The organism is Streptomyces sp. NPDC057002, from assembly GCF_042673825.1.
In the GTDB taxonomy this organism is placed as follows: Bacteria; Actinomycetota; Actinomycetes; order Streptomycetales; family Streptomycetaceae; genus Streptomyces.
Genome location: NZ_JBHURZ010000006.1, coordinates 503,447 through 618,130, shown reverse-complemented (window position 1 = coordinate 618,130; position 114,684 = coordinate 503,447). Strand labels below are relative to the sequence as shown.

Genomic DNA, 114,684 nt, shown 5'->3' with positions numbered 1-114,684 from the left:
CGGCGGAAGACGTACGCGCCCGCGTTGATCTGGTCGGTGACGATCTCCTCGGGGGTCTGCGGCTTCTCCAGGAACGCCAGGACCCTGCCCGTGTCGTCCGTGGGGACCAGACCGTAGGCACGCGGGTCCGAGACCTTCGTGAGGTGCAGGGAGACGTCCGCGCCCGTCGTCTCATGGGTGTCCACCAGGGCCCGGATGTCCAGGCCCGTCAGGATGTCGCCGTTGAAGATCAGGACCGGGTCGTCGGGGCCGGAGCGCAGCCGGGAGGCGACGTTGCGGATGGCGCCGCCCGTGCCGAGGGGCTCCTCCTCCGTCACGTACTCGATGTGGAGCCCGAGCGCGGACCCGTCACCGAAGTACGGCTCGAAGACCTCCGCCAGATAGGACGTGGCCAGGACGATGTGCTCGACGCCCGCCGCTCTCGCTCTCGCGAGCTGGTGCGTGAGGAAGGGCACCCCGGCCGCCGGGACCATGGGCTTGGGCGTGTGCACCGTGAGCGGGCGCAGCCGGGTGCCCTTGCCACCGACCAAGAGGATCGCTTCAGTCACGTGTCGTCTCTGCTTCCTGCCGGGACCGGCCGAACTGTCTTTCGGCCGGTCAGTGTATGCAGACCGTTCCGTGGCGCCTTCGCTGGCCGTGCGGCATTCCGCCCCCCTGTCCCCCGACGGCGGTGAACGTGTTCTCAGCGGCCCTGGTAGCGGGCCGCCTTGGAGCGGGCCGAGCCGAGCTTGCCGTAGAGCTTCCGTCCCGGGCAGGCGGTCTTGAAGCCGTCCCGGTGACCGGAGATCACGTTCAGTCGTACCTTCTTGCCTTTGCGGTAGAGGTTGCTGCCGGCCGACTTCAGATAGGTCTTCCCCCGCGGATTCATCCGGTACAGGCCCAGCTTCCACGCCGTGACCCGGGCGATGGCCTTGACGGCTGCGGACGACGGTTTCTTGGCTCCGTACGATCCGATGACGGCGATGCCCATGCTGTTGCTGTTGAAACCAAGGGTGTGCGCGCCGAGGACCGGCCTCGCCACGCCACCCGCGCGACCCTCGTAGATCTTTCCGCACTTGTCGATGAGGAAGTTGTAGCCGACATCCCGCCAGCCCATGCTCTTGACGTGGTAGCGGTAGATACTGCGGATGAGTGACGGGGACTGCGAGCAGCTGTACTTGTTGCCGCTGGCGGTGTGGTGCACGAACGCCGCCTTGACCTTCTTCGTGTAGACGAACTTCCGCTCCCGCAGCCCCTCGTTCGCGCCCCAGCCGCGACGCGTGACGATACGGGGGCGCGGGCCGACGTACGGCTTCGCCCGCTTCCGCTCCACCGCCTCGCCGGCGCGGAGGGTGTAGAACTCGCGCTCGGTCGCCGCGCGGCTCAGTGCCGTGATCTCGGTGGCGCCGAGGGGGGCGAGGTCCGCGTTGGCCGCGGAGGCGTCGGTGGCGGCGGAGGCCTCGGTGTTCAGGCCGCCGGTGCGGGGGCCGTCCACGGGGCCGCCGGGGAGTGCCTCGTCGCCCTCTCCGGGGTCGACGAGTTCGAGACGGAGGCCGGAGGGGAGCGAGGGCGCCGCGACCGCGATGCTGCGGCCGCCCGTGCCCTGGAGTTCCGAACGGACCCGGAGTTCCACGCCGTCGGAGTCGCCCACCCACAGCGGTGCCGTGGCGCCGCGTACGCGGCCCGAAGTGCTCTCGGGGGTGTCCAGGTCGGCCGCGTGGTCGGCGTTGTGCGTCTCCACGTCCTGCCAGCCCGACCAGGTGCCGGTGCCGGCGGCGCGGGTGCGGACATGGACGCGGCCGTGCAGTTCGGCATGGGGGTCGTCCCAGATGACGCCGACGAGGGAGAAGCGGCGTACGGCACGGCGGGACAGGCCCTGTTCGGCGTAGGCGGAGGCGGAGGCAGATGCGGAGCGGGTGGCGCGGTTGCGGGTGAGGGGTTCGAGGGGGAGGGACTGGGTGCTGCCGGAGGCGTACGGTTCGGCCCCGCGCCGGGCGGTCATGGTCGGGTCCGGCGTCCCCGCGTGGGGCGCGGGTCTCGCGGCCGTGGCGGCCTCGGTGGTCGGCACCGGTCTCGCCGTCGCCGCGAGGGCGGGCGGGGTGAGGGGAAGGGCCAGAGCGGCCGCACAGGTGACACCGATCGAGGAAGCAAGGAATCCACGCATGCCCCTGATCTTTGACATAACCCTATAAGTCTGTCCATTTGGGATTTGACGGACTGTCGGCGTGGATTCGGCCGAACCGGTGGTGAACGCACGGCGGGGCGGTGGCCCGGCCGTTGGGCGGAGGCCGGCGTGCCGCGTACGCTTGCGCGGGTGAACGCCACCGATCGCACCCCCGCCGACCTGCTGGGTTCCGCGCTCGCCGCGGATCCGGGACGCCCCCTGGTGACCTTCTACGACGACGCCACGGGCGAACGCGTCGAACTGTCCGTGGCCACCTTCGCCAATTGGGTGGCCAAGACCGCGAACCTGCTCCAGGACGAGCTGTCCGTCGAGCCCGGGGACCGGGTCGCGCTGCTGCTGCCCGCGCACTGGCAGACGGCGGTGTGGTTGCTCGCGTGTGCGTCGGTCGGTGTGGTCGCGGACGTGTCCGGGGAGGCCCGGGCCGCCGATGTCGTGGTGAGCGGGCCGGACGGGCTGGAAGCGGCCCGGGCGTGTTCCGGGGCGCGGATCGCGATGGCGCTGCGGCCGCTCGGGGGGCGGTTTCCGCAGACGCCCGAGGGGTTCGTCGACTACGCGGTGGAGGTGCCGGGGCAGGGGGACCGGTTCGTGCCGTACGCGCCGGTGGATCCGGAGGAGCCCGCGCTGATCGTGGCGGGGCGGGAGTTCAGCGGGGCCGAGGTTGTGGAGCGGGCTCGGGCGGGGGCGACGGGGCTGGGGCTGACCGGGCCCGGGTCGCGGATTCTGTCGGGGTTGCCGTACGACACGTGGGAAGGGTTGAACGCGGGGTTGTACGGGCCGTTGGCCACGGGGGGTTCCGTGGTGCTGTGCCGGAATCTGGAGTTGGCGAGGGGCGAGGTGCTGGACAAGCGGGTGGAGAGTGAGCGGGTTACGGCGCTTGCCCGGTAGGCCGTTTCTCTTGGTGCTGGGCGATTCTGCTGAGGGCGGGTGGGTGCGCAGCCCGGCGTAGCGGGGTGCCGCTGCGCCCACCCGTGCCGCCCTTAGCGGCACGCATGCCCGCAGCTAGGGCGGATGGCCCCATTCGGCCCATCCCGACCCCTCCCCCGCCCCCCATCCACGCCACAGTCGTAAGAACAGTGCGCGCGAGTCGTAAGAACAGTGCGCGCGGCACGTTCGTACGACGTGAGGGGTGGTCCCTGTCGTGGGCGACACCGGTGGTGGTGGGTCCTTGCGGAGGCTTGGGCCGGGTGCGGGGGCCTCGGCCGGTGGGCGGGGGCTGGCGCGGCGGTGCCGGCGGCGGTGGGTGCGGTTCACGGCGTTCGGGATCGCCGGCGTCGTCGTGGTGGCCGCCGGGGCCGGATGGGCCGTGTACGCCAAGCTCAGCGGGAACATCACGCCCGACGAGGCCGCCGCCGCCGAGCTCGCGCGGTACGAGAAGGAGCGGCCCACCTCGCTGGTCAAGGACGCGCGGAACATCCTGCTGATCGGCTCGGACTCGCGCGAAGGGAACGACAACGCCCGCTACGGCCGGGACTCAGGGACCGAGCGGTCGGACACCACGATCCTGCTGCACCTGTCCGCGGGCCGGCGCAGCGCCACCGCCGTCTCCCTGCCCCGGGACCTGATGGTGGAGCTGCCGGGCTGCCGGCGCCCGGACGGGTCCCGCAGCGCGCCGCGGTTCGCGATGTTCAACCAGGCCTTCCAGCTGGGCGGTTCGGCCTGCACCATCAGGACCGTCGAGAAGCTCACCGACGTCCGCGTCGATCACCACGTCGTCGTCGACTTCCACGGCTTCAAGGAGATGGTCGACGCGGTCGACGGTGTCGAGGTGTGTCTGCGGGAGCCGGTCGACGACCGGGCCGCCAAGCTGAGGCTGCCCGCGGGACGCGTGACGCTCAACGGCGAGCAGGCCCTCGGCTACGTCCGCGCCCGCAAGTCCCTCGGTGACGGCAGCGACACGGAGCGGATGGAACGGCAGCAACGATTCCTCGGCGCACTCGTCAACAAGGTGCGCAGCAATGACGTCCTGCTGAATCCGGTGAAGCTGTATCCCGTGCTGGACGCCGCCACGTCCTCTCTCACTACAGACCCGGATCTGGCCAGCCTCCGCGGTTTGTACGAACTCGTGCGCGGTCTGCGCGACATCCCCATGGAACAAGTGCAATTCCTGACCGTCCCCCGGGAGTCGTATGCGTACGACGCCAATCGCGACCAACTCGTGGAGCCCGAGGCGGACGAGCTGTTCGAGCGGCTGCGGACGGACACTCCGGTGGCGGTCGCGGGGGACGCACCGGGAAGTTCCGCCCCGCCGGGGCCTGCCGATTCGCGTGAACGGTCGCACGGGGATCCGTATCCGGGTCCGTTCACGAAATCCGCCGTCACCGTTTCTCCTCCACCCACGTTCCGTGGAAACACGGCAGCCGAGGACACCTGTGAGTAAAGCGGGCACCAAGGCCGCCTCAAGGTAACGCGCTCTTCACCCGGAAAATGGGCGAATTGCCCAGGTGTAGGGACGTGGACTTCGTCACCGTCGTCGCTCGACGCTGAACTGGGCGGTTAGTGTGAGCGATCCCGGTGCGCCCGGCTCTGAGGACGTTCCTGAGAACGCGCACTGTGTGACCGAGACCGAGCGCCTTGGAGGGGTAGGCGCCGCGTGCCCCGACGGAGGAATCAGACAACCGTGGACGCGCAAGGCCGTGGGCGGGCGGACGACATCGATCCCGCAGACCAGTGGGTGCTCAATCCGAACACCGGCGAATACGAAATGCGACTGCCCGCTTCCGCACCGCGGTCGGGTGTCCCCGGGCCCCGCAAACCACCGCCCTCCGACGGAGACCCGTCGGCGCTCGGCACCACGCAGCCGCTCGGCCGCACCGAGGCGCCCGGCCGCCGGCGGCCCGAGACGCCCGGCCGTGCGGTGCCGCCGCCGCGCAGGCGCCGCGGGGCTCCGGCTGCGGAGGAACCGCTGCCGGGGCGGCGTGGCCGCCGGCCCGCCAAGAAGGCCGCGAAGGGCAAGAAGGTCCTGCTGTGGACCGGCGGCGTGATGGCGTTCGTCCTGGTCGCCGGGGCTGGCGCCGCGTACTTCTACATCGAGCACCTGAACAACAACATCGCGTCGGTCTCCGACGACGGCGCGAGCACCGGTGGCTTCGAGAAGGACAAGGCCATCAACATCCTGCTGATCGGCACCGACAAGCGCACCGGCGCGGGCAACGAGAAGTACGGCGACGCGGGCAGTGTCGGGCACGCCGACACCACGATCCTGCTGCATGTCTCCAAGGACCGTTCGAACGCGACCGCGCTGAGCATCCCGCGTGACCTGATCGTCGACATCCCGGACTGCCCGACCACGCAGGAGGACGGGTCGCAGAAGGTCATCCCGGGCACGCCGAAGACCCGCTTCAACACCAGCCTCGGCCAGGACGACCGGACGCCGAGCTGCACCATGCGGACCGTGACGGAGCTGACCGGGGTCAAGCCGGACAACTTCATGGTCGCCGACTTCAACGCGGTCAAGACGCTGACCAGCGCGGTCGGCGGGGTCGAGGTCTGTCTGGGCAAGGACATCGACGACCCGGACTCGCACCTGAAGCTGTCGAAGGGCAACCACACGATCGAGGGCGAGCAGGCGCTGGCCTTCGTGCGCACCCGGCACTCGGTCGGCTTCGGCGGCGACCTGAGCCGGATCGGGCTCCAGCAGCAGTTCCTGAGCGCGCTGATGCGCAAGCTGAAGGACAACGACACGCTCACCAGCCCCTCGAAGATGCTCGACCTGGCCGAGGCAGGCACGAAGGCGCTGACCGTCGACTCGCAGCTGTCCAGCATCGGCAAGCTGAAGGACCTCGGTCTTGAGCTGGGCAAGCTCAACACCAAGAACCTCACGTTCGCCACGACCCCGGTGATCGACAACCCGGCGGAGAAGGTCCCGACCACGGTCGTCCTCAACGAGTCGTCGGCCCCGCAGGTCTTCGACATGATCAAGAACGACGTCTCCTTCACCGCAGTCAAGGAAAAGAAGAAGAAGGAAGCCGCCGCGGTGGCCGCCCGGCTCAAGGGCACCAAGGCCGCGGCCTCCGAGGTGCGGGTGCGGATCATGAACGGCGGTGCCGTCGCCGGCAGCGCCCAGGAGACGCTCAGCTGGCTGCAGAACGAGGAGGGCGTGACCAAGTCGGAGAACGCCGGCAACGCCCCCGCAGAGCTGGCGAAGACGACCCTGGAGTACGCCCCCGACCAGGCCGACCAGGCCCGACGGCTCGCCGACATCATGGGCCTGCCCGGGTCCGCGCTGAAGCCCGGCGAGAGCGTGGAGAACGCCCAGGGCGTACCCGCGATGACCCTGACCCTCGGCAAGGACTTCAAGGGCGCGGGCTCTTCCCAGACCACTCCCACCAAGGCGCCGGCGGACGTGGACAAGTCCACGGCGGACAAGGTCGAGTGCGCCGAGTGACCTGAAGGGCCTGCCGTACGTCTCACAGGGCGTAGGGCAGGCCTTGTCCGGTGACACGGGGGTGGGAAGAGCACATGGCGCGGAGCAGTGGTGTGTATGGGGAGGGGACGAAACCGGGTTCCGTCCCGAGTGAGCCGGCCCCGGGCAGATCCTCCGGGCCGGGCGGCGGGGACGGCCGCAGAGGGCGTCGGGCCCGCCGCGGACGCCGTGTGCTGCGCTGGTCGGCGACGACCCTCTCCATGCTGGTCCTCGCTACCGCCGGCGCCGGCTACCTCTACTACGAGCACCTGAACGGCAACATCGAGAAGGGCCAGCGCAGCAGCGGCGACTCCAAGGCGAGGCGGGCCGCTCCGAACGCGGCCGGGCAGACGCCCCTGAACATCCTGCTGATCGGCTCCGACAGCCGTAACTCCGACGAGAACGTGAAGCTGGGCGGCGCCAGGAAGGACCGCGGCACTCCGCCGCGGGGCGATGTGCAGATGCTCATCCATCTGGCCGCGGACCGCGAGAGCGCCGCCGTGGTGAGCATCCCGCGTGACACCCGGGTCGACATACCCAAGTGCACCGACCCGAGGTCCGGTCGGACGTACCCGCAGATCAACACGATCATCAACGCCTCGCTGGCCCGGGGCGGGGCCGGCTGCACGCTGGCGACCTGGGAGAACCTCACCGGCGTCTACATCGACCACTGGATGACGATCGACTTCGCGGGCGTGGTGAAGATGGCGGACGCCATCGGCGGGGTCGAAGTGTGCGTGGAGCAGAACGTGTGGGACCGCCCGCTGCCCCGCGTGCCCGGCGGCTCCGGTCTGAAGCTGAAGGCCGGCCGGACGAAGGTCCAGGGCGAGCAGGCCCTGCAGTGGCTGCGTACGCGCCACGCCTGGGGCAGCGACCCGCTGCGGGCCAGGGCGCAGCACATGTACATGAACTCGATGATCCGCACGCTCAAGTCGCAGAACGTCTTCACCGACACCGGCCGGCTGACGGACCTGGCCGAGGCCGCCACCAAGTCGCTGCACGTGTCCGAGGAGATCGGCACGGTGAAGAAGCTGTACGACTTGGGGGCGCAGCTGAAGACGGTGCCGACGGACCGCATCACCATGACGACGCTGCCCACGGCCGCGGACCCGGAGGACGCCAACCACCTGATACCGGCGGGCACCGACGCCGACCGGGTGTGGGAGATGATCCGCGACGACGTGCCGTTCGACGGCAAGGGCGGGAAGGGCGGGAAGGGCGGTTCGAAGAAGCCCGGTTCGAAGAAGGCCGGGGAGAAGGCGTCCCGGGATCCGGCAGCGGCGGACGGCGAGATCGGCGTCCTGGTGCAGAACGCCACGCGCTCCAGCACCCTCGGTCCGGTGACCGGACGGGCGGGCGCCATCACCCAGTCGCTCGTGGGCAAGGGCTTCACGAAGGCCGCCGCGGACACCTCGGGCGCGCTGGCCGAGGAGCGGACCGTCGTGCGCTATCCGAGCGCCGAGTTGGCGGGCGATGCCCAGCGCGTCGCCAAGTCGCTGGACCTTCCGCTGAGTTCGGTGCGGCGCTCCACCGACGTATCCGGTGTCACGGTCGTCGTGGGTGCCGACTGGCGTACGGGGACGGCGTATCCGAAGCAGCCGGCGCCGAAGGCCGGGGACCTGCCAGGTGACGCGGACGCGCTCAACGGCTCGGACTCCGGTAAGTGCATGGATGTGTACGCGCCCTACCGCTGGTAGAGATTCCCGGCACGGAATTGGGCCGGATTGCCCAAATGTAGGGACGTTGAATTTGTCATTCAGCGCACACCGGCGTTCAACTGGGCGGATAGTGTGAGCGATCCAGTGCTTCTGTGATGACCAAGTACCCGCGCGCCTTCCGGGGGGAGAAGGCGCCGCGTGCCCCGACGGAGGAATCGGACAACCGTGGACGCGCAACGCCGTGGGCGGGGGGAACAGATGGACCCCGCAGACCAGTGGGTACTCAATCCGAACACCGGCGAATACGAACTGCGACTGAATCCATCCGCAGCGCAATCGGGGGCGACTCCCCGTACGGCCACCGCACGTCCGACCGGCGCACGTTCGACCGGCGCACGTACGGCCTCCGCACGTTCGGCCGCTCCCCGTGAGGGCGCTCCCCGTGGGGGCACTCCCCATGGGGGCGCGACCCGCACCGAGGTTCCGCCGCAGCGCAGGCGGCGCGGTGCTCCCGAGGAGCCGCCGCCGGGGCGGCGCGGCGGTCGCCGGCCGGTGCAGCAGAAGCCGGGCAAGGCGAAGAAGGTGCTGCTGTGGACCGGCGGCACGATGGCGTTCGTGCTGGTCGGGGTCAGTGCGGCGGGCTACTTCTACCTCCAGCACCTGGAGGGCAATGTCTCGACGACCGACGTCGGCAGCGCGGGTGCCAGCAACTTCAGCAAGGACGAGGCCTTCAGCGTCCTCATCATCGGTACGGACAAGCGCACCGGCGAGGGCAATGGCGGCTACGGCGACAAGGGCAGCTCCGGGCACGCCGACACCACGATCCTGCTGCATGTCGCGAAGGACCGCTCCAACGCGACCGCGCTGAGCATCCCGCGCGACCTGATCGTGAACATCCCCGACTGCCCGACGAAACTGGAGGACGGCTCGGAGAAGGTCGTGCCGGGGGTCCAGGGCGTCCGCTTCAACCGGAGCCTCGGGGAGGGCGGCCGGGACCCCGGCTGCACGATGCGCACGGTGAAGGAGAACACCGGCATCACCGTCGACCACTTCATGATGGCCGACTTCAACGCGGTGAAGACGCTGACCACGGCGGTGGACGGGGTCGACGTGTGTGTGGAGAAGCCGGTCAACGACAAGCAGTCCAAACTCGTGCTGCCCGCGGGCGAGTCGACGGTGGAGGGCGAGCAGGCGCTCGCCTTCGTCCGTACGCGCAAGAGCTTCGGCAACAGCGGCGACCTCGACCGGATCAAGGTGCAACAGCAGTTCCTGGGCTCGCTGATGCGCAAGATGGCCTCCAGCGACACCCTCACGAGTCCCTCGAAGCTGCTGAACCTGGCCGAGGCCGCGACGAAGGCGCTGACCGTGGACCAGGCGATCGGCAAGGTCAGCACGCTCAAGGACGTAGCCCTTGAGCTGAAGAAGGTGCCGACGAAGAACATCAGCTTCACGACGGTGCCGGTGGTGGACAACCCGGCGGAAACGGTGAAGGCGACGGTCGTCCTCGACGACTCCAAGGCCCCGCAGGTGTTCGACATGATCGAGAACGACGTCTCGTTCACCGAGGTCAAGCAGCAGGAGAAGAAGGAGAAGGACGCCCAGGCCGCGCGGCTGAAGGGCACCAAGTCCGCGGCCTCCGAGGTACGGGTGCGGATCACGAACGGCGGTGCCGACGCCGGCAGCGCGCAGAAGACCCTCCAGTACCTCCAGGTCGAGGAGGGCGTGACCAAGTCGGACAACGCCGGCAACGCGCCCGCGGAACTGGCGAAGACGACCCTCGAGTACGCCCCCGACCAGGCCGACCAGGCCCGCCGCCTCGCCGACATCATGGGGCTGTCCGGATCCGCGCTGAAGCCCGGCGAGAGCGTGAACAACTCCCAGGGCCTGCCCGCGATGACCCTGACCCTCGGCAAGGACTTCAAGGGCGCCGGCGTGAAGCTCAACGCCCCGGTCGAGGCGGCGGACGTGGAGAAGTCCACCGCGGACAAGGTGAAGTGCGCGAGTTGACCCGTTGAGGGCAACTGACAGGCCCGTCGTGCGTCTAACAGGAGGCAGGGCGGGCCTGCTGCATGCGCCGGGGGGCGGAGAGGACCGGGGAAGTGACGCAGAGCGGTGTGCGGGAGGACGGTAAGCGGCAGAGCGTCCGCCACGAACCGGACCCGGGCGAGGAGGAGCCGACGCCGGGCAACCGGCCGCCCGACGGCGACGGCACGCCGGCACAGGACGCGCGAACGCCCGACGCCGAGGGCCTGCCGACGGGGAGCGCGAGTACGTCCGACGGCGACAGCACATCAGCGACGGACCCGGAAGACTCGCCTGACGGCGACAGCACACCGGCGACAGACCCGGACTCACCCGGCCGCGACAGCACACCGACGGCAGACCCGGACTCACCCCGCAGCGACGGCGCGGCCGGAGGCGGCGGTGGGGGGAGCGGTCGGCCGCGTGGAGGCCGGGCACCCCGCAAGCGGCGGGTGCTGAAGTGGTCCGCTGTCGTGCTGGCGGTGCTGATGCTCGGGACGGCCGGGGCCGGCTACCTCTACTACCGGCATCTGAACGGCAACATCAAGAAGGACGCCCTGAACCTCGGCGACGGCAAGGTCGCCGCTCCGACGCCCAACGCGGCCGGGCAGACCCCGCTGAACATCCTGCTCATCGGCTCCGACGCGCGGGACAGCAAGGAGAACCAGAAACTCGGCGGCGCCCGCGAGACGTTCGGCGCCACGCCCCTCGCGGACGTCCAGATGCTGCTGCACCTGTCCGCCGACCGCACCAACATGTCGGTCATCAGCATGCCCCGCGACACCCTGGTGAAGATCCCGAAGTGCACCGACCCGGACGACGGGAAGGTCTACCAGGCGACCCAGGGACGGACGATGACCAACCAGAGCCTCGGACACGGCGGTCCGGGCTGCGCCGTGGCCACCTGGCAGGAGCTCACCGGCATCCACATCGACCACTTCATCATGGTCGACTTCGCGGGTGTGGTGTCGATGGCCGACGCCGTCGGAGGCGTCCCCGTGTGCGTCGACGCCGACATCCACTCCCGTACCTCCGACGGCAAGGGCTCGGGCCTGAAACTGCAGAAGGGCACCTCGTACATCCAGGGCGAGCAGGCCCTGCAGTGGCTGCGCACCCGCTACGGCTTCGAGGACGGCAGCGACCTCGCCCGCGCCAAGGCCCAGCACATGTACATGAACGCGATGGTCCGCCAGCTGCGCGACAACATGACCCTGAGCAGCCCCAACAAGCTCCGCAGACTGGCCGAGGAGGCCACCCGGGCCATGACGGTCGACCCGGGCCTCGACACCGTCAAGAAGCTCTACGACCTCAGCGACGAGCTGCGCAGGGTGGAGCCGAAGCGCATCACCATGACGACGATGCCCAACCGCTACGTGGGCGCCCGCGTCGAGCCCACGGAGGACGCCGAGCAGCTGTTCCGGCTGGTGCGGGAGGACATCGCCCTGGACGGCAAGGACAAGGCGAAGAAGCCGGCCGCGGAGAAGGCCTCCGCCGACCCGGCCGCGCCCGACGACGAGATCCCCGTCCAGGTCCGCAACGGCACCCGCACCGACACCCTGGCAGCGGCCCGCGGACGCGCCGGAACGGTGGCGGGCGTCCTGAAGGACGAGGGCTTCGCCCAGGCCGTGGCCGACACCACCGGCTCATGGAGCGAGGAACGGACCGTCGTCCGCTATCCGAGCACCGATCTGGAGGGCGACGCCCGGCGTCTCGCCAAGGCCCTGGGCATTCCGGCGAGTTCGGTGCAGCGGTCCACCGACGTCTCCGGCATCGCCCTCGTCGTCGGCGCCGACTGGCGTGAGGGCACGGCCTACAAGGCGCCCGAGGAGAACGACAGGACCCCGAAGTCGGCCGAGGCGCTCAACGGCGCCGACGACAAGGCCTGTATGCATGTGAACCCGGCGTTCACCTGGGACTGAACGGCGACGGGCCCTCTCCCCGGCCGGGGAGAGGGCCCGCGTCGATACGCCGGTGACTCAGCTCGCTGAGGCGTCCGCGCGGACCGCCGGACGCCGGCTCGCGATCACCTTGCGGGCCAGCGCCCGCGGGCTGGTCAGGAAGCCCCAGCCCCACGACATGTGCATGGTGGCCAGCGCCACGGGGATCTGGAGCCGCGCCTTCAGCGGCAGCCCCTTGCCCGCCGGGACCGAGCCCGCGAGGATCGCCGCGAGATAGCCGCCGGGCACCACGAAGCCCCACGGCGTCAGCAGCGCGCCCACCACGATCCCGGCCGCGATCGCGCACACGGCGGTCGGCGGGGCGAGGTAGCGCAGGTTGATGGAGCCCTCGTGGTAGCGGGCGACGACATGCCGCCAGCGGCCGTAGTCCTTGTACTGCTTGGCGAGGGCCTTCACGCTCGGCCGCGGCCGGTACGACACCCGCAGCTCGGGCGAGAACCAGATCAGCCCGCCGGCCTCACGGATGCGGAAGTTCAGCTCCCAGTCCTGGGCGCGGATGAACTCCACGTTGTAGCCGCCCTGCTGCTCCAGCGCCTCGCGCCGGAAGACGCCGAGGTAGACGGTGTCGGCCTGCTGGGCCTGGCCGCCTGTGTGGAAGGCGGCGTTGCCGACCCCTATCTTCGAGGTCATCGCGGCGGCGACGGCGTGCTCCCAGTCGTTCTCGCCCTCGGCGTGCATGATGCCGCCGACGTTCTGCGCGCCGGTCTCCTCCAGGAGCCGTACCGCGGTGGCGATGTAGTTGGGCGAGAGCATGCCGTGCCCGTCGACGCGCACGACGATCGGGTGGCGGGAGGCGTTGATCGCGGCGTTGAGCGCGGCGGGCGTACGGCCGGTCGGATTCGGGACGGTGTGGACACGCGCGTCTTCCGCAACGAGCTCGGCCGCGATCTCGTCCGTGCGGTCCGTGGACGGACCGAGGGCGATCACGACCTCCATCTCGCCGGCGTACTCCTGCGCGAGGATCGCTTGGATGGCTCCCCGCAGATGCCGTTCCTCGTCGAGGACGGGCATGATCACGGAAACGGCAGGGGGGCGCACGTCGGGATTGGCGTTCATAGGGGCCTCACGTTACCGCGAACGGGGGACACCGGTGCGCGCCGCCGGGGCGGTACCGCGGGCTGCAGATCGTATCGGCCTACGGTGTCACGGATCCCACGTACGGCCGTCGTCCGGAGGTGTCCTCTTGCCCACGCCGCCGCGGTCCTCCCGGACCACCGCCGCCCCGAAGCGCCGCCCGCAGCCGCCCTCCTCCGTCCGGCGCCCGCGCAGGTCCGCGCCGCCGGCGCGGCGCCGGAAGCCGCGCTGGGGCATGCGGGCGCTGACCACGCTGTCCGTGGTGGTCCTCGCGTCCGCCGGTATCGGGCACGCGGTGGTCACGAGCCTGGACGCGGACATCGCCCGGGTCGACGCCTTCAAGGACATGAAGAACCGGCCGGAGGCGGGCCACGGCATGAACGTCCTGCTGGTCGGCACCGACGGCCGCGAGAAGATCAGCCAGGACGAGCGGCAGAAGTACCGGCTGGGCGGCGCGCCCTGCCACTGCACCGACACGATGATGATCGTGCACATCTCGGAGGACCGGGAGCGGGCGAGTGTGGTGAGCCTGCCGCGTGACTCGTACGCCGTGACGCCGGCGCATGTCGACCGTACGACGGGCAGACGGCACGAGGGGCACCCGATCAAGCTGAACGCGGCGTACGCGGAGGGCGGGGCGCCGCTGACCGTGCGGACGGTCGAGAACATGACCCGGGTGAAGATCGACCACTATCTGGAGGTCGACTTCACGAGCTTCATGAAGACGGTGGACGTGGTCGGGGGCGTGCAGATCTGCACGGCGGCTCCGCTGAGCGACAGTTACACGGGACTGAACCTGCCGGCCGGGCGCCACACCCTCGAGGGCGGGCAGGCGCTTCAGTATGTGCGCGCACGCCATGTCGACGGGGCGTCGGATCTGGGCCGGATGAAACGGCAGCAGCGGTTCATGGCGGCGCTCGTGGAGCGGGTCATGTCCTCCGGGATCCTGCTGAACCCGATGAAGTTCCGGGACGTGACACGGGCGGTGCTCGGCTCGGTGCGGGCCGACAAGGGCTTCGGCACGGACGAGATGCTGGCCCTGGGCCGGGCCATGCGGAACTTCTCCCCCTCCTCCTCCGAGTTCACGACCGTCCCGATCGGGCAGCTCGGATACCCCGTGGAGGGCGTCGGCTCGACGCTGAAGTGGGACCCCGTGAAGGCAGAGCGGCTCTTCCACGCCCTGCGCGCGGACCAGCCCCTGTCCGTGCGGCACCAGCGCGACGAGGCCCGGGTCGTCCCGGTCGCCCCGCAGCAGATCAGCGTCCAGGTGGAGAACGGCACCCCCACGCCCGGCCTCGGCCGCAGGGTCGACGCGGCACTGGCCTCGACGGGCTTCCGTACGACCGGGGTCCCGGCCAACGCCGCCACCACCGATGTGAAACGCACGGTCATCGTCTACGACCCCGGCTGGGACCGCTCGGCCAAGTCGCTCGCGGCAGCCCTGCCGGGCAGCGAGCTGCGAGCGGCCCCGGGGCTGGGCGCGACCCTGAAGGTCATCGCGGGCACGGACTTCGAACGCGTACGCAAGGTGCGGGCGGAGGACACGGGGGAGGGCGAGTCCGGCGTGGTGGTGCGGGGGGACCAGGTGGCGTGCTCATGAAGCCCGTCGGTGACGCCCATGGGCCCGTGACGCACGCATGGCGGATTCCTTCCCTCCGCCCCATGGCGGCAGGCGCCGCGCAGGCGTAGGACGGAAGGCACGGGGGCCGCCCCCGGCCCTCACCGTCCCCCCGGGAGGAAGTCATGACCCAGCAGCCCGCCACCGCGACTCCGCTGAGCAAGGAGATGCAGGACTGTGTCCAGGCGTGCATGGCCTGCCACAGCGTGTGCGAGGAGACCATGAGCTCCTGCCTGCAGATGGGCGGCCCGGCCCAGATGCAGATCATGCGCGCCGTCATGGACTGCGCCGAGATGACGCGCATGTGCGCCGACATGATGATGCGCCGCTCGCCGCTGTCCGCCGAGATGTGCGCGATGTGCGCCAGGGCCTGTGACATGTGCGCCGAGGCGTGTATGTCCATGCCGGACGACGACCAGATGATGCGCTGTGCCGAGGCGTGTCGCCGCTGCGCCGAGATGTGCCGCTCGATGTCGGCCGCCGCGATGTGAGAACCGCCTCACAGGGAAGGGGGGCACCCGCCCGGGTGCCCCCCTTCTTTCCTGCTGCCGCGTGCTCAGTTGCTGGAGACGGTGACCGTCTCGTCGTTCTTCAGCTGGTTCACCAGCGTCTTCAGCTTGGTGGTGTCCCACTGGAGGTTGCCGTTCGCGGAGTTGCCCGAGATCGGCATGTTCATCGACTTGCCCTCGCCGCCGCTGACGCCCTTCATCGCCCAGAACATGGACGCCAGGTCGAACAGGCCCATGTCCTTGTCGACCACGAGGGAGTCCAGGCCCGCGCCCATGGTCGGGTACAGCTTGAACGGGTTGAGGACCGTGCTCGGCGTGGCGACCTGGTTGGCCAGGGCCGACAGGAACTTCTGCTGGTTCTTCGTACGGTCCAGGTCGGAGCCCTTGAGGGCGTAACGGGTGCGGACGAAGGCCAGGGCCTGCTCGCCGCTCAGCGTCTGCTTGCCCTTCTTGAAGTCCGCGCCGGACTTGGTGTCCTTGATGTCCTGCGGAATGTCCATCTCCACGCCGCCGACCGCGTCCACGATGCTCGCGAAGCCACCGAAGCCGATCTCCACGTAGTGGTCGATGTGCAGGTCCGTGTTGGCCTCGACGGTACGGACCAGCAGCTCCGGGCCGTCCTCCGCGTACGCCGCGTTCAGCTTCGTCTGGCGGCCGGTGCCCGGGTAGACCTTCCCGGAGTCGGATCCCTTGAAGGACGGGATGGTGACGTTCGAGTCACGCGGCAGGGAGATCAGCGTCGGGCCGTTGCTGCCGGTGTGCAGGATCATCATCGAGTCCGTGCGCTTGCCCTCGGCGGAACCGGTGCGAAGTCTCTTCTTCTCCTCGGCCGACATGCCCGCACGGCTGTCGGAGCCGACGATCAGGTAGTTGGTGCCCTCGCCCGCCTCCGGCCGGTCGATGACCTGCGACAGATCGACGTCGCGGTTGAGCTTGGAGTCGGCCCAGAAGTACGTGGCGACGCTGGTCACCACCAGCACCGTCACCAGCGTGATGGTCGTCACCTTGATTCGGCGGCGCCAGTTCGGCGCGGGGCGCGGCTCGTACCTGCCGTCGCCCGGGCCGCCGGGACCCCTGCCACCGGGGGAGCCGTAGACCTGGCCGGTGTTGTAGCCGCTGTCGTAGTCGCCGGGGCCGCCGTAGCCGCCGTCGACGTACGACGGCTGCTGCGGTACTCCGCCGCCGTAAGGCGGCGCACCGCCGTACCCGGCCTGCCCGGGCGACGGCGCCGGGCCACGGCGGACCTGCCGCATGACGCGGGCGCTCTCGGGCTGTGCGCTCGAGCTTCCGTGTCCGTAGCGGTTGCCGCGGTTGTCGTCGGACCGCCCCTCGGGCCAAGTGTTCATGCGCCCCAGTGTGCAGGTCTCTGTAGTGCGCCATACAAGAGTCGTCGGAAAATCAGAGCACGGCTGTGGCGAAGCTGACACAAAACCCCCTCATGCCGCCTCGGCATAAGGTAGGGGCCATGACAGACCAGGCCCCAGCTGCGGATTCCGGCAGTCCGGATATCCCGGGCAAGCCGACTTCGGCGTCCCGCACCACCCTCAGCCACATCATGACCCACAACGACACGAACCTGCTGGGGACGGTCCACGGCGGGGTGATCATGAAGCTGGTCGACGACGCGGCGGGGGCCGTGGCCGGGCGGCACTCCGGCGGGCCGGCCGTCACCGCGTCCATGGACGAGATGGCGTTCCTCGAACCGGTCCGCGTCGGCGACCTGGTCCACGTCAAGGCGCAGGTCAACTGGACCGGCCGGACGTCCATGGAGGTCGGCGTCCGCGTCCTGGCCGAACGCTGGAACGAGTCCGCCCCGGCCACCCAGGTCGGCTCCGCCTACCTCGTCTTCGCCGGGGTCGACGCCGACGGCAAGCCCCGCCGGGTCCCCCCGGTCCTCCCCGAGACCGAACGCGACAAGCGCCGCTACCAGGAGGCCCAGATCCGCCGCACCCACCGCCTGGCCCGCCGCCGCGCGATCATGGAGCTGCGGGAGAAGCGGGCGGCGGAGGGGTTCGAGGACTGACCGGGACCGCGGCCTTCTCTCCATCATCCCCGGTGGTGAATTACCCAGCAGAACGGCCGAATCGCGTACACGAGATGGAATCAGCCAAGCTGCTTCCCGCACCTCGCACGCCGCATGATTCCGCTTCATTGGAATTCTTCGGGTCAAGCATGTAAAGGGACGGAGCGCCATTCCTCCGGATCCCCGGGTGAGCGGGACTGATTATTGCCATGTCCTGATCAGTCTCTGTTACTGATGGTGACAGCGTGTCTACAGTGCTCAGGCGCTCGGCGGGCCGAGAGCCTGACCAGTGCGATCCTCGAGGAAGGGAACATCGGATTTCCATGCGCACACTGATACGCGCCGCTGCCCCGGCCGCAGTTCTTCTCTCCGCATTCTTGGTCGCTCCCCAGGCCGTTGCCGAAGACCACACCTCCACGGACACCAACACGGTCGTCGCCGGGACCGGCGTCGAGTTCTCCGAAGCCGGCGCACGCAGCCCGCAGACCCGTGCCATCGCATTCGAGGATTCAGCAGCGGTACGCGCGACCGCCACGCTGTGCGGAAGCGGATACAAGCTGGAATACGCGGAACGTCTTCCCGACGCACGGCGTTTCGGGACGCTGTTCACCTACACGAAGTACGCGTCCGGCAAATACGGGGCCTGCGCGGTCTTCGACAACAACCTCGGCACCGCGAAGAAGATGAAGCTCAAGCTGTGTCCGAACAAGTCGGACGTGCCGTGCAAGGTGGACGAGGGCACCTACTCGCAGTACGCGGGACCGGTGAAATATGAGGCCACCGGCAACGGCTCCTGGGTGGACTGCTCCGAGGTGACGGCCGTCATGTGGTCGGACGGTGTTCCGATCATCGACCGGGTCCTGACCGTCGCGGCGTGTGACTGATCCAGGACCTGAGGCTTTGTCGAAGCAGCCCCGGTCCGGCTCGAACGGCCGGCCGGGGCTGCTTCATCGGCTCACTACGGCAGGTTGCGGGCGATGACGATGCGCTGGACCTGGTTCGTGCCCTCGTAGATCTGCGTGATCTTGGCGTCGCGCATCATGCGCTCCACCGGGTAGTCGCGCGTGTAGCCGTAGCCGCCGAGGAGCTGGACGGCGTCCGTGGTGACCTCCATCGCCACGTCCGAGGCGAAGCACTTGGCGGCGGCGCCCTGGTAGGTGAGGTCGGCGTCGCCGCGCTCGGAGGCGGCGGCTGCCTGGTAGGTCAGCGCGCGGGCGGCCGAGATCTTCATGGCCATGTCGGCGAGCATGAACTGGATGCCCTGGAAGTCGGCGATCGCCTTGCCGAACTGCTTGCGCTCCTGGACGTAGCCCTTGGCGTAGTCCAGCGCCCCCTGCGCGATGCCGAGGGCCTGCGCGGCGATGGTGATGCGGGTGTGGTCGAGGGTCTTCATCGCCGTGGCGAAGCCGGTGCCCTCCTCGCCGATCATGCGGTCGGCGGGGATGCGGACGTTGTCGAGGTAGACCTCGCGGGTCGGGGAGCCCTTGATGCCGAGCTTCTTCTCGGGGGCGCCGAAGGAGACGCCCTCGTCCGACTTCTCGACGACGAAGGCCGAGATGCCCTTGGAGCGCTTGGCCGGGTCCGTGACGGCCATCACCGTGTAGTACTCGGACTCGCCCGCGTTGGTGATCCAGCGCTTCACGCCGTTGAGGATGTAGTGGTCGCCGTCACGGACGGCCTTGGTCTTCATGCCGGCGGCGTCGGAGCCGGCGTCCGGCTCGGACAGGCAGTACGAGAACATGCCGTCGCCCTTGGCGAGCGGGGTCATGTACCGCTTCTTCAGGTCCTCGGAGCCGGAGAGGATCACCGGGAGCGAGCCCAGCTTGTTCACCGCGGGGATGAGGGAGGAGGAGGCGCAGACGCGGGCGACCTCCTCGATCACTATGACGGTCGCCAGCGCGTCCGCGCCCGACCCGCCGTACTCCTCGGGTACATGCACGGCGTGCAGGTCGTTGCCGACGAGCGCCTCGAGCGCCTCCTGCGGGAAGCGGGCCTCTTCGTCCACCGCGGCGGCGTACGGCGCGATCTTCGCCTCGGCCAGTGAGCGGACGGCGTCACGGAGCATGTCGTGCTCCTCGGACGGGCGGTACAGGTCGAAGTCAGCCGATCCGGCCAAGGTCTCTCACGCTCCAAAACGCTGCGATGCTGACGCTAACTACCGTTAAGTAATCAAAAGTTTATGGGGTCGTCCCCGGGAGTGATACGTGAGCTAGACGACAGCGGAGAAGTTGCCCAGTGAAGCGCCTTCCCATGCCCCGGCTATGCTCGGGCGCGCACCGCATGCCGTAGACCCCTGGAGCACCCCATGGCCCTGAAGATCACCGTGATCGGCACCGGTTATCTCGGCGCGACACACGCGGCGGCCATGGCCGAGCTGGGTTTCGAGGTGCTCGCCCTCGACGTGGTGCCCGAGAAGATCGAGAAGCTGGAGCGCGCCGAGGCCCCGATGTACGAGCCGGGCCTGGAGGAGCTGCTGCGCAAGCACGTCGCCGGCATCGAGGGCTCCAGCGGTCGGCTGCGCTTCACCCAGGACTGGGCCGAGGTCGGTGCCTTCGGGGATGTGCACTTCGTCTGTGTGAACACTCCGCAGCGGCACGGCGAGTACGCCTGTGACATGTCGTACGTCGACTCCGCGATCGCTTCCCTCGCCCCGCATCTGCACGGACCGGCCCTGGTCGTGGGCAAGTCGACGGTGCCCGTCGGCTCCGCCGATCGCCTGGCGGCCTACCTGGCCGCGCACGCGCCCGCCGGCGAGGACGCCGAGCTGGCCTGGAACCCGGAGTTCCTCCGCGAGGGCTTCGCGGTCGACGACACGCTGCATCCCGACCGGCTCGTGGTGGGCGTGCGCAGCGAGCGTGCCGAGAAGCTGCTGCGGGAGGTGTACGCCACGCCGATCGCCGAGGGCTCGCCGTTCGTGGTGACCGACTTCCCGACGTCGGAGCTGGTGAAGACCTCCGCGAACTCCTTCCTCGCCACGAAGATCTCGTTCATCAACGCCATGGCGGAGGTGTGCGAGGCCGCCGGCGGTGACGTCGCCAAGCTGGCGGAGGCCATCGGCTACGACGACCGGATCGGCAAGAAGTTCCTGCGGGCCGGGATCGGCTTCGGCGGCGGCTGTCTGCCGAAGGACATCCGGGCGTTCATGGCGCGGGCCGGTGAGCTGGGCGCGGACCAGGCGCTGACCTTCCTGCGGGAGATCGACTCCATCAACATGCGCCAGCGCGGGCAGATGGTGGAGCTGGCGCGGCAGGCGCTGGGCGGCGGGCCGTTCCTCGGCAAGCGGGTGGCGGTGCTGGGCGCGACCTTCAAGCCCGACTCCGACGACGTACGGGACTCGCCCGCGCTCAATGTGGCCGGGCAGATCCATCTCCAGGGCGGCCAGGTCACGGTGTACGACCCGAAGGGCATGGACAACGCCCGCAGTGTCTTCCCGACCCTCGGCTATGCGGACTCGGCGCTGGAGGCCGTGCGGGGCGCCGACATAGTGCTGCATCTGACGGAGTGGCGGGAGTTCCGGGAGCTGGACGCCGAGGCTCTCGGCGAGGTCGCGGCGACCCGTCTGATCCTGGACGGCCGCAACGCCCTGGACCCGGACCGCTGGCGCAAGGCCGGCTGGACGTACCGCGCGATGGGGCGTCCCAAGGCCTGACGATGTGTGAGAACAGGTGACGCCGGTTCGGCCGAGGCTCAGTCGGCCGAACCGGCGTCACCGTGCATTCTGCCCCACCGGGCCCCCGCGCGGGCGGGTCACGCCCCTTTCGCCCGGTAACGGCGCATCTTCGCGCGGGCTCCGCACACCTGCATCGAGCACCAGCGGCCGCGGCCTGCCGGGCTGCGGTCGTAGTAGGCCCAGTGGCAGTCGGGGGCCTCGCAGGCCTTGAGGCGGGTCCAGGTGCCGGCGACCAGGGACTCGGCGACGGCTGCGGCCACGCGGGCGTGCAGTGAGCGGTCGCCGGCGGGGGTCAGGGCGGCCGAGCCGTCCGTCGCGTCGACCGTGACGATCAGCGGGGCCTGGGCCAGGAGTTCGCCGAGCGGGGGCGTCTCGCGGTGCGGCGGGTGGCCGGCGTGAGCGAGGAGGGTGGCGCGCAGGGACTCGCGCAGGGCGCGGGCCAGGTCCGTCTCGTCCGGTGTGATCCCGAAGCGCGCCCGGCCCTCGGGCGTGTCCAGCGCGTCGGCACCCGACTCGATGTCCAGCGTGTTCACCAGGGCCTCGACCAGGGCCAGGCCGCCGGGCGCGGGCGATCTCTCCGTCATGGCTGGACCGTACCTCTCGCTTTTTCCCTTGCGAGGTTACCTCCAATGAGGGAGCATGCAGTAACGGTTACTGGTTACCCGATTCTGAAGGTAACAGCGACTTCGAGGAGGAAGTCATGGCTCTCGCCAAGCTGGGTGTCGTCGTCCTGGACTGTCCCGACCCGCACGCACTCGCCGCCTTCTACGCCGAGGTGCTCGGCGGCACGCCGGAGGTCGCGACCGACGGGGAGGACGAGTGGGTCGACCTGAAGGTGCCCGGCGGTACACCGCTGGCCTTCCAGGCCGCCCCCGGTTTCGTGCCCCCGACGTGGCCGTCACCCGACCACTCGCAGCAGTTCCACCTCGACCTGACCGTGGAGGACCTGGACGCCGCGGAGAAGGGGGTGCTGGCGCTCGGCGCCAAGCCGCTGGACACCGAGGACCGCTCCCGGACCTTCAGGGTTTACGCCGACCCGGCCGGGCACCCGTTCTGTCTCTGCGCCTGCTGACACCGGGAGGCCTCATGTCCGCCGTGGCACATTTCCGTTCCGTGGTCGTCGACTGCCCCGACCCGCGCGAACTGGCCCGCTTCTACGCGGCGGTCGGGGGCGGCACGCCCGAGGACGACGACCCCGACTGGGTGGTGCTGCGCCTCCCCGGCGGACCCCGGCTCGCCTTCCAGCGCTCGCCCGGGTACACCCCGCCGGAGTGGCCCCGGTCCGACCGCAACGCCCAGCAGTTCCATCTGGACTTCGACGGTGGTGCGACCTGGGAGGAGATCGACGCGGCCGAGGAGCGGGTGCTGGCGCTGGGAGCGCGGGTGCTGGACAAGGAGGACGACAAGAGGAAGGACTTCCGGGTCTACGCGGACCCGGCGGGCCATCCGTTCTGCCTCTGCCGGATCGCGCACGAGTGACCCCGCAGAGGCAGAGGAGACGGGAGAGCGGGACGGTTAACCGTCCAGTTCCGAGATCGTCGCCTTCGACGGCGCGCGACGCTGCTGCGCGGCGCGGGCGGTGAAGTCGGCCCCGCGCAGGACGCGCTGGACGTTGCCCCAGGTCAGAAGGGCCACATCGCCCTCGTCCCAGCCGCGCCGCAGCAGCTCGGCGATCAGCCGGGGATAGCAGGAGACGTCGCCGAGTTCCTGCGGATGGGCCGAGCCGGAGTCGTAGGTGCCGGACAGTCCGACGCACTGCGCTCCGGCCACGGCACGGATGTGGTCGAGGTGATCGGCGACATCACGGACGGTCGGGCCGGTCTGCTCCGCCGTCAGCGGAACCAGGCACAGCCCCTTGGCGGCGCCCAGCCCGGCCAGCAGGTCGTCGGGGAGGTTGACCGGGTGGGGGCGGATCGCGCGGGCCGCCGAGCGGCTGAACAGCACGGGTGCCCGGGAGAGGCTCAGCACACGGCGGACGGTCTGCTCCGGGGCGCCGGAGAGGTCCGCGATGACACCGAGCCGGTTCATCTCGCGCACGACCTCTTCGCCGAACCGGGTCAGCCCCGCGTCGCTCGCCCAGGACACACCGGTCAGCGTCAGGGCGCGCAGGCCGAGGAGGTGGAGCTGGCGCAGGGTGCCCAGCGAGTCGCCCACGGCCGAGGCTCCGGCGGGACCGAGGAGCACGGCGACGCGGCCGCAGTTGCGGGCGTCGGCGACCTGCCCGGCCGTACAGGCGGGCCGCAGGCCCTCGTCGCAGGTGCGGACGATGCTCTTCGCCAGGTCGAGCTGTTCCAGGGTGGCGCCGACGGCCCGGTCGCCGTCGAGGCCCTCGGGCAGGTGCAGCGACCAGAACAGCGCGCCCACATGGCCGCTGCGCAGCCGGGGCACGTCCGTGTCGACGGTGCTCTCGCCGTCCTCGAGGTCGTAGTAGGAGAGGCGCTTGAGCGCCCAGGGCAGTCCGTTGTACCCGTCGGCGACGGGATGGGCGGCGAGGATGGCGTGGGCCCGGGTCAGGGGCGCGTCGTCCGGATCGGAGACGGGTTCGTAGGGCTCCGCCGCGACGAGGCCCTCGTCGGGGTACGGCTCGGCCAGATCGTCGAACTCGCCGGTCGCGGCGGTGGGGCGCAGGTCGTGCTGGAGATCTGCCATGGCGGCTCCGTACGGTGCTCGTGACGTACGGTCACCGTCGCACGGAGCTAGGGGCTGTTCCTGGTGAGCGGGGCGTTCGGAGTACGGCCCCGGCCCGACGGGCGGGCGCTCAGGGCAGCCGGGCCGCGTCGATCACCTCGTCCAGGGTGTCCCGGGAGCGGACCAGGTCGGCGATCATCCGGTCGATACGGGCGCGCTCGGCGGTGAGGTTCGCGACCAGGCTCGGGGTGGCACGGACCGAGGGGCCACCGTCCGCGTCCCGCATGCACGGCAGCAGCTGGACGATCTTCTCGCTGCACAACCCGGCCGCGAACAGCTCCTGGATCCGGATGACCCGGTCCACGGCCGCCTCCGGGTACTCCCGGTGCCCGCCGGGCGTCCGCTCGGCGGAGAGCATGCCCTGCTTCTCGTAGTAGCGCAGCGACCGCTCGCTCACATTGGTACGCCGGGCCAGTTCACCGATCCGCACGTCCGCTCCCGCACTTGATTCTGACATCAGTGTCAGGTTCTAGCGTAAGGGCATGACGCAGCACACGACAGCACTCTTCGAACCGGCTCGTCTCCCCGGGCTGGACCTGCCCAACCGTCTGGTGATGGCGCCCCTGACCCGCAACAGGGCCGAGGCCGACGGCACCCCGACCCCGCTCATGGCCACGTACTACGCCCAGCGTGCCTCGGCCGGGCTGATCATCGCCGAGGCCTCGACACCGAACCCGGTCGGGCAGACGTATCCGAACATCACCGCCGTCCACAGCCCGGCGCATGTGGCCGGCTGGCGGCAGGTCACGGACGCCGTACGGGAGGCGGGCGGGCGGATGTTCCTGCAGCTCCAGCACGGCGGGCGGGTCGGCCACCCGGCGACCAGCGGGCTGACGCCGGTCGCGCCCTCGCCCGTCGCGCTCCCCGAGACGATCTTCACGCCGGAGGGCCACCGGCCGGCCGTGGTGCCGAGGGAGATGACCGCCGAGGACATCCGCACCACCGTCGCCGACTTCGCGAAGGCCGCCCGCAACGCGGTCGAGGCGGGGTTCGAGGGGGTGGAGGTGCACTCGGCCAACGGCCACCTCCTGCACCAGTTCCTGGCCGCGAACACCAACCTGCGCACCGACGGCTACGGCGGACAGGTCGCCGCCCGGATCCGGTTCACGGCCGAGGTGACCGAGGCCGTGGCCGCCGAGATCGGTGCCGAGCGCGTAGGACTCAGGGTCTCCCCCGGCAACACCGTCAACGGCATCGCGGAGGGCGAGACCGAGGAGCTCTACCCGGCGCTCGCCGAGCGGCTCGGCGGGCTGGGGCTCGCCTATCTGCACCTGGGGTACGCCGACCCGCAGGCCCCGGTGTTCCGGCGGGTGCGCGCCGCATGGCCCGGGGTGATCATCGCCAACCCGGTGTTGAAGGAGGTCACCACCGATGCCGTGCACCGGGAGTCAGAAGCGCTGCTGGCCGCCGGGGCGGACCTGATCGCCCTCGGCCGGCCCTTCCTCGCCAACCCGGACCTGGTGACCCGGCTGCGGCTCGGTGCGCCCCTGAACGAGCTGCGCGACCGGTACTTCATGTACGTGGGCGGGGCGGCCGGCTACACCGACTACCCCGCCCTGGACAAGACGGACACTCAGCCGTCGAGGGCGTCGAGTGACTCGATCGTGGCGTTGGACGGCGACCGCGTCGCCTGAAGGCCACGGGCCACGTCCTCGGCCGCGCCCAGCACCCGTACCGCGTTCTTCCAGGTCAGCTTGGCCAGATCGGCCTTCGACCAGCCGCGCTCCAACAGCTCGGCGAGGAGGTTCGGGTAGCCGGAGACGTCGTCCAGCCCGTCGGGCGTGAAGGCCGTGCCGTCGTAGTCGCCGCCGATGCCGAGGTGGTCGATGCCGGCGACCTCGCGCATGTGGTCCAGATGGTCGGCGACCGTCGCCACCGTCGCGACCGGGCGGGGCCGCCGCTCCTCGAAGGCGCGGTGGACCTTCATGGCCTCCGCGGTGGTGTCGAGGTGGTGGAAACCGTGGGCGCGCATGTTCTCGTCGGCCTCGGCCGTCCAGTCCACGGCCGCCTGGAGCACGAACTTCGGCACGAACGTCACCATCGCGACACCGCCGTTGGCGGGCAGCCGCTCCAGGACGTCGTCCGGGATGTTGCGCGGGTGGTCGCACACGGCCCGCGCGGAGGAATGGGAGAAGACCACGGGGGCGGTGCTCGTGTCGAGCGCGTCCCGCATGGTCGTCGCCGCCACGTGGGAGAGGTCGACGAGCATGCCGACCCGGTTCATCTCCCGCACGACCTCACGGCCGAACGCGGTGAGGCCACCGGCCCTCGGTTCGTCGGTCGCGGAGTCCGCCCAGTCCACGTTGTCGTTGTGGGTGAGGGTCAGATACCGCACACCGAGCCCGTACAGACCGCGCAGGGTGCCCAGGGAGTTGGCGATGGAGTGGCCGCCCTCCGCCCCCATGAGGGAGGCGATCCGGCCCTCCCCGCGCGCGGCCTCCATGTCGGCGGCCGTCAGCGCGGGCCGGAGGTCGGCCGGGTGGCGGGCCAGCAACTGCCGTACACAGTCGATCTGTTCGAGGGTGGCGGCGACCGGGTCCGGCGAGTCGGTGCGGACGTACACCGACCAGTACTGCGCACCGACGCCGCCCGCACGCAGCCGCGGGATGTCGGTGTGCAGGTGGGCGCTCTGGTCGGCGGCGACATCGCGGGCGTCGAGGTCGTAGCGGACCTGCTCGCGCAGCGCCCAGGGCAGGTCGTTGTGGCCGTCGGCGACCGGGAACTCGCGCAGGAGCTCACGGGCTGACTCCAGGGAGGTCATCGCCGTCACTTCCCCGCGCCGAAGCCGAAGCCGCCCGATCCCTCGACCTTGGAGCGCAGGCGCTTGCCCTTCTCGGTGGCCTGGTCGTTCAGCTCCTGCTGGAAGTCGCGCATCCGGCCGCGCAGTTCCTCGTCGTGCGCGGCGAGGATGCGGGCGGCCAGCAGACCGGCGTTGCGGGCACCGGCGACGGAGACCGTCGCGACGGGGACACCGGCCGGCATCTGCACGATCGACAGCAGGCTGTCCATGCCGTCGAGGTACTTCAGCGGCACGGGCACGCCGATGACCGGCAGCGGGGTGACCGAGGCGAGCATGCCGGGCAGGTGGGCGGCGCCGCCGGCCCCGGCGATGATCACCTTGAGCCCGCGGCCGTCGGCCTGCTCGCCGTACGCGACCATCTCGCGCGGCATGCGGTGGGCCGACACGACGTCCACCTCGTAGGGGATCTCGAACTCGTCGAGGGCCTTCGCGGCGGCCTCCATGACGGGCCAGTCGGAGTCCGACCCCATGACGATGCCAACAACAGGGCTCATTCGGTGATGGTGCCTCTCAGGTAGCCGGCTGCGTGACGGGCGCGCTCCAGCACGTCGTCCAGGTCGTCGCCGTAGGTGTTGACGTGTCCGACCTTGCGGCCGGGCTTCACGTCCTTGCCGTACATGTGGATCTTCAGCTGGGGGTCGCGGGCCATGCAGTGCAGGTACGCGGAGTACATGTCCGGGTAGTCGCCGCCGAGGACGTTGACCATGACCGTCCACGGGGCGCGGGGGCGCGGGTCGCCGAGGGGCAGGTCCAGGACCGCGCGGACATGGTTGGCGAACTGGCTGGTGACCGCGCCGTCCATCGACCAGTGGCCGGAGTTGTGCGGGCGCATCGCCAGCTCGTTGACGAGGATACGACCGTCGCGGGTCTGGAACAGCTCGACGGCGAGGTGCCCGACGACGTCGAGCTCCTTGGCGATGTTCAGGGCCATCTCGGAGGCCCGGACCGCGAGGTCCTCGTCGAGGTCGGGGGCCGGGGCGATGACCGTGTCGCAGACGCCGTTGACCTGGCGGGACTCCACGACCGGGTAGGCGACGGCCTGGCCGTGCGGCGACCGTACGACGTTGGCGGCGAGCTCGCGCAGGAAGTCGACCTTCTCCTCGGCGAGCACGGGGACACCGGCCTTGAACGGGTCGGCGGCCTCCTCGACGGAGTCGACGACCCAGACGCCCTTGCCGTCGTAGCCGCCGCGGACGGTCTTGAGGACGACGGGGAACCCGTCCCCCTCGGCGGCGAAGGCCGCCACGTCCCGCGGATCGGAGACGATCCTGTGTCTGGGGCAGGGCACGCCGATCGCGTCGAGCTTCGCGCGCATCACGCCCTTGTCCTGGGCGTGCACGAGCGCGTCGGGGCCGGGGCGCACGGGGATGCCGTCCGCCTCCAGGGCCCTGAGGTGCTCGGTGGGAACGTGTTCGTGATCGAAGGTGATCACATCGCACCCGCGGGCGAACTCGCGCAGCGTGTCGAGGTCGCGATAGTCGCCGATGACGACATCGCTCACGACCTGCGCAGCCGAGTCCTGCGGGGTGTCACTGAGAAGCTTGAACCTGATGCCCAACGGGATGCCCGCCTCGTGTGTCATACGAGCGAGCTGGCCACCGCCGACCATGCCGACTACCGGAAACGTCACTCCCTCAGGGTATCGGCCGCGCCAGGGTGGCCGGTTTCCTGTCCCTCCCCTCCCCGGTCCGGACCATCTCCGGCCGTACACCGGTATCCGCAGGAAGATCGCGCGGGAGGGTGGTTAGCATGGCTGGGTTGACGCCAACTGAGGGACGGGGGCCTGCACGACCATGGGACATGGTGCCTCTCGGCTCCGACGGCTCGTTCGCGAAGTCGCCAAATTCGGCGCGGTGGGCGGGGCCGGGGTGCTGGTCAACCTCCTCGTGTTCAACCTGGTGCGGCATGTCACCGACCTCCAGGTGGTGCGCGCGAGCGTCATCGCGACCGTCGTCGCGATCGTCTTCAACTACGTCGGCTTCCGCTATTTCACGTACCGCGACCGCGACAAGAGCGGCCGCACCCGGGAAATGACCCTGTTCCTGCTGTTCAGCGCGGTGGGCCTGGTCATCGAGAACGGCGTGCTGTACGCGGCGACCTACGGCTTCGGCTGGAACACCCCGCTCCAGAACAACATCTTCAAGTTCGTCGGCATCGGCGTCGCCACGCTCTTCCGCTTCTGGTCGTACCGCACCTGGGTCTTCCGCGCGCTCCCGGCCCGGACACCGGCGCCGGAGACCGGACCGGCGGTGGAGCAGCAGCGGAACAAGCAGCGGGTGCCGTAGCCGTACCGAACGAGAGCCTCAGCGGACCATCGGCTCGTCCTCGTCCGTCAGCGGCGTCTGCGTGGCCGTGCGGGACAGGAACAGGCCGAAGACCGGGGGCTTGGTCTGGAGCATTTCCAGGCGGCCGCCGTCCGCCTCCGCCAGGTCGCGGGCGACGGCCAGGCCGATGCCCGTGGAGTTCCGGCCGCTGATCGCCCGCTCGAAGATGCGTGCGCCCAGGTCGGCGGGGACGCCGGGGCCCTCGTCCGTGACCTCGATGACCGCCTGGTTTCCGGTGACGCGGGTGCGCAGGGCCACCGTGCCGCCACCGTGCATCAGGGAGTTCTCGATCAGCGCGGCCAGCACCTGCGCGACCGCGCCGGGCGTGCCGACCGCCTCCAGATGCCGCTTGCCGGAGCTGACGATCGCCCGGCCCACACTGCGGTACGCCGGCCGCCACTCGGCGAGCTGCTGCTGGATGACCTCGTCGAGGTCGAAGGTGACGGCGGAGCCGGTGCGCGGATCGCGGGAGTTGGTCAGCAGCCGCTCGACGACGTCCGTCAGCCGCTCGACCTGCGTGAGCGCGATCGTCGCCTCGTCCTTCACCGTGGCCGGGTCGTCGGTGAGGGTGATCTCCTCCAGCCGCATGGACAGGGCCGTGAGGGGCGTCCGCAGCTGGTGGGAGGCGTCCGCGGCCAGGCGGCGTTCGGCGGTGAGCATGCGCGCGATGCGCTCGGCGGAGCCGTCCAGCACGTCCGCCACCCGGTCCAGCTCGGGCACGCCGTACCGCTTGTGCCGCGGCCGGGGGTCGCCCGAGCCGAGCCGCTCGGCGGTCTCCGCGAGGTCGGTCAGCGGCGATGCCAGCCGGTTCGCCTGGCGGACCGCAAGCAGCACCGCGGCCACCACCGCGAGCAGCGCGACCAGCGCGATGATCAGCAGCGTCCGGCCGACCTCGCGGGTCACCGAGGAGCGCGGCTCCTCGACGGTGACCGTCTCGCCCTCCTCGCCGGGCGCGGTCGCGCTGATGACGTCACCGGACGGCTTGGTGCCGACCTCGATGGGCGCCTCGCCGGGGAGCCGGATCACCGCGTAGTAGCGGTCCTGCGTGACCTGGTCGCGCAGCACCTCGGCGTCGACCTGCTGGGCCCCGAAGAGCCGGCTGTCGACGATGCTGGCGAGGCGGACCGCCTCGGACTCCACCCGCTCCTGGGCACTGTTGCTGATCGTCCGGGTCTCGACGATGACGAGCGAGACACCGAAGACGGCGATCACGACCAGCACCACGGCGAGCGTGGACTGGATCAGTCGGCGGCGCATGTCCTGTTACCCGTGCCTGCCCTGTGGCTCAGCTCTTCTCGAAACGGAAGCCCACACCGCGCACGGTGGCGATGAAGCGGGGGTTGGCCGCGTCGTCGCCGAGCTTCTTGCGCAGCCAGGAGATGTGCATGTCGAGGGTCTTGGTCGACGACCACCAGGTCGTGTCCCAGACCTCGCGCATCAGCTGGTCGCGGGTGACGACCCGGCCCGCGTCACGCACCAGCACCCGCAGCAGGTCGAACTCCTTGGCGGTGAGCTGGAGCTCCTCCTCGCCCATCCAGGCGCGGTGCGACTCGACGTCGATGCGCACGCCGTGCGTGGCGGGCGGCTGCTGCGGCTCGGCGGCACCGCGCCGCAGCAGGGCCCGGACGCGGGCGAGCAGCTCGGCGAGCCGGAAGGGCTTGGTGACGTAGTCGTCGGCGCCCGCGTCGAGCCCGACGACGGTGTCCACCTCGTCGGCGCGCGCGGTCAGGATGAGGATCGGGATGGTGTGGCCCTCGCCGCGCAGGCGGCGGGCGACCTCCAGACCGTCCATGCCGGGCAGCCCCAGGTCGAGCACGACCAGGTCGACGCCGCCCTGAAGTCCTGCGTCGAGAGCGGTGGGGCCGTCCTCACGCACCTCGACCTCGTAGCCCTCCCGGCGCAGAGCACGGGCCAGCGGCTCCGAGATGGACGCGTCGTCCTCGGCGAGCAGTACACGGGTCATGGAGTGATGGTAGACCTGCGAGGCCCTGAGCTGGGGTGTGACCGGAAGCCTTGATTCTTACCGTTGGCATACCCACTTCTTACGTTCCAGGGGAACGCTGACGAACCTCTGCCTATGGGGTGCGATCCTGGTAAGGACCTTGGAAACGGGGCTTACGGTTCCCCCGTCACCTGTGATCCTCCTCTCAAGTCCTTCCATATGCGGCAGTGTCCTGCCGTATGGTGAATCGACGCCTGTAGCCCTAGGCGACCTTCTGTGGCTCTCTGCCCTGAAGGTCTCTTTTATGTCGGGCCCCGGAGGCGACCGCCCATCGCTCCGTGCCCCGGAGCGGCCCCCGTAGGCGTCGGGGGCGACGGCCGTACGCTCCGGTGCCGACAGACCCCCACCGGGCGCACCACCGCTGTCGCGGGGCGCGTCCCGACCAGCAAGGAACGACCATGGCGTCCAGCCTGACGAAGGACTCGGCCCGTCCGGGCACCCCCGGCTCCGAGAAGACCTTCTTCGGCCACCCCCGCGGACTGGCCACTCTCTTCATGACCGAGATGTGGGAGAGGTTCTCCTACTACGGCATGAGGGCCCTGCTCCCGCTGTACCTGGTGGCCCCGGGTGGCCTGCACCTGCCCGCGGGGACGGCGACGGCGATCTACTCCGTGTACGTGTCGCTGGTGTACCTGCTCGCCATGCCCGGCGGCTGGTTCGGCGACCGCGTCTGGGGGCCGCGCAAGACCGTCGCCATCGCGGGCGGGATCATCATGCTCGGCCACCTCACGCTGGCCCTGCCCTCCTCCGGCACCTTCTACGCCGGCCTCGGCCTGGTCGCGATCGGCTCGGGTCTGCTGAAGGCCAACATCTCGACGATGGTCGGCCACCTCTACGACGGACCGGACGACCCGCGCCGCGACGGTGGCTTCACCGTCTTCTACATGGGCATCAACCTCGGTGCCTTCGCGGCGCCGCTGATCATCGGCACCATCGGTGAGAGCGTCAACTGGCACCTGGGCTTCGCGCTCGCCGCGCTCGGCATGGCACTGGGTCTCGTCCAGTTCCTGATCGGCTCGCGCAACCTGGCCGAGCGCTCCGGCGTCGTCCCGACGCCGCTGTCCGGCGAGGAGAAGGCCTCGACGCTGCGCAAGGCGGCGATCTGGGCCGGTATCGCGGTCGTCGTCTACGCGATCGTCGGCTTCTCCGGCCACTACACGCTGAACTGGATCCTGGTCCCGCTGACCCTGCTGGGCGTGATCATCCCGACGATGGTCCTGGTCCGCATCAAGCGCGACAAGGACCTCGACCGTGCCGAGCAGTCGAAGATGTCCGCCTACATCTGGTTCTTCGTGGCCGCGGCCGTGTTCTGGATGATCTACGACCAGGGCGGCTCGACGCTGTCGATCTTCGCGGACTCCTCCGCCGAGAACAGCGTCCTCGGCTGGGCGTTCCCGGTCTCCTGGTACCAGTCGGTCAACCCGGTCCTCATCATGGCGCTGGCCCCGGTCTTCGCCTGGTTCTGGCTGGCGCTGAACCGGCGCGGCAAGGAGCCGAGCACGATCGTGAAGTTCGGCTCGGGTCTGGTCCTGGTCGGCGCGTCCTTCTTCCTCTTCCTGGCCCCGCTGTCGATCGCCGAGGGCGGTCACAAGGCGGCCGCGCTGTGGCTGGTGGCGATCTACTTCACGCAGACCGTCGGTGAGCTGCTGCTCTCCCCGGTCGGTCTGTCGGTGACGACGAAGATGGCTCCCGCGAAGTACGCCTCGCAGATGATGGGCGTCTGGTTCCTGGCCGTCACCGCCGGTGACGCCACGACCGGTCTGCTCTCCATCGCCGGGGTCGACCTGAACAAGGCGGGCATCGTGGCGCTGGAGGCCACGCTCGCCGTCCTCGCCGGCGGCGCGGTGTGGATGTACCGCAAGAAGGTCAAGGAACTCATGGGCGACGTCCGCTGACCCGCCCCACCGGGCCATGACGAAGGGCCGCCGCACCCTCGGGACGCGGCGGCCCTTTCGCGTGCGTTCGCGCTGGTCAGGCCCTCGTCGTCGGGCCCTTTCCGTACGGCACGGAGGGCCGCCCCGCGTCCTCCGGGCCGGCGTCGGGGGCGACCCAGGGCAGGGCCGGGGCGGCGGAGGGGGTGTTCGCCCTCGCGGGACGCGGCAGGAGCCCGGGCAGCCCCTTACGACGGGCCGGGCGGGCCGCGTGGCCGGGCCGGCGGGGCCGCAGGTGGTCCACCAGGGCCAGGCCTGCGCGGACCACCGCCGCCGGTACGACCAGGAGGACCAGGACCCAGAACAGGGTCACGCCCCAGGGGCGGCCCACGCCCCAGGGATGTTCGGCGAGGACCTTGCCGCCGTACTTCAGGGACACCGTGTAGTCGCCGTGCGCCCCGGCCGCGAGCTCCACGGGCAGCTCGATACGGGCCTCGCCGCCGGGCCGGATCGTGCCGCGCCAGCGCTGGTCCTGCCACTGCGGCGCGAACACGCCGTGTGCGGTGCCGACCTGGAAGACGGGGTCCTTCACGGGGGACGTGCCGACGTTGCCGACAGTGACCTCCAGGGTCCGGGCGGGCGGCGAGCCGAACCAGGTCAGCAGCCCGTCGCCGCCGCGCAGCCGGGTGTCCGCGGGCAGGGAGAGCCGCCCGCCCGACCGTTCCGCGGGCAACGGCTCGACCGTGTGCCCGGCGATCCGGAGGGCCGCGTCGGCCTCGGCACCGGCTCCGGTCACCGTCGCCACGTGCACCACGCAGGGGCACGGCACCGGCGGCTCGACGACGGGCAGTGTGCGGCGGAAGCGTCCTTCGGCATCGGCGGTGACGGCCCGGCCGTCGGCGTTCGCGCAGGAGTTGGTGCCGCCGGTCACACCCCGGTCCGGCTCGGCCTGCCCGCACACCAGCAGCGTCAGCAGGGCACGCGCCCGCCAGCCACTACCGCTGACAGTGACCGCCCCACCCGCCCCGGCCTCCGCCTCGGACACCTCGACCCGAGGCCGCTCCACGGCCCCGACGGGCCCGGCCCCCATTAGAACCATCAGAAACACGAACAGAACCGACAGCGACAGGTACGGAAGGCGCGCGGCACGCGACATCGGCGGCTCCATCGGTCTTCCGGGGCGGGCATACGACCTCGACTCCGGCGGGTGTCCGGGCACGCTCACGGCATCAACGGCCCGAGCGGCCGGATCCAGCGGGTTTCCGGGGCCTGCGCGCGTCGCCTCCAGCGGGCGTGAGGGCACGCACACGGCACCGACAGCCCGATCGGCCGGCTCCACCAGACGTCCGGACCGGGCGCACGGCGTCACCTCCCGCGGCCGCACGGCATCGGCCGCCCGAGAAACCGACTCCAGCGGACGTCCAGGGCCTGCGCGCGTCGGCGCCGACCGGCACCCGGCCATGCGCGCGGCATCGACAGCCCGAGCGGTCGGCTCCACCCGCCCGGGCCAGCGCGGCGACCCGCGCTCGGCGACGTACGCACGAACCCGCGCCAACGGCCCTGGCCGGCCGGGCCGTCGGTGAGTGGCGGTGTCGGTCTCGGCAGGTGGCCCGGGCGGGCATACCGCGTCGGATCCCGCACGCGTCCCGGGCATGCTCAGTGGCGGACGCGAGTGCTCTGGTGACGCCGTGTCAGCCACAACGTGCCCGCCGCGCCGGCGAGCAGGACCGTGCCGCCGAGGGTGCCGAGGGCTATGGCCGAGTCCTCGGGCCCGGTCTGCGGGAGCCCGGCGCCGGTGCCGGAGTCCGAGCCGGAGCCGCCGCCCTGGGCGGAGCCGGTGCCGCCGCCGCTCGCGGCCTTGACGTCGAGGGTCAGGGACGGGTCCGGGTCGTTGGTCGGGGTGCATGTGGTCGTCGTACCGAGCGCCTTGATGGTGAGCACGCCGGCCGTGAAGGTGACCTCGCCGCTCTTCTTCGGCGTGTATGTCCCGCTCAAGTCGTTGATCTTGATCGGGGTGTTGGCCGGTATGGCCGCGTCGTTGGCGGGCCCGGTCACCGTCAGGGTGCCGTCGTCGGCACCGCCCAGGGCGATCGTGGCGCTCGGGGTCATCGCGCCCTTGCCCAGTTCGACCGGGCTGGAGGAGACACCCTTCTGCCAGGACATGGTGATCTTGTAGCCGTCACCGTCCTCGACGCCCTTGATGTCGATGGGCGAGACGGCGCTCTTGTCGCCGATCGGCGTCTTGCACTGGTAGTTGACGTCGACGACCTCGGCCCGCGCCACGGGGGCGGCCATCAACACCGCCGAGCCGGCCAGGGCCGCCGCGGACGCGAGCGCGGCGGTTCGATTCCGGTACGACACGATGCCACTCCCCTTCCTGTTTCCTGACGGCGTATCAGATCGGGCCGTCAAGGTACGCCCGGGACCCGGAGGAAGGAAGACACAGCGCGCGCCGGATCTGTGGCGATCCGGCGCGCGGTGAGTGACGTATGAGGGGATGTACGGCGGGGAATCCGTGAGGACGGGCGGACGGTCCCCGGTCAGGCGGGTGCGCCCAGTTCCGCCCACACCGTCTTGCCGGCGACACCCGGCGTGCGCACGACGCCCCAGTCCAGGCACAGCCGCTGGACGATGAACATGCCGTGGCCGCCCGGGCGCCCGGCCCGGTGCGGATTACGCGGAGCCGGCTGCCCGGTCCCCCGGTCGGCGACCTCCAGACGGATCACCTTGTTGTCGCAGGTGATCCACAGCTGGTCCGGCCCCTCGGCGTGCAGGCAGGCGTTGGTGACCAGCTCGGAGACGACGAGCAGCACATCCTCGGCGGCGGCCCGCTGGTCGGCGGAGGCGGCGGGCAGCCAGCCCCACGCGTACAGCGCCTGGCGGGTGAAGTCGCGGGCGAGCGGAACGACACCGCTCTCCCCGTCGAAGCTCAGCCGGCGCACCTGCCGTCCCCCCGGCGGCGCCGCGGCTCCGGACGGCGCGCCCACGCCCTCGCCGGACGCAGTGGCCGCCGGTACGCCACCCTCGGACGCCCCGGAAGCGCCGCTGGGCTCCGGCCCGCGGTCGCCCGGCGGGTAAGGCCGGGTGGTGCTCATCAGCGCTTCACCTCACCGATTCACCAGTTCACGATTCAAAAGATTCTCTACACCGTCAGTCACGCAGTGCGCGGCACATCGGTTTCGCGGTGCCCCCGACACCCCGGCAGCCAACAGGTTCAGGATGTCTCCTGCCCTGGCGTCCCGACGGAACACCCCCGGATTCGGCACGAAAGGCGCGACGTACATAGGACGTCGGTCACAGGGGGAAGGCCGAGGCTCGGCGCGCCGACGCACCGCCGCTCAGCTCGACTCGTCGGCCAGGGCCGCCTCGAGCGTGTCGTGAACGGTGAAAACCGCGTCCGCACCCGTGATCTCGAATACGCGCGCCACCACCGGCTGCATCCCGGCGAGGGTCACACCGCCACCGGCGGCCTCCGCCTTCAGCCGTGCGCCGAGGAGCACATTGAGCCCCGTGGAGTCGCAGAACTCCAGGCGTACGCAGTCGATGACCAGGCGCTTGAATCCCTTGGCGAGGCAGTCCTCGAGTGGCTCACGCAACAAATCGGCGGTGTGGTGATCCAACTCACCCGCCGGGGTCACGACGGCGCTAGAGCCCTCGTCCCGCACCTCCACCAGAAGCCGGCCAGACTGTGCGCTGCCGACCGTCCCGCGGTCCATGCCGTCTCTCTCTCCTGACGTCGAGGCTGCTTGCTGACGCCCTCGAACACTACGCCTTCCTGACGTGCTCCGACACCCGAACAACTACACACAAACGGACATATGCCCACAGAACGCACTTGCGGTGGGCTCGGGAAAGCGGGTAGGCCTAGTAAGGACACGTACCCGACACACGGCCGGCTTTGGAGGCGCCGCACACCGCAGTGCACGTAATTGGCTCCGGCAGCCTTATGCCGAGAACGATGGAGGACATCATGTCACCCCGGCTCGACGCATCGCGTACCCAGAAAGCGACGTCGACACCCCCTCCGGAACATCTGGATCCCATCGAGCAGGACGAGACGCTCGTCACACACGACGACGTTCTCGCCGGACTTCCGGACATCCCCCCGTACGAGCAGGTCGACGCGGTCGACGCACGGGCTCTGTCCAAGACCCTCTTCGAGCGCCTCGAGGCGCTGGAGGAAGGCACGCACGAGTACTCGTACGTCCGCAACACGCTTGTCGAACTGAATCTCGCGCTGGTCAAGTTCGCCGCTTCCCGGTTCCGCTCCCGCAGCGAGCCGATGGAGGACATCATCCAGGTCGGCACCATCGGCCTGATCAAGGCGATCGACCGGTTCGAGCTCTCCCGGGGTGTCGAGTTCCCCACCTTCGCGATGCCGACCATCGTCGGCGAGATCAAGCGCTTCTTCCGCGACACCTCGTGGTCCGTGCGCGTTCCGCGGCGGCTCCAGGAGCTCCGGCTCGACCTGGCCAAGGCCGGTGACGAGCTGGCGCAGAAGCTGGACCGCGCCCCGACGGTGACGGAACTGGCCGAGCGCCTGGGCCTGTCCAAGGACGAGGTCGTCGAGGGCATGGCCGCCTCGAACGCCTACACCGCCTCCTCGCTGGACGCCCAGCCGGAGGAGGACGACTCCGAGGGCGCGCTCGCGGACCGTATCGGCTACGAGGACCACGGACTCGAAGGCATCGAGTACGTCGAGTCGTTGAAGCCGCTGATCGCCGAACTTCCGCCGCGCGACCGGAAGATCCTGTCGCTGCGGTTCGTCGCGGGTCTCACGCAGTCGGAGATCGGCGAGGAACTGGGCATCTCGCAGATGCACGTGTCGCGACTGCTGTCGCGCACGCTGGTACGGCTGCGCAAGGGGCTGACCGTCGAGGAGTGAGCCTCGTGTGAACCCCGCCGGGTGACGTGTCCTTCGGGGGCGGACCGAACGGTCCGCCCCCGGGCGCGTGCCACGGACCCTCTCAGACGTCGGAGACGACGACGAGGACGAGCGTCGGCAGAAGCATGGCGAGGGCGCCCAGCGCCCAATAGCGGGCCGGCGGCAGGTTCGTGCCGCGCCGCAGCGGACGGTTGGCCGACCACCAGAGCAGACCGAACGCGAGGACGACCGGCCCCGCGACGATGAACCACGGCAGGACGCCGTCGTTCTCCGTGGGCTCCCGGTCGGTCAGGCCCAGTGCGGCCAGCGGCCAGTTCGACGCCAGGTACCAGAGCAGCCAGACCGGCACCACGGCCGGGATCCCCAGCAGCACGTTCACGCCCAGCGCGAGCCACCGCCGCCTCGCCGTCCGCCTGTCGCGCACAGCATCGGGCCGGGTCGGTTGGTCAGAGCACCCTTTCACCGCGCCGCCAGACTCCGCTGACCAGGGGGACGCCGGGGCGGTAGGCCAGGTGGACGTGGCTCGGGGCGTCGAGGAGCGTCAGGTCGGCGTACGCGCCCGGGGCGATGCGGCCGATGTCGGTGCGCCGGAGGGCCGCCGCACCGCCCGCCGTGGCCGACCAGAGGGCCTCGTCCGGGGTCATGCCCATGTCCCGTACAGCGAGCGCGACACAGAACGGGACGGAGGAGGTGAAGGACGAGCCCGGGTTGCAGTCGGTGGAGAGGGCCACGGTGGCGCCCGCGTCGAGGAGACGGCGGGCGTCCGGCCACTCGGCCCGCGTGGAGAACTCGGCGCCGGGCAGGAGGGTGGCGACCGTACGGCTGTTCGCCAGGGCGTCCACGTCCGCGTCGGTCAGATGGGTGCAGTGGTCGGCGCTGGCCGCGTCGAGCTCGACGGCGAGCTGAACGCCCGGGCCGTACGAGAGCTGGTTGGCGTGGACACGGGGGTGCAGGCCCTTGGCCTTGCCCGCGGTGAGGATCGCGCGGGCCTGGTCGCCGTCGAAGGCGCCCTTCTCGCAGAAGACGTCGATCCAGCGGGCGTACGGGGCGCAGGCGTCGAGCATCTCGCCGGTGACGAGGGCGACGTAGCCGGCCGGGTCCTCGGCGAACTCGGGGGCGACGATGTGGGCGCCGAGGTAGGTGACCTCGTCGGTGTGGGCGGCGGCGACGCGCAGGGCCCGGGCCTCGTCCTCGACGGTCAGGCCGTAGCCCGACTTGGTCTCGAAGGTGGTGGTGCCCTGATGCAGCGCCTCGCGGAGGTAACGGGTGACGTTGGCCTCGAGTTCCGCGTCGCTCGCGGCGCGGGTGGCGGCGACGGTCGTGCGGATGCCGCCCGCACTGTAGGACCGCCCCGACATGCGGGCGTTGAACTCCTGTGTCCGGTCACCGGCGAAGACGAGGTGCGAGTGGGAGTCCACGAAGCCCGGGACGACCGCCCTGCCACCTGCGTCGACCCGATTGTCAGTGGCGGGTGCTTTGCTTTGATCACCGGTCCACACGACGCGGTCGCCCTCGATGGCGACGGCCGCGTCCTGGACCAGTCCGAGGGGGGAATTGTCACCGAGGGAGGGGTCGTTGGTGACCAGGGCGGCGATGTTGGTGATGAGCGTGCTTGCGGTGCTCGCGGAGTGGGCGGGGCTGACGGTCGTCGCGTTGCTCATGGCGTCCTTGGTTGCCTGGTCGGCGGTGGGGGCGGGTTCGGGGACGGAGGCAGGTGCGGGCCGTGCGGGTGGGTGGCCCGCCGTCGTCATCCGCGCAGGGCTTCGACGGCGTCCGCGAGGGCTTTCGGCACATCCGGTACGAGGGAGTGGACCCCGTCCCGTACGACGTGCCGACCTCCCACGACCGTATGCGACACGTCCGCTGCCGACGCGGCGAATACGGCCGTCTCGGCCCCGAGCCGCGGAAGCGGCCCTGCCGTCCTGACCGAGTCGAGCGCGACGGTGGTGAAGTCGGCGAGCGCCCCGCCCTCCAGGACGCCCGCGTCCTCCCACCCGAGGGCCGCGTGGCCGTCGGCCGAGGCCGCCCGCAGCAGGGCCGAGGCCGTCCAGTGACCTCGGGTGCGGGTGCGCAGGCGCTCGTTCAGCTCCAGGGCGCGCGCCTCCTCCAGCAGGTCGATCACCGCGTGGCTGTCGGAGCCGAGGGAGAGCGGGGAGCCCTCGTTCTGCAGGGCGGCGGCGGGCCCGATGCCGTCGGCCAGGTCCCGCTCGGTGGTGGGGCACATACAGGTGCCGGTGCCGCTGCCGCCGATGAGGGAGACGTCCTCGGCGGTGAGGTGGGTGTTGTGGACACCGGTCGTGCGCGGCCCGAGGACGCCGTGCAGGGCGAGCAGCTGCGTCGGGGTGCACCCGTGGATCTCCAGGCAGGCCTCGTTCTCGGCGGTCTGCTCCGACAGGTGCACGTGCAGCGGGGCCCGCCGCTCCTCGACCCACCTCGCGACGGTCGCCAGCTGGTCGGCGGGCACGGCTCGTACGGAGTGGATCGCCGCTCCGATCCGCGCGTGATCCCGTTCCTTGAGAACTGAACAGCGTTCGGCCCAGGCGTCCGCCGTGCCGTCGGAGAAGCGGAGCTGCTGGGCGGAGGGCGGCTGCCCGAAGCCGGAGGAGAGGTAGGCGGTGTCGAGGAGGGTGATGCGGATCCCGGCTTCGGCGGCGGCCGCGATCAGGGCCTCGCCCATCGCGTTGGGGTCGGCGTAGGGCGTGCCGCCGGGGGCGTGGTGGACGTAGTGGAACTCGCCGACCGCCGTGACGCCGGCCAGGGCCATCTCGGCGTACACGGCGCGGGCCAGGGCGTGGTAGGTGTCCGGGGTGAGCCGGGCGGCCGTGGCGTACATGACCTCGCGCCAGGTCCAGAAGGTTCCGGAGCCGACCTGGGCGGTGCCGCGCAGGGCCCGGTGGAAGGCGTGGCTGTGGGCGTCGGCCAGCCCGGGGAGGGTGAGGCCGCGCAGGACCTCGGCGCCGGGGGGCGGGGCGGTGACCTCGGTGCGGACGGCGGTGATGCGGCCGTCGTGGACGTCGAGGGCGACGCCCGGCTCGACGTGTGTGCCGAGCCAGGCGTGTTCCAGCCAGTACGTACGGGTCTGCTGGGTGGGCGTCACGTGCGGGCCAGTCCTTCCAGTACGTCGGCGAGGGCGAGTACCCCGGCCACGCAGTCGTCCTCGGCCGCGGTCTCGGCCGGGGAGTGGGAGACGCCGGTGGGGTTGCGCACGAACAGCATGGCGGTCGGGATGCTCCCGGACAGGATCCCGGCGTCGTGTCCGGCGCCGGTGCCGAGGACGGGGACCGTGAGGCCGGTGTCCTTGCCGAGGATGCGGGCGAGTTCGTCGCGCAGGGCGTGGTCGAACTCGACGACGGGGGTGAACGACTCGCGGACGACGGCCAGCTCGACGCCGTGGGCGGCGGCGTGCTCCCCGGCCGCCTTCTCCACACCGGCGACCACGGCGTCCAGGCTGTCCTGGTCGGCGGCGCGCGAGTCGAGCCACCCGCGCACCAGGGAGGGGATGGCGTTGACGCCGTTCGGCTCGACGGCGATCTTGCCGAAGGTGGCGACGGCACTGGCGAGTTCAGCCTCGCGGCGGGCGGCGAGGACGGTTTCGGCGTAGGACAGCATGGGGTCGCGCCGGTCGGCGAGCCGGGTGGTGCCGGCGTGGTTGGCCTCGCCCCCGAAGTCGAACCGCCACCGGCCGTGCGGCCAGATCGCGCTGGCGATGCCGACCCGGTCGCCGGACAGGTCCAGGGCCCGGCCCTGCTCGACGTGGAGTTCGACGAAGGCGCCGATGCGGGCGAGCCGTTCGGGGTCGGGCCCGATGGCGTCGGGGTCGTATCCGGCGGCCTCCATGGCGCGCGGCAGCGTCACGCCCTCGCCGTCGGTGAGCCGGTGCGCCTGCTCGCGGGTGAGCTGCCCGGCGGTGAGCCGGGAACCGACGCAGGCGAGCCCGAACCGGGCGCCCTCCTCGTCACCGAAGTTCACGATGCCGAGGGGGCGGGTGAGCGGCGCGCCCCGCCCGCGCAGTTCGTCCAGCGCGGCGAAGGCGGACACGACACCGAGGGGCCCGTCGAAGGCCCCGCCGTCCGGCACGGAGTCGAGATGCGACCCGGTGACGACGGCGTCCCCGGCGGCGGGGTCGCCGAGCCAGGCCCACTGGTTGCCGTTCCGGTCGGTCTCGTAGCGCAGGCCGCGGGCGAGGGCCTGTTCTTCGAACCAGGCCCGGCAGTCACCGTCGACACCGCTCCAGGCGAAGCGCCGGTAGCCGCCGGAGGCGGGGTGGCGGCCGATCGGGAGCAGCTCGCGCCACATCCGGTGGAAGGAGGTGCCGGTGGGGTCCGGCCGGGGGCCGGCGGTTTCCTGCGTCACGCGTCGTCACCCTCGCGCATCGGAACACGGACGCCCTTGTCCCGGGCCACCGAGTCGGCGATGTCGTACCCGGCGTCGACATGGCGGATGACGCCCATGCCGGGGTCGTTCGTGAGGACCCGGCGGATCTTCTCACCGGCCAGTTTCGTGCCGTCGGCCACCGTCACCTGCCCGGCGTGGATCGACCGCCCCATCCCGACCCCGCCTCCGTGGTGCAGGGACACCCAGGACGCACCGGACGCCACGTTCACCATCGCGTTCAGCAGGGGCCAGTCGGCGATCGCGTCGGACCCGTCGAGCATGGCCTCGGTCTCCCGGTAGGGGGACGCGACGGATCCGCAGTCGAGGTGGTCGCGGCCGATGACGACCGGCGCGGCCAGCTCACCGCTCGCGACCATGTCGTTGAACCGCTCGCCTGCCTTGTCCCGCTCGCCGTAGCCCAGCCAGCAGATACGGGCGGGCAGGCCCTGGAAGTGGACCCGCTCCCCTGCCATCCGGATCCAGCGGGCCAGGGACTCGTTCTCCGGGAAGAGGTCGAGGATCGCCTTGTCGGTCTTGGCGATGTCTGAGGCCTCGCCGGACAGCGCGGCCCAGCGGAAGGGGCCCTTGCCCTCGCAGAACAGCGGGCGGATGTAGGCGGGGACGAAGCCGGGGAAGGCGAAGGCCCGGTCGTATCCGGCGAGCTGGGCCTCGCCCCGGATGGAGTTGCCGTAGTCGAAGACCTCGGCTCCGGCGTCCATGAAGCCGACCATGGCCTCGACATGCGTGGCCATGGACTCGCGGGCCCGGGTGGTGAAGCCGGCCGGGTCCTTCGCGGCGGCGTCGGCCATGTCCTCGAAGGCCATGCCGAGGGGCAGATAGGCCAGCGGGTCGTGGGCTGAGGTCTGGTCGGTCACGATGTCGATCGGGGCGCCCATGGCGAGCAGTTGCGGCAGCAGCTCGGCGGCATTGCCGAGGACCCCGATGGACAGCGGGCGGCGGGCGTCACGGGCCTCGGTGGCCAGCTGGAGGGCGTGGTCGAGGGAGTCGGCCTTCGCATCCAGGTACCGGTGCTCGATACGCCGCTCGATGGCACGCGGGTCGCAGTCGATGCAGATCGCGACACCGTCGTTCATCGTCACGGCGAGCGGCTGGGCGCCGCCCATGCCGCCGAGACCGGCGGTGAGGGTGATGGTCCCCGCGAGGGTGCCGCCGAACTTCTTCGCGGCGACGGCGGCGAAGGTCTCGTAGGTGCCCTGGAGGATGCCCTGGGTGCCGATGTAGATCCAGGAGCCGGCGGTCATCTGCCCGTACATCGTCAGGCCGAGGGCCTCCAGGCGGCGGAACTCCTCCCAGTTGGCCCAGTCGCCGACGAGGTTGGAGTTGGCGATGAGGACGCGCGGGGCCCACTCGTGGGTCTGCATGACGCCGACGGGGCGGCCGGACTGGACGAGCATCGTCTCGTCCTGCTTCAGGCCCTTCAGTGTGCGCACCATCGCGTCGAAGGAGCGCCAGTCGCGTGCCGCCTTGCCGGTGCCGCCGTAGACGACGAGCTTGTCGGGGTGCTCGGCGACCTCCGGGTCGAGGTTGTTCTGCAGCATCCGCAGGGCGGCTTCCTGCTGCCATCCCAGGGCGCTCGGTTCCGTGCCGCGCGGCGCTCGGACGGGGCGGGGTCCTGACATGGTCTGCCTCCCGGCGGTCTGTTGTTACGTCTATTCACATCCTGGCTTTATGAATAGAGCTAGTCAATACATGGGGAGGTCGGCGCGGCGGTGCCGTGGATGTTTGGCTGGATCCATGGATGACGACATTCAGGCAGGCGACTCGGGCGCGGGGCGGGCGGCCCGGCGGGACGAGGCAGTGCGGGCCGCCGTGGAGCAGGGACTGCTCGGGGCCGGCAGCCCCGTCGTCGGGCTGCTGGACGTCACCGGCATCCGGGAGTCGGCGGCGGAGCTGCGGGCGGCGTTCGACGCGTTCGTGGCACCGGGCACGCCCGTGCTGCACGCCTTCGCGGTGAAGGCGACCCCGCTGGTGGCGGTGCTGCGGCTGCTGCGCGCGGAGGGCATCGGAGCGGAGGTGGCGAGCCCGGGCGAGCTGGCGCTGGCCCGGGCGGCGGGGATGGACCCGGAGATGACGGTCCTGGACTCACCCGCCAAGACACCGGCCGAACTGCGCGAGGCGCTGGCGCTGGGCATCGCCGTCAACGCGGACAACCCGCAGGAGCTGGACCGCATCGACGGCCTGATGAGCGACGGCAGCACTCGCTCCCCACTCGGGATCCGGGTGAATCCGCAGGTCGGCGGGGGTTCCATCGGGGCGACCTCGACGGCCACGGCGACATCGAAGTTCGGGGTGGCGCTGCGCGACGAGGGGGCCCGGGAGTGGGTCGTGCGGGCGTACCAGGACCGCCCGTGGCTGACTCGGCTGCACGCGCACACCGGGTCCCAGGGCATCCCGCTGTCGCTGCTGGCCCAAGGGGTCGCGGAGACGTACGCGCTCGCCGAGGAGATCAACCGGCGGATCGGGCGACGGCAGATCGACACGCTCGACATCGGTGGCGGGCTGCCGGTGAACTTCGCGTCGGACGCGACGACGCCGACGTACGCGCAGTACGCGCGGACGCTGGCCGAGGAGGTGCCGGGGCTGTTCGACGGGCGGTACGGGCTGGTCACCGAGTTCGGACGGTCGCTGCTGGCCAAGCACGGCACGGTGGTGGCGCGGGTCGAGTACGCGAAGACCTCCGGCGGGCGGGCGGTCGCGGTGACGCATGCCGGGGTGCAGGTCGCCACGCGGACGGTGTACGCGCCGGAGAGCTGGCCGTTGAGGATCGCGGCGTATGACGCGAAGGGGCGGGTGAAGGAGGGGCCCGTCGTGGTGCAGGACGTCGCGGGGCCGGCGTGTTTCGCGGGGGATCTGCTGGCGGAGGGGCGGTCCATGCCGGTGCTGGAGCAGGGGGAGTATGCGGCGGCACTGGATACGGGGGCGTATTACTTCGCGCATCACTATGGGTACAACTCCCTTGTCCGGCCTGGGGTTTATGGGTTCGGGCCGGGCGGGGAGGGGGGTGTGGTCTTCGCGGTCGTGCGGGAGGCGCAGACGGTCGAGGAAGTGGTGGCGGAGTCTGGTGGGGCGCATGTGGAGGCGCTTACGCAGTCGCCGTTGGGGCTTCCGTAGTCACCGGTCTGCGGGCGCGTTGGGGCTGGTCGCGCAGTTCCCCGCGCCCCTGAAAAGGCAGGGCATGCGCCCCCAGCCCGACTACACCAGCGCCGGCGACTTCCTCCGTGCCCCGCCCGGGGCCGCGTCGCCCGCCGCGATGCCCGTGCTGCGGTACGCCTTGACCTGCTTGCCCGCCGGGCTGCCCGCGCCCCCGCGCAGCCAGTCCACCCGGACCCACAGCAACGCCTCGTCGGCCCGCTCCCGGCGGCCCAGCCAGGCCGCCTTCAGCCGCAGGCCCGCTCCGCAGCCGGCCAGGAGCATGCCGCCCGCGGCCGGGACGGCGAAGGCGGTGCCCAGGGCGCCGAGGAAGGCGAGGAGGAGCCACCAGCGGTGGTGGCGGCGCCAGTTGCGTACGGTCACCGCTCGGTCCTGGAGTACGTCGTGCTTGCCGGCGCGGGACGCGGCGGCGGCCAGGGTGACGTAGCGCCTACGGCCTCCGCGGGCCACCAGGGCCGTCGCCAGGAGGAACAGCGCCGCCCCGGCCAGGACGCCGATACGGCGGCCGGTCAGTCCCGGTGCGAGGACGCCGATGCCCGCGGCGCACACGCCCAGCCACCACAGCGGTGCGGCCCCCGCCCGTACGACGACGGCGACCCGAGCCAGTCCCTGTCCTCCGCGCGTCACGTTCAGCCTCCGTGCCGTCTTCCGAATCCTCTGAAGGGGGTGCAGGAAAGGCACGTTAGCGACGCAACGTGAGACGGGTCTGAGAAACCGGCGCGCGTTCCCTCAGTCGACGAACAGGCCCCGCGCCGCCGCCTTCGTGTCGAACTCCTCCAGGCGGGACTGGGCTTCGGGCAGGTCGTCGCACATCGCCTCCAGCAGCACCCGGCCGAGCAGCATCGGCGCGCAGGCCGTGTCGAAGGCCAGGCCGGTGCCGACCGCGGCGGGGAGCAGCAGGTCGGACACCTTGGCGACCGGTGCGAAGGCGGAGTCGGCGACGGTGACGACGGTCAGCCCGGCCTCCTTGGCGTGGGCGAGGGTGTCGACGACCTCGCGGGGGTGCCGGGGCAGCGCGAAGCAGAGCAGTGCGGTGGCACCGGCCCGGACGGCGGCGTCGATGCGGTCCTGGAGCATCGTGCCGCCCTCGTTGAGGAGGCGTACGTCGGGGTGGACCTTGGCGGCGAAGTACGCGAAGCCGTGCGCCTGGGCGGCCGCCGCCCGCAGTCCGAGGACGGGGAGCGGACGGGAGGCCGCGAGGATGCGCCCGGCCCGCTGCACGGGCCCGGTGTCGGCCAGGGCCTCCGCCAGGTGCCGCAGGTTCTCGATCTCGGCCTCGACGGCCTGCTGGTACTCGTTGACTGACCCGGCGTCCGCCGCGGGTTCGGCCGGGGCGACCTCGCGCAGATGGCGGCGCAGGGCCGGGTAGCCGTCGAAGCCCAGGGCCACGGCGAAGCGGGTCACGGACGGCTGGCTGACCCCGGCCAGTTCGGCGAGCTCCACGCTCGACAGGAACGGCACGTCGGCGGCCCGCCGCACCATGCTGTGCGCGATGCGCCGCTGGGTCGGCGTCAGCCGGTGGCCCTCGAAGAGCGCCTGGAGCCGCGCGGCAGGGCTGTCGGTCACGCTCATGACGTGCTCCCCCTCGCCTATTCAGTAGCTGAGGATTCTGCATGAGCATATGCAGACCGGCAAGCGGGAGTGGAGGGCCCCCGGGCCGCCCCCCGTCCCGACCCGGGGGCTAACCCCAGTGCGGCGGGCGTCGCTACTTTCTACCGTGGGTCTCATGACCGGAATGGACGCGCGGGACACCGAGCTGAAGAAGGAACTCGACGCCACCCTGCACGCACGCAGGGAGCTGGGCGAGGAGTACGAGTCCGCGCTGGTCGACTCGTTCCTGGAGAAGGTCGACCAGCGGATCGACGGCGCGGTGGACCGCCGGGTGCGCCGGCAGCTCGCCGAGCAGCAGATGCAGACGGCCCGGGACTCCCGCTCGCCGCGGCCCACGGACTCCTGGGGCGAGCGCTTCGGCTTCGGCATCGTCTCCCTGGTCCTCGCGGTGCCGCTGTCCGCGATCGGCGGGGGCGTGGCCCAGCTGCCCGGCATGCTCGTCGCCTGGGCCGGCATCGTGGGCGTCAACCTCGTCCAGGCCGTCCGCACCAACCCGGAGCTGTTCGGCCGCCGCAAGTCCTCCCAGGACAGCGGCTGGGAGGACTGAGCGGGCGCACGCCGTTCAGGCCTGCCGGGTGGGCAGCGCGACGATCTGCCGCAGATTGACCCGGCGCGGCCGGCTGGTCACGTAGGCCACCAGGTCGGCCAGTTCCTCGGCGGACAGCGCGCCCACCTGGTCCCGCAGCTCCGCCACCTGCCGGGCCAGTTCCGCGTCGCCGATGTGGGCGAGCAGCTCGCTCTCGACGAACCCGGGCTCGATGTTGGTGACCCGGACGTCCCGCGGCCCGAACTCGCCGCGCAGGGACTCCGACAGATAGGTGACGGCCGCCTTGGTCGCGCCGTACACCGCGTAGTTCGGGAAGCTGACATGCGCGGCGATGGACGAGATGTTCACGATGTCGGCCGTACGGCCGTCCGCCGCCGCGTCCACCAGGTCGCCGGTGAAGGCGCCGGTGATCCGCAGCACGCCGGCGACGTTGGTGTCGAGCATCCGCTGCCACTCGTCGGCGCGCCGGGCGTCGACGGGGTGCGGCAGCATCACGCCGGCGGAGTTGACGACCAGGTCGACGGGCCCGTACTCGGTATGGATCCGGTCGGCGGCGGCCGCCACGGACGCCTCGTCGGTGACGTCCGCGACGACGGCCAGGGCCTGTCCGCCGTCGGCCCGGATCTTCCCGGCGAGCGCCGTCAGCCGTTCCTCACGCCGGGCCAGCAGGGCCACCCGTGCGCCCCGGGCGGCCAGCAGGACGGCGATGGCCTCGCCGATCCCGCTCGCTGCTCCGGTGACGACGGCGGTACGGCCGGCCAGGTTCTCGTACGACATGGGAGATCCCCTCGGTGGTGGCCGGGGCGTCTCCCCGGCCTCGTCCACCACCCTCGGCGCCGTCGGCCGCCGTACCCAGGGGGGCGCTTTTCCTGGGACTGCCAGTACCAGGTTCGCCGCGCGCGGGGCGCCTAGGCTCGAAGGCATGGACGGAGAACTGGGAGATTTCCTGCGCTCGCGCCGTGCCCGTATCCAGCCGGAGGAGGTGGGGCTGCCCTCCTACGGCCGCCGCCGTGTCCCGGGGCTGCGCCGTGAGGAGGTGGCGCAGCTGGCCGGGGTGAGCGTCGACTACTACGTCCGCCTGGAGCAGGGCAGGGGGCCCGGGGACCCGTCCCGGACGAAGTCCGGCGGAGTGTCGGACGCCGTGCTGGACGCGGTCGCGCGGGTGCTGCGGCTGGACGAGGCGGAGCACGCGTATCTGCGGGCGGTCGCCCGGCCCCGCCGGGTCGAGAGCGCTCCGGCCGCGCCCCCGCGGTCCGCGCCCGGGGAGGCCGCTTCCCGGGTGCGCCCGGGTGTCCGGCTGATCCTGGACGGCATGGACCGCAATCCGGCCTATGTCCTGGACCACCGCATGGACGTGCTCGGCTGGAACGCGCTCGCCGACGCCCTGCTCGACTTCACCGGACCCGGCTCCGCGGAGCGCAACATCCCGCGCCGCGTCTTCCTCGACCCCGCCGCCCGCGAGATCTATCCGGACTGGGCCGCGATCGCGGGCCAGACGGTCGCCCATCTGCGCCTGCAGGCGGGCCACCACCCCGGGGACGCCGCCACGGGGGAACTCGTCGCCGAACTCTCCCGCGCCGACGAGGACTTCCGGGGCCTGTGGGCCGACCATCGGGTCAAGCCCTGCGACCACGGAGTGAAACAGCTGCGGCACCCGGTCGCCGGCCTGCTGACCCTCCCGTACGAGACCCTCGCGATCCCCGGGGCTCCGGACCAGATGATCGTCGCCTACACACCGGAACCGGGCTCGGAGACGGCGGAGCGCCTGGCGCTGCTGGGGAGTTGGGCGACGAGCCGGGCCTGCTGAGGCCGGGAAGAGAAATGCGCGGGGACCGCCGCACCCCCTGTTCGGGGGGCGGGACGACGGCGGTCCCCGCGAGGGACGCGGGCCTGGTCAGGGCCGGGCTGGCGCGTCAGTAGGGTCCATGGAGGTCCGGGAGCCGCTCCGGAGGTCCTTGACGCCTACGGCGTCGACCTGGGCGGGGAGCCGCTCCCGCCCTGCCGACACCCACCAATGTGCAGGACTCGTGTTAAGCGGGTGCTGCGCGAACGTGACACGCTCGTACCACTTCCGCGAAGTCCACGAAGATCACGGACGCCCCGAGTTCACCCGGTTCACGGGTGGTTCACCGGGCGTTGGCCGCCGCTTTCCCGGTCCTGGCGAGGAAGGACAGCAGGTCCTGCCTGCTGACCACACCGGTCGGCTTGCCCTCGACCAGGACGATCGCCGCGTCCGCCTTGCCCAGCACGGCCATCAGGTCCTCGACCGGTTCGCCGGAGCCGACCTGGGGCAGCGGGCCGCACATGTGCTTCTCCAGCGGGTCGTCGAGCGAGGCGCTCTTGCTGAACAGCGCGTCCAGCAGCTCGCGTTCCACGACCGAGCCGACGACCTCGGCGGCCATCACGTCGGGATGGCCCGCGCCCGGCTTGACGACCGGCATCTGCGAGACGCCGTACTCACGCAGCACGTCGATGGCCTGGCCGACCGTCTCGTCCGGGTGCATGTGGACGAGGGAGGGCATGCGGTCGCCCTCCTTGTCGGCCAGGACGTCGCCGACGCGGGCACTCGGGCCGGTGTCCTCGAGGAAGCCGTAGTCGGCCATCCACTCGTCGTTGAAGATCTTGCTGAGGTAGCCGCGCCCGCTGTCCGGCAGCAGCACCACCACGACGTCGTCCGGGCCGAGCCGCCCGGCGACCTCCAGCGCGGCGACGACCGCCATGCCGCAGGAGCCGCCGACCAGGAGGCCCTCCTCCTTGGCCAGGCGGCGGGTCATCTGGAAGGAGTCCTTGTCGGACACGGCGACGATCTCGTCCGCGACGGTCCGGTCGTAGGCGGTCGGCCAGAAGTCCTCGCCGACGCCCTCGACGAGGTACGGACGCCCGGAGCCGCCGGAGTAGACGGAACCCTCGGGGTCGGCGCCGACGACCTGGACCTTTCCGTCGCTGATCTCCTTCAGATAGCGCCCGGTCCCGGAGATGGTGCCGCCGGTGCCCACACCCGTCACGAAGTGGGTGATCCTCCCCTCCGTCTGCTCCCACAGCTCGGGGCCGGTGGAGTGGTAGTGGGAGAGCGGGTTGTGGGGGTTGGAGTACTGGTCGGGCTTCCAGGCGCCCGGCGTCTCACGGACCAGCCGGTCGGAGACGTTGTAGTACGAGTCCGGGTGCTCGGGGTCCACGGCGGTCGGGCACACGACCACCTCGGCGCCGTACGCGCGCAGCACGTTGATCTTGTCGGTGCTCACCTTGTCGGGGCACACGAAGATGCACTTGTACCCCTTCTGCTGCGCCACGATGGCGAGCCCCACGCCGGTGTTCCCGCTGGTCGGCTCGACGATCGTGCCGCCCGGCTTGAGCGCGCCGCTCTCCTCGGCGGCCTCGATCATGCGCAGGGCGATGCGGTCCTTCACGGAACCGCCGGGATTGAAGTACTCCACCTTGGCCAGGACGGTCGCCCTGATGCCTTTGGTCACGCTGTTGAGCCTCACCAGCGGGGTGTTGCCGACGAGACTGATCATCGAGTCGTGGAACTGCACCGTTGTCTCCGGATGCCGCAGAAGAAGTGGTCTGTGTGGTGCCGCCAGCCTATGTGCTGCCCGTGGTCCGTGACGGTCGTTCACTGCGCGTTGAGATTGGGCGACGGCCTGTACGGGGCAAGCACTGGGTGTACGGGTTCGAGGAGGTGGCGGCGACGCATGACGAGCATGTCGAGGGCGAGGGTGGCCCGGCGGATCGCGGCCGGCGCGGCGTACGGCGGCGGCGGGATCGGTCTGGCGGGGGCGGCCGCCGTGGGGCTGGTGCTGGCGGAGGTGCAGCTGGCGCGGCGCCGGGTGGGCAACGGCACGTCCGGGCACGTGCCGAACGCGGACGGGCTGTACGGCCGTGCGTACGCCGGCTCCGGTGAGTCGCCGCTGCGGCTGACGATGCTGGGCGACTCCACGGCCGCGGGCCAGGGCGTGCACCGGTCCGGGCAGACACCGGGGGCGCTGCTGGCGTCGGGGCTCGCGGCGCTGGCGGAATGCCCGGTGCGGTTGCGCACGGTGGCGACGCCCGGGGCCCGTTCGGACGACCTGGACCGCCAGGTGGCCCTGGTGCTGGCCGACCCCGATCCGGTGCCCGACATCTGCGTGATCATGGTCGGCGCCAACGACGTCACCCACCGCATGCCCCCGACCAGCTCGGTCCGCTGTCTGGCGTCGGCGGTCCGGCGGCTGCGCACGGCCGGTGCGGAGGTCGTGGTCGGCACCTGTCCCGACCTGGGCACCATCGAGCCGGTCCGGCAGCCGTTGCGCTGGCTGGCGCGACGGGCCTCCCGCCAGCTGGCGGCCGCCCAGACGATCGGAGTCGTCGAGCAGGGCGGCCGCACCGTGTCCCTGGGCGACCTGCTGGGCCCCGAGTTCGCCGAGAACCCGCGCGAGCTGTTCGGCCCCGACAGCTACCACCCCTCCGCCGAGGGCTACGCGACGGCGGCGATGGCGGTCCTGCCGAGCGTCTGCGCCTCCCTCGGCCTGTGGCCGGCCGACGAGGAGCGCCCGGACGCCTCCCGTCGCGAGGGCTTCCTGCCGGTGGCCCGGGCGGCGGCGGAGGCCGCGTCGGAGGCGGGCACGGAGGTCGCGGCGGCGATGCCGACCGGGTCGCGGGGACCCTGGGCCCTGCTGAAGCGCCGGCGGCGCCGGCGGGTACCCGAGCAGGAGCCGGCGCCTGTCACGCCCTCGAACTGAAGGCAGGGAAAGCAAGCGCTTAGTAAACTGCGGCCAGGGTCACACCGCGAGACCCGTGACCCAGCCCATACGTACGGGTAACTTCCCAGACAGCCCAGCCAGACCACCCGGTACGTCAATGGAGCCGTGATGCCCGAAGCCGTGATCGTCTCAGCCGCCCGCTCCCCCATCGGCCGCGCCGTCAAGGGCTCCCTCAAGGACCTCCGCCCGGACGACCTGACCGCCACCATCGTCCAGGCCGCCCTGGCCAAGGTCCCCGAGCTGGACCCGAAGGACATCGACGACCTGATGCTCGGCTGCGGCCTGCCCGGCGGCGAGCAGGGCCACAACCTCGGCCGCATCGTGGCCGTACAGGCGGGGATGGACCACCTGCCGGGCTGTACCGTCACCCGGTACTGCTCCTCCTCGCTGCAGACCTCCCGCATGGCCCTGCACGCCATCAAGGCCGGCGAGGGCGACGTCTTCATCTCGGCCGGCGTCGAGACCGTCTCCCGGTACGCGAAGGGCAGCTCCGACGGCCTGCCCGACACGCACAACCCGCTCTTCGCCGACGCCGAGGCCCGCACCGTCGCCACCGCCCAGTCCGAGGGCTCGACCTGGCACGACCCGCGCGAGGACGGCCTGCTGCCCGACCCGTACATCGCGATGGGCCAGACCGCCGAGAACCTGGCCCGCACCAAGGGCGTCACCCGCCAGGACATGGACGAGTTCGGCGTCCGCTCGCAGAACCTCGCCGAGGAAGCCATCAAGAACGGCTTCTGGGAGCGCGAGATCACCCCGGTGACGCTCCCCGACGGCACGGTCGTCTCGAAGGACGACGGCCCCCGCGCCGGCGTCACCCTGGAAGGCGTCCAGGGCCTCAAGCCGGTCTTCCGCCCGGACGGCCTGGTAACCGCAGCCAACTGCTGCCCGCTGAACGACGGCGCCGCCGCGCTCGTGATCATGTCCGACACCAAGGCACGCGAGCTCGGCCTCACCCCGCTCGCCCGCATCGTGTCGACCGGCGTCTCCGGCCTCTCTCCCGAGATCATGGGTCTCGGCCCGGTCGAGGCCAGCAAGCAGGCCCTGCGCCGCGCAGGCCTGTCGATCGACGACATCGACCTGGTGGAGATCAACGAGGCGTTCGCCGCCCAGGTGATCCCCTCCTACCGCGACCTGGGCATCCCGCTGGAGAAGCTGAACGTCAACGGCGGTGCCATCGCCGTCGGCCACCCCTTCGGCATGACCGGCGCCCGCATCACCACCACGCTCATCAACTCCCTCCAGTTCCACGACAAGCAGTTCGGCCTGGAGACGATGTGCGTCGGCGGCGGCCAGGGCATGGCCATGGTCATCGAGCGCCTCAGCTGAGCACCGCACCGTAGCCGCCATAGCACCGGCTGTGAGGCATTGGCCCGGAACCCCGGAAACTCCAGGGTTCTGGGCCGTTTTGTGATCCAATCTCCCCCAGGATGTGACCTATCTCCCTCCGCCCGGGGAGAAGCGCAGGTCACAGCAGCCACACCCCCTCCCCCGAGGCCGAAGCCCTGTCCGTTTCGTGACGTTACGCACTGACAGCTGGTTAGTCCGCCCTTCAAGCTGATGTAGGAAGTCGGGGGTCGACTTTGAACCGGGAGTACGTCAGTGAGCGCCATGCCGATCGCGTTGCTGGTCACCACGGCCGCCACGGGCGCCGTGGGCGTTGCCGTCCTGCGCACCGTCCTGCAGCTGCGGCGACAGGTCGCGGCCCTGCACACCGCGCTGGCCGAGAACCGCGCCGCCACCACCCGTGCGCTGCTGCCGGCCGCCCGCACCACTGCCGACACCGAGGAGATACGCGCCGCCGTCGCGGCGGCGCTGGCCGAGGAACGGGAGCGGGAGCTCGCCGAGGCACGGGCCTTCTGGGCCGCCCAGGAGACCCGTGACGCCTCCGACGCGCCCTCCCTGCTGGGCCTGCCCGAGCACGATCTGTTCCTGCCCCGGCAGGCCGATTTCGCGGGTCTGGAGTCGGTGTCCGAGCCCGGCGCCGACACCGAGGAACCGGCCGAGTCCCCGGAGCTGGCCGCGGCCCGCCGCCGTCACCCCTCCCACCCGGACTTCGTGCCGGCCCAGTCGCCCGTGGTGAACGACCACGAGCGCACGGTCGCCACCCTGGAGGAGCTGGCCTCCTCCCGCGTCGAGCTGACGGACGTCCGCCCGGGCCCGCTGGGCACCCTCGACGTCTACGTCTTCGCCGACGGCACGACCCTGTGCATGACCCCGGGCCACCGGGAAACCGCGGAGCACCTCGCCACGGCCCTGCGCGCGGGCCAGACCCCCGTCCTCCTAGGCGGCTCCGGCATCGCGGGCGCGTACACCCTGACGTTCGAATGCGGCGAGGAAAACGTCTACATCCTGGCGGACAGGGTCATCTCGTCCCTCTAAGGGGCGCGGGGAACTGCGCGAGCAACCACAACGCACCCCGCACCCGCCGACGAAACGGGTCACACCCCCGCCCGCTTCTGCGCCTCCTCCACCACCCTCACCGCGTCATCGACATCCGCATCACTGGGAATCACCACGGCCAGATCATGCCCGGCCACGGTGATCTGATCTGCGGCAGCAAACATCCCCGCGTCCGGCATCTCCCGAGGCTCCACGCCCGGCTCCTCAAGAGCCTGCGCCCTGCGGGCCAACTCCCGGGCCAGCCCGAGAGCCTCAGCGGCAGCGCCCCGCTGCAGCCGGCTCTGGGGCGCGGCCCTCAAACGATCGGCGAAGTGATCCACCGCACGGGTCAGAGGCGTCGTATCAACCACGCCGCGAGCGTACGCGTCGCACCGGGACTGTTGCCAACGGGCGAACACTCAGGCACGGTGACCTGAAGGACCGGCTTACATCCCAGCGTCCGGAGGCGCCGATGTCCCAAGTCTTCTCCGAAGAGACCCATCGCAACCTGCTAGCCCGCATCCCCCACTGCACCGGTCGTGAGATCACCGACTGGCTTCGCACCGTCGAAGATGGCCCGGCGCTCTTCCGCTTCGAGGAAAAGGTCAGCTGGCTCCGGCACGAACACAACCTGGCCTACGGCCACGCCAAAGCGATCATCCACGAGTACGACCTGAGGAGGGCCGCGCGCAAACTGCTCTAGGCGCGGACAACGAGAAGGGCCCCGGCCGAAGCCGGGGCCCTATCGCGTACGACTGTCAGGACTGGCCGTACTAGTCGTTGCTGTTGAGGATCGAGATGAGCCTCAGGAACTCCAGGTAGATCCACACCAGCGTCAGCGTGAGGCCGAAGGCCGCGAACCACGCCTCCTCGCGCGGAGCGCCGTAGGCGATGCCGTCCTCGACCTGCTTGAAGTCCAGAGCGAGGAAGCAGGCGCCGAGGATGATGCCGATGATGCCGAAGATGACACCCATGGCACCGCTGCGGAAGCCGAGGCCGTCACCGCCGCCGAACACCGCGAACAGCAGGTTCACGGTCATCAGCAGGATGAAGCCGAGCGCGGCCGCCATCACGAAGCCGTAGAAACGGCGGTTGACGCGGATCCAGCCGGCCTTGTACGCGATCAGCACACCGGCGAAGACCGCCATGGTGCCGATCACGGCCTGCATGGCCGCGCCGTCGGCGATGCGGTTGTCGACGATGTTGGAGACGACGCCGAGGAAGACACCCTCGAACGCCGCGTACGTCAGGATCAGCGCGGGCGAGGCCTTGCGCTTGAAGGACTGCACGAACGCCAGGACCATGCCGATCAGCGCGGCGCCGATACCGATGCCGTAGCTACGGCCGATGTTGGCGTCGTCGATCGGCAGCAGGGCCCAGGAGAGCGCCGCGGTGAGGATGAGCACACCGAGCGTGCTCGCCGTGCGCAGGACGACGTCGTCGATGGTCATCCGGCCGGTGGTGGCCGGCGCCTGCGGCGGCGCGCCGTGCTGCAGGTCCTGCTGGGCGTAAGGGTTCTGCGCGTAAGGGTTCTGCGCGTACTGGTCGCCCGTCGGCTGCGCGTACGGGTTGCCCTGCGTGGCGACAGCGGGACCCCCGGCCTGCGGCGCGGTGTTGAAGCCCGCGTAGCCGTTGTCGCGGCTGAACCCCCGTCGCGAGAAGACCGGGTTTCTGCTCCTCATTTCACTCCTCCATGGCCACACGTCGTGGCCTTGGCTCAAGAGTAATAGGTAGGCAAAGGAATGACCCTAGTGCTTGGGGAGGATCTTTCCCTCGTCGTGCTGCGCAACACGCTACGCGGCTTCGTGATTCCCCTCACCGGAGGGGGTCATTCGTCACACGTCGAGCGGAAACCCCGTGTACCCCTCAGCCAGGTCGGTCTCGGCGGCGCGGTTGGAGGCGATCCGCTCCAGCCGGGCGAGCTGGAGCCGGTCCTCGAAGCCGGTCGCGCCGGGGGCGCGGTGCAGCAGGGTCGTCATGTCGTAGGAGAACCGCTCGGCCTGCCAGATCCGGCGCAGGCAGGTCTCCGAGTAGGCGTCGAGCAGTTCCGCCGAACCGGTCACCTTGCGGTGTGTCAGGGCCCGCGCGAACGTCACGACGTCGCCGACGGCGAGATTCAGCCCCTTGGCGCCGGTCGGCGGCACGATGTGCGCGGCGTCACCGGCGAGGAACAGGCGGCCGTGGCGCATGGGCTCGTGGACGTAGGAGCGCATCGGGGTGACGGACTTCTGGGTGATGGGGCCGCGCTCGAGGCGCCAGTCGTCGGCGGTCTCGAAGCGGCGCTCCAGCTCGTCCCAGATCTCCTCGTCGCTCCATGACCCGGCGTCGGCGCCGTCGGGTACCTGGAGGTAGAGGCGGGACACGGACGGCGAGCGCATGGAGAGGAGGGCGAAGCCGCGGTCGTGGCGGGCGTAGACCAGCTCGTCGTGCGAGGGCGGTACGTCGGCGAGGATGCCGAGCCAGCCGAAGGGGTACGTCCGTTCGAAGACTTGGGTCAGTTCGGCCGGGATCGCCTTGCGGGCCACGCCCCAGAAGCCGTCGCAGCCGACGACGTAGTCACACTCCAGGACGTCCTCGCGGCCCTCGTGCCGGAACCGGACGCGCGGGGCGTCGGTGCCGGCGTCCTCCACGGCCAGCGCCTCCGCCTCGAACAGCAGCGGGCCGCCCTCCCGGAGCTGGAGGGCGATGAGGTCCTTGCAGACCTCGGTCTGGGCGTAGACCATCACGGACCGGCCGCCGGTGAGGGCGGGGAAGTCGACGCGGTGTCGTCGGCGGTCGAAACGCAGTTCGATGCCGTCGTGGCGCAGGCCCTCTCGGTCCATGCGCTCCCCGGCGCCGGCCGCGCGCAGTACGTCCGCCGTGCCCTGCTCCAGGATCCCGGCCCGCTGCCGCCGCTCGACGTAGGCACGGTCGCGGCTCTCCAGGACGACCGAGTCGATGCCGGCGTTGTGGAGCAGCCGGGCCAGGAGGAGGCCGGCGGGGCCGGCTCCGATGATGCCGACGGTGGTGCGCATCGGGCACCTTCTCTCTCAGGTTCACGGAGGCTTGTTCGCGTGGTGAAAATTATTTCACTACCGTCGGATGTGAGTTTCCGACGGCATGCGCCCGCTGTCAACGGGCATGCCGTGAAGTCTTCAATGAACCATGCAGGAGTCGGAAGGTGCCCGGAGCCGGACTCGAACCGGCACGCCCGCGAAGGGGCAGCGAGGTTTAAGCTCGCCGTGTCTGCATTCCACCATCCGGGCAGGCCATGGGCTCCGCGTCGAGGTTCCGAGACTATCGGGACGGATCCCCCGAACAGCGGAAGCACGGACCGATGTTGTCTTATTTTATTGACGTCTGAGGGTGCATCAGCACACGGAACGCGCCATCCGCACTTGCCAATAGCCTTCCGTGCGGCGGTGGGCGCCGCATACGGAATGACGGAATTTCACCGCCCGAACGAGGGCACTCCACCTGTTCTTGACATCGGGACCTCTCAGGTCCCCGACACCGGGCCCACTCAGGGACGTTCGTCATCCCCAGGTATGACGCCGCCGCTCGTGGTCAGACCGAAGTCGGCCCCCGGAACGGGAACTGCGGGTGACTACAGGGCGGCCGGGGACCCGGACGATGGATCACGTCCTCCCGACACCATCGCCGTCCCGACAGGAGTGCCATCCCGTGACCACCGCTTCCCTCGCCGACCGGGCCACCACCGTGGCCGCGCGCGCCACAGATCTGTCGAAGATCTACGGGCAGGGTGAGACCCAGGTGGTCGCCCTGGACCGGGTCTCCGCCGACTTCCGGCAGGCCGAGTTCACCGCGATCATGGGCCCCTCCGGCTCCGGCAAGTCGACCCTGATGCACTGCGTGGCCGGGCTCGACTCCTTCTCCTCCGGGTCGGTGCGCATCGGCGACACCGAGCTCGGCTCCCTGAAGGACAAGCAGCTGACCAAGCTGCGCCGGGACAAGATCGGCTTCATCTTCCAGGCGTTCAATCTGCTGCCGACCCTGACGGCCCTGGAGAACATCACCCTCCCGATGGACATCGCGGGCCGTAAGCCGGACAAGCAGTGGCTCGATTCCGTCATCCGGATGGTCGGCCTGGCGGACCGGCTGGGCCACCGGCCCTCACAGCTGTCGGGCGGTCAGCAGCAGCGTGTCGCCGTGGCGCGGGCGCTGGCCTCCAAGCCCGAGATCATCTTCGGTGACGAGCCCACCGGAAACCTCGACTCGCGCTCCGGCGCCGAGGTGCTGGGCTTCCTGCGCAACTCCGTGCGGGAGCTGGGCCAGACGGTGGTGATGGTGACTCACGACCCGGTGGCCGCGGCCTACGCGGACCGGGTCGTCTTCCTCGCGGACGGCCGGATCGTGGACGAGATGCACGGGCCCACGGCCGACTCGGTGCTCGACCGCATGAAGGCGTTCGACGCCAAGGGCCGCACCAGCTGATCCCCCGTCAGGACCGACAGGACTGAGAAGAAGAACCCATGTTCCGTACCGCCTTGCGCAACGTGCTCGCGCACAAGGCCCGGCTCCTGATGACCGTCCTCGCCGTGATGCTCGGCGTGGCCTTCGTGTCGGGGACCCTGGTCTTCACCAACACCATCTCCGACGCCTTCCAGAAGAGCTCCGCCAAGGGCTTCGACCAGGTCGACGTCGCCATGACATCGGACTACCAGGACTCCGAGGGCGACCGGGTCGGCAAGGTCCACGACCTGGACCGGGCCGTGCTCGACAAGAGCGAGCGGGTTCCCGGCGCCGCGTCCGCCATCGGGGTCGTGCAGGGCTTCACGGCCATCGCCGACAAGGACGGCAAGCTGATCGGCGAGGGCTTCCAGTCGCAGGGCGGCAACTACTGGGGGGACAAGGACCCCCGCTACCCGCTGACGAGCGGGCACGCGCCCAAGGGCGCGGGCGAGATCCTCATCGACTCCGAGACGGCCAAGCGGGCCGGGTACGAGGTCGGCGACACCGTACGCATGTCGGTCGACGGGCCGGTCCTGACCCCGAAGATCGCCGGCATCTTCACCACCGACGACGGCAATGTCGCGGCCGGCGGCTCCCTGACCCTGTTCGACACGGCGACCGCGCAGAAGCAGTTCGGCAAGGCGGGCGTCTACGACCAGATCAACGTCAAGGCGAAGCCGGGCGTCTCGCAGGCCGCGCTCAAGGCGGAGCTGGACAAGGCGCTGCCCGAGGGCACGGTCCAGACCACCACCGGCAAGCAGCTCGCCGACGACCAGGCGGAGACCATCGCCCGGTCCATGAGCGGCATGCAGACGGCTCTGCTGGTCTTCGCCGGCATCGCCCTGTTCGTCGGCACGTTCATCATCGCCAACACCTTCACCATGCTGGTCGCCCAGCGCACCAAGGAGCTGGCGCTGATGCGGGCGGTCGGCGCCTCACGCCGGCAGGTGACGCGGTCGGTGCTGATCGAGGCGTTCGTGGTCGGCGCGGTCGCCGCCGTGACCGGTCTGGTCGCGGGCATCGGCATCGGGGCCGGAATGCGCTCCCTGATGGGTTCGTTCGGCGCGACCGTGCCCGACGGCCCGCTGGTCATCAAGCCGGCCACGATCGCCGTCGCGTTCGCCGTCGGCATCCTGGTGACCATGCTGGCGGCGTGGCTGCCGGGCCGCCGGGCCGCGAAGATCCCGCCGGTCGCGGCGATGAGCAGCGTCCACGCCACGGCCACGACCAAGTCGCTGGTGCTGCGCAACACGCTGGGCACCCTGTTCTCGGCCGCGGGCATCGCGGTGGTCCTGGCGGCCACGACCATGGACGGCTCGGACGGCCAGATGCCCATGGGCCTCGGCGCGGTGCTGCTGATCATCGGTGTGTTCATCCTGACCCCGCTGCTGTCCCGGCCGCTGATCGCCGCCGCGGCGCCGGTGCTGCGCGCCTTCGGCGTCTCCGGCAAGCTGGCCCGGCAGAACTCGGTGCGCAACCCGCGCCGTACGGCCGCCACCGCCTCCGCGCTGATGATCGGCCTGACCCTCATCACCGGTATGACGGTGACTGCGGGCAGCCTCCAGCAGGCCATCGACAAGATGGCGGCGTCCGCGATCAAGGCGGACTACGTGGTGTCCATGGCGAACGGCAACCCGCTGTCCCCGGACGTCGAGAAGAAGCTGAAGCAGACCGACGGCGTCACCGCCACCAGCGCGATGACCAACGCCGTGGCCCGTGTCGACGGCAAGACCGACGAGTACCTGACCGGCGTCAACGGCGCCGCGATCGGCGAGCTGGCCGGCCCGGAGGTCGAGGACGGCTCCTTCAAGGTGGGCGGCTCCCAGGTCGTCGTGGACGCCGCGACCGCCGAGTCCAACCACTGGAAGGCAGGTTCGAGCTTCAGCGTCGCCTTCGAGGACGGCAAGAAGCAGCGGCTCACCGTCGCCGGAACGTACGAGAGCAACGAGTACCTCAGCGGCATCCTGCTCGACCAGGCGACGCTCGCGCCGCACACGTCCGACCCGTACGTCATGAAGGTCATGGCGAAGACCTCCGGCGGCCCGTCCGCCGCGGCGCAGGACAAGCTGGAGAAGGCCCTCGACAACAACCCGGCGATCAAGGTCCAGGACAAGCAGGACATCTCCAACGAGATCGCGCAGATGTTCACGCTGATGCTGAACATGCTCTACGGACTGCTCGCCATGGCCGTGATCGTGGCGGTCCTCGGGGTCATCAACACCCTGGCCATGTCGGTCTTCGAACGCTCCCAGGAGATCGGCATGCTCCGGGCGATCGGCCTGGACCGCAAGGGCATCAAGCGGATGGTCCGTATGGAGTCCCTGGTGATCTCGCTGTTCGGCGGGGTGCTGGGCATCGGCCTTGGCGTGTTCTTCGGCTGGGCGGCCGGTGAGCTGCTTGCCTCGAAGATGCCGACCTACGCGCTGGTCCTGCCCTGGGCCCGGATGGGTGTCTTCCTGCTGCTGGCCGCGACGGTGGGTGTCCTCGCGGCGCTGTGGCCGGCCCGGCGGGCGGCACGGCTGAACATGCTGGAAGCGATCAAGGCGGAGTAGCGGAACGGCGAAGGCCCCCTTTCCCACCCGTGGGAGAGGGGGCCTTCGCCGTGTCAGTTCCAGGTGCGGGCGCGCAGGGGCATGCCCGACTCCCCGGATTCGGGGGCCCGCACGGCCAGGACCTGGTTGACGCCGATGCGGTTGCGCTCGAAGGCGACCGCGCAGGCGGCCATGTACAGGCGCCAGACGCGGGCGCGGCCGGGGCCGGTGAGCTGGACTGCAGCCTTCCAGTCGGCCTCCAGGCGGGCGACCCACCGGCGCAGCGTGAGGGCGTAGTGCTCGCGGATCGACTCGACGTCGCGCACCTCGAACCCGGCGCGCTCCAGCTGGGTGACGGTGATGCCGATGGGCTGGAGCTCGCCGCCAGGGAAGACGTAGGAGTCGATGAACGCGTCGACCTCGTACGTCGTCTCGTCCCGCTGCGGGCGGCGGGCGATCTGGTGGTTCAGCAGCCGGCCGCCGGGCTTGAGCAGGTCGTACAGGGCGTCGGCGTACTCGAGGTACCGTTCGGCGCCGACGTGTTCGGCCATGCCGATGGAGGAGATCGCGTCGTACGGGCCGTCGCGGACGTCTCGGTAGTCCTGTACGCGGATCTCGATCCGGTCGGTGAGGCCCTCTTCCGCGACGCGCTTGCGGGCGTAGGCGGCCTGCTCCTGCGAGAGCGTGACACCGACGACGCCGACGCCGTGCTCGCGGGCGGCGTGGATGGCCATGGAGCCCCAGCCACAGCCGACGTCGAGCAGCCGCTGACCCGGTTTCAGGCCCAGCTTGCGGCAGACGAGTTCGAGCTTGTCGTGCTGGGCCTGTTCGAGAGTGGCGTCGGGGCTGTCCGGGCTTTCCCAGTAGGCGCAGGAGTACACCATGGACGGGCCGAGGACGATCTCGTAGAAGTCGTTGCCTACGTCGTAGTGGTGGCTGATGGCGCGTCTGTCGCTGCGCTTGGTGTGCAGGTGGCGGCGGGGGCTGCGGGCCTCCTCGGGGGGCGGGGCGGGCGGCAGCGGGCTCCCGGCGAGCTTGATGAGCCCGCGGACCGCGGAGCGGACCTCGGGGTCGCGCAGGGCCTGGGTGAGGGTGCGGGCGTCCTCGCCGCGCTCCCAGATGTCTCCGGCGAGCAGGTCGAGAGCGGTGTAGAGGTCGCCCTCGATGTCCAGGTCGCCCGCCACCCAGGCGCGGGCCAGACCCAGTTCGCCCGGCTTCCACAGCAGGCGGCGCAGGGCGCGGCGGTTGCGTACGACCAGGGTCGGCGCGCCCGGCGGGCCCGCCTGCGAACCGTCCCAGGCGCGGACGCGCACCGGGGGCGGTGCTCCCAGCAACTGTGCGAAGAGGCCCTGCAGCCGCTGCGCGGCGTCTGCCATGGTGTACACCTCCGTGACGGGGAATCCCGGAATGTCCGACACCACGTAAACACCTGCGAGGCCCTAGCGCAGTCCCCGGCACGCGTCATGTCTGAGCAAAACCGCCACTTCGCCCACCCGGCGGGTGGGTTCCGTACAACGCCGAAGGACCTCCCGCACCACGGATGGCGGGAGGTCCTTCGTCAGGCGGGTGACCGGGGGAGGGTCAGGAGGCCTTGGCCTTCTCCTCGGTCTTCTCCTTCGGCGCGGCGGCGACCGGGGCCGGCTTGGCGGCCTCGTAGAACTCCTCGCGCGGCGTCTCCATCGCGCCGAGGGAGACGACCTCGCGCTTGAGGAACATCGCCAAGGTCCAGTCGGCGAAGACGCGGATCTTGCGGTTCCAGGTCGGCATCGCCAGACCGTGGTAGCCACGGTGCATGTACCAGGCGAGACGGCCCTTGAGCTTGATCTTCATCTTGCCCATGACGATCATCGCGACGCCCTTGTGGAGGCCGAGACCGGCCACCGCGCCCTTGTTGGCGTGGGCGTAGTCCTTCTGCGGGAAGCCCCGCATGCCGGAGACCACGTTGTCGCCGAGGACCCGGGCCTGACGCAGCGCGTGCTGGGCGTTCGGCGGGCACCAGGCGTTCTCGTTGCCGGCCTTGCGGCCGACGAGGTCCGGGACCTGGGCGTTGTCGCCGGCGGCCCAGATGTAGTCGGTGCCCTTGACCTGGAGCGTCGGCTCGCAGTCGACGTGACCGCGGGGGCCCAGCGGCAGGCCGTAGCGGGACAGGGCCGGGTTGGGCTTGACGCCGGCGGTCCAGACGATGGTGCTGGAGTCGACCTCGAGGCCGTTCTTCAGCACCACGTGGCCGTCGACGCAGGAGTCCATGGAGGTGGACAGGTAGACCTCGACGCCGCGGCCCTCGAGGTGCTCCTTGCCGTACTTGCCGAGCTTGGGACCGACCTCGGGGAGGATCTTGTCGGCGGCGTCGACCAGGATGAAGCGCATGTCCTCACGGGACACGTTCTTGTAGTACTTCGCCGCGTCGCGGGCCATGTCCTCGACCTCGCCGATGGTCTCCGCACCGGCGAAACCGCCGCCCACGAAGACGAAGGTGAGCGCCTTGCGGCGGATCTCCTCGTCGGTGGTGGAGTCGGCCTTGTCGAGCTGCTCGAGGACGTGGTTGCGCAGGCCGATGGCCTCCTCGACGCCCTTCATGCCGATGCCCTGCTCGGCGAGGCCGGGGATCGGGAAGGTGCGGGAGACCGCGCCGAGCGCGATCACCAGGTAGTCGAAGGGCAGCTCGTAGGCCTCGCCGACCAGCGGGGAGACCGTGGCGACCTTGCGGTCCTGGTCGATGGTGGTGACCCGGCCGGTGAGAACCTCCGCCTTGGGCAGCACGCGTCGCAGCGGGACGACGACGTGGCGCGGGGAGATGTTGCCGGCGGCGGCTTCGGGGAGGAAGGGCTGGTAGGTCATGTACGACCGGGGGTCGACGACCGTGACGGTCGCCTCTCCGTAGCGCATCTTCTTCTGGATGCGCCGAGCTGCGTACAGGCCTACGTACCCACCGCCTACTACGAGGATCCTGGGACGCTCCGTGGTGCTCATGCCATCGAGTATCCACCCGCCTCAGGGGGGTGGCTCGTGCGCCCCTTCACAAGCTCGGGCAGGGTGTGTGTTATCCTCCGCGGCTCGCGTGATCCATGTCATGGTGACAACCGGGATCCTTTGTGCACCCCGCACCGTTGTCAATGCCGCGTGAGCTGCCTCTCTGGACGGAAAGGGCCTCCGTGAGGGCGCCCCGGAGCACCGCTCCGGGCTCCTTCCCCGGCATCCCCATACCATGCTTCTGAACATGTTCAAAGGCGCCTTGGGGCCCCGGATGGGTCAACCGGACCCTTCTTGTCGCCCTAGCGGGCCGAATTCCTTGTGAAGAACTTCACGAACTTTTCCGACGAGCTGTCGCCGGGGGGTTCACCGGAGCCCCCCGGACGCGCTCAAACGTGATCCATGCCTGCTCAGAAGCGGCCTACGCGACCGACCACGCGATGCCGTCGAGGATGTCGTGCTCGCTCACGACGACCTCCTCGGCGCCGATCCGCTCCATGATCGACAGCAGCACGAGGGCCCCCGCGCCGATCACGTCGACCCGGCCCGGGTGCATGGAAGGCACGGCCGCCCGCTCGGCGTGGGTGGAGCGCAGCAGCCACTCGGTGATCTCGCGGACCCGGTCGTGGGAGACCCGGGAGTGGTGGATGGCGGCCGAGTCGTACTCGGGCAGTTCCTGGGCGATCGCCGACACGGTCGTCACGGAACCGGCCAAGCCCACCAGTGTGCGGGCCTCGCGCAGCGGGACCGTCTCCTCGGCGAGGTCGAGGGCGGCCTCGATGTCCGCCCGCATCGCCGCGATCTGCTCCTTTGACGGCGGGTCGCTCACCACACCGTCCCGGACCAGGTGACGCTCGGTCATCCGGACGCAGCCGATGTCCACCGAGCGCGCCGCGCGCACCTGGTCGTCGCCGACGACGAACTCGGTCGAGCCGCCGCCGATGTCCACGACCAGGTAGGGCTTCGGGAAGTGGTCTCCCCCGGCGAGCTCCTTGGTGGCGCCGGTGAAGGAGAACTCGGCCTCCTGGTCCCCGGAGATCACCTCGGGCTCGACGCCCAGGATGTCCAGCACGCCGCGCACGAACTCGTCGCGGTTCTCGGCGTCCCGGGAGGCGGAGGTCGCCACGAACCGCAGCCGCTCCGCCCCGTGCTCCTTGATGATCGCGGCGTACTCGCGGCACGCCGCGAAGGTCCGCCGCAGCGCCTCGGGGGCGAGCCGGCCGGTGCGGTCGACGCCCTGCCCGAGCCGCACGATCGTCATACGGCGGTCCAGGTCGACCAGCTCACCGGTGGCAGGGTCGGCATCGGCGACCAGGAGCCGGATGGAGTTCGTACCGCAGTCCACGGCGGCGACACGGGTCACTGGGCGGCCTCCTCGGCATTCGTCACGCACGGGCCCTTGCGCCACCACTCCGGCAGCATCTCGATGGCCTCGTCGCCGAGCGGATTCACGCCGGGCCCGGCGGCCAGCGAGTGGCCCACGAGCACGTGCAGGCACTTCACCCGGTCCGGCATACCGCCCGCGCTCGGGAAGTTCTTCAGCTCCTCGATCTCGTCGCGCCGCCGGATGTAGTCCTCGTGCGCCGCCCGGTACGCCGCCGCCAGCTCGGGGTCCGAGGCCAGCCGCTCGGTCATCTCCTTCATCACGCCGTTCGCCTCCAGCGTGCCGATGGCCGAGGCGGCGCGCGGGCACGTCAGGTAGTACAGCGTGGGGAACGGCGTTCCGTCCGGCAGCCGAGGTGCCGTCTCGACGACGTCGGGCTGCCCGCACGGGCACCGGTGCGCGATCGCGCGCAGACCGCGCGGGGGCCGGCCGAGCTGCTGCTTGAAGGCCTCGACGTCGGCGTCGGTGGGCTCGGTGCGCGGGGTGGTCGGCGGGGGCGTTTCCATGACTGTCTTCAGGCTGTCTTTCTTTGAGTCAGATATCTGGCTGGGGTCCGGGGTCACCGGGCGGAGGCGTCGGACTTGTCGACGCCGTCCCACACGTTCGCGTACCAGACGCGGTCGGCCGTCCCGAGCACGGCGTGCGACTGCCGCGCCGCGTGCGGGTCGACGACGATGAATCCCGTCTCCCCCGGCATGACGTAGTGCAACCGCTGCCGGATCTGCTGCTCCGCGTACGCGTCGTCCTGCCAGCGCGCCTTCTGGTCGCGCAGCCGTTCGACACGTTGGCGGGCCTGCTGCTGTTCGCGCCGGAGGTCGTCGATCTCGGCGCGCTGCGAGACGTACTCCCGCATCGGGTAGGCCAGCGCCACGATCAGCGTGCACATCACCAGGGCGAGCAGCGCGGCCCGGCCGGTCAGCCGGGAGCGGCGGGCCTGGCGGCGGGTCTGGGAGCGGTAGACCCGGGCCGCGGTCTGCTCGCCGAGCAGCCGGATCCTGGTCGCGGTGGAGAAACGGTCCCGGTCCTTCACGGCCATGGTCTCCCCGCTCTCCCGCTCCACCGTCCGACGCGCGTACGTCCCCGGACACGGTACGGGACCGAGTACGGGGACGTACGTACGACTGGCTCAGGCTTGACCCTTAACGGGTCAGCCCGGGTGTCAGCCCTTGAAGCGCGGGAAGGCGCTGCGGCCGGCGTAGACCGCCGCGTCGTCGAGGATCTCCTCGATGCGCAGGAGCTGGTTGTACTTGGCGACGCGCTCGGAGCGGGCCGGGGCGCCGGTCTTGATCTGGCCGCAGTTGGTGGCGACGGCCAGGTCGGCGATGGTGACGTCCTCGGTCTCGCCGGAGCGGTGGGACATCATGCACTTGAAGCCGTTGCGCTGGGCCAGCTCGACGGCGTCCAGGGTCTCGGTCAGCGAGCCGATCTGGTTGACCTTGACCAGCAGGGCGTTGGCGGCGTTCTCGTCGATGCCGCGGGCGAGGCGCTCGGGGTTGGTGACGAACAGGTCGTCGCCGACGATCTGCACCTGGTCGCCGAGCTTGTCGGTGAGGACCTTCCAGCCGTCCCAGTCGTCCTCGAACAGCGGGTCCTCGATGGAGACGAGCGGGTACGCGTCGACGAGCTCGGCGTAGTACTCGGTCATCTCGGCGGCGGAGCGCGTCTTGCCCTCGAAGGTGTAGGCGCCGTCCTTGTAGAACTCGGACGCCGCCACGTCGAGCGCGAGGGCGATCTGCTCGCCGGGGGTGTACCCGGCCTCCTTGATCGCCTCGAGGATGAGGTCGAGGGCCTCGCGGTTGGAGCCGAGGTTCGGGGCGAAGCCGCCCTCGTCGCCGAGGCCGGTGGCCAGGCCCTTGCTCTTCAGGACCTTCTTCAGCGTGTGGTAGACCTCGGCGCCCCAGCGCAGGGCCTCGGAGAAGGACTCCGCGCCGATCGGGGCGATCATGAACTCCTGGATGTCCACGTTGGAGTCGGCGTGCGAGCCGCCGTTCAGGATGTTCATCATCGGCACCGGCAGCAGGTGCGCGTTCGGGCCGCCCAGGTAGCGGAACAGCGGCAGGTCGCTGGCCTCGGAGGCGGCGTGGGCTACGGCGAGGGAGACGCCGAGGATGGCGTTGGCGCCGAGGGAGCCCTTGTTGTCGGTGGCGTCCAGGTCGAACATCGCCTGGTCGATCAGGCGCTGCTCGGTGGCGTCGTAGCCGACGAGCTCCGGGCCGATCTGCTCGATGACCGCGAGGACGGCCTTCTCCACACCCTTGCCGAGGTAGCGGTTCGAGTCGCCGTCACGCAGCTCGATGGCCTCGAAGGCGCCCGTGGAGGCGCCGGACGGGACGGCGGCACGACCGGTGCTGCCGTCGTCGAGGCCGACCTCGACCTCGACCGTGGGGTTGCCTCGGGAGTCCAGGATTTCCCGGGCTACGACGACGTCGATGGACGGCACGAGCATCTCCTTCTTATGTGACGCGGGTACGCGGGTCGCGAGGACCCGGCGAGGTGCGGGCCGTGGTGGCTCGCGACATGAGCCTAACCGGCTCCGGCCGATCGGCCACCGGGTCGCCCACCCGATGGACAGAACCGAGAGTAAATTGTTTCCGAACGGAACAAAGCCAGGTTGCAAAGACCGGCAGAAAAAAACCCCGCCCCGGCGCGCGTACGGGGGGAACACGCACCGGGGCGGGGAGCCCTTGAGAGCCGCTGCTTACTTCAGGTGCAGCTGCTGGCCCGGGTAGATGAGGTTGGCGTCCTGGACGATGTCCTTGTTCAGCTGGAACAGCTTCTCCCAGCCGCCCTCGACCTTCTTGTCCGACGCGATCGAGCTGAGGGTGTCGCCCTTGACGACCTTGTACTCGCCGTCGCCCTTCTTGACCTTCTTGCCGGTCGGGGTGGTGACGGTCTTCTTGGCGGCCGGGCGCTCGTCGGAGCGGGAGGCCGGCTGCTGCTCGGTCTGGCGGGACTCGGTGCCCTGCTGGCTCTGCTGCGAGGAGCCGCTGCCGGAGTCGTCCGAGGAGGAGCCGCCGCTGTAGCCGGCGCTCGACAGGCCCTTGCCGCAGACCGGCCAGGCACCCTTGCCCTGGCCCGCGAGGACCTTCTCGCCGATCTCGATCTGCTGCTCCTTGGTGGCCTGGTCGGCGGTGGCGGCGTACTTGGTGCCGCCGTAGCCGGACCAGGTGGAGGCGGAGAACTGCAGACCGCCGTAGTAGCCGTTGCCGGTGTTGATGGACCAGTTGCCGCCGGCCTCGCACTGGGCGACGGTGTCCCACTCGGAGGCGGTGGCGGCGGAGGCGCCGCCGGCGGCCATCAGCGGGGCGGCGACAGCGGCGCCGGTGACACCGGCGACGGCGATGGCACGGCTGGCCTTGGACGGACGGCGGTGCTTGCCCTTGCTGGAAAACAGCATGGAAGGATCCCCTCACCGACGCCTGCGAGGTGAGCTGTCGGGTTCGGGCCGGTTGAGTTGCCCGGCCGCGCCCCTCCCGGGACACGGCTTCACCCCAAGCCCTTCCGGCGCAACTGGCCGGTCGGGCACCTACCTTGGGTCCCCCGCTCCTGCCTACGGCGCTTGACGCGACGACTGTTCCCGTACGGCCGCTGGCAGGATTCGGCGTTGCGGCAGCCGGGGCTCGTGGTGACGAGCGGTCCCGACCGTAGCCACGCGATCCGCTGAATTTCAAAGACGATCAGGGCTTCTGAGATCTATCTCTCACGAGCCCCAAACGGGACATTAGCCGCGAAACATGACGCGAACTCGCGCGGTTTCGGGGCGACTTCCGCCCTCGTTTCCGCACTGCCCGAACAGCTACTTCTCGTCCGCTTCGCCCTCGACCGTGAGCGTCTGACCGGGGCGGATGAGGTCCGGGTCGGCGCCGACGGCCTTCTTGTTGCCGTCGTAGAGCTCGTGCCATCCGCCGCTGATGTCAAGGGAGTCGGCGATGGACCAGAGACTGTCGCCGATACCGACGATGTAGGCACCCTCGGACGTGTCGTCGGAGCCCTCGTCACCGCGCGAGGCGTGACGGCCCGTGGACTCGTCCGTACGGCCGTTCTCGGGCGGGAGGGTTTCGTCGGCGCTGGGGCCTCGGTGACGGCCGGAGCCGGTGTCGGATCCGTCCTCGGTGCCGGCGGACGCCGAAGGGTTGTCGTCCTGCCCCGAGTTGTCGGACTTGTCACGCTCGGGCGTGGCCGACGGGGAGCTTTCGGGCTCCTGACCCTGCGAGCTGGAGTCCTCGGATTCGGGCGACTTGTCGGACTCGGCGGTTTCGTCCTTCGACGTCGACGGCGCGTCAGGGGACGGCGAGTCGGACGACGAAGGGGACGAGCCGAGGGAGTCGAGCAATCCGGGCGAGTCCGATGAACCGGACGAGTCGGGTGATTCGGAGGTGTCCGACCCCTTGTCCTGCTCGAGGCCGGAGAGCAGTCCACAGGTGCGCCAGGCACCGGCTCCCTGCTCGGCGAGGATTCTCTCGGCCACGGCTATCTGCTGGGAACGGCTGGCCAGGTCGGCACTCGGGGCGTAGTCGAGGCCGCCGTGGTTCTCCCAGTCCTCCTGCGACAACTGCAGGCCGCCGAAGTAACCGTTGCCACTGTTCTGGCTCCAGGCGCCGCCGGTCTCGCAGTCCGCGACCCGGTCCCAGGTCGTGCCGTCGGCAGCGCTGGCGCCGGAGGCTCCGAGGAGCGGGATCGCGATGGCGGAGCCGGTCACTCCGGCCGCGACGAGGAGAGCCGGAGCCTGGCGGGGGCGACGGTGCCGACCGTTCCCGGAGAGCATACGGAGACCTTTCGCGAGAGGAGCAGTGACCAGCGCGCCGCAGGTTTTCCCGGGCCACGCTGATGATGGGTGAACGTATAGGCAGACGATCACTTGTCACAAGTTAATGCCGCGTAGATCACGTGAAGATCACAAGTCTGACGGCGTGTCACCTTTGAGTGGGCGTGAACTCCACCGGCAGGGTGCGCAGCCCGCGCATGATCAGGCCGCCGCGCCACCGCAGCTCGGCCGGGTCGGCCGCGAGCCTCAGGTCCGGGAGGCGGGTGAGGAGCGTGGCGAGGGCGGTCTGGCCCTCCAGGCGGGCGAGCGGGGCGCCGAGGCAGTAGTGGATGCCGTGGCCGTACCCGAGGTGCTGGTTGTCGCGGCGGGCGAGGTCGAGCACGTCCGGATCGGCGAACCGCTCCGGGTCCCGGTCGGCGGCGGCCAGGACGACGAGGACCGGGTCGCCGGCCTCGATGTGCTGTCCGCCGATGGTGAGGGGCTGCGTGGCGAAGCGCCAGGTGGCGAGTTCGACGGGTCCGTCGAAGCGCAGGAGTTCCTCGACGCCGGTCTCCAGGAGGCCTCTCTCCCCGGCGGCGAGGGACGCCTGGAGCCGGGTGCGCTGCTCGGGGTGGGTGAGCAGGGCGTAGGTGCCGTTGCCGATCAGGTTCACGGTCGTCTCGAAACCGGCGAACAGCAGGATGAAGGCCATGGCGGCGGCCTCGTTCTCGGTGAGGTGCTCGCCGTGGTCGGAGGCGCGGATGAGACCGGAGATGAGGTCCTCGCCGGGGGCGGGTTCGGCGGGGAGCGCCTCCCGCTTGCGGTGGATGAGGTCGGCGAGATAGCCGCGCATCTTCTTCACGGACCGCGCCACACCGCCCCGGGGCCCGCCCTGGTGACGGATCATCATGCCCGCCCAGTCCCGGAAGTCGTCCTGGTCCTCGCGGGGGACGCCGAGCAGGTCGCAGATGGCGTAGATGGGGAGCGGGAAGGCGAACTCGTGGATCAGGTCGGCGGACCCCTGCTCCGCGAACCCGTCGATGAGACCGTCGGTGAGCTCCTGCACCCGCTGCTCGAACTCGGCGACCCGGCGGGGCGTGAACGCCTTGGACACGAGCCGCCGCAGCCGGGTGTGGTCCGGCGGATCGATGTTGAGCAGATGCGTCATCAACTCGGCCTTGCGCTCACCGGGGATACCCGTCTTGCCCTTGGCGTGCGCGGGTTCGTGATGATGCGCCGGGTTCTTGGAGAGCCGGTTGTCGGCGAGGGTCTGCTTGGCATCGGCGTACCGCGTGACCAGCCAGGCCTCGACGCCGCTGGGGAGCTTGGTCCGGTGCACGGGGGCGTGCTCGCGGAGCCAGGCGTAGGCGGGGTAGGGGTCGGTGGCGAACTCCCACGAGAACAGCTCGGGCACCCCGGGCACTTCATGTCGCATGCCTCAGCCCTCGGTCTCCCTGATCGCGTCCCGGTAGGCGCGGGCCGCCGCTCTCAGGGCCGCCTCCGGGTCCACGCCCTCCGACTCGGCGCGGACCGCCAGGGCCAGGAGGTCGTAGCCGATGCCCTCGACGGGTGGGAGCGGTATGTCCAGGTTCGCTGTGCGGGCCCGGGAGGCCAGCTTGGCGGCGAGGGCCAGGCCGGGCTGGCCGAGGGGGATGCCCTCGGTGACGGAGGTGCGCTGCTTCTCGACCGCCTTGGTGCGCAGCCAGTGCTCCTTGACCTCCTCGGGGGTGGTGGCCGTCTCCTCGCCGAAGACATGCGGGTGCCGGTGGATCAGCTTGGCGACGATGCCGCCGGCGACATCGTCGATGGAGAAGGGCTCCTCCGGATCCTCCTCGGCGATGCGGGCGTGGAAGACGACCTGGAGCAGGACGTCACCGAGCTCCTCGCGCAGCTCGTCGCGGTCGCCCTCCTCGATCGCCTCGACGAGTTCGTACGCCTCCTCGATGCCGTACTTCGCCAGGCCCTTGTGGGTCTGCCGGGACGACCAGGGGCACTCGGCGCGGATGCGGTCCATGACCTGGACGAGGTCGAGGAGGCGGGCGCCCGGCAGGTCGTAGGAGGCGGGGAGCAGCTCCAGCTCGGGCATGTCGACCCGGCCGGTGCCGGCCAGGCGCGCCAGGCCGTCCGTGAGGGCCGGTTCGCCCTCGCCCGTCGCCACGACGACCACCGTGCGGCCCCCGGCGCAGGCGTCGATCAGCTCCTGGGCGGCCGGGGAGGCCTCGTCGACGGTGATCCCCGCCTCACGCAGATACGGCAGCTGCGGGTGGGTGCCGTCCGCGCACAGCACCTGGTCGGCCGCGTGCAGTGCCTGCCAGGCGGGCCAGGAGAGCAGGCCGGGGGCGACGCGGTGGCTGGTGGTGAGCAGGACGATGCGGCCGGGGGCGGCGGCTGTACCGGGGGCGGCCTGCTCGGGTCGCGGGGTGGCTTCGGGGCTGTTGGCGTTCACGATTCGAAGCTATCCCACGTCGCCGACAGCCCCCGAAGTTGTCCACAGGCCCGGTGGAGGGGGGCCTGGGGTACCTCTTACATGCCCTGCTGCGTCTGGGCCGTCGTCACGTCCCGTACCCACGGCGTCTTCGCGTCGGCGCGGCTGCTCTTCTGGACGTCCCAGGTGCCGTACCGCGGGTTGAGGTCGACGTCGAGGTCCTTGGAGGCTTCGGACAGGGCCTTCCAGAACTCGGGACGGCTGGTGTCGGTGTTGAGCTTCTCGGCGAGTTTCTGGGCCTCGAGCTGGAGGCGGAGGTTGTCGGCCAGGCGCTCCGGCGGGATGCCGTACTGCTGGAGCCAGGTCGTCTCCAGCGCCTTGGCGCCGCCGGCCTGCTCCTCCAGGCCGGACCGCATCTCCTGGATCTCCTTGCGGGTGACGGTCACCCCGGCGTTCTCGGCGGCGCGGTGCAGCACCCGGTCCAGGATCATGGTGTGCAGGGTGTCGCGGGTGAGGGTGCCGGTCCGGGCGATGACCTGCTGGTACTGGGCGTCGTTCGGCACGGTCGCCCGCTGGGCCGCGCGCACCTCGCCGACCCGCTCCTCCAGCTGGGAGACGGTGATCCGCTGCCCGCCGACCACGGCCGCGGCACCGGGATGCGCGTCGTTTCCGCAGGCGGTGAGGAGGGGCGCCGCTGCGGCGATCGCGGCGGTGAGGACGAGCGCGGTGCGACGGCGGCGGTGCAAGGAAACCTCCCGAGGAGATTGTGCGACGGTGCACAAAGTCTTGCGATGATCGATGGTAGGCAGTGGGCGAGCTCTGGCCAACCCATTCGACCAACGATTCACCAGGACTTCCGGCACCGCCGCGCCGCCCCGGGGCCGGGTGAAGGCCCCTAACCGCGGACCTGCCCCAGCCACTGCAGTGTCCGGCGGATCTCCGCGCCCAGCGGGTGGCCGGGGCCGTGGGTGCGCTCCACGTCGTGCAGCAGCCGGGCGAGGGTGTCGTGGGCGGCGCCGCGGTCACCGAGGGCGAGCAGGAGATGGCCGATGCGGCGGCGGACGTCGTGCGCGAGTTCGGGGCCGCCGGCGGCTACGTACTGGTTCTCGTAGTAGGGCAGCACCGCCCGGTACTCGGCGAGCGCGGCGGCCGGTTCGCCCAGCTGTTCGAGGCACTGGGCGGCCTCGTAGCGGAAGCGCAGGGACTGCGGGTCGGCCTGGCCGGCCTCGGCGGCGCGCTCGTCGGCGAGGCGGCGCAGCTCGGGCAGGGCGCGCCGGTACTGGCCGTCGTCGAGGAGCGTGGCCGCGTACTGCTTGCGCAGGGTGCGTACGACCGGGGAGTGCTCGCCGTGCTGTTCGGCGGCGGCGGGCAGGGTCGCGCCGAGGATGTCGACGGCCTGGGTGATGCGGCCCTCTCCGAGGAGCCGTTTGACCTCGTCGACGGCGCGGGCGATGTCCGTCTTCCCGGGCGCCTCGGTGACGGGCGTGGCCGGCGCCGGCTGGGGCGCCGGGGTGCGCGCCCGGTCCGGCCAGGGGGCGTGCGGGCGCAGGAACGGGCGGGTGGGGTCGAGGGGTGCTCCGGTGGGCGTCCCGCGCGCGGGCAGGAGCAGCTCCAGATGCTCGTACACCTCCTGCGCGGAGGCCGGCCGGTGCTGCGGGTCCTTGGCGAGGAGGCGCAGGACGAGGGCCTCCAGGGCCTCGGGGACCTCGGGGCGGACGCGGCGCACGGGCAGCGGGGGCTCGTACAGATGCCGGTGCAGTACGCCGAGCGCGGTGGAGCCGGAGAAGGGGACGTCGCCGCTGAGCAGTTCGTGCAGGACGACGCCGAGCGCGTACAGGTCGGTGTAGGGGCCGACCGCGCCGCCCATGGCCTGCTCGGGGGCCATGTAGGCGGGCGAGCCTATGGGGGTGCCGGTGTGGGTGAGGCGGGTGGTGTCCGTGTCCATGACGGAGGCGATGCCCAGGTCGAGGACGGTGACCGTGCCGTCCTGCTTCACCATCACATTGCGCGGCTTGAGGTCGCGGTGGACGATCGGCACGGCGTGCACGGCGCTGAGCACGGCGCACAGTTGCGCGGCGACCGCCACCGCCCACTGCCAGGGGTACGGGTCGTGCTCGGCGAGATGGCCGGCGAGGTCGGCCCCGTCGATGTACTGCATGACGAGGAACAGCTCCTCGCCCTCGCTGCCCGCGTCGTGCACCGTGACCAGGCCCGGGTGGTCGACCTGCGCCGTCACCCGGCACTCGCGCACGAAGCGGCGGCGCAGTTCCTCCGCGTCCTGCCCGGCCACCTTGTCGGGGCGCAGCAGCTTCACCGCCACGCGCCGGTCGAGCCGCTGGTCGTACGCCGTCCAGACCTGGCCCATGCCGCCCTGGCCGAGGAGCGTGGACAGCTCGTAGCGGCCGGCGACGACACGTCCTGCCGCCGCGCTCACCTGCCGCCCTCGGGGGTGCCGTCCCGGTGGCCTTCGCCCTCGTGGCGGCGCAGGTAGTCGCTGAGTTCGTCGAGTTCGGCGCGTACCTGGTCGATGCGGGCGGGGGCGGGGCGCTGCGGCGACGGCGGTACGGGGCCGGGCGACGGGGTGTCGCCGGCGACGGGTGGGTGCGGCGGCTGCCGCGGGACGGGCGTGGATGTGGGGGCGTAGGGCGGCGCGGGGTGCGGATAGCCGTACGGGGTGTGCGCCGCCGTCTGCGCGTGGGGCGACGGGTAGCCGGCGAACTGCCGGGGTGTGCTGTGGTGGCCGATGTCCACGATCAGGAAGTAGATGGTGGCGCCGAGGCCGAGGAGCAGCATCACGGCCAGTGCGAGGTCGGTCCGGTAGTCGCCCTCCGGCAGTACGCCGATCACCGCGAAGCACGCGATGGACAGGGGCAGGCTCACCCAGGCCAGCACCCAGTCGAGGCCCCGTCCGCGCAGGACGGCCACCCGGAACAGCGGTACGCAGGCCAGCACGCCGCAGGTGAGGAAACCGGCGGCGGCGAACAGCACGCGCAGGGAGATGACCGTTGCCGCGCTGCGGGGAGGCGGCGCCGCGCCATGGCCGTACATGACTGCTCCTGGACCGGTGTAGCCGATGGGGACGGGTGTGCGAGTGACAGAGCCCGGTTGGGAGTCCGAGCGTATAGCCCGACACGGACAACCCGTCACGGGTTGTACCGAACCGTTGTCGTGCTGATCACTTCGTTCCGGTCACACCTGCCGCCCGGTGCTCACACGGCGTGCCGCATCCACACGTTGGGCTCGACGTACACCGCGTACCCGCGCGCGGGCTCGCAGCGCACCGGCACCAGGCCGCCGGGCACCTCGATGTCGCCCTCGGTGTCGAAGGGCAGCCCCGTCCAGCGGCGCCAGTGCGCCAGCGAGGCGGCCACCGTCATGGACGCGGGCGCCACGGAGTCGATGGTGGCCCCGGCCCGGGCATGGACGCGCAGCCACGGGTCCTGGGGCAGGCCGTCGGGGCGTACGCGGCGGGCGTACTCCTCGATGGAGGTGTGCGGTTCCAGGTGCTTGGCGTTGGGGCGGACCGGGGCGACGACCTCGCGGAAGCCGCGGGCCCGGGCGTTGTCCCGCAGGGCCGAGAGCATCACCGCGGACAGGCCGCGGCCCTGTGCGTGCGGGGCGACGGATATCGAGATCGCGCTGACCGTGTCGGGGCGGACCCCGCGACGCAGGTCGGAGAAGGCCCAGATGAGGACCGTGTCCCAGCCGTTGGCCGGCAGTTCGCCGCCCCTGGTGCCGAGAGCGAAGGGCACGCTGTAGGCGTTCGCGACGACCTCGCCCCGCTCGTCCTCGGCGAACAGGACGTATTCGGGGAGTTCGGCAGCGATGCGCGGGAAGTGCGCGGCGCCCACGAGGTCCTGGATCACGAACTCCGGCCAGCTGTCCGCCATTGCGACGACCCGTTCCAGCATGTCCGGGCGGTCGGCGAGGGTCGATGTCTTCGGCTGCATGCGGTCACGCTAGACGGGCGGGCGCACAGCCGGAATCGAATTACCGGGCGGGGACCCGGTCCGCCGGCCGGGCCGACCTGGCCTGACGTGCGGCGACGACCATGACGACGACAGAGGTCAGCGCGATCCCGGCGCCGACGTGGAGCGGTGCGGTGTAGCCGAGGCCCGCGGAGATGGCCAGGCCGCCGAGCCAGGCGCCGAGGGCGTTGCCGATGTTGGACGCGGAGACGTTGGCACTGGCGGCCAGTGCCGCTCCGCCGGCGACGTCGGTGACGCGGGTGATCATGCCGGGCACACTGGCGAACCCGGTCACCCCCATCAGGAACACCAGGACGACGGAGGCGGCGGCGCTGCCGGCCAGCAGCCCGAACAGGGCCAGGGTGAGGGTGAGGCCGAGCAGGGCCAGGACCAGGGCACGGTCCCGGTCGCGGTCGGCCGCGCGCCCGCCGACCAGGTTTCCGACGACCAGGCCGACGCCGTACACCATCAGCAGCCAGGCGACATCCGCCGGGGCGAAGCCGCTGACCTCGGTGAACGTGTACGCGATGTAGCTGAACGCGCCGAACATGCCGCCGTAGCCCAGCGCGGTGGCCGCGAGGGTCAGCCAGACCTGCGAGGACCGGAAGGCGCGGAGCTGGTCCCGCAGGCCGCTGGGCGGTGCCGCCCCTTGCTCCCCCGCCCGGCCGGGGACGAGTGCGGCGATTCCCGCCAGTGCGAGCACGCCGATCGCGGTGACCGCCCAGAACGCCGCCCGCCAGCCCCAGCGTTCGCCGACCAGCGCGCCGAACGGCACGCCCAGCACGTTGGCGACCGTCAGCCCGGCGAACATGACGGCCACGGCCCGGGACTTCTTCTCCGGTGCGACCAGACTCCGCGCGACCAGCGAGCCGATCCCGAAGAACGAGCCGTGGCACAGCGCCGCCACGATCCGCCCGAGCAGCATCACCGGGTAGTTCGGGGCGACGGCGGAGAGCAGGTTGCCGATGACGAACAGCGCGACCAGGCCGACCAGGACCAGCTTCCGGGGCAGCCGTGCCGTCGCGGCGGTGAGCGCGATCGCCCCGACCGCGACACTCAGCGCATACCCGGAGATCAGCCACCCGGCGGCCGCCTCGGACACCTCGAAGCTCGACGCCACCTGGGGCAGCAGGCCGGCGATCAGGAACTCGGTGAGTCCGATGCCGAAGCCGCCGAGGGCCAGGGCTATGAGTCCGGTCGGCATCCTTCGCTCCCCCTCTCTGCCGTATGTCTGTCGTACGCGCTATCGCGTGCGTACGAACCGTGCCCGCTCACCCGCCGGGAGCAGCTCGGTCGCGTACCGCACGGTGATGCGCGGCAGTTCGGCCTGATGGCGTTCGAGGAACGACACCAGCAGGGGCGCGTCCCGGCGGCCGATCTCGCGCAGCATCCAGCCGAGCGCCTTGTGGATCAGCGGTTCCGGATCCCGGCACAGCGCGGGCACCAGGCGGAGTGTCGGCTCGAAGCGTCCCTCGCGGATCAACGCCAGCGTGGCGACCACGGCGATCCTGCGGTCCCACAGCGACGCCGACGCGGCGAGCCGGTCCAGGATCTCCGTGGCGTCCGGCGGCCCGTCCACCAGCCACGGCCCGAGCACGACATGCGCGGAGCCGTCCACCAGGTCCCAGTTGTCCACACAGCCGGTGTGCGCCAGATAGAAGTCGACCAGCGCCGCACGCTCCGGCCCGCGCGCCGTCCGCATCCGCTCGGCCAGGACGAGTAGCCCGGCGAGCCGTTCCTCGTGGACGCGGCTGCGCAGCAGCACCTCCACGTCCTCAAGCGCCAGGTCCCGGTGGGCCCGGGCCAGCCCGCGCACCACGGGCACGCGCACGCCGAGCAGTTCGTCGTCCTCCGAGGGACGGAGCACCCGCAGTTGCTGCGCTCTGACCCCCGGCTCCGCGAGGCCCCGGAGCTCGGTCCGCAAGGTGTCGAGCGAATCGGCCGTCATGTCGGAGGACGCTAGCCCCTTCACCCCTCGCACTGCCGCAGCATCATCTCCTTGTCGGCCGCCGTCACCGGCAGGTCGTACTTCAGCGACACCTGGGCGAAGCGCACCGAGTAGGAGCAGCGGATCGCCTTGTTGGGCGGCAGCCAGGACGCCGGGCCGGAGTCGCCCTTCGCGCTGTTGGTCGGGCCGTCCACCGGGACGAGATTGAGCGGGTCGTTGGCGATGGACTCCCGCTTGTCCTTCGTCCAGCGCGAAGCGCCCATCTGCCAGTCGTACGACAGCGGCATGACGTGGTCGATCTGGACCTTCGTCGCACGGGACTTGGTCCACTCGATGACATTCCCGGTGTACGGGTCGTGCAGTGTCAGTGCCATGACGACGCAGTCCGAGCCCGACCGGAAACGGAGGTCCTGGCCGTCGCGCTTCAAGAGGTCGTTCCGCGAGTCACAGCCGTTGTGCGAGAAGGGAACGTCGCGGGGCACCGAGTCCTTCCAGGCGTAGCCGAACTCGTCCCGTTCGTATCCCGTCCTGGGGCCGCGCCCCTTCGTCGCCACCTTCTCGATCACGGCGCTCGCCCTCGCCCGGTCCGCGGTGGACGTGATGGCCGCGAGCCCCGGCTTGGTGCCGTCCGGGTTGTCCAGCGGGTTCACCGCCCGTCCGTCGCCGTCGGCCGGGACACCGGAGCCGGAGGGTCCGCCGCCGTCCGCGGGCGGGGCCAGGCCCTCACAGCCGACCAGCGTCGAACCGGCGAACACCATCGCGACAGCAAGTGCCGCCCCGCCCCTCAGACGCGTCACCGTGCGCCCCTCCCCTGCTTGTCCGTGCCTGGCCCCACGGTAGCGAGGGAGAGGTCCAGACCACATCGGCCCTAAACGGGCATTCATCGCATGTCACGCGTATCGTCGGTTTGGAATCACCTTCTGAAGGAGTTCTGCATGGGCATCTTCGACAAGTTCAAGAGCCAGGCGCGGCACAAGGGCAAGCAAGGCTCGGACACCGCGGAACAGAAGGCCAACGAGAGGACCGGCGGCAAGTACGAGGACCAGGTCGACTCCGGGCAGCAGCGGATGGAAGGCTCGCTCGGCATGGACCGGGACCGCGACCGGCCCGACCAGCAGTAAGGCCTCTCCTCCCTCAGAGGCCGTCCGGGGAGACGCGTACGCACCCTCCGCGGGCGGCTTCCGATGTTCCGAGGGCGGCTTTCCGGGCGGCGCTTGACCTTGACACCGGCGTCAAGGTCGGACGATCCCCGCATGACATTCCTCGCTCCGAAGACTTCGGCGTCTCCCGCTCCGAAGACCGCGGCATCCCCCGTTCCGAAGACCACGCGCACCGTGCTCGTCACCGGCGCCGGCACCGGCATAGGCCGGGCCACCGCCCACGCGTTCGCCGACGAGGGCGCGCACGTCGTGGCGGTGGGCCGCCGCGAGGCACTGCTGGCCGAGACCGCCGCCCACGACCCGTCCCGCATCAGCCCGCTCGCCGCCGACATCGCGGCCGACGACGGCCCGGAGAGCATCGTCCGTACGGTGCTCGACCGGCACGGCCGCATCGATGTGCTGGTGAACAACGCGGGCGTCGTCAACGCCCAGTCCCTGCGCACCTACACGCGCGACGCCGTCGAGCCCCAGCTGGCGACGAACCTCCTCGCCCCCGTCCTGCTCACCCAGGCCGCGCTCCCGGCGCTGGAGGACTCCCGCGGAGTGATCGTGAACGTGACGACGGCGGTGGGACAGCGCGGCTGGCCCGGCAACTCCCTCTACGCGGCCGGAAAGGCGGCCCTTGAGGTGCTCACGCGCAGCTGGGCGGTGGAGCTCGCCCCGCTGGGGATCCGGGTCGCCGCCGTGGCCCCCGGCGCGATCGACACACCGATCGGGGACCACGCCGGTCACACGCCCGAGCAGCGCGCCGCGATCCGTGCCTGGCAGCTCGGCCACACGCCGCTCGGCCGGATCGGCCGCCCCGCGGAGGTGGCGTGGGCGATCGCCCGACTGGCCTCGCCGCAGGCCTCGTTCATCACCGGTGTGGTGCTTCCGGTGGACGGCGGCGCGCTCGTCACATGAGACTGACGCGCATGGCCGGACACCGTATGCGGATCGGCGAGCTCGCCGAGGTGAGCGGCACGACTCCGCGCGCCCTGCGCCACTACGAGCAGGCAGGGCTCATCACCTCCGAACGCGCCGCCAACGGCTACCGCCTGTACGACGCCGCCGCGGCGAACCGCGTCCGCAACATCCGGCAGCTGCTCGACACCGGGCTGACGCTCGACGACGTACGGGTGTTCCTGCCCTGCCTGGACGGCGATGTCATGGCCGGACCCGCCTCCGGCCGGGCCGTGCGGACTGCCGCCGAGCGCCTCGCCGTGCTGGACGCGCGCATCGCCGCGCAGGTGGCGGTGCGCGACCGGCTGGCGGCGGTCCTTCACGCGCGGGGCGTCAGGACCCCAGCACCGACGTCAGGAACTCCCCGACCCACGCCAGCAACTCCCGCCCGACCAGCGGCTTTCCGCCGACCTTCGCGGTCTTCGGGCGCGGCACGAGCACCTGGTGCACCGCCGGCTTGATGACCGTGCCGGGATAGAGCCGCTTGAGCCGCAGTTCCTGCGACTCGCGCAACTCCACCGGGGCGAAGCGGATGTTGGTGCCCTGCAGCACGATCTCGCCGACCCCGCAAGCACGCGCGAGCATCCGCAGACCGGCGACGAGCAGCAGGTTCTCCACCGGCTCGGGCAGCTTGCCGTAGCGGTCGACGAGTTCCTCGCGGACGGCCTTGACGTCCTCCTCCGTGTTGGCTGAGGCGATGGCGCGGTACGCCTGGAGACGGAGCCGCTCGCCTGGCGCGTAGTCGTGCGGGACGTGTGCGTCGACGGGCAGCTCGATCTTGACCTCGAGCGGCGGCTCCTCCTCGATCTCGCCGGTCTCCAGCTGACGCCGGTAGTCGGCGACGGCCTCGCCCACCATCCGTACGTACAGGTCGAAGCCGACGCCCGCGATGTGGCCGGACTGCTCGCCGCCGAGGAGGTTGCCCGCGCCGCGGATCTCCAGGTCCTTCATCGCCACGTACATGCCGGCGCCCATCTCGGTGTGCTGCGCGATGGTCGCGAGCCGCTCGTGCGCGGTCTCGGTCAGCGGCTTCTCCGGCGGGTAGAGGAAGTACGCGTACCCGCGCTCGCGGCCCCGGCCCACCCGGCCGCGCAGCTGGTGCAGCTGCGAGAGCCCGAAGTTGTCGCCGCGCTCCACGATGAGGGTGTTCGCGTTGGAGATGTCGATGCCGGACTCCACGATCGTCGTGGACACCAGCACGTCGAACTTCTTCTCCCAGAAGTCGACGACGACCTGCTCCAGTGCCGACTCCGACATCTGGCCGTGGGCGGTGGCGATGCGCGCCTCGGGGACGATCTCGCGCAGCCGGGCCGCGGCCCGGTCGATCGACTCCACCCGGTTGTGGATGTAGAAGACCTGGCCCTCGCGCAGCAGTTCACGGCGGATGGCGGCGCCGATCTGCTTCTCCTCGTACGGGCCGACGAAGGTCAGCACCGGGTGCCGCTCCTCGGGCGGGGTGGTGATCGTCGACATCTCCCGGATGCCCGTGACCGCCATCTCCAGCGTCCTGGGGATGGGGGTCGCGGACATCGTCAGCACGTCGACGTTGGCCCGGAGCTTCTTCAGCTGCTCCTTGTGCTCGACGCCGAAGCGCTGCTCCTCGTCGACGATGACCAGGCCCAGGTCCTTGAACTTCGTCTCCGACGAGAACAGCCGGTGCGTGCCGATGACGATGTCCACCGAGCCCTCGCGCAGGCCCTCCAGGACCGCCTTGGCCTCGGTGTCGGTCTGGAAGCGGGAGAGTGCCTTCACGCTGACCGGGAACTGCGCGTACCGCTCGCCGAACGTCCCGAAGTGCTGCTGCACCAGCAGGGTCGTGGGCACCAGGACGGCCACCTGCTTACCGTCCTGGACGGCCTTGAAGGCGGCCCGGACCGCGATCTCGGTCTTGCCGTAGCCGACGTCGCCGCAGATCAGCCGGTCCATCGGGACCGTCTTCTCCATGTCGTCCTTGACCTCGGCGATGGTGGTGAGCTGGTCGGGCGTCTCCGCGTAGGGGAAGGCGTCCTCCAGCTCGCGCTGCCAGGGGGTGTCCGTCCCGAAGGCGTGCCCGGGGGCCGCCATGCGCGCGCTGTACAGCTTGATGAGGTCGGCGGCGATCTCCTTGACGGCCTTCTTGGCGCGGGCCTTCGTCTTCGTCCAGTCGGCGCCGCCCAGCCGGTGCAGGGTGGGGGCCTCGCCGCCGACGTACTTGGTGATCTGCTCCAGCTGGTCGGTGGGGATGTAGAGCCGGTCACCGGGCTGGCCGCGCTTGGCGGGCGCGTACTCGACGACCAGGTACTCGCGGGTCGCGCCCTGCACGGTGCGCTGCACCATCTCGATGTAGCGGCCCACGCCGTGCTGCTCGTGGACGATGTAGTCGCCCGGCTCCAGGGTGAGCGGGTCGATGGTCTTGCGGCGGCGGGCCGGCATCCGGGCGCCCTCGCGGCCCGCGGCCCTCTGGCCGGTCAGGTCGGTCTCGGTCAGCACCGCGAGTCCGAGGCCCGTGTCGACGAAGCCGTGCTCGATCGAGCCGCACGCCACGTGCACCAAGGACGGGGAGATCTCGGCGAGGTCGGCGTCGAGGCGGGCCGCGATGCCCTCGCCGCCCAGCACCTCGACCGTACGGGCCGCCGGACCATGCCCCTCGGTGACGAACACCGTGCGCCAGCCGTCGGAGAGCCAGCCCTTGGTGTCGGCGAGGGCCTTGGCGGTGTCCCCGCGGTAGGTCTCCGGGGCGTGCATGCCGAGCTTGAGGGTGTCTGCGTCGAGCTCCTCGTCCGCGGCGAACGGCGAGACCGACCACCACATCATGTCCAGCTCGCGGGCCCGCTCCCGGACGTCCGCGATGGACCACAGGGAGGCCGCGTCGACGTCGATGGGCGCCTCGCCGCCGCCGGCGGTGGCCGCCCAGGAGGCCTGCAGGAACTCCTGGGAGGTGGCCACCAGGTCCGACGCGCGCGTGCGGACCCGCTCCGGATCGCAGACGACGGCCATGGCGCCCTTGGGCAGCACGTCGAGCAGCAGCTCCATGTCGTCGACGAGGACCGGGGCGAGGGACTCCATGCCCTCGACCGCGATCCCCTCGGCGATCTTGCCGAGCAGTTCACCGAGCTCGGGGTGCTGTTCGGCGAGGGCACGCGCACGCGCGCGGACGTCCTCGGTGAGCAGCAGTTCGCGGCACGGCGGCGCCCACAGGCCGTGCTCGGCGACTTCGAGGGAGCGCTGGTCGGCGACCTTGAAGTAGCGGATCTCCTCGACGTCGTCGCCCCAGAACTCGATGCGCAGGGGGTGTTCCTCGGTGGGCGGGAACACATCGAGGATGCCGCCGCGCACGGCGAACTCGCCGCGCTTCTCGACCAGCTCCACACGCGCGTACGCGGCGGCCCCGAGGGCGTCGACGATCTCCTCGAGGTCGACGGTCTGCCCCGGCTTCAGGGAGACCGGCTCCAGGTCGCCGAGGCCCTTGACCTGCGGCTGGAGCACGGACCTGACGGGCGCCACGACGACGGAGACCGGGCCGGTCTCGGGGTCGTCGGGGCGGGGGTGGGCCAGGCGGCGCAGCACGGCCAGACGGCGGCCGACGGTGTCGCTTCGGGGGCTGAGCCGCTCGTGCGGGAGGGTCTCCCAGGAGGGGTACTCCACGACTCCCTCCGGCGGGAGGAGGGAGCGCAGGGCCGCGGCCAGGTCCTCGGCCTCGCGGCCCGTCGCCGTCACCGCCAGCACCGGGCGGCCCGTGTCCCGGGCGAGGGCGGCGACCGCGAAGGGGCGGGCGGCCGGGGGGCCGACCAGGTCGACGTGCATGCGGTTGCCGTCTGCGGCCGCGCTGATCGCTTCCGCGAGGGCGGCGTCTCTGACTACGGCGTCGAGCAGACCGTGCAGGCTCATACGGGTCTTTTCCGTCCAGGGGTGGGCAACACGACGGGCCCGACACGCGCCGCGGGCCGGGGGGTCTCCAGCGTACGACGCTGCGCGGCCGGGCGGCGGGGGCTGTGGACAACGCCCCGGGTGTGAGGTGCGCGGCGTCGGTGTCCTGGCCCGGGCAGGGCTCGCGGGTCGCAGACAGCACCCGGCGCCGGGAAGTCATGGACTTCCCGGCGCCGGTCCCCCGCAACCCCCGTGTGCGGTGGTTCTCGGTGAGGCTGGACTACTCCGTGGCGATCGCGTTCAGGACGTTCATCCGGCCCGCCCGGAACGCCGGGATCAGTGCGGCGAACAGGCCCACGAACGCCGAGCTGACGAAGACGCCGATGATCGTCGGCCAGGGGATCTCCAGGACCATCAGGCCCTCCAGCGCGAGCAGCTGCTGCGCGGTGGCGCCCCAGCCCATGCCCAGTCCGAGGCCCAGGAGGGCGCCGAAGAGGGCGATGACGACGGACTCCATGCGGATCATGCGGCGCAGCTGGCGGCGGGACAGGCCGATCGCCCGCATCAGGCCGATCTCCCTGGTGCGTTCCACCACCGACAGGGCCAGGGTGTTCACCACACCCAGGATGGCGACGATGATCGCCAGGGCCAGCAGGCCGTAGATCATGTTGAGCAGCTGGCCGATCTGGTCCTTCAGGGCTTCCTTGTAGTCGGTCTGGTCGCGCACGGTGTACTGCGGGTAGTCCTGCATGGCTGACTTCAGGGACGTGTAGGCGGCGTCCTGCTGCCCGTCCTTGGCGCTGACGAAGAGCAGCGAGTCCAGCGGCATCTTGTCGGCCGGGACGTACTTGGCCATCGTCGAGATGGACGTGTACATCGCGCCCGCGTCGATCACGACGTCACTGCTGGTGATCGCCCGGACCGTCAGGTCGGCCGTACGGCCGTCCTTGAAGGCCACGGAGATCTTGGACCCGAGGCTGATGCCGTGGTCCTTGGCGAACTTCTCGTGGACGGACATCGAGTCGGGCTTGTAGGCGTCGGGGAGCTTCCCGGCGACCGTCTCGGTGCGCAGGTCGGTCGCGTACGAGGGGTCGGCGGCCGTGATCGCCGTGTCCTTGAGCTTCTTGCCGTCGGGGGTGGTGAAGTCGGCCTTGGTCCACTTGTACTCGGTGACCCGCTGAACGTCCGACGCGGACTTCGCGGCCTTGACCGCCTGCGGGGTGATCAGCTGGCCGCTGTCGGACTGGATGATGAAGTCCGTGCCAACGGTCTTGTCGAGCTGGTCGGTGGCGGAGGCCACCATGGAGGAGCCGACCACGGACAGGCACGCCACCAGGGCGAGGCCGATCATCAGCGCGGCGCCCGTCGCGCCGGTGCGGCGCGGGTTGCGCAGGGCGTTGCGCTCGGCCATGCGGCCCACGGGGCCGAACATGCGCAGCAGGACGGCGCCGAGGATTCGGACCACACCGCCGGCGAGCAGCGGGCCGATGACGACGAAGCCGATCAGCGACAGCACCACGCCGAGGCCGAGCCACAGCGAGCCCTCCTTGGCCTGGTCGGCCGCCGTCGCCAGATACAGGCCGAAGGCGCCGCCGCCGGTGAGGACGGTGCCGATCGCGGCGCGGATCCAGCCGGCCTTGGCGTCCGCGGGGGCGCCCGCGTCCCGCAGCGCGGCCATCGGGGAGATCTTGCCGGCGCGCCGGGCGGGCAGGTAGGCGGCCAGGACGGTGACGATCACGCCGAGGACCAGGCCGACCACCGGGGTCGTCCAGGCCACCGTCAGGTCGTCGGTGGACAGCTCCATGCCCATCTGGCCCATGAGCTTCATCAGGCCGATCGCGAGGCCGACGCCGGCGCCCACGCCGAGCACCGAGCCGACGAGGCCGAGCAGCAGCGCCTCGGCCAGCACGGAGCGGTTGACCTGCTTGCGGGAGGAGCCGATCGCCCGCATCAGGCCGATCTCCCTGGTGCGCTGGGCGACCAGCATGGAGAAGGTGTTGATGATCAGGAAGATGCCGACGAGGAAGGCGATCCCGGCGAAGCCGAGCATCGCGTACTTCATGACGTTCATGAAGCCCGCGACGCCCTTCTGGTTGGCGTCGGCGGTCTCCTTGGCGGTCTGCACCTGGAAGTCGCCGCCGAGCGCGGCCTTCACGTTCTGCTTCAGCCGGCCGTCGCTGACTCCGGCGGCCGCGGTGACGTTGACGTTGGTGTAGACGCCGCTCTCGCCGACCAGGGTCTGCTGGGCGGTCTTCGTGTCGAGGTAGAAGATCGCGGCACCGGGGTTGGTGACGGTGAAGTCGGCGATGCCGGAGACCTTCGCGGTGTGGGTGCCCGTCGCGCTGATCACGCCGATCGGGTCGCCGAGCTTCAGGCCGTGCTTGTCGGCGGTGTCGGCGTCGACCATGATCTGGCCGGCGCTCTTGGGTGCCGCACCGGAGGTGATCTTCATGGTGCGGGCTTCGTTGCTGTTCCAGCCGCCGACGATGGTCGGGGCGCCGCTGGAGGGCGACAGGTTGTCCTTGTCGGCGTCGACGACGGTCACCGACGTGGAGAACACCGCGCCCTCGGCGGACTTCACGCCGTCGGCCTTGCGTACCTCGGCGAGCACGGAGGCCGGCATGACCGGCGGCTTGCCGTTGTCGGCGGTCGTCTCACCGGTGTCGGAGGCGCCCTTGGGGCTCACCGTCACATCCGAGGAGGTGGCCGCGAAGAGCTTGTCGAACGTGGTGGACATGGTGTCCGTGAAGACGAGCGTCCCGCAGACGAAGGCCACCGACAGCAGGACGGCGATCGCCGACAGCGCCATGCGGCCCTTGTGCGCGAGGAAGTTGCGCATCGAGGTCTTCATGACGGTCATGACGTACGCCCCCGGGCGTCGAAGTCCTTCATGCGGTCGAGGACGGCGTCCGCTGTCGGCTTGTACATCTCGTCGACGATCCGGCCGTCGGCGAGGTACAGGACACGGTCCGCGTAGCTGGCGGCGACCGGGTCGTGGGTGACCATCACGATGGTCTGGCCCAGCTCGTCGACGGAGCGGCGCAGGAAGCCGAGCACTTCGGCGCCCGCGCGCGAGTCGAGGTTTCCGGTCGGCTCGTCCCCGAAGATGATCTCGGGCCGGGCCGCCAGCGCCCGTGCCACGGCGACGCGCTGCTGCTGGCCTCCGGAGAGCTGGGTGGGCCGGTGCTTGAGACGGTCGGAGAGCCCGACGGTCTCCACGACCCGCCCGAGCCACTCCTTGTCCGGCTTGCGGCCGGCGATGTCCATGGGCAGCGTGATGTTCTCTATCGCGTTCAGCGTCGGCAGCAGGTTGAACGCCTGGAAGATGAACCCGATCCGGTCCCGGCGCAGTTGCGTGAGCTTCTTGTCCTTGAGGCCGGTGATCTCGGTCTCGTCGAGGTAGATCTGCCCGCCGGTGACGGTGTCGAGCCCGGCCAGGCAGTGCATGAGTGTGGACTTGCCGGACCCAGAGGGGCCCATGATCGCGGTGAACTGGCCGCGTGCGATGTCCACGTCGACGTGGTCGAGGGCGACGACACGGGTCTCACCGGACCCGTACGCCTTCACGACCTGCCGCGCCCGCGCGGCAACGGCCGTACGCCCTCCAGTACCCCCGTGCCTGGGAATGGTCACAGCCGATGTCACGGTATGTCTCCTATGTCGGTCGGCAATACGCCGGTCAGCAGTACGTCGGTCATCAGATGGTGAAGTGCCTCAAGTCTTCCGGCGGGGAGGGGTCCCGCGCCCTGGTGCTCAGCGCAGTCTTTTCCTGTGGAAAACCCCACCCCCGCCGGTGTGCAACACCGCCCCCCGACGGCGTAAAGCCAGGTTAAGGAGCGGCCCCCGCGCGTCTCGTCCTCCGCCGGTACGAACCCTCCCCAGGTCGTAGTACGGAGGTACCCCTAGGGGCAGTCCACCGAAGGGTGGAGACCGTCTCAGGGTTCGCTCCACCCGACGGCCCATTCAGGCTCCACCCTCCCGCGACGGCAGGGTCAAGTGCGAAGCTGTCCGGCGTTAGATAGGTGCAAGGGGCAGGCAGGCCGGCGAGGGGGAGGCACCCGGGTGGGAAGCACCAGTTCCGCGGCGCGTGAGGCGGCGCGTCCCGCGACGGCCGGCCGGCGCGGAGCCGTCGTCGCCGCGCTGATGCTCTCGATGGCGCTGGCGGCGCTCGACTCCACCATCGTCTCGACCGCCGTGCCGCAGATCGTCGGGGACCTCGGCGGATTCTCCGTCTTCTCCTGGCTGTTCTCCGGCTATCTGCTGGCCGTGACCGTCACCCTGCCCCTCTACGGCAAGCTCTCCGACACCTTCGGCCGCAAGCCGGTCCTCGTCGTGGGCTCGGTGGTCTTCCTCCTCGGCTCCCTGCTGTGCGCGCTGGCCTGGAACATGGAGGCGCTCATCGCCTTCCGCATCGTGCAGGGCCTGGGCGGCGGCGCGCTCCAAGGCACGGTGCAGACGCTCGCGGCCGACCTGTACCCGCTGAAGGACCGCCCCAAGATCCAGTCGAAGCTCTCCACGGTGTGGGCGGTGTCCGCGGTCGCCGGGCCGGGGCTGGGCGGGGTGCTCGCCGCGTACGCGGACTGGCGGTGGATCTTCCTGGTCAACCTGCCGATCGGCGCGGTCGCGTTGTGGCTGATCGTGCGTCATCTGCACGAGCCGGAGCGGGAAGCCCGTACGCACGCGCGCGTGGACTGGGCGGGCGCGCTCGCGGTGTTCGCCTGCGGCGGCGTTCTGCTCGCGGCCCTGGTACAGGGCGGAGTGGCGTGGCCGTGGCTGTCGGCGCCCTCGCTCGCCCTGTTCGGTACGGGACTCGCCCTGGTCGCGGTGGTGGTGCTGGTGGAGCGGCGGGCCGCGGAGCCGATCATCCCGGGCTGGGTGTGGCGGCGCCCTACGATCGCCGCGGTCAATCTGGCCCTGGGCGCCCTGGGCCTGCTGATGGTGGCGCCCACGGTGTTCCTGCCCACCTACGCCCAGGGGGTGCTGGGCCTGGCGCCCGTGGCGGCCGGATTCGTGCTCTCCGTATGGACGTTGAGCTGGCCCATATCGGCGGCGCTGAGCCAGCACGTGTACCGCAGGATCGGCTTCCGCAACACCGCGATGCTGGGCATCGGCGCGGCGGGCCTGATCCTGTTCGCGTTCCCCTTCCTCCCTTACCCGGGGCAGGCCTGGCAACCGACGCTGCTGATGCTGCTGCTCGGCGCCGCGCTGGGCCTGTTCCAGCTGCCGCTCATCGTCGGGGTGCAGTCGACGGTGGGCTGGGCGGAGCGCGGTACGACGACCGCGTCCGTGCTCTTCTGCCGCCAGACCGGCCAGACGATCGGCGCGGCGCTCTTCGGCGCGGTCGCCAACGGGGTGCTGGCCGCGAGGCTCGGCGGGGCGGGCGACCTCGACTCGGTGACCCGGGCGCTCGACTCGGGCAGCGCGCCCGAGGCGACCCGGCGGGCGATCGCCGACGCGGTGCACGCCGTCTACCTGGGCGCCTCGTGCGCGGCGGCACTGGCGTTCCTGGTGCTGCTGTTCCTCGCGCCACGGAAATTCCCGGTGCTCAAGGACTGAGCGTCCGTATCCTCCCGCTCATGGTGACCTTGGAACCACTCCGAGCCGATCACGCGGACGCGCTGCTGGCCTTCGAGCGGGAGAACCGCGCGTACTTCGCCCGCACGGTGCCGGACCGCGGGGACGTCTTCTTCACGCCGGCGGGGTTCGCCGAACGCCTCCGGTCGCTTCTGGCGGAGCAGCACGCGCGCGTGTGCCGCTTCCATGTCGTCCTGTCGGAGGAGGGGAACCTGATAGGCCGGGTGAACCTGATGGATCTTGTGGACGGCAGCGCCGAACTCGGCTACCGCGTCGGCGAACAGGCGACGGGCCGGGGCGTGGCGACGGCGGCCGTCGCCCAGGTGTGCCGCCTGGCCGCCACCGACTACGGGCTGACGTCCCTCACCGCGGTCACGACGCTGGACAACCCGGCCTCCATGAGGGTCCTGACCCGTAGCGGCTTCACGCGGGTGGAGGAGACAACCGTGGACGGCCGCCCGGGAGTCCGCTACGTGCTCCGGCACCTCGGCACCACCCCCGACAGCCCCTAGGGCGCGACCCCGAACCGTTTCCGGGGCCGGGCACTCTTGCGGGTGACGCGCGGCGGTGGGCGGTGCGTGTCTGCTGGTGGCATGGACTTCAACAGGCGCACGGCGATGGCAGCGGGACTCGGAGCGGTGGCGGCGGCGAGCGGCGCCACCGCCTCGGCAGGCGGCGGCACCGCCTCGGCGGCCACGCCCACGACGGTGACAGTGACGGTGCAGGGCGAGGCCGCGGTGCGGACGAACATTCCCGTCCGCCGGGACCGCCGGGCTTCCGGAGGGCGATATCTGGGGTTATGGACGACCGAGAAGCCCCCGGCCCGGACCGGCTGGTACGCGACGTACACCGTGCGCGTCCCGCGGGCCGGGGTGTACGCGCTGACGGCCGTGGCCACGGCACCGGTCGAGACGCCGCACACGGAAGCCGTCGCCTCCTACCCGCACCTGTCCGTGAACGACGGCCCGTTCACGGAGATCGCCCGCTCGCAGCCGCACTGGTACGAGTCGCCGCCGGCCTGGGGCGACCTGTCCGTCCTGGACCTGGGCGTGGTCGAACTGCGAGGCGGCACCGACACGCTCACCTTCCGCGTCGCCGAACCGGCCGTCCTCGACGACACGATCGCGTACGTCCTGACCCTGGACCGCTTCACCCTGCGCCACCTGGAGGGACACCCGGCCCTGCGCGAACTGTCGGTTCCCCGGCACCGCGAGGGCGAACCGGCCCGGCTGAGCCTGGCCCTCGACGGGCACGCCCCGCACCCGCACCGCGTGCGGTACGCCGTCAGCGACCATCACGGCCGCCGAGTGGCCACCGGCCGGGCCACCATCGCCGCCGGTGACACAAGCGCGACGGTCACGCTCCCCGATCTGCCCCCGGGCCACTACCTCGTGAGGGCCAACGGCGTGACGGGCCGGTTCGCACGTCTGCCGGCCCGGCCCGCCGTCACCGGCCCCACCAGCCGCTTCGGCGTGAACGTCTGGGCGTCCTCCCTCGTCCCGCCGTCCCGGCTCGCGGATTTCGCCGCCGCCCTGCGGGACATGGGAGCCGGCTGGGTAAGGGACGGCCAGTCCTGGCCCGCGGCCGAACCGGCGCCCGGCGTGTACGACACGGCACAGCACGATGACCGCACCCGCACCCTGCGCGCCCATGGCCTGGCCGTCCTCGACGTGCTCTCCCCCGCCCCCGAGTGGGCCATGACCGACGCCTCGCTGCCGCTCCCCGCGGACCTCAGGCACGCCTACCGCTACGCCCGCCGTCTGGCCGCGGCCGCCCCCGAGGCCCTCCAGTTGTCGAACGAACCGGACGTCGACACCACCCGCAGCACCGGCGACGCCCACGCCGCGTTCGTGAAGGCCACCGCGCTCGGCATCAAGGACGCGGCACCCGAGCCCTGCCTGGTCGTCCTGCCGGGCGTCGCGCAGACCGGCCCCTTCCAGGACCTGATGCTGGCCAACGACGTGGTGCGCTACGCCGACGTATGGGCCTTCCACGGCTACCCGGACCCCACCGAACCGGGCGAACCACGCTTCCCGGGCGCCGCGGACGAACAACACGAGCTGGCCCGCCGGCACCACGCGGACATACCGCTGTGGATGACGGAGTGCGGCGCGTTCCAGAAGGCACGGCCGGGGGAGGACCTGACGCCCGGGCAGGAGATCGCGCAGGCCCGGTACGTGGTGCGCTCGACGGTGGAGGGCCTGGCGGCCGGGAACGACCGGCAGTTCTGGTTCGCCGGCCCGCCGCTGCACGACGACGGTGTCTACTTCGGCCTGCTCGACCGCGACTTCCGCCCCCTGCCCGCCTACAGCGCGTTCGCCGCCCTCACCTCGCTGCTGGGCGCGGCACACTTCACCGGCCCCACGCCCCGGCTGCCGTACGGAGTGCGGGGCTTCGACTTCGACAGCGGGCACGGCGAGCGGGTCACGGTGGTGTGGGCGGAGCGCCCCGTACGGCTGGACCGATACACGAGAGGGACGGCCTACGACATGATGGGCCGCCGCCTGCCCACCGGTCGGCCGGTGACCGTCTCACGCGACCCCCTGTACGTCGTCACCGCGGACGCGCCCGCCCCGCCGGCCGCCACCCGCCCGAGGGCCCGCCTCTCCCCCGCCGAACACATCGTCCTCGCCCAGCGCTTCTCCGCCCGCGACGCCGCCCCCGGCAAGGACGACGGGGACGCGCCGCCGCCGCACGGCTACCGCCTCGGCCGCCGTACGCGGATGACCGTCGACGTCTACAACTTCGACGACACCGCACACAATGTGACGGTCGCGGCAGAGCCGATCGGCGACGGGTGGACCGTGCGGGCGGAACAAGGACGGAAAGGGCAGAAAGGGTGGAAAGGGCGGATACATGTCCCGGCCGGAGGGCGGGTCGGGGTCAACTTCACGGTCCGCGCGGAGAGTTCGGTTCCGCGCCGCATCGACCGGCGGCTGACGTTCGGCGCAAGGCTCGACGACCACACCGGAGTGCCGACGTCCGCGGCGTTGATCCATCTCAAGTAGCCCGCCGAGGACGCTCGAGAACCTGAGTTAACGGGGGTAACACCCGAGGTCGGAAAGGTAAGCGCATACCGACCGATCAGTTTGGCCAAACCCTCGCGCTGCCCCGGTACTGCGAAGTAACGTGCGTGGCTCCCGCCCCCCACCTCCCTGCGGCCCGCCGCACCGGATCCAACCCTCGCAAGGAGTACGGGATGTCCTTCGACCCGTCCCCGTCCTATCCGTACCCACCACCCGATTCCTCGCCCTCCTACGACACCTACCCCTGGCAGCCGCAGCAGCCGCCCGAACCCCCCGAGCCGCGCGCCCAGCGCCACACCGCGCTCGGGCACCACAGCGACCTGCGGGTGCTGCGCAGCGCCTACCGCTGGCAGCGGCGCGTGGCCACGCTCACGGCGCTCGGCTACTTCACGCTGTTCCTGATCCTGTCGGCGTTCGCACCGTCGTTCATGACGAGCACCGTCACCGACGGCCTGCCCACCGGACTGCTGCTCGCCCTCATCCAGGTGCCCGTGACCTGGCTCGCCATCGCCCTGTACGAGCAGACGGCACGCCGTCGCGTCGACCCGATCGCGGACCGGATACGCAGGCAGGCCCAGCTGGACGCCAAGCGGGAGGCGGCACGGTGATCAGCGAGTTCAGCGGCAACGCGCAGGCGATGTCCCTGGTGGGCTTCACATCGGTGGCCACGATCACCCTGCTGCTCTGCGTCATGACGGGCCCGGACCGGGACGACCTCGACGAGTTCTACACCGGCTACAGCTCGCTGTCCCCCATGCGCAACGGCCTGGCGATCGCCGGCGACTACATCTCCGCCGCGACCGTCCTCGGCACCGGCGGCGTGATCGCCCTCTTCGGCTACGACGGCACCGTCCTGGCCCTGAGCACGGCCCTGTCGCTGATGCTGCTGATGTTCCTGCTGGCCGAACCGCTACGCAACGCCGGCCGGTTCACCATGGGCGACGCGCTGACCCGCCGTATGCCGGGACGCGGTGTGCGGATCGCGGCCTGTGCGGTGACACTGGCGGCGCTGGTGCCGCTGATGCTGGTGCAGCTGGCGGGGACCGGGCAGCTGATGGCGTTCATCCTCGGCTTCTCCGGCGAGTCGATGCAGACGGGCTGCATCATCGGCGTGGGCGCACTGATGATCAGTTACGCGGCGATCGGCGGCATGAAGGGCACCGCCCTCATCCAGATCCTGAAGATCGTGATGCTGCTCGGTTCGGGCATGGTGGTCGCGGTGCTGATCCTGAACCGGTTCGACTGGGACCCGGGGGCCCTGTTCGGCGCCGCCGCCGACAACAGCGGCGTGGGCTCGGCGTTCCTCTCGTCCGGCCTGCAGTTCGCGGGCGGCCCCAGCCCCGGCCTGGACATGATCACCTCGCAACTGACCGTGGTCCTCGGCGGTGGCGTCCTGCCGCACGTCACCATGCGCATGTACACCGCCTCCAGCGCCCGGCAGGTACGGCGTTCGATGTCCTGGGCCGTGTCGGGCGTGGCCCTGTTCGTGCTCGTCATCACGGTCATCGGCTTCGGCGCGACCGCGCTGATCGGGCGGGAGACGATCGCGCAGGTCGACCCGCAGGGCAACACGGCCTATCTGCTGGGTTCGCAGGCGGCGTTCGGCGCGGAGGTGTCGACGGCGGAGACGTTCCTGTTCACGACCGTCACCACGGCCGTCTTCCTCACGCTGCTCGCCTCCGTCGCCGGCATGATCCTCGCCTGCGCCAACTCCCTCGCGCACGACGTGTTCGCGGCCCGGGTGCAGGAGATGTCACCACGCCGCGAGATGACACTGGCCCGGCTCTCGGCGCTGGCGGTGGGCATCCCGGCGATCCTGCTGGCCACCCTCGTCCAGCACCGCAGCCTGCAGCCCCTGGTGACGCTGTCCTTCTGCCTGGGCGCCTCCGCCATCGCGCCCGCGCTGGTCTACAGCCTCTTCTGGCGCCGCTACACCCGGACGGGCCTGCTCAGCACCCTCATCGGCGGCTCGCTGGCCGTCCTGCTGCTGATGCCGGGCACCAACCTGGTCTCCGGCTCACCCGTCTCGGCCTTCCCCGACGCCGACTTCAACTGGTTCCCGTTCACCACCACGGGCCTGCTCTCCATACCCCTGGGCTTCGCCTGCGGCTGGCTGGGCACGATGGCCTCCGGCCGCCGGAAGTCGGAGGAGCAACGCCACCAGTACGAGGCGGTGGAGGGCTGGATCCTCGCGGGCGCGGTACGGAAGAACCACTGACCGGGAACGGCGCGGCACGACGCCCCGCCGGCCTCGCGTACGAGCGCCTGCCGTAGTGCGTCACGCACCCGCGACGCACTACGGCCGACGTCACTCCACTGCCGGCCCCGTCGGCCCCGCCCACGCCGCCAGGCTGGCGTGTACGCGGTCGATGTGGGCCCGCACGTCCTCGCCCTGCTCGGCGTGCGCGCGCAGGAGCCGCTGCGTCTCCTCCTCGACGCGGTCCGCGTGTTCCCGGGCCTGGGCGACCAGCTCCGCGGCACGCTCCTGCGCCTCCTCCTGCCGGCTCCGGGCCGATTCCCCGGCGTCGGCGAGGGCCTGCTCCGCGTCGGACAGGGCCCGCTCGGCGCACGCCACCGCCTCGGCGTGGTGCGCGTCCAGCTCCTCCGCCCGCGCCTCCTCCTCGCGCTCCGCCTCCGCCCACCGCTCGGTACGCTCCTTGTCCCGCTCGGCGAGCATCCCGGAGGAGCGCTGCCGCATCTCCCGCAGCGCGGCCAGCGCCTCACTCCGCTGTTCCTTCGCCCCGCACCGGACCGAGACACGGATCTCGTCGGCCTCCGCGCTCGCCACGAGCAGCCGCTGCCGGGCACGTTCGTCGGCGTCGGCGCGTACCGCGTCGGCCTGCGCCTGTGCGGACTCGCACACCTCGGCCGCGGCGGCCCGCGCCTCCTCGACGAGTCGCCGTGCCTCCTCCCGCGCCCTGTCCCGAACGGCCTCGGCCTCCTCCCGGCCGAGTTCGAAGAGCCGCCGCGCCCCCTCCCCGAGCGACGCGTAGTCCTGCGGCGCGAGCCCCGCCACGGTCTCCCGCAGCAGGGCCAGTTCCGCGTCCATCTGCCGGGCGAGCACCGTCAGCCGGGCGGCCCGCTCCCAGGCCGCGTCACGATTCTGGGATACGGCCTCGGCGTACCTGTCCACCTGCTCGGGACGGTAGCCACGCCCCCGCCCGGCCACGAAGCCGTGCGGCGACACCGACGCGCTGCTCATCCTGGAACTCCTCTCCACCTCACCGACGCGAAGCCGCACAAGAAACGGGATGATTTCGCGCACATCTTGGTGGATCAGGCAGAAGTGTTCATAACGCGACACTCCGCACAGAGGTCACGGGCCCACGACCGGCCCGTACGGCCGTCAGCCCCATGTGGTGCCGGCGGGCTCCTGAATGGTCGTGTTGATGCGGTTGAACATGTTCGTGAGGGAGACGGTGAGAATCAGCCCGGAGAGTTCCTTCTCGTCGAAGTGGTCGGCCACCTCGTCCCACAGGGCGTCCGGAACCGACTCCTCCGAGAGGTCCGCGAGCCGCGTGACCGCCTCCGTCAGCTTCAGCGCCGCACGCTCGGCGTCCGAGAAGAAGGGGGCGTGACGCCAGGCCGCGACGGCACTGATCCGCTCCTCGCTCACCCCGGCCTTGCGGAGGTTGACGGTGTGCCCGTGCACACAGGCGCCACAGCCGTTGATCTGGCTGGCGCGCAGCCCGACGATCTCCGCCAGCTCCTGCCGCAGGCCGCCCTCCCCGATCGCCTGGAAGATGCCGCCGATGCCCTTCATCGCGCCGGGAAGGACGTACGCCGGGTTCGTCATCCGTGCCTGCATGATCTCTGCCTCCTGTGTCGACGGTGCGTCGCTGTCACTCCACTGACGAAGCGGCACGAGGAGATGTGACAGCCGGGCACGAAGAAGCCGGGCCCGGTCGTACGACCGACCGGACCCGGCTTCTCTTCCCGCACGTCAGCGGCGATGTGTCACAGCAATCCGTCCCACATCTGCTCCAGCAGCACCGACCACCAGCTCTCCGGCGACCCCAGTGCCGCGGGGTCGAGCGCGGCCAGCTGGGCCTGGAAGTCGACGGTCCAGCGGCCCGCCTGCTCCTGGTTCAGCCCGAACCGCAGCCGCCACATCCGCCCGAGCAGCGCCAGACAGCGCGCGAACTCCGGCAGCCCGGTGTTCACGAACTGCGGCGGCACGGGCGCCCCGCCCGGCCCCGCCTCCACGGGCACGGCGACGATGTTGGCCGTGCCGTACTGCACGCAGATCGCCTTGCCGAAGTCGCTGCCCATCACCAGATAGGAACCCGCGTCCGAGGCCGGCTGCACACCGCGCTCGGCCGCCAGCTCCGCCAGCGTCGGAACCGGCCGGCCCGGCTGCGCCTGCGCCCAGAAGAACGGGCCCATGTCCATCGGCAGACCGGCCGCCACCAGCGTGTGCGCCACGACCGGCGGCACCCCCTGACGGGACACCGCGGCCTGCTCGAACCGGAAGACACCCGGCCCGAACGCGGCCCCCAGCTCCTGCGCGACGGCCTCCGGGGGAACCGGCGGCACCGCCTGCACCGGCGCCAGCGGAGCACGCACCGGAGCCGGACGCGCCGGGCCGTCCGCCACCTGGTGCAACTCGCCCTGGTGGGCCAGCAGCTGCTGCATGCCCTGCTGCCGGCTCGCGTGGTCCGTGCCGTACGGCGCGATGCTCGTGATCCGCGCCTGCGGCCACTGCTCCCGGATCATCCGCGCGCAGTACGCACCCGGCAGCTCGCACGACTCCAGCTCGGTGTGCAGCTCCAGCACCTGGTCCGGGGGCACGTTCATGGCCCGCAGCTCGTGGAAGATCTGCCACTCCGGGTGCGGCGTACCCGGCGCCGAACGCCGGATCAGCTGCTGCTCGGAACCGTCCTGAGCGCGGTAACGCAACACGGCCTGGTAGCCGGGACCGACCGTCGGCTGCCCGGCGGGCGGCTGCGGATAGCCGTAGGCCGGCGGCGGCCCGGGGACGGGCTGACCGGGCGGCGGCACCGCACCGGGCGGCACCGCACCCGGCATCGCACCGGGCGGCATCGGCGGCGCGGCGGGTGGTGCGCCGGGAGCCTGCGGCGGCGGAGGCACGCCGGGGCCGCCCGCCGGGGGCGGCGAGGCCAGCATGGTCTCGGCGTGATGCACGGGCCCCGCACCGGCACCGGGCACACCCGGGGCGCCGGGAGCACCGGGAGCACCGGGCGGATGCGGAACACCCGGGGACTGGGGCGCACCCGGCGCACCGGGCGGCCCCGGAGGCTGCGGCGGCTGAGGCGCGCCCGGGCCGGTCCGGCCGGGATCGGCAAGCATCGTGGCGGCATGGTGGACACCACCCGGGGGCGTACCACCGGGGGCACCAGGAGGCTGCGGCGCACCAGGAGCGCCCGGCGCACCCGGCGGCTGCTGCGGAGGCAGCGGCGCACCCGGGCCCGTCGGAACCCCGGCCCCCGATGAACCCCCGGCACCACCGGGACCCTGAGGAGCCCCATGACCCTGAAGAGCCCCAGGACCCCCAGGCCCTTCGGGGCCGAGCGCCGACACCATCTGCGTCGGCACATACCCGCCCGCCGGCGTCCCCGGCGCACCGGGCCCCGACGGCGGAGGCGTATCGCCCGGCCGCGCACCCGGCGTACCCGGTGCGCCCGGAGGAGGCGGTGTGGTCGGACCCGAGCCCCGGCCACGACCCGGCGGCGGAGTCGCCTTGCTGGTCGCGGCGTCGGCGATGTCCCCGGCGTTCGGCGCGAGCGGCCGCTCGGGCGCACCCGGCCCGGCCGGCGGCTGCGGATAGCCGTACGGCTGCCCGCCCTGCGCGGGCGGCGGCGTACTGCCCTGCGGCACACCCGCGGGCGGCGTGCCCGGCACACCCTGCGGCGGCGTACCCGGCACACCGGGAGCGGCACCCTGCCCTGCCGGATAGCCGTACCCCGGACCCGCCGGAGTCCCGGCACCCTGCGCGTTCGGCCGGTCCGCCGCAGGAGGCCCGTCCACCGCCGGCGTGACCGCCGTTCGCGGAAGCTGGCTCCCGCCCGCGATCAGCGCCGTCTTGGCGTCGGACGTCGTCGCGGGCGGCGGCGTGTTCTCGTCGGCCTCGCCCAGCGGCGGCGCGAAGACCGTCGCGGGCAGCGGTACGGAACGGTCGTCACCGCCATCGCCGTTGGTGTCCGTGCCGGCCCAGGGCGTCGCCCCGGCAGGCGCGGCGGGAGCCACCGGGCCACCCGAAGCACCCGGAGCACCCGGAGCACCCGGAGCACCCGGAGCACCGGAAACGTCCGAGTCACTCCCCCCGGCGGCCGGCCACGATGCGCCACTCCCAGAAGCGGAATCACCAGCAGAAGCAGAGGCAGCAGTCCCCGCCCCAGCTCCCCGCCGATCCGGAATCCCCAGCTTGTCCGCCGCATCCTGCAACCACTCCGGCGGAGTCAGCAGGAAGGACGTCTGATTCAGATCCACCCGCGCGGGAGGCGTCGGCGCCGGCTCGTCCACCGCGTCCGGACGGCCGTACTCCTCCTCGTACCGGCGGATCACCTCACCCACCGGCAGCCCGGGCCACAGCGTCGCCTCACCGCTGTCCCGCGCGATCACCAGCCGCTGCGCGCCCCCGTCCGAGCGGGGCCCGTCCGCACGGTCCTCGGCCCACACCACGAACCCGAGGTCGAACTCCCGCACCCGCACCTCACGATGCTGGTACGACGGCAGGTCGCCGTTGATCCACTCTTCCGCGCGCTCCTGCGCCTGAGCGAAGGTCACCATCGCCGAAGTCACTCCCCCACAGCCGAGGACGACACCGCACCCACCGGCACCACACGCGCGAACCCGCCGTCCACCATCAGGTTCGCCACCGTCTCCAACTCCGGCGGATTGCCCGCCAGCCGCGACAGGAAGACGTCGAAGTCGTCCCCGCACGGCAGCAGCAGCCGCTCCACCCGCTCCGCCGGCGGCGTCGAGGGATCCACGTCCCGCGCGTCGTCGTACGAGCAGAACCACACGGAGCCGATCCGCTCGCCCTTCACCTTCACGGCGAGCAGCCCGCCCTGGACGAAGGAGACGCCCAGGTAGTCCTTGGTCAGATGGTCCCGCAGACACTTGTTGACGTACACCAGGTCATTGACCGCGGCCTCGTCCCGCACCGTGAAGAACGGCTGGTCGACCAGCAGCCCCAGCTCCGCGTCGAGCGCGGCACCCACCGGCGCGCAGCCGCCCGCCGCCTTCAGGAACGACCGGTACGCGCCCGGCAGCCGGTAGCCGAGCTCCTCCTCGGCGCCCTGCACCTGCGACTCCGTCACGGCCACACCCGACTTCGGAAGCCCGAAGTGCGCCGGACGCGTCTCCTGGAGCGGCCGCGTGCCCCGCTTGCCGTGATCGACACCCGACGTGGCCACACCGCCGTGATGCCGCAGCAGCGCCTTCACCTCGACCGGGACCAGCTCGAGCCGCCGCGAGGCGACCGCGTGGTGCCAGGTCCAGCCGTGCGGTGTCGCCACCGCCGGAACCGTGTCCCACAGCTCGTGCCCGGACGCCGACAGCGCGCTGTTCGCCGACACGTAGTCCGTCAGCCGCAACTCGTCGACACCGAAACCCTCCGGCGGCTCCGCGATCTCCGCGATCGCGCGCGCGTAGGGCGAGAAGTCGGGGTAGCCACGCTCGTCGACCCGCACCCCTCTCGGGTGACGGGCCGCCCGGACCGGGTCCGGGAAATGCACGACCTGCCCGGCGTAGGCCGCGTTCGGCGGCGCGGCTTGCTGCCCGAGCCGACCTGTCGTCATGGCGGTTGCCCCCTGCGGCACTCTGTACGAACCGTATTGACCACCTTTGGCGCACTACGGCCCGTATCGACTGTCACGTCTGTCCGTCTCGACTGTCCGTCTCGACTTCTCTGCGCTTCCTGCACGCGCCGACCCCGCGGATCACCCTCCGGTTCACTGCATCGATCTCCGAACGGATCACCGCATCGTCCGCGGTGCCGACAGCCTATGCGGTACGACGACACCGGTCACCGGCACCGGTCGGCGCCCCCTTCCGCTTCCGTGACCAGCCGTCACCCCACCGTGACGGCACACCCCGGAACGGGCGTGTCGCCGCGCCCCAGCTTCCGCACCAGCCACGGCATTTGGCAGTCTGTGACCCCCGGGGGATGCACGGAGGGGAAGACGATCATGAACGCGACACAGACGGGACCACACACCGGCAGGTCCGCCGACCCACGAAACGGCGATCCCCGGCACGGCGACCCACGCCACGGCGACCCGCGAGCCGGCGACCCCCGAGGCGGCGATCCCCGCATCGGCTGGAGCGCCACCGAAGCGGCCCACGCCCCCGCCCTCCACCACCGCCGCGACGGCATCCTCCCCACCGTCGCCGCCGCCCTCTCCGTCCGCGGCGCCACCCTCACCGGCACCGCCGCCCGCGGCGACACACCCCCGGGACTGCACCCCCTCGTCCAGGACTTCCTGGACACCCTCACCAGCGCCCAGCGCGACCGCTTCACCGGCCGCTGCGCCGAAACCATCCTCATCTCCCGGCACATCGCCGCGGCCGACACCGCGCGCAGCAAACGCGCCGCACGAAAACCCATGACCAACGGCGAGGCCCGCAAAGCCCTCAAGCAGGCCAAACTCACCGCCCGGCACATCCGCGAGGACGGCGACCCCCTCCACGGCACCTTCGCCACGCCCTGCCGCGCCTGCACCGCGCTCAGCGCCCACTTCGGGGTCCGCATAGTCGACCCGGCGTCCCAGAACGACTGACGCCCACCCCGATCCCGGAAGCAACCGGCAGCACGGCGCGCACCTCACGCCCGCCGTCCACGACCTCGACGAGACGCAGGGCAGATGCACACCGACCGCACCTCCTCCACCCGCTTCGCCGTACCCGTCGACGCCGCCCTGCGCGCCGCCGGCTGGCAGTCCGGACGCTGGGACATCAAGCAGGCCGAGTACTGGGCCGACGCCCTGCGCGACCACGTCTCACCCGCGGGCCACCGGCACACCGTCTTCCCCGCCGCCGTCGAGGCCTGGGCCGAATTCGGCGGACTCCACATCGCCCCCACGGGCCCCGGCCGCCAGGTCGCCCCCGCCACCCTGCACCTCGATCCGCTGCACGGCCTCCACATGGCCCGCACCCTCGGCGACCTCGGCCGCGCCCTCGGCACCGAGGTCTGCCCCCTGGGCGCCGAGACCGACAGCCGGTCCCTCGTCGCCATCGACACCGACGGCCGCGTCTACACCCTCGACCACACCGGCGACTGGTACCTCGGCCAGGACATCGACCAGGCCCTCTCCACCCTCATCGCCGGCACGGAACCCGTACGCCTCACAGCGGGCTAGCGCCCACCGGGTCCTACGACGCCGGAATCACCGCCGACACCCGGAAACCCCCCGCGTCCGTCGGCCCGGACACGAACACCCCGCCCAGCGCGGAAACCCGCTCCTTCATCCCCACCAGCCCGTTCCCCCCGGACGGCAACCGCGCCGACGACGCCGCCTCCTCGGGCGGCTCGTTCTCCACCTGCATCGCGATCTCCGACCTCCGATGCGCCAGCCGCACATAGGTCTTCGCCCCGGCCGCGTGCTTGTGGACGTTCGTCAACGCCTCCTGCACCACCCGATACGCCGTCTGCTCGACCTCCGCCGCATACGACCGCTCGTCCCCCTCCACGGACAGATCCACCACCATCCCCGCGGCGGCCGACTGCCCGACCAGCTCCTCGATCTCCGCCAGAGACGGCCCCTCGTCGTCGGCCGCCCGCGAAGCCGCCGCGGCCGCGGCCGCCCCCACCGCCGCCAGCGGCACCGACGCGGCACGCTCCCGCCGCTCGTCCCCGCCACTGCGCAGCACCCCGAGCATCTCCCGCAACTCGGTCAGCGCCTGCCGTCCCATGTCGCCCACCAACGCGGCGTTCTTGACGGCCTTCTCGGGATCCTTCCGCGCCACCGCCTGCAACGCTGCGGCGTGCACGACCATCAGACTCACCCGGTGCGCGACCACGTCGTGCATCTCCCGGGCGATCCGGGTCCGCTCCTCGTTCCGGGCCCACTCGGCCCGCTCCTCCGCCCGCTCGGCGAGCAGCTGCAGCTCCCGCTCCAGATCGTCCGCACGCTCCCGCAGGCTCTCCATCAGCCGCCGCCGGGCCCCCACATACAGCCCGAGCAGTACGGGAGGCGCCGTGAACCCCACCGACATCGTGATGGCGGCGAAGGGCACGAACCAGTCCCCGATGTCCAGGTCCCCCCGCGACATGTCCTGCCGCGTCTTCACGAACGTCACGATGAGCGTCCCCAGCAGCGACATCCCCGCCAGCGAGACGAGGATCCGCCGGGGCAACTCGCACGCGGCCAGCGTGTACAGGCCGACGATGCCCATCAGGAAGCCCATCTCGGCGGGCGTGATGGCGATCGACACCAGCACCACGGCGATCGGCCACCGCCGCCGCACGAGCAGCACGGAACCGGCCAGCAGCCCGAACACCACCCCCGCCGCCACGGGGATCCCCGCGTCCCTGGCGAACGGAATGCCCTCGAACCCGCACTCCAGCGCGGACGCCACGGCCAGACTCACATCGAACACGGCACTGCGCCGCCTGGCCCACCACCACGGCCCTCCCCGGGCCGTCACATGGTCTTCCCCCGTCGCGGTCATGCCCTCCAGCCTAAGGGCGCCCGGCGCCGGTTTTCCGGCGAGTTTCCCGGACTGGCCTACACCACACTCCGTGACCGTTCAGACGCAATACCGCCCGATATCCCTCGAACTGCCGAATCGCTCACCGTTCGACCCGAGGCGGGGCCGGGAAGTCACACCGCAACGGCGCGAGGAGCAGGAGTGGCCCTCTATGGGAGGCACATGACGGCTGCCCGATCGTCTACGTGATCAAGAGCGCCGACTTGTACCGTCGCATGGAAGGCGCCTGGTACGGCATAGTAGGAGGCGCCGCTCGGCGACCTGACTGAATGTCCGGTTTAGTCGAGATTATTCCCCCGTGGTGTAATTGGTAAGCACTGTGGCTTTTGGTGCCATCTGTCCGGGTTCGAGTCCTGGCGGGGGAGCACATGCTCAAATTCGGGCCCTGGTCGGCGACAGCCAAGTCAGGGCCCGCTCTCGTGTCCCCCACAAAACCCCCCGGTATCCTGCGGATGAAACCCCACCCCATCCACAGCCGAAGGGCATCCCGTGAGCGCCAACCGCCCGGCAGCCGTCGTCGTTCTCGCAGCGGGTGAGGGCACCCGTATGAAGTCGGCCACACCCAAGGTCCTGCACGAGCTCTGCGGACGCAGTCTCGTCGGGCATGTGCTCGCCGCCGCGGGCGAGCTGCACCCCGAGAACCTGGTCGTCGTGGTCGGCCACGCCCGTGAGAAGGTCACCGCCCACCTCGGCGAGATCGCCCCCGCCGTCCGCACCGCCGTACAGGCCGAACAGAACGGCACCGGGCACGCCGTACGGATGGGTCTCGAAACGCTCGGCGGGTCCGTCGACGGGACCGTTGTAGTCGTGTGCGGGGACACTCCCCTGCTCACCGGCGCGACCCTCGACGCCCTCGCCGCCACACACTCCGCCGACGGCAACGCGGTCACCGTACTGACCGCCGAGGTGCCGGACGCGACCGGCTACGGCCGCATCGTCCGCGACGACACCGGCGCCGTGACCGCGATCGTGGAGCACAAGGACGCCACCGACGCGCAGCGGTCGATCCGTGAGATCAACTCGGGGGTGTTCGCGTTCGACGGTCAGCTGCTCGCCGACGCGCTGAAGAAGGTGCGCACGGACAACAGCCAGGGCGAGGAGTACCTGACCGACGTGCTCGGGATCCTGCGCGAGGCGGGACACCGGGTCGGGGCCTCCGTGGCCGGCGACCACCGGGAGATCGCCGGGATCAACAACCGCGTGCAGCTCTCCGAGGCCCGCCGGATCCTCAACGACCGGCTGCTGACCGAGGCCATGCTCGCCGGTGTGACCGTGGTCGACCCGGCCACGACCTGGATCGACGTCACGGTGACCTTCGAGCAGGACGCCGTCGTGCACCCGGGCACCCAGCTGCACGGCTCCACGCACCTCGGCGAGGGCGCGGAGGTCGGGCCCAACTCCCGGCTGACCGACACCCGGGTCGGGGCGGGCGCGCGCGTGGACAACACCGTGGCCGTGAGCGCCGAGGTGGGCGCGGCCGCGTCGGTGGGGCCGTACGCGTACTTGCGTCCGGGGACCCGGCTGGGCGCCAAGGGCAAGATCGGGACGTACGTCGAGACGAAGAACGCCACGATCGGGGAGGGCACGAAGGTGCCTCACCTCTCCTATGTGGGTGACGCGACGATCGGCGAGCAGTCGAACATCGGCGCCGCGAGTGTGTTCGTGAACTACGACGGCCGGGAGAAGCACCACACGACCATCGGCTCTCACTGCCGTACGGGCTCGGACAACATGTTTGTGGCGCCTGTCACGGTGGGGGACGGTGCGTACACCGCGGCCGGGTCGGTGATCACGAAGGACGTACCGCCCGGTTCGCTGGCCGTGGCCCGTGGTCAGCAGCGGAATATCGAGGGTTGGGTGGCTCGAAAGCGTCCGGGAAGCGCGGCCGCGAAGGCGGCGGAGGCGGCTTCCCGGGAGTCGGCCGACGAGGGCTGACCGGAAACCGGTGCCTCAAACACGGCGTACGGTGATAAGTGCACACCCGCACCCCCACCAGTTGAGATGCCCTCTCGCGAGCCGGCTGAGAGGTCTCTCGACCCGAGATCGAAGCCCCAGCTGCGACACCTCTGAGGAGACAGTGCTGTGACCGGGATCAAGACGACCGGCGAGAAGAAGTTGATGTTCTTCTCCGGCCGCGCCCACCCCGAGCTTGCCGAGGAGGTCGCCCAACAGCTGGGTGTCGGGGTCGTCCCGACGAAGGCCTTCGACTTCGCCAACGGTGAGATCTATGTGCGTTACCAGGAGTCGGCGCGTGGCGCCGACTGCTTCCTGATCCAGAGCCACACGGCTCCGATCAACAAGTGGATCATGGAGCAGTTGATCATGATCGACGCGCTGAAGCGCGCGTCGGCCCGGTCCATCACGGTCATCGTGCCTTTCTACGGTTACGCGCGGCAGGACAAGAAGCACCGCGGACGTGAACCGATTTCGGCGCGTCTGATCGCGGACATGATGAAGACGGCGGGTGCGGACCGCATTCTCACCGTCGACCTGCACACGGACCAGATCCAGGGCTTCTTCGACGGTCCGGTGGACCACCTGTTCGCGCTGCCGCTGCTGGCGGACTACGTGGGCCGGAAGGTGGACCGGGAGAAGCTGACGGTCGTCTCCCCGGACGCGGGCCGGGTACGGGTCGCCGACCGCTGGTGCGACCGGCTGGGCGCGCCGCTGGCGATCGTGCACAAGCGCCGGGACAAGGACGTCGCGAACCAGGTCACCGTCCACGAGGTCGTGGGTGAGGTGAAGGGTCGCGTGTGTGTCCTGGTGGACGACATGATCGACACCGGTGGGACGATCTGTGCCGCCGCCGACGCGCTGTTCGCGCACGGCGCGGAGGACGTGATCGTGACGGCGACGCACGGTGTGCTGTCGGGTCCGGCCGCTGACCGGCTGAAGAACTCGCGGGTGAGCGAGTTCGTGTTCACGAACACCCTGCCGACGCCGGGTGAGCTGAGCGGGGACCTGGACAAGATCTCGGTGCTGTCGATCGCGCCGACGATCGCGAGCGCGGTACGTGAGGTGTTCGAGGACGGTTCGGTGACGAGCCTCTTCGACGAGCAGTGAGGGCTCTCCCGGAGTTCCTGTAGATCGTTTTGGGTGCGGCCTCCCCTGCCGAGTAGACTGCTGCAGTTGCTCGGCGAGGGAGGCCGTTTCCCGTTCTGGGATGCGGTGCTCCGTTATCGACGCGCTCTTCGTAGCAGGCCGTTCGTGGCCGGGTGACCACGTCCATACCTGACTTCGAGGAGTGATTATGTCCGAGGTGAAGATCTCCGCCGCGACGCGCACCGAGTTCGGCAAGGGTGCCGCGCGCCGTATCCGTCGTGAGAGCAAGGTTCCGGGTGTCCTGTACGGGCACGGTTCGGACCCGCTGCACGTGACCCTGCCGGGCCACGACCTGCTGATGGCGCTGCGTACGCCGAACGTCCTGATCGCGCTGGACATCGACGGCAAGACCAAGGAGCTGGCGATTCCGAAGGCCGTGCAGCGTGACCCGCTGAAGGGCTTCCTGGAGCACGTCGACCTGCTGCTGGTGAAGCGTGGCGAGCAGGTCAACGTCGACATCTACGTCCAGACCGAGGGCGAGCTGGCCCCGGGTGCCTTCCTGCTCGAGCACGTGCTGAACGCGCTGCCGGTCCAGGCCGAGGCCACGCACATCCCCGAGTCCGTGACGGTCTCCATCGAGGGTCTGTCCGCCGGTGACTCGATCCTCGCCAAGGACATCACGCTGCCGAAGGGCACGACGCTGGCCGTCGAGGAGGACACCGTCGTCCTTCAGGTCCTGGCCGCGCAGGCCGAGGAGGCCCCGGAGGGCGAGGAGGGCGCTGAGGAAGAGGCCGCCGAGGCCTGATCCTCTTCGTCGTCGTTTCGTCGGCCGCTGTTCCGGTGCGGAGCAGCGGCCGACGCGTATGAAGGAGACATGGACGTGACGACCGATGCCGCCGCTCCCTGGCTGATCGTGGGGCTGGGCAATCCCGGGCCGGAGTACGCGGGGAACCGGCACAACGTGGGCTTCATGGTGGCCGATCTGCTGGCGGATCGCGTCGGGGGGAGGTTCAAGCGGGCGGGGAAGGCTCAGGCGCAGGTGATCGAGGGCCGTATCGGGCCCCCGGGTCCGGCGAACCGGCGGGTGATCCTGGCGAAGCCGATGTCGTACATGAACCTGTCGGGCGGGCCGGTGAACGCGCTGCGGGACTTCTACAAGGTTCCGGTCGCCCATGTGGTGGCGATCCATGACGAGTTGGACATCGACTACGGGACCCTGCGGCTGAAGCTGGGCGGCGGGGACAACGGTCACAACGGTCTGAAGTCGATGACGAAGGCGTTCGGGGCGGACTATCACCGGGTGCGGTTCGGGATCGGCCGGCCGCCGGGGCGGATGCCGGTGGCGGACTTCGTGCTGAAGGACTTCTCCTCGACGGAGCGCAAGGAGCTGGACTACTTCGTGGACCGGGCGGCGGACGCGGTGGAGTGTCTGGTGATCGAGGGGCTGGAGCGGGCGCAAGGTACGTACAACTCCTGACTTGTCACCCCGGGGAGTTGACCGGCCGTGTGGGTATGGCCAATGATCCCGGCCATGCCCCCCACTGCCACCGCCTCTCACCAGAGCTCTCATGCCGTGCTGCGGTTCGGACGGTTCGCGGCGATGGGTACGGTCGCCGCGCTGATCCTGATCGCGGGTGTGTGGGCGTCGTGGGGTACGGCGCAGCATGTGATGCTGACGAAGGGCCGGGAGAGCGGCACGGTCGATGTGAAGCGGTGCGGGCCGGACACGTGCACGGGTGCGTTCACGCCGTTGTCTCAGGGGGCGCAGCCGCGGCCGAGGGTCGAACTGGAGAAGTCCGTCGCGGTGGAGAAGGGCCGGACCTACACGGTGGTCCTGAAGCCCGGCAGTGATGACGCGGTCCGTTCGGGCCCGGCGGGGATTCTGTACGCGTGGATTCCGCTGGGCGGTGCGCTGTTGCTGGCGTCGGTCGTGGTGGCGGGCGGGTTGCTGCGGACGCGGGTGGCGTGGGTGATGGCGCTGTCCGGGGTGGCGTTGCTGACGGCGGCTTTCGTGGTCGTCTGAGGGGTTCGGTGTTCCCCTCGCTTGCGGAGGGGCAGAGCGTTGTGTGTTCGTGATTGACGTGGCTTCGGACGAGGCTGGAAGCTGAGCCGCCCCCTCCACATCTTCCCGGTCACTTCTCGAAGATGGACGAATTCTCGATGCGAACCCTCTCCCGCGTCGGCGCTGTGTCCGCCGCCGCTTCCGCGGTCCTCCTGCTCGCTCCGGCCGCCCATGCCACCCCTCCCGGTGACAACGGCACGGTCAAGATCCATGACGCCTCGACGGGCGAGGAGCTGCGCCGCAACGAGCCGCATGTGTGCGCCTTCTACCTGGATGCCTTCGGTTTCGACAGTGGCCAGCAGGTCGACTGGCGCATCGACGCCATTCCCCCGAGTGAGAACAAGGGGGAGACGGTGGACTCCGGCTCGCTGACGCTGGACGGCGAGGGTCACGGCCGTTCGGAGGACCTGTCGCTGCCCGACGGGCACTACAAGCTGTTCTGGAACTTCGACGGTGAGAAGGGTGCCGCCAAGCACAAGGTGTTCTGGACGGACTGCGAGGACGAGCAGGAGCCGGGCGGTTCGACGCCGTCCGGGTCGGCGTCCGCGTCGCCGTCGTCCGGGGCGTCGGAGGCGCCTTCGGGTGCGCCGGGGACGTCGGGGTCGCCGAGTTCGCCCGCCGACGGGGTTGCGGCGTCCTCTTCGCCGTCCCCGCAGGGGGTTGCCGGCGGTGACCTCGCGGAGACGGGCAGCGGGGCTCCGGTGGGTCTGCTGTCCGGTGTGGCGGCGGTGCTGGTCGGGTTCGGCGGGTTCCTGGTGTTCCGGCGCCGGAGGCTCGGCCGCGGCTGACGTGGAACGCGACGTGCCCCCGAGCCTGTACGGGCTCGGGGGCACGGTCGTGTCCGGGGAGCGGCTCAGCCGGTGTTGCGCAGGCCCGCTGCCACACCGTTGACGGTGAGGAGCAGGGCGCGGGCGAGCAGCGGGTCGGGCTGTTCGGCGGCTCCGGCCGCCTCGCGCTGCCGCTTGAGCAGGGCGACCTGGAGGTAGGAGATCGGGTCGAGGTAGGCGTCGCGGATGGCGAAGGTCTGCTTGAGGACGGGCGCGGCGTCGAGGAGTTCCTCTTCGCCGGTCACGCGCAGCACCTCACGCACGGTCAGTTCGTGCTCGGCCTTGATGGCGTCGAAGACGTGCTTGAGCTCGTCGGGGACGAGGGTGTCGACGTAGTGCTGGGCGATCCGCAGGTCGGTCTTGGCCAGGGTCATCTCGACGTTGGAGATGAAGTTGCGGAAGAAGTGCCACTGTCCGTGCATCTCGTCGAGGACCGTGTCACCTTCTTGCCGCAGGCCTGCCTCGCGCAGGGCCTTGAGGCCGGAGCCGACGCCGAACCAGCCGGGCACGATCTGCCGGGACTGGGTCCAGCCGAACACCCACGGGATGGCCCGCAGCCCGTCCAGGCCGGCGCCGGTGTCCGGGCGGCGTGAGGGGCGGGAGCCGAGGTGGAGGTCGGCGAGCTGGTCGACGGGCGTCGAGGCGAAGAAGTACGCCGGGAGGTCGGGGTCCTCGACGAGCCTGCGGTAGGCGCCCTCGGCGGCCTCGGAGACGACGTCCATCGCGGCGTCCCAGCGGGCCAGGGCCTCGTCCGACTGGCGCGGGGCGGTGTGCAGGGCGGATGCCTGCAGGGTGGCCGCGACGCTCAGTTCCAGGTTCTCCCTGGCCAGGGCCGGGATGAGGTACTTGTCGGAGATGACCTCGCCCTGCTCGGTCACCTTGATCTCGCCCTCCAGGGTGCCCCAGGGCTGGGCGAGGATGGCGTCGTGGGTGGGGCCGCCGCCGCGGCCGACGGTGCCGCCGCGGCCGTGGAAGAGCCGGAGCCGGACGCCGTAGCGGTGTGCGACGTCGCGCAGGCGGCGCTGGGCGCGGTGGATCTCCCACTGGCTGGTGGTGATGCCGCCGAACTTGGAGGAGTCGGAGTAGCCGAGCATGACCTCCTGGACGTCGCCCCGCAGCGCCACGAGCCTGCGGTACGACGGGTCGGAGAGCATCTCCTCCAGGATGGTGTCGGCGGCCTTGAGCTCGTCGGTCGTCTCCAGCAGCGGCACGATGCCGATCTTCGCCCAGCCGGCGTGCAGGTCGACCAGGCCGGCCTCGCGGGCGAGGACGGCGGCGGCGAAGACGTCGTCGGCGCCCTGGCACATGGAGATGATGTACGACTCGATGACCTCGGGCCCGAAGACCTCCAGGGCCTTCTTCACGGTCTGGAAGACGCCGAGGGTCTTCTCGCCGGGCGCGTCGACGGGCGCCGGGGTGGGCGCGAGGGGGCGGCGGGAGCGGAGCTCCTTGGCGAGCAGCCTGGCGCGGTAGTCGCGGGGCATGTCCGCGTACCGCCAGGACTCCTCGCCGAGCCGGTCGAAGAGCTGGCCGAGGGCGTGGTGATGGGCGTCCGCGTGTTCGCGTACGTCCATGGTGGCGAGCTGGAGGCCGAAGGCGGCGAGGGTGCGGATGGTGCGGGCGAGGCGGCCGTCGGCGAAGAGGCCGCCGCGGTGCTCGCGCAGGGAGCTCTGGATGATCCGCAGGTCGTCGAGGAGCTGGCCGGTGCCGAGGTAGTCGCGGCCCGGGACGTGTGCGGTGCCCTTGGCGAGGCGCTTCTTGGTGTTCTCCAGCTTCTGCCGGATGCAGGTGGCCTTGAGCCGGTAGGGCTCCTCGGCGTTGAGGCGCTTGTAGCGGGGGCTGATCTCGGGGAGGTTCTCCAGGTCGGTCTGGAGGGAGGTCAGCAGTTCCTCGGTGGCGCCGGCGTAGCGGATGGAGTTGGACAGGAAGCCGCGCAGCTCGTCGATCGTCTCGAGGGCGTCGTTGATGCCGTGCTCGTGCTGGAGGATGAGGACGTCCCAGGTCACCTGGGGGGTGACGTTCGGGTTGCCGTCGCGGTCGCCGCCGATCCAGGTGCCGAAGGTGAGCGGGCGGGTGTCGTCGGGGAGCTTGACCCCGGCGCGCTCCAGCTCGGCGGTGAGGTCCTCCAGGACGTCGCCGACGGCGTTGGCGTGCAGTTCGTCCAGGTAGTAGATGGCGTTTCGGGCCTCGTCGGCGGGCTCGGGGCGGACGACGCGCAGTTCGTCGGTCTGCCAGACGAGGTCGATGTTCTCGGCCAGCCGGATGTCGAGACGGCGGCGGTCGGACTCGATGACGGGGGTGTCGAGGAGCGCGGCGACGCGCCGGAGCTTGTTCAGGACCGACCGGCGCGCGGCCTCGGTCGGGTGTGCCGTGAACACGGGACGAATATTGAGGTTCCGGACCGTCTCGCGCAGGTGCTCGGGATCGGCGTCCTTGAGCCGGTCGGCCGTACGGGCGAGCAGTCCGCCCTCGGCGGCGCGCCGGGCCCGCAGCTCGCGGCCGCGGTGGACCTGCTCGGTGACATTGGCCAGGTGGAAATAAGTGGAGAACGCGCGGACGAGCTTGGCCGCGGTCTGTAGTTCCGTGCCGCGTAGCAGCTCGGCGGCGGCCTCGCCGTCCTCACGGGTGAGGCGGCGGACCTTCTCGACGAGTTCCAGGAGCTCAGGGCCCTCCTGCCGGACAAGGGTCTCCCCGAGGAGATCACCCAGCCGGCGGATGTCGGCACGCAGCTCACTGCTCGTCGTCGTGGTCTGGTCGTCGGCACTGCTCACAGGTGCGGCTCCTTGCAGTGTTGAAGCTCGTCTGGGAGGGGAACCCGGACGGCGTCTCGCGCGGCGTGCGCCGCATACGGGCCGGGCATCCGGGAAGAAATCAGAGCGGACCGCGCTGTCCGACCGACTCCAGGATAGGTGTCGGCGGGGACGCGCAGGCTCTCGGGCTCTTGCCGCCGGGCGGCGCACTGCCATACTTACGAAGCCGTAGGTTACGGAACCGTAGGAAGCCCTGCGGGGTTCCCGTGGCCCGGCACCCCCTTCTCCCTCCTCATACCCCCCAGGGGACGCGTATGACCAGTAGTTCCGACGTGATCGAGGACGCCCCCGAGGCACCCGGTCAGGCCACCGACGCCGCAGCCCCCTCCGCCACGCTGGGCGGCGAGCAGAAGCGGTCCATCGAGCAGATCACCCTCCTCCTCTTCATCGCCGTCCCGTTCCTCGCACTGCTGGCGGCCGTTCCGCTGGCGTGGGGCTGGGGGGTGAGCTGGCTGGACCTCGGTCTGCTGGTGTTCTTCTACTACCTGGGGTGCCACGGCATCACGATCGGCTTCCACCGGCACTTCACGCACAGTTCCTTCAAGGCCAAGCGGCCGTTGAAGATCGCGCTGGCCATCGCGGGTTCCATGGCGGTCGAGGGCCCCCTGGTCCGCTGGGTGGCCGATCACCGCAAGCACCACAAGTTCTCCGACGCGGAGGGCGACCCGCACTCGCCGTGGCGTTTCGGCGAGACCGTCCCGGCCCTGATGAAGGGCCTGTGGTGGGCACATATCGGATGGATGTTCGATGAGGAGCAGACTCCGCAGGACAAGTACGCCCCGGACCTGATCAAGGACAAGACGCTCCGCGCGATCTCCCGCCAGTTCATCCTGTGGACGGCCCTCTCCCTGGCGCTCCCGCCGCTGATCGGCGGCCTGGTCACGATGTCCTGGTGGGGCGCCTTCACGGCGTTCTTCTGGGGTTCCCTCGTCCGGGTGGCCCTGCTGCACCATGTGACGTGGTCGATCAACTCGATCTGCCACGCGGTCGGCAAGCGCCCCTTCAAGTCGCGCGACCGGTCGGGCAACGTGTGGTGGCTCGCGGTGCTGTCCTGCGGCGAGTCCTGGCACAACCTGCACCACGCCGACCCCACCTCCGCACGGCACGGGGTGATGCGCGGCCAGCTGGACTCCTCCGCCCGGCTGATCCGCTGGTTCGAGATGGCCGGCTGGGCGTACGACGTGCGCTGGCCGTCACGCTCGCGTATCGATTCGCGCCGTAACGACGGGGAAGGCGGCTCCCGGCGCGGGAAGGAGCCCGTCGAGGCGGCATGATGGTCGCTGTGGCGACCGACTCGAGCAGCACCCCCAGCAATGACAAGCCGCGGCGAGTGCGTCGCACGCGGATGACCGGTGCCGAGCGCCGCCAACAGCTGCTGGAGATCGGTCGCACACTCTTCGCCGCGAAGGGGTTCGAGGGGACGTCGGTGGAGGAGATCGCGGCGAAGGCCGGGGTCTCCAAGCCGGTGGTGTACGAGCACTTCGGCGGCAAGGAGGGGCTGTACGCGGTGGTCGTGGACCGCGAGATGCGGTGCCTGCTGGACATGGTGACGAGTTCGCTCACGGCCGGTCACCCTCGCGAACTCTGCGAACAGGCGGCCTTCGCCCTCCTGGACTACATCGAGGAGTACACGGACGGCTTCCGCATCCTGGTCCGGGACTCCCCCATCCCCCAGTCGACGGGTTCCTTCGCCTCCTTGATCTCGGACATCGCCACCCAGGTCGAGGACATCCTCGGCAAGGAGTTCAAGAGCCGCGGCTTCGACCCCAAGCTGGCCCCGCTGTACGCCCAGGCCCTGGTCGGCATG

General features: G+C 70.9%; 99 protein-coding genes, 2 tRNA genes, 1 pseudogene and 1 riboswitch (2 of these 103 only partly in view). Of the genes and pseudogenes, 45 read left to right on the top strand and 57 right to left on the bottom strand.

All coding sequences use genetic code 11. The annotated features are described in order from the left end of the window. Together ACFT32_RS31050 and ACFT32_RS31045 are read right to left on the bottom strand one after the other, a co-directional pair. Positions 1-548, bottom strand: partial view of a sugar phosphate nucleotidyltransferase gene (locus ACFT32_RS31050; RefSeq protein WP_382495861.1) — the 5' portion only. It extends 535 nt beyond the left edge of the window; the window shows 548 of its 1,083 coding nt (coding positions 1-548); its start codon is at positions 546-548; the stop codon falls past the left edge of the window. Positions 549-682: 134 nt separating this feature from the next. Beyond that, positions 683-2,143, bottom strand: a complete 1,461-nt coding sequence (locus ACFT32_RS31045) for a peptidoglycan recognition protein (RefSeq protein ID WP_382495859.1) — start codon at positions 2,141-2,143, stop codon at positions 683-685. A 150-nt stretch (positions 2,144-2,293) separates the two neighbouring features. Here ACFT32_RS31045 and ACFT32_RS31040 point away from each other — a divergent pair, with 150 nt between their 5' ends. From ACFT32_RS31040 to ACFT32_RS31015, 6 genes are all read left to right on the top strand, one after another. After that, entirely contained in the window at positions 2,294-3,049 is a 756-nt protein-coding gene (locus tag ACFT32_RS31040; RefSeq protein ID WP_382495857.1) for a TIGR03089 family protein, read from the top strand. Positions 3,050-3,302: 253 nt separating this feature from the next. Next, positions 3,303-4,541: an LCP family protein gene (locus ACFT32_RS31035; protein ID WP_382495947.1), complete on the top strand. Its 1,239-nt coding sequence runs from the start codon at positions 3,303-3,305 to the stop codon at positions 4,539-4,541. 240 nt (positions 4,542-4,781) lie between these two features. After that, entirely contained in the window at positions 4,782-6,548 is a 1,767-nt protein-coding gene (locus tag ACFT32_RS31030) for an LCP family protein (protein ID WP_382495855.1), read from the top strand. Positions 6,549-6,622: 74 nt separating this feature from the next. Then, positions 6,623-8,263, top strand: a complete 1,641-nt coding sequence (locus tag ACFT32_RS31025) for an LCP family protein (RefSeq protein ID WP_382495853.1) — start codon at positions 6,623-6,625, stop codon at positions 8,261-8,263. A 186-nt stretch (positions 8,264-8,449) separates the two neighbouring features. After that, a complete protein-coding gene (locus ACFT32_RS31020) occupies positions 8,450-10,231 on the top strand; it encodes an LCP family protein (RefSeq protein WP_382495851.1) in 1,782 nt (593 codons plus the stop codon). 62 nt (positions 10,232-10,293) lie between these two features. Next, the gene (locus tag ACFT32_RS31015; RefSeq protein ID WP_382495849.1) at positions 10,294-12,165 is read left to right on the top strand and encodes an LCP family protein; all 1,872 of its coding nucleotides are present in this window, start codon (positions 10,294-10,296) and stop codon (positions 12,163-12,165) included. Between the two features lie 57 nt (positions 12,166-12,222). Here the strand turns inward: ACFT32_RS31015 and ACFT32_RS31010 are convergent, their stop codons facing one another. Both ACFT32_RS31010 and ACFT32_RS31005 read right to left on the bottom strand, forming a co-directional pair. Beyond that, positions 12,223-13,260 (bottom strand): glycosyltransferase family 2 protein, encoded by a 1,038-nt coding sequence (locus tag ACFT32_RS31010; RefSeq protein WP_382495847.1) that lies wholly within the window; start codon positions 13,258-13,260, stop codon positions 12,223-12,225. Between the two features lie 87 nt (positions 13,261-13,347). Then, complete coding sequence (locus ACFT32_RS31005) at positions 13,348-13,530, bottom strand: hypothetical protein (RefSeq protein WP_382495845.1); 183 nt, start codon at positions 13,528-13,530, stop codon at positions 13,348-13,350. Here ACFT32_RS31005 and ACFT32_RS31000 point away from each other — a divergent pair. Beyond that, the gene (locus tag ACFT32_RS31000; protein ID WP_382495844.1) at positions 13,514-14,878 is read left to right on the top strand and encodes an LCP family protein; all 1,365 of its coding nucleotides are present in this window, start codon (positions 13,514-13,516) and stop codon (positions 14,876-14,878) included. The genes ACFT32_RS31005 and ACFT32_RS31000 overlap by 17 nt on opposite strands. Positions 14,879-15,021: 143 nt before the next feature. Beyond that, positions 15,022-15,387: a four-helix bundle copper-binding protein gene (locus ACFT32_RS30995; protein ID WP_382495842.1), complete on the top strand. Its 366-nt coding sequence runs from the start codon at positions 15,022-15,024 to the stop codon at positions 15,385-15,387. A 65-nt stretch (positions 15,388-15,452) separates the two neighbouring features. Here ACFT32_RS30995 and ACFT32_RS30990 read toward each other — a convergent pair whose 3' ends face one another. Then, the gene (locus ACFT32_RS30990) at positions 15,453-16,751 is read right to left on the bottom strand and encodes an LCP family protein (RefSeq protein WP_382495840.1); all 1,299 of its coding nucleotides are present in this window, start codon (positions 16,749-16,751) and stop codon (positions 15,453-15,455) included. 92 nt (positions 16,752-16,843) lie between these two features. Between ACFT32_RS30990 and ACFT32_RS30985 the strand changes: the two genes are divergently transcribed. Together ACFT32_RS30985 and ACFT32_RS30980 are read left to right on the top strand one after the other, a co-directional pair. Then, positions 16,844-17,428, top strand: a complete 585-nt coding sequence (locus tag ACFT32_RS30985; protein WP_382495838.1) for an acyl-CoA thioesterase — start codon at positions 16,844-16,846, stop codon at positions 17,426-17,428. 377 nt (positions 17,429-17,805) lie between these two features. Continuing rightward, positions 17,806-18,312, top strand: a complete 507-nt coding sequence (locus tag ACFT32_RS30980; RefSeq protein ID WP_382495836.1) for a hypothetical protein — start codon at positions 17,806-17,808, stop codon at positions 18,310-18,312. Positions 18,313-18,386: 74 nt separating this feature from the next. Here the strand turns inward: ACFT32_RS30980 and ACFT32_RS30975 are convergent, their stop codons facing one another. After that, a complete protein-coding gene (locus ACFT32_RS30975) occupies positions 18,387-19,544 on the bottom strand; it encodes an acyl-CoA dehydrogenase (RefSeq protein WP_382495834.1) in 1,158 nt (385 codons plus the stop codon). A gap of 189 nt (positions 19,545-19,733) precedes the next feature. On the opposite strand from ACFT32_RS30975, the gene ACFT32_RS30970 reads away from it, so the two are divergent. Continuing rightward, positions 19,734-21,077: a UDP-glucose dehydrogenase family protein gene (locus ACFT32_RS30970; RefSeq protein ID WP_382495832.1), complete on the top strand. Its 1,344-nt coding sequence runs from the start codon at positions 19,734-19,736 to the stop codon at positions 21,075-21,077. 98 nt (positions 21,078-21,175) lie between these two features. Here ACFT32_RS30970 and ACFT32_RS30965 read toward each other — a convergent pair whose 3' ends face one another. Continuing rightward, complete coding sequence (locus ACFT32_RS30965) at positions 21,176-21,682, bottom strand: CGNR zinc finger domain-containing protein (protein WP_382495830.1); 507 nt, start codon at positions 21,680-21,682, stop codon at positions 21,176-21,178. Positions 21,683-21,798: 116 nt separating this feature from the next. Between ACFT32_RS30965 and ACFT32_RS30960 the strand changes: the two genes are divergently transcribed. Together ACFT32_RS30960 and ACFT32_RS30955 are read left to right on the top strand one after the other, a co-directional pair. Then, positions 21,799-22,170: a VOC family protein gene (locus ACFT32_RS30960; RefSeq protein WP_382495828.1), complete on the top strand. Its 372-nt coding sequence runs from the start codon at positions 21,799-21,801 to the stop codon at positions 22,168-22,170. Positions 22,171-22,184: 14 nt separating this feature from the next. Continuing rightward, the gene (locus ACFT32_RS30955; protein WP_382495826.1) at positions 22,185-22,577 is read left to right on the top strand and encodes a VOC family protein; all 393 of its coding nucleotides are present in this window, start codon (positions 22,185-22,187) and stop codon (positions 22,575-22,577) included. 36 nt (positions 22,578-22,613) lie between these two features. Here the strand turns inward: ACFT32_RS30955 and ACFT32_RS30950 are convergent, their stop codons facing one another. After that, positions 22,614-23,747: a dipeptidase gene (locus tag ACFT32_RS30950; protein ID WP_382495824.1), complete on the bottom strand. Its 1,134-nt coding sequence runs from the start codon at positions 23,745-23,747 to the stop codon at positions 22,614-22,616. 109 nt (positions 23,748-23,856) lie between these two features. Further along, positions 23,857-24,216, bottom strand: a complete 360-nt coding sequence (locus tag ACFT32_RS30945) for a MerR family transcriptional regulator (RefSeq protein ID WP_184598349.1) — start codon at positions 24,214-24,216, stop codon at positions 23,857-23,859. Between the two features lie 52 nt (positions 24,217-24,268). Here ACFT32_RS30945 and ACFT32_RS30940 point away from each other — a divergent pair, with 52 nt between their 5' ends. Beyond that, positions 24,269-25,420, top strand: a complete 1,152-nt coding sequence (locus ACFT32_RS30940) for an alkene reductase (RefSeq protein WP_382495822.1) — start codon at positions 24,269-24,271, stop codon at positions 25,418-25,420. Here ACFT32_RS30940 and ACFT32_RS30935 read toward each other — a convergent pair. The 3 genes from ACFT32_RS30935 to ACFT32_RS30925 are packed head-to-tail and all read right to left on the bottom strand — an operon-like array spanning position 25,360 to position 28,216. Next, positions 25,360-26,547 (bottom strand): dipeptidase, encoded by a 1,188-nt coding sequence (locus tag ACFT32_RS30935; protein ID WP_382495820.1) that lies wholly within the window; start codon positions 26,545-26,547, stop codon positions 25,360-25,362. The genes ACFT32_RS30940 and ACFT32_RS30935 overlap by 61 nt on opposite strands. Before the next feature lie 5 nt (positions 26,548-26,552). Further along, the gene (gene purE / locus ACFT32_RS30930; RefSeq protein WP_184598238.1) at positions 26,553-27,080 is read right to left on the bottom strand and encodes a 5-(carboxyamino)imidazole ribonucleotide mutase; all 528 of its coding nucleotides are present in this window, start codon (positions 27,078-27,080) and stop codon (positions 26,553-26,555) included. Beyond that, positions 27,077-28,216: a 5-(carboxyamino)imidazole ribonucleotide synthase gene (locus tag ACFT32_RS30925; protein WP_382495818.1), complete on the bottom strand. Its 1,140-nt coding sequence runs from the start codon at positions 28,214-28,216 to the stop codon at positions 27,077-27,079. The genes purE and ACFT32_RS30925 overlap by 4 nt, the downstream gene beginning before the upstream one ends. Positions 28,217-28,379: 163 nt before the next feature. On the opposite strand from ACFT32_RS30925, the gene ACFT32_RS30920 reads away from it, so the two are divergent. Beyond that, positions 28,380-28,871, top strand: coding sequence for a GtrA family protein (locus tag ACFT32_RS30920; protein WP_382495816.1), 492 nt, complete (start codon positions 28,380-28,382; stop codon positions 28,869-28,871). 18 nt (positions 28,872-28,889) lie between these two features. On the opposite strand, the gene ACFT32_RS30915 is transcribed toward ACFT32_RS30920, so the two are convergent. Both ACFT32_RS30915 and ACFT32_RS30910 read right to left on the bottom strand, forming a co-directional pair. After that, positions 28,890-30,167, bottom strand: coding sequence for an ATP-binding protein (locus ACFT32_RS30915; RefSeq protein WP_382495815.1), 1,278 nt, complete (start codon positions 30,165-30,167; stop codon positions 28,890-28,892). Between the two features lie 28 nt (positions 30,168-30,195). Continuing rightward, on the bottom strand, positions 30,196-30,873 hold the full coding sequence (locus tag ACFT32_RS30910) for a response regulator transcription factor (RefSeq protein WP_382495813.1): 678 nt from the start codon (positions 30,871-30,873) through the stop codon (positions 30,196-30,198). 437 nt (positions 30,874-31,310) lie between these two features. Between ACFT32_RS30910 and ACFT32_RS30905 the strand changes: the two genes are divergently transcribed. Further along, positions 31,311-32,807, top strand: coding sequence for an oligopeptide:H+ symporter (locus ACFT32_RS30905; protein ID WP_382495811.1), 1,497 nt, complete (start codon positions 31,311-31,313; stop codon positions 32,805-32,807). Positions 32,808-32,883: 76 nt separating this feature from the next. On the opposite strand, the gene ACFT32_RS30900 is transcribed toward ACFT32_RS30905, so the two are convergent. From ACFT32_RS30900 to ACFT32_RS30885, 4 genes are all read right to left on the bottom strand, one after another. Next, the gene (locus tag ACFT32_RS30900; RefSeq protein ID WP_382495809.1) at positions 32,884-33,939 is read right to left on the bottom strand and encodes a hypothetical protein; all 1,056 of its coding nucleotides are present in this window, start codon (positions 33,937-33,939) and stop codon (positions 32,884-32,886) included. Between the two features lie 500 nt (positions 33,940-34,439). Continuing rightward, positions 34,440-35,144, bottom strand: a complete 705-nt coding sequence (locus ACFT32_RS30895; RefSeq protein WP_382495807.1) for an LPXTG cell wall anchor domain-containing protein — start codon at positions 35,142-35,144, stop codon at positions 34,440-34,442. Positions 35,145-35,323: 179 nt separating this feature from the next. After that, on the bottom strand, positions 35,324-35,878 hold the full coding sequence (locus tag ACFT32_RS30890; RefSeq protein ID WP_184598229.1) for an ATP-binding protein: 555 nt from the start codon (positions 35,876-35,878) through the stop codon (positions 35,324-35,326). A gap of 243 nt (positions 35,879-36,121) precedes the next feature. Then, entirely contained in the window at positions 36,122-36,499 is a 378-nt protein-coding gene (locus ACFT32_RS30885) for an STAS domain-containing protein (protein WP_382495805.1), read from the bottom strand. Between the two features lie 242 nt (positions 36,500-36,741). On the opposite strand from ACFT32_RS30885, the gene ACFT32_RS30880 reads away from it, so the two are divergent. Further along, a complete protein-coding gene (locus tag ACFT32_RS30880) occupies positions 36,742-37,668 on the top strand; it encodes an RNA polymerase sigma factor SigF (RefSeq protein ID WP_382495804.1) in 927 nt (308 codons plus the stop codon). Between the two features lie 82 nt (positions 37,669-37,750). On the opposite strand, the gene ACFT32_RS30875 is transcribed toward ACFT32_RS30880, so the two are convergent. From ACFT32_RS30875 to hutU, 5 genes are read right to left on the bottom strand one after another with little or no spacing between them, the layout of a single operon-like run. After that, entirely contained in the window at positions 37,751-38,092 is a 342-nt protein-coding gene (locus ACFT32_RS30875; RefSeq protein WP_382495802.1) for a hypothetical protein, read from the bottom strand. Between the two features lie 22 nt (positions 38,093-38,114). Then, positions 38,115-39,419, bottom strand: a complete 1,305-nt coding sequence (gene hutI, locus ACFT32_RS30870) for an imidazolonepropionase (RefSeq protein WP_382495800.1) — start codon at positions 39,417-39,419, stop codon at positions 38,115-38,117. Beyond that, complete coding sequence (locus ACFT32_RS30865; RefSeq protein WP_382495798.1) at positions 39,416-40,765, bottom strand: formimidoylglutamate deiminase; 1,350 nt, start codon at positions 40,763-40,765, stop codon at positions 39,416-39,418. The genes hutI and ACFT32_RS30865 overlap by 4 nt, the downstream gene beginning before the upstream one ends. Then, on the bottom strand, positions 40,762-41,964 hold the full coding sequence (locus ACFT32_RS30860; protein ID WP_382495945.1) for an allantoate amidohydrolase: 1,203 nt from the start codon (positions 41,962-41,964) through the stop codon (positions 40,762-40,764). The genes ACFT32_RS30865 and ACFT32_RS30860 overlap by 4 nt, the downstream gene beginning before the upstream one ends. Before the next feature lie 53 nt (positions 41,965-42,017). After that, on the bottom strand, positions 42,018-43,682 hold the full coding sequence (gene hutU / locus ACFT32_RS30855; RefSeq protein WP_382495796.1) for a urocanate hydratase: 1,665 nt from the start codon (positions 43,680-43,682) through the stop codon (positions 42,018-42,020). On the opposite strand from hutU, the gene ACFT32_RS30850 reads away from it, so the two are divergent. Beyond that, the gene (locus ACFT32_RS30850) at positions 43,681-45,174 is read left to right on the top strand and encodes a diaminopimelate decarboxylase (protein WP_382495794.1); all 1,494 of its coding nucleotides are present in this window, start codon (positions 43,681-43,683) and stop codon (positions 45,172-45,174) included. The genes hutU and ACFT32_RS30850 overlap by 2 nt on opposite strands. A gap of 81 nt (positions 45,175-45,255) precedes the next feature. On the opposite strand, the gene ACFT32_RS30845 is transcribed toward ACFT32_RS30850, so the two are convergent. After that, positions 45,256-45,840 carry a hypothetical protein gene (locus ACFT32_RS30845; protein ID WP_382495793.1) on the bottom strand — a complete coding sequence of 195 codons (585 nt, stop codon included), beginning with the start codon at positions 45,838-45,840 and terminating at the stop codon, positions 45,256-45,258. A 102-nt stretch (positions 45,841-45,942) separates the two neighbouring features. Continuing rightward, positions 45,943-46,785, bottom strand: coding sequence for a MurR/RpiR family transcriptional regulator (locus ACFT32_RS30840; RefSeq protein WP_382495791.1), 843 nt, complete (start codon positions 46,783-46,785; stop codon positions 45,943-45,945). Between the two features lie 163 nt (positions 46,786-46,948). On the opposite strand from ACFT32_RS30840, the gene ACFT32_RS30835 reads away from it, so the two are divergent. Next, positions 46,949-47,371: a hypothetical protein gene (locus ACFT32_RS30835; protein ID WP_382495944.1), complete on the top strand. Its 423-nt coding sequence runs from the start codon at positions 46,949-46,951 to the stop codon at positions 47,369-47,371. Positions 47,372-47,386: 15 nt separating this feature from the next. Here the strand turns inward: ACFT32_RS30835 and ACFT32_RS30830 are convergent, their stop codons facing one another. Continuing rightward, positions 47,387-48,148, bottom strand: coding sequence for an SDR family oxidoreductase (locus tag ACFT32_RS30830; RefSeq protein ID WP_382495789.1), 762 nt, complete (start codon positions 48,146-48,148; stop codon positions 47,387-47,389). A 145-nt stretch (positions 48,149-48,293) separates the two neighbouring features. On the opposite strand from ACFT32_RS30830, the gene ACFT32_RS30825 reads away from it, so the two are divergent. After that, positions 48,294-49,178 (top strand): helix-turn-helix transcriptional regulator, encoded by an 885-nt coding sequence (locus ACFT32_RS30825; protein ID WP_382495787.1) that lies wholly within the window; start codon positions 48,294-48,296, stop codon positions 49,176-49,178. A 319-nt stretch (positions 49,179-49,497) separates the two neighbouring features. Here the strand turns inward: ACFT32_RS30825 and ACFT32_RS30820 are convergent, their stop codons facing one another. Next, positions 49,498-50,904 (bottom strand): cystathionine beta-synthase, encoded by a 1,407-nt coding sequence (locus ACFT32_RS30820; protein ID WP_382495785.1) that lies wholly within the window; start codon positions 50,902-50,904, stop codon positions 49,498-49,500. A 159-nt stretch (positions 50,905-51,063) separates the two neighbouring features. On the opposite strand from ACFT32_RS30820, the gene ACFT32_RS30815 reads away from it, so the two are divergent. The 3 genes from ACFT32_RS30815 (at position 51,064) to ACFT32_RS30805 (ending at position 54,492) form a co-directional block, all read left to right on the top strand. Continuing rightward, positions 51,064-52,089 carry an SGNH/GDSL hydrolase family protein gene (locus ACFT32_RS30815; protein WP_382495783.1) on the top strand — a complete coding sequence of 342 codons (1,026 nt, stop codon included), beginning with the start codon at positions 51,064-51,066 and terminating at the stop codon, positions 52,087-52,089. Positions 52,090-52,218: 129 nt separating this feature from the next. Further along, complete coding sequence (locus ACFT32_RS30810) at positions 52,219-53,439, top strand: acetyl-CoA C-acetyltransferase (protein WP_382495781.1); 1,221 nt, start codon at positions 52,219-52,221, stop codon at positions 53,437-53,439. 273 nt (positions 53,440-53,712) lie between these two features. Next, positions 53,713-54,492: a hypothetical protein gene (locus ACFT32_RS30805; RefSeq protein WP_382495779.1), complete on the top strand. Its 780-nt coding sequence runs from the start codon at positions 53,713-53,715 to the stop codon at positions 54,490-54,492. Positions 54,493-54,551: 59 nt separating this feature from the next. Here ACFT32_RS30805 and ACFT32_RS30800 read toward each other — a convergent pair whose 3' ends face one another. Next, the gene (locus ACFT32_RS30800) at positions 54,552-54,863 is read right to left on the bottom strand and encodes a hypothetical protein (RefSeq protein WP_382495777.1); all 312 of its coding nucleotides are present in this window, start codon (positions 54,861-54,863) and stop codon (positions 54,552-54,554) included. A gap of 101 nt (positions 54,864-54,964) precedes the next feature. Between ACFT32_RS30800 and ACFT32_RS30795 the strand changes: the two genes are divergently transcribed. Further along, positions 54,965-55,195, top strand: a complete 231-nt coding sequence (locus ACFT32_RS30795; protein WP_382495775.1) for a DUF4287 domain-containing protein — start codon at positions 54,965-54,967, stop codon at positions 55,193-55,195. Positions 55,196-55,265: 70 nt separating this feature from the next. Here ACFT32_RS30795 and ACFT32_RS30790 read toward each other — a convergent pair whose 3' ends face one another. The 3 genes from ACFT32_RS30790 to ACFT32_RS30780 all read right to left on the bottom strand — a co-directional run bounded on the left by ACFT32_RS30790 (position 55,266) and on the right by ACFT32_RS30780 (position 57,737). Next, complete coding sequence (locus tag ACFT32_RS30790; RefSeq protein WP_382495773.1) at positions 55,266-56,174, bottom strand: Bax inhibitor-1/YccA family protein; 909 nt, start codon at positions 56,172-56,174, stop codon at positions 55,266-55,268. A 153-nt stretch (positions 56,175-56,327) separates the two neighbouring features. Beyond that, on the bottom strand, positions 56,328-57,506 hold the full coding sequence (locus tag ACFT32_RS30785; protein WP_382495771.1) for a 4-hydroxybenzoate 3-monooxygenase: 1,179 nt from the start codon (positions 57,504-57,506) through the stop codon (positions 56,328-56,330). 147 nt (positions 57,507-57,653) lie between these two features. Beyond that, positions 57,654-57,737 (bottom strand) — tRNA-Leu (locus tag ACFT32_RS30780). A 418-nt stretch (positions 57,738-58,155) separates the two neighbouring features. Here ACFT32_RS30780 and ACFT32_RS30775 point away from each other — a divergent pair. Both ACFT32_RS30775 and ACFT32_RS30770 read left to right on the top strand, forming a co-directional pair. Next, complete coding sequence (locus ACFT32_RS30775) at positions 58,156-58,926, top strand: ABC transporter ATP-binding protein (protein WP_189726760.1); 771 nt, start codon at positions 58,156-58,158, stop codon at positions 58,924-58,926. Positions 58,927-58,964: 38 nt separating this feature from the next. Further along, positions 58,965-61,496, top strand: a complete 2,532-nt coding sequence (locus tag ACFT32_RS30770) for an ABC transporter permease (protein WP_382495769.1) — start codon at positions 58,965-58,967, stop codon at positions 61,494-61,496. A gap of 53 nt (positions 61,497-61,549) precedes the next feature. Here the strand turns inward: ACFT32_RS30770 and ACFT32_RS30765 are convergent, their stop codons facing one another. The 17 genes from ACFT32_RS30765 to ACFT32_RS30685 form a co-directional block, all read right to left on the bottom strand. Then, on the bottom strand, positions 61,550-62,851 hold the full coding sequence (locus ACFT32_RS30765; RefSeq protein WP_382495767.1) for a class I SAM-dependent methyltransferase: 1,302 nt from the start codon (positions 62,849-62,851) through the stop codon (positions 61,550-61,552). Positions 62,852-63,056: 205 nt separating this feature from the next. Next, positions 63,057-64,445 carry an NAD(P)/FAD-dependent oxidoreductase gene (locus ACFT32_RS30760; protein ID WP_184598197.1) on the bottom strand — a complete coding sequence of 463 codons (1,389 nt, stop codon included), beginning with the start codon at positions 64,443-64,445 and terminating at the stop codon, positions 63,057-63,059. Between the two features lie 421 nt (positions 64,446-64,866). Continuing rightward, a complete protein-coding gene (locus ACFT32_RS30755; RefSeq protein ID WP_382495765.1) occupies positions 64,867-65,808 on the bottom strand; it encodes an exopolyphosphatase in 942 nt (313 codons plus the stop codon). After that, entirely contained in the window at positions 65,805-66,335 is a 531-nt protein-coding gene (locus ACFT32_RS30750) for a DUF501 domain-containing protein (RefSeq protein WP_376390708.1), read from the bottom strand. Before ACFT32_RS30750 ends, ACFT32_RS30755 begins: the two co-directional genes overlap by 4 nt. 53 nt (positions 66,336-66,388) lie before the next feature. Beyond that, positions 66,389-66,865, bottom strand: coding sequence for a septum formation initiator family protein (locus tag ACFT32_RS30745; protein WP_382495763.1), 477 nt, complete (start codon positions 66,863-66,865; stop codon positions 66,389-66,391). Positions 66,866-66,988: 123 nt separating this feature from the next. Continuing rightward, on the bottom strand, positions 66,989-68,269 hold the full coding sequence (eno, locus tag ACFT32_RS30740) for a phosphopyruvate hydratase (RefSeq protein WP_382495761.1): 1,281 nt from the start codon (positions 68,267-68,269) through the stop codon (positions 66,989-66,991). A 258-nt stretch (positions 68,270-68,527) separates the two neighbouring features. Next, complete coding sequence (locus tag ACFT32_RS30735; RefSeq protein ID WP_382495759.1) at positions 68,528-69,226, bottom strand: transglycosylase family protein; 699 nt, start codon at positions 69,224-69,226, stop codon at positions 68,528-68,530. Between the two features lie 4 nt (positions 69,227-69,230). Next, a riboswitch (cyclic di-AMP (ydaO/yuaA leader) is annotated at positions 69,231-69,397 on the bottom strand. Positions 69,398-69,625: 228 nt separating this feature from the next. Then, positions 69,626-70,594, bottom strand: coding sequence for a transglycosylase family protein (locus tag ACFT32_RS30730; RefSeq protein ID WP_382495757.1), 969 nt, complete (start codon positions 70,592-70,594; stop codon positions 69,626-69,628). Between the two features lie 148 nt (positions 70,595-70,742). Then, positions 70,743-72,008: a cytochrome P450 gene (locus ACFT32_RS30725; RefSeq protein ID WP_382495755.1), complete on the bottom strand. Its 1,266-nt coding sequence runs from the start codon at positions 72,006-72,008 to the stop codon at positions 70,743-70,745. A gap of 3 nt (positions 72,009-72,011) precedes the next feature. Beyond that, positions 72,012-73,019, bottom strand: coding sequence for a nucleoside triphosphate pyrophosphohydrolase (locus tag ACFT32_RS30720; RefSeq protein ID WP_382495753.1), 1,008 nt, complete (start codon positions 73,017-73,019; stop codon positions 72,012-72,014). Positions 73,020-73,096: 77 nt separating this feature from the next. Continuing rightward, complete coding sequence (locus ACFT32_RS30715) at positions 73,097-73,744, bottom strand: SurA N-terminal domain-containing protein (RefSeq protein WP_382495752.1); 648 nt, start codon at positions 73,742-73,744, stop codon at positions 73,097-73,099. A gap of 149 nt (positions 73,745-73,893) precedes the next feature. Next, the gene (locus tag ACFT32_RS30710) at positions 73,894-75,390 is read right to left on the bottom strand and encodes a protein kinase (protein WP_382495942.1); all 1,497 of its coding nucleotides are present in this window, start codon (positions 75,388-75,390) and stop codon (positions 73,894-73,896) included. A 38-nt stretch (positions 75,391-75,428) separates the two neighbouring features. Next, positions 75,429-76,046: a hypothetical protein gene (locus ACFT32_RS30705; protein ID WP_382495750.1), complete on the bottom strand. Its 618-nt coding sequence runs from the start codon at positions 76,044-76,046 to the stop codon at positions 75,429-75,431. A 161-nt stretch (positions 76,047-76,207) separates the two neighbouring features. Continuing rightward, entirely contained in the window at positions 76,208-76,948 is a 741-nt protein-coding gene (locus ACFT32_RS30700) for an N-acetyltransferase (protein ID WP_382495748.1), read from the bottom strand. Between the two features lie 40 nt (positions 76,949-76,988). Further along, positions 76,989-78,170: an MFS transporter gene (locus ACFT32_RS30695; protein ID WP_382495746.1), complete on the bottom strand. Its 1,182-nt coding sequence runs from the start codon at positions 78,168-78,170 to the stop codon at positions 76,989-76,991. A gap of 39 nt (positions 78,171-78,209) precedes the next feature. Beyond that, positions 78,210-78,914, bottom strand: coding sequence for a DNA alkylation repair protein (locus ACFT32_RS30690; RefSeq protein WP_382495744.1), 705 nt, complete (start codon positions 78,912-78,914; stop codon positions 78,210-78,212). Positions 78,915-78,934: 20 nt separating this feature from the next. Continuing rightward, positions 78,935-79,672 (bottom strand): HNH endonuclease family protein, encoded by a 738-nt coding sequence (locus tag ACFT32_RS30685; RefSeq protein ID WP_382495940.1) that lies wholly within the window; start codon positions 79,670-79,672, stop codon positions 78,935-78,937. Between the two features lie 177 nt (positions 79,673-79,849). Here ACFT32_RS30685 and ACFT32_RS30680 point away from each other — a divergent pair, with 177 nt between their 5' ends. The 3 genes and pseudogenes from ACFT32_RS30680 to ACFT32_RS30670 all read left to right on the top strand — a co-directional run. Beyond that, a complete protein-coding gene (locus ACFT32_RS30680; protein WP_382495742.1) occupies positions 79,850-80,035 on the top strand; it encodes an antitoxin in 186 nt (61 codons plus the stop codon). A gap of 132 nt (positions 80,036-80,167) precedes the next feature. After that, positions 80,168-80,977: an SDR family NAD(P)-dependent oxidoreductase gene (locus tag ACFT32_RS30675; protein ID WP_382495739.1), complete on the top strand. Its 810-nt coding sequence runs from the start codon at positions 80,168-80,170 to the stop codon at positions 80,975-80,977. Between the two features lie 26 nt (positions 80,978-81,003). Continuing rightward, positions 81,004-81,345: pseudogene (locus ACFT32_RS30670) on the top strand (MerR family transcriptional regulator); the annotation flags it as partial. Between the two features lie 4 nt (positions 81,346-81,349). Here the strand turns inward: ACFT32_RS30670 and mfd are convergent. The 3 genes from mfd to ACFT32_RS30655 form a co-directional block, all read right to left on the bottom strand. Continuing rightward, positions 81,350-84,883: a transcription-repair coupling factor gene (gene mfd / locus ACFT32_RS30665; protein WP_382495737.1), complete on the bottom strand. Its 3,534-nt coding sequence runs from the start codon at positions 84,881-84,883 to the stop codon at positions 81,350-81,352. A gap of 259 nt (positions 84,884-85,142) precedes the next feature. Beyond that, on the bottom strand, positions 85,143-87,722 hold the full coding sequence (locus ACFT32_RS30660; RefSeq protein WP_382495735.1) for an ABC transporter permease: 2,580 nt from the start codon (positions 87,720-87,722) through the stop codon (positions 85,143-85,145). Then, a complete protein-coding gene (locus ACFT32_RS30655) occupies positions 87,719-88,507 on the bottom strand; it encodes an ABC transporter ATP-binding protein (protein ID WP_189726782.1) in 789 nt (262 codons plus the stop codon). The genes ACFT32_RS30660 and ACFT32_RS30655 overlap by 4 nt, the downstream gene beginning before the upstream one ends. 417 nt (positions 88,508-88,924) lie before the next feature. On the opposite strand from ACFT32_RS30655, the gene ACFT32_RS30650 reads away from it, so the two are divergent. From ACFT32_RS30650 to ACFT32_RS30630, 5 genes are all read left to right on the top strand, one after another. Beyond that, positions 88,925-90,418, top strand: a complete 1,494-nt coding sequence (locus ACFT32_RS30650) for an MFS transporter (RefSeq protein WP_382495733.1) — start codon at positions 88,925-88,927, stop codon at positions 90,416-90,418. A gap of 20 nt (positions 90,419-90,438) precedes the next feature. Beyond that, the gene (locus ACFT32_RS30645) at positions 90,439-90,948 is read left to right on the top strand and encodes a GNAT family N-acetyltransferase (protein WP_382495731.1); all 510 of its coding nucleotides are present in this window, start codon (positions 90,439-90,441) and stop codon (positions 90,946-90,948) included. 81 nt (positions 90,949-91,029) lie between these two features. Next, complete coding sequence (locus ACFT32_RS30640) at positions 91,030-93,444, top strand: hypothetical protein (RefSeq protein WP_382495729.1); 2,415 nt, start codon at positions 91,030-91,032, stop codon at positions 93,442-93,444. Between the two features lie 191 nt (positions 93,445-93,635). Further along, complete coding sequence (locus ACFT32_RS30635) at positions 93,636-94,070, top strand: DUF485 domain-containing protein (protein ID WP_382495727.1); 435 nt, start codon at positions 93,636-93,638, stop codon at positions 94,068-94,070. Continuing rightward, the gene (locus ACFT32_RS30630) at positions 94,067-95,680 is read left to right on the top strand and encodes a cation acetate symporter (RefSeq protein WP_382495725.1); all 1,614 of its coding nucleotides are present in this window, start codon (positions 94,067-94,069) and stop codon (positions 95,678-95,680) included. Before ACFT32_RS30635 ends, ACFT32_RS30630 begins: the two co-directional genes overlap by 4 nt. A gap of 90 nt (positions 95,681-95,770) precedes the next feature. On the opposite strand, the gene ACFT32_RS30625 is transcribed toward ACFT32_RS30630, so the two are convergent. The 4 genes from ACFT32_RS30625 to ACFT32_RS30610 form a co-directional block, all read right to left on the bottom strand. Then, entirely contained in the window at positions 95,771-96,664 is an 894-nt protein-coding gene (locus tag ACFT32_RS30625; protein WP_382495723.1) for a cellulose-binding protein, read from the bottom strand. Between the two features lie 144 nt (positions 96,665-96,808). Then, positions 96,809-97,270 carry a carboxymuconolactone decarboxylase family protein gene (locus ACFT32_RS30620; protein WP_382495721.1) on the bottom strand — a complete coding sequence of 154 codons (462 nt, stop codon included), beginning with the start codon at positions 97,268-97,270 and terminating at the stop codon, positions 96,809-96,811. Between the two features lie 149 nt (positions 97,271-97,419). Then, positions 97,420-100,212, bottom strand: coding sequence for an SUKH-4 family immunity protein (locus ACFT32_RS30615; protein WP_382495719.1), 2,793 nt, complete (start codon positions 100,210-100,212; stop codon positions 97,420-97,422). An 8-nt stretch (positions 100,213-100,220) separates the two neighbouring features. Then, the gene (locus ACFT32_RS30610; RefSeq protein WP_382495717.1) at positions 100,221-101,225 is read right to left on the bottom strand and encodes an SMI1/KNR4 family protein; all 1,005 of its coding nucleotides are present in this window, start codon (positions 101,223-101,225) and stop codon (positions 100,221-100,223) included. Positions 101,226-101,615: 390 nt separating this feature from the next. On the opposite strand from ACFT32_RS30610, the gene ACFT32_RS30605 reads away from it, so the two are divergent. Both ACFT32_RS30605 and ACFT32_RS30600 read left to right on the top strand, forming a co-directional pair. Then, entirely contained in the window at positions 101,616-102,206 is a 591-nt protein-coding gene (locus tag ACFT32_RS30605) for a YwqJ-related putative deaminase (RefSeq protein ID WP_382495715.1), read from the top strand. Between the two features lie 84 nt (positions 102,207-102,290). Continuing rightward, positions 102,291-102,785 (top strand): SUKH-3 domain-containing protein, encoded by a 495-nt coding sequence (locus ACFT32_RS30600; RefSeq protein WP_382495713.1) that lies wholly within the window; start codon positions 102,291-102,293, stop codon positions 102,783-102,785. A gap of 13 nt (positions 102,786-102,798) precedes the next feature. Here the strand turns inward: ACFT32_RS30600 and ACFT32_RS30595 are convergent, their stop codons facing one another. Further along, positions 102,799-104,097 carry a sensor histidine kinase gene (locus tag ACFT32_RS30595; RefSeq protein ID WP_382495711.1) on the bottom strand — a complete coding sequence of 433 codons (1,299 nt, stop codon included), beginning with the start codon at positions 104,095-104,097 and terminating at the stop codon, positions 102,799-102,801. A 331-nt stretch (positions 104,098-104,428) separates the two neighbouring features. Between ACFT32_RS30595 and ACFT32_RS30590 the strand changes: the two genes are divergently transcribed. The 7 genes from ACFT32_RS30590 to ACFT32_RS30560 all read left to right on the top strand — a co-directional run bounded on the left by ACFT32_RS30590 (position 104,429) and on the right by ACFT32_RS30560 (position 110,028). Further along, positions 104,429-104,501 (top strand) — tRNA-Gln (locus ACFT32_RS30590). Between the two features lie 124 nt (positions 104,502-104,625). Next, positions 104,626-106,071 (top strand): bifunctional UDP-N-acetylglucosamine diphosphorylase/glucosamine-1-phosphate N-acetyltransferase GlmU, encoded by a 1,446-nt coding sequence (gene glmU, locus ACFT32_RS30585; protein WP_382495710.1) that lies wholly within the window; start codon positions 104,626-104,628, stop codon positions 106,069-106,071. Positions 106,072-106,218: 147 nt separating this feature from the next. Next, positions 106,219-107,199 carry a ribose-phosphate diphosphokinase gene (locus ACFT32_RS30580; protein ID WP_010035195.1) on the top strand — a complete coding sequence of 327 codons (981 nt, stop codon included), beginning with the start codon at positions 106,219-106,221 and terminating at the stop codon, positions 107,197-107,199. Between the two features lie 187 nt (positions 107,200-107,386). Next, entirely contained in the window at positions 107,387-107,983 is a 597-nt protein-coding gene (locus tag ACFT32_RS30575; RefSeq protein WP_382495709.1) for a 50S ribosomal protein L25/general stress protein Ctc, read from the top strand. 69 nt (positions 107,984-108,052) lie between these two features. Further along, positions 108,053-108,655, top strand: coding sequence for an aminoacyl-tRNA hydrolase (pth, locus tag ACFT32_RS30570; RefSeq protein ID WP_382495707.1), 603 nt, complete (start codon positions 108,053-108,055; stop codon positions 108,653-108,655). Positions 108,656-108,697: 42 nt separating this feature from the next. Further along, on the top strand, positions 108,698-109,201 hold the full coding sequence (locus ACFT32_RS30565) for a hypothetical protein (RefSeq protein ID WP_382495938.1): 504 nt from the start codon (positions 108,698-108,700) through the stop codon (positions 109,199-109,201). A gap of 137 nt (positions 109,202-109,338) precedes the next feature. Further along, positions 109,339-110,028: an LPXTG cell wall anchor domain-containing protein gene (locus tag ACFT32_RS30560; RefSeq protein ID WP_382495705.1), complete on the top strand. Its 690-nt coding sequence runs from the start codon at positions 109,339-109,341 to the stop codon at positions 110,026-110,028. 65 nt (positions 110,029-110,093) lie between these two features. Here the strand turns inward: ACFT32_RS30560 and ppc are convergent, their stop codons facing one another. Then, entirely contained in the window at positions 110,094-112,838 is a 2,745-nt protein-coding gene (gene ppc / locus ACFT32_RS30555; protein WP_382495703.1) for a phosphoenolpyruvate carboxylase, read from the bottom strand. Positions 112,839-113,131: 293 nt separating this feature from the next. Here ppc and ACFT32_RS30550 point away from each other — a divergent pair, with 293 nt between their 5' ends. Further along, entirely contained in the window at positions 113,132-114,151 is a 1,020-nt protein-coding gene (locus tag ACFT32_RS30550) for an acyl-CoA desaturase (protein WP_382495701.1), read from the top strand. Further along, on the top strand, positions 114,148-114,684 hold the 5' portion of the coding sequence (locus ACFT32_RS30545; protein ID WP_382495699.1) for a TetR/AcrR family transcriptional regulator. It continues 141 nt past the right edge of the window; 537 of the gene's 678 nt are visible here — the first part of the coding sequence; its start codon is at positions 114,148-114,150; its stop codon lies beyond the right edge, outside the window. The genes ACFT32_RS30550 and ACFT32_RS30545 overlap by 4 nt, the downstream gene beginning before the upstream one ends.

Bases quoted from the DNA above. Each gene is read 5' to 3' on its own strand.
- ACFT32_RS31045 (WP_382495859.1), bottom strand. From the start codon at position 2,143: ATGCGTGGATTCCTTGCTTCCTCGATCGGTGTCACCTGTGCGGCCGCT.
- ACFT32_RS31025 (WP_382495853.1), top strand. From the start codon at position 6,623: ATGGCGCGGAGCAGTGGTGTGTATGGGGAGGGGACGAAACCGGGTTCC.
- ACFT32_RS31015 (WP_382495849.1), top strand. From the start codon at position 10,294: ATGCGCCGGGGGGCGGAGAGGACCGGGGAAGTGACGCAGAGCGGTGTG.
- ACFT32_RS31010 (WP_382495847.1), bottom strand. From the start codon at position 13,260: ATGAACGCCAATCCCGACGTGCGCCCCCCTGCCGTTTCCGTGATCATG.
- ACFT32_RS31000 (WP_382495844.1), top strand. From the start codon at position 13,514: ATGCGGGCGCTGACCACGCTGTCCGTGGTGGTCCTCGCGTCCGCCGGT.
- ACFT32_RS30995 (WP_382495842.1), top strand. From the start codon at position 15,022: ATGACCCAGCAGCCCGCCACCGCGACTCCGCTGAGCAAGGAGATGCAG.
- ACFT32_RS30990 (WP_382495840.1), bottom strand. From the start codon at position 16,751: ATGAACACTTGGCCCGAGGGGCGGTCCGACGACAACCGCGGCAACCGC.
- ACFT32_RS30985 (WP_382495838.1), top strand. From the start codon at position 16,844: ATGCCGCCTCGGCATAAGGTAGGGGCCATGACAGACCAGGCCCCAGCT.
- ACFT32_RS30970 (WP_382495832.1), top strand. From the start codon at position 19,734: ATGGCCCTGAAGATCACCGTGATCGGCACCGGTTATCTCGGCGCGACA.
- ACFT32_RS30965 (WP_382495830.1), bottom strand. From the start codon at position 21,682: ATGACGGAGAGATCGCCCGCGCCCGGCGGCCTGGCCCTGGTCGAGGCC.
- ACFT32_RS30960 (WP_382495828.1), top strand. From the start codon at position 21,799: ATGGCTCTCGCCAAGCTGGGTGTCGTCGTCCTGGACTGTCCCGACCCG.
- ACFT32_RS30955 (WP_382495826.1), top strand. From the start codon at position 22,185: ATGTCCGCCGTGGCACATTTCCGTTCCGTGGTCGTCGACTGCCCCGAC.
- ACFT32_RS30950 (WP_382495824.1), bottom strand. From the start codon at position 23,747: ATGGCAGATCTCCAGCACGACCTGCGCCCCACCGCCGCGACCGGCGAG.
- ACFT32_RS30940 (WP_382495822.1), top strand. From the start codon at position 24,269: ATGACGCAGCACACGACAGCACTCTTCGAACCGGCTCGTCTCCCCGGG.
- ACFT32_RS30935 (WP_382495820.1), bottom strand. From the start codon at position 26,547: ATGACCTCCCTGGAGTCAGCCCGTGAGCTCCTGCGCGAGTTCCCGGTC.
- purE (WP_184598238.1), bottom strand. From the start codon at position 27,080: ATGAGCCCTGTTGTTGGCATCGTCATGGGGTCGGACTCCGACTGGCCC.
- ACFT32_RS30920 (WP_382495816.1), top strand. From the start codon at position 28,380: ATGGGACATGGTGCCTCTCGGCTCCGACGGCTCGTTCGCGAAGTCGCC.
- ACFT32_RS30915 (WP_382495815.1), bottom strand. From the start codon at position 30,167: ATGCGCCGCCGACTGATCCAGTCCACGCTCGCCGTGGTGCTGGTCGTG.
- ACFT32_RS30910 (WP_382495813.1), bottom strand. From the start codon at position 30,873: ATGACCCGTGTACTGCTCGCCGAGGACGACGCGTCCATCTCGGAGCCG.
- ACFT32_RS30905 (WP_382495811.1), top strand. From the start codon at position 31,311: ATGGCGTCCAGCCTGACGAAGGACTCGGCCCGTCCGGGCACCCCCGGC.
- ACFT32_RS30900 (WP_382495809.1), bottom strand. From the start codon at position 33,939: ATGTCGCGTGCCGCGCGCCTTCCGTACCTGTCGCTGTCGGTTCTGTTC.
- ACFT32_RS30890 (WP_184598229.1), bottom strand. From the start codon at position 35,878: ATGAGCACCACCCGGCCTTACCCGCCGGGCGACCGCGGGCCGGAGCCC.
- ACFT32_RS30885 (WP_382495805.1), bottom strand. From the start codon at position 36,499: ATGGACCGCGGGACGGTCGGCAGCGCACAGTCTGGCCGGCTTCTGGTG.
- ACFT32_RS30880 (WP_382495804.1), top strand. From the start codon at position 36,742: ATGGAGGACATCATGTCACCCCGGCTCGACGCATCGCGTACCCAGAAA.
- hutI (WP_382495800.1), bottom strand. From the start codon at position 39,419: ATGACGACGGCGGGCCACCCACCCGCACGGCCCGCACCTGCCTCCGTC.
- ACFT32_RS30860 (WP_382495945.1), bottom strand. From the start codon at position 41,964: ATGTGGCGCGAGCTGCTCCCGATCGGCCGCCACCCCGCCTCCGGCGGC.
- ACFT32_RS30850 (WP_382495794.1), top strand. From the start codon at position 43,681: ATGGTCTGCCTCCCGGCGGTCTGTTGTTACGTCTATTCACATCCTGGC.
- hutU (WP_382495796.1), bottom strand. From the start codon at position 43,682: ATGTCAGGACCCCGCCCCGTCCGAGCGCCGCGCGGCACGGAACCGAGC.
- ACFT32_RS30840 (WP_382495791.1), bottom strand. From the start codon at position 46,785: ATGAGCGTGACCGACAGCCCTGCCGCGCGGCTCCAGGCGCTCTTCGAG.
- ACFT32_RS30835 (WP_382495944.1), top strand. From the start codon at position 46,949: ATGGACGCGCGGGACACCGAGCTGAAGAAGGAACTCGACGCCACCCTG.
- ACFT32_RS30830 (WP_382495789.1), bottom strand. From the start codon at position 48,148: ATGTCGTACGAGAACCTGGCCGGCCGTACCGCCGTCGTCACCGGAGCA.
- ACFT32_RS30825 (WP_382495787.1), top strand. From the start codon at position 48,294: ATGGACGGAGAACTGGGAGATTTCCTGCGCTCGCGCCGTGCCCGTATC.
- ACFT32_RS30815 (WP_382495783.1), top strand. From the start codon at position 51,064: ATGACGAGCATGTCGAGGGCGAGGGTGGCCCGGCGGATCGCGGCCGGC.
- ACFT32_RS30810 (WP_382495781.1), top strand. From the start codon at position 52,219: ATGCCCGAAGCCGTGATCGTCTCAGCCGCCCGCTCCCCCATCGGCCGC.
- ACFT32_RS30795 (WP_382495775.1), top strand. From the start codon at position 54,965: ATGTCCCAAGTCTTCTCCGAAGAGACCCATCGCAACCTGCTAGCCCGC.
- ACFT32_RS30790 (WP_382495773.1), bottom strand. From the start codon at position 56,174: ATGAGGAGCAGAAACCCGGTCTTCTCGCGACGGGGGTTCAGCCGCGAC.
- ACFT32_RS30785 (WP_382495771.1), bottom strand. From the start codon at position 57,506: ATGCGCACCACCGTCGGCATCATCGGAGCCGGCCCCGCCGGCCTCCTC.
- ACFT32_RS30770 (WP_382495769.1), top strand. From the start codon at position 58,965: ATGTTCCGTACCGCCTTGCGCAACGTGCTCGCGCACAAGGCCCGGCTC.
- ACFT32_RS30765 (WP_382495767.1), bottom strand. From the start codon at position 62,851: ATGGCAGACGCCGCGCAGCGGCTGCAGGGCCTCTTCGCACAGTTGCTG.
- ACFT32_RS30760 (WP_184598197.1), bottom strand. From the start codon at position 64,445: ATGAGCACCACGGAGCGTCCCAGGATCCTCGTAGTAGGCGGTGGGTAC.
- ACFT32_RS30750 (WP_376390708.1), bottom strand. From the start codon at position 66,335: ATGGAAACGCCCCCGCCGACCACCCCGCGCACCGAGCCCACCGACGCC.
- ACFT32_RS30745 (WP_382495763.1), bottom strand. From the start codon at position 66,865: ATGGCCGTGAAGGACCGGGACCGTTTCTCCACCGCGACCAGGATCCGG.
- ACFT32_RS30735 (WP_382495759.1), bottom strand. From the start codon at position 69,226: ATGCTGTTTTCCAGCAAGGGCAAGCACCGCCGTCCGTCCAAGGCCAGC.
- ACFT32_RS30730 (WP_382495757.1), bottom strand. From the start codon at position 70,594: ATGCTCTCCGGGAACGGTCGGCACCGTCGCCCCCGCCAGGCTCCGGCT.
- ACFT32_RS30725 (WP_382495755.1), bottom strand. From the start codon at position 72,008: ATGCGACATGAAGTGCCCGGGGTGCCCGAGCTGTTCTCGTGGGAGTTC.
- ACFT32_RS30705 (WP_382495750.1), bottom strand. From the start codon at position 76,046: ATGTACGGCCATGGCGCGGCGCCGCCTCCCCGCAGCGCGGCAACGGTC.
- ACFT32_RS30700 (WP_382495748.1), bottom strand. From the start codon at position 76,948: ATGCAGCCGAAGACATCGACCCTCGCCGACCGCCCGGACATGCTGGAA.
- ACFT32_RS30695 (WP_382495746.1), bottom strand. From the start codon at position 78,170: ATGCCGACCGGACTCATAGCCCTGGCCCTCGGCGGCTTCGGCATCGGA.
- ACFT32_RS30690 (WP_382495744.1), bottom strand. From the start codon at position 78,914: ATGACGGCCGATTCGCTCGACACCTTGCGGACCGAGCTCCGGGGCCTC.
- ACFT32_RS30685 (WP_382495940.1), bottom strand. From the start codon at position 79,672: ATGGTGTTCGCCGGTTCGACGCTGGTCGGCTGTGAGGGCCTGGCCCCG.
- ACFT32_RS30680 (WP_382495742.1), top strand. From the start codon at position 79,850: ATGGGCATCTTCGACAAGTTCAAGAGCCAGGCGCGGCACAAGGGCAAG.
- ACFT32_RS30675 (WP_382495739.1), top strand. From the start codon at position 80,168: ATGACATTCCTCGCTCCGAAGACTTCGGCGTCTCCCGCTCCGAAGACC.
- mfd (WP_382495737.1), bottom strand. From the start codon at position 84,883: ATGAGCCTGCACGGTCTGCTCGACGCCGTAGTCAGAGACGCCGCCCTC.
- ACFT32_RS30660 (WP_382495735.1), bottom strand. From the start codon at position 87,722: ATGACCGTCATGAAGACCTCGATGCGCAACTTCCTCGCGCACAAGGGC.
- ACFT32_RS30645 (WP_382495731.1), top strand. From the start codon at position 90,439: ATGGTGACCTTGGAACCACTCCGAGCCGATCACGCGGACGCGCTGCTG.
- ACFT32_RS30640 (WP_382495729.1), top strand. From the start codon at position 91,030: ATGGACTTCAACAGGCGCACGGCGATGGCAGCGGGACTCGGAGCGGTG.
- ACFT32_RS30635 (WP_382495727.1), top strand. From the start codon at position 93,636: ATGTCCTTCGACCCGTCCCCGTCCTATCCGTACCCACCACCCGATTCC.
- ACFT32_RS30625 (WP_382495723.1), bottom strand. From the start codon at position 96,664: ATGAGCAGCGCGTCGGTGTCGCCGCACGGCTTCGTGGCCGGGCGGGGG.
- ACFT32_RS30620 (WP_382495721.1), bottom strand. From the start codon at position 97,270: ATGCAGGCACGGATGACGAACCCGGCGTACGTCCTTCCCGGCGCGATG.
- ACFT32_RS30615 (WP_382495719.1), bottom strand. From the start codon at position 100,212: ATGGTGACCTTCGCTCAGGCGCAGGAGCGCGCGGAAGAGTGGATCAAC.
- ACFT32_RS30610 (WP_382495717.1), bottom strand. From the start codon at position 101,225: ATGACGACAGGTCGGCTCGGGCAGCAAGCCGCGCCGCCGAACGCGGCC.
- ACFT32_RS30605 (WP_382495715.1), top strand. From the start codon at position 101,616: ATGAACGCGACACAGACGGGACCACACACCGGCAGGTCCGCCGACCCA.
- ACFT32_RS30600 (WP_382495713.1), top strand. From the start codon at position 102,291: ATGCACACCGACCGCACCTCCTCCACCCGCTTCGCCGTACCCGTCGAC.
- ACFT32_RS30595 (WP_382495711.1), bottom strand. From the start codon at position 104,097: ATGACCGCGACGGGGGAAGACCATGTGACGGCCCGGGGAGGGCCGTGG.
- ACFT32_RS30575 (WP_382495709.1), top strand. From the start codon at position 107,387: ATGTCCGAGGTGAAGATCTCCGCCGCGACGCGCACCGAGTTCGGCAAG.
- pth (WP_382495707.1), top strand. From the start codon at position 108,053: ATGGACGTGACGACCGATGCCGCCGCTCCCTGGCTGATCGTGGGGCTG.
- ACFT32_RS30565 (WP_382495938.1), top strand. From the start codon at position 108,698: ATGATCCCGGCCATGCCCCCCACTGCCACCGCCTCTCACCAGAGCTCT.
- ACFT32_RS30560 (WP_382495705.1), top strand. From the start codon at position 109,339: ATGCGAACCCTCTCCCGCGTCGGCGCTGTGTCCGCCGCCGCTTCCGCG.
- ACFT32_RS30550 (WP_382495701.1), top strand. From the start codon at position 113,132: ATGACCAGTAGTTCCGACGTGATCGAGGACGCCCCCGAGGCACCCGGT.